This is a genomic window from Soonwooa sp., assembly GCF_032062245.1.
In the GTDB taxonomy this organism is placed as follows: domain Bacteria; phylum Bacteroidota; class Bacteroidia; order Flavobacteriales; family Weeksellaceae; genus Soonwooa.
Window position 1 is genome coordinate 1 of record NZ_DAMBQF010000007.1, and the last position, 109554, is coordinate 109554.

The window sequence follows — 109554 nt, forward strand, 5'->3', positions numbered from 1 at the left end:
TTATCAACTAATTTACTTCCTTAATTATCCTAATGCAAACTTACCATAGAAGCGGACATAGCGACCCGAGGTTTTTCGGAAGGTTTTCGGGTTGGAGAAAAACTCGGGACACGCCCTAGTTATCGAACTTTTTGTGAATTAAATTTTATTTCCTAAATTCGTAATAACCAAATACTTAATCTTTTAAAAATATGGGAAAAGGAGATCAAAAATCTAGAAGAGGGAAGATAACTGCAGGAAGTTATGGGAAAAGAAGACCTCGCAAATCATCAAATTCTGTGGCTGTTGCTGAAAAACCAGTAAAAGCGAAAGCGGAACTAAAACCAAAAGTAGCAAAGCCGAAAGTCGAGAAAAAAGTGGAAGCCGACGTTGAAGAAAAACCGAAAGCTAAAAAAACAACAAAAAAGACCGAAGAATAATCTTCGGTCTTTTTTATGATCAGAAATAAAAATTATTTTCCAAAAAGGCTTCCCAATAATCCACCAAGTCCACCTTGTTGAGATTGTTGTTGGTTACCACCAAGTACGCTTCCTAAGATATCGTTAAGTGGATTGCCAGAAGATTGTGATTGTCCGCCGCCAAGTACGCTTCCCAAAATATCGTTAAGTGGATTGGATTGTTGTGCTTGCGCTTGGTTTTGAGCACCACCAAGGATACCACCAAGAAGATCACCTAGACCACCAGCACCAACGTTGTTTTGTTGTTTTTGCTGACCGATGTAACCCATGATAACTGGCGCTAGCATTGCTAAAACTGGACCGATTTTGTCCATAGAAATACCTGTGTCTGCAGAAAGTTGATTTTCAACCGCTACTTTGTTACCTCCGAAAATGTGATCAAGAATCGAGGTGCCTTCAGCTTGTCTTTTAAGCGCTTGGGACGGATCGTTAAGGATACTACCGTCATGGTCTTTATCTAAAGCATTATTAAGTGCTTCTGCTTCGTTAGCATCTTGAGATTTATTTCTAAGGTAAGAAATTACCAATGGCGCAGCAACTGCTAATAATGCGATAATTTGATTTTTGCTGATTCCGAATTTGTTTTCAGCTTGTTCTGCAACTTGGTTGCTAGAGTTTCCAGTTAATAGGTCTAATAGACTCATAGTGTTTTTATGTTTTTAAAATTAGTATGATGAAGTTAGGGAATGTTTGTTAGCAATTAGTATTCCGTTTTATCCGACTTTTCTGTCCATTTTTTAAAAGTTTGTAAAGCTTCATCTCTTAACATCGAATACATTGGGATTTTTCGATCTTCAATGGCTAATGGAATTTCATCATATATTAAAGAATCATCAAAACCGATATTCTTTGCATCTTCTCTCGTATTCGCATAATATATTTTGTCAATTCTAGCCCAATATATAGCGCTGAGACACATTGGACAGGGTTCACACGACGTGTAAATTTCGCAACCGGAAAGATTAAAATCATTAAGATATTTAGCAGCATTTCTAATCGCAACAACTTCTGCATGTGCAGTAGGATCATTATCAACAGTTACTTTGTTGCTGCCTTCGGCTATAATTTTGCCATCTTTTACAACGACTGCGCCAAATGGTCCTCCACCAAGGTCTAGATTTTCAGAAGAGCAAGCTATTGCTCTATGCATAAATTCGGTATTCATAGTTATTTTGTTTTAGTTTTTAAAAATAGGAACGTTGCTACAAGCTTCCCCGAACATCAAAGATTTAACCATTGGTTTTAGTTGTTCAACCAATTCAATGTACGCGTTATTCGGCATATCAACGTCGGAGCAACCTTTAACAAGGACGCGCTTGTCTTTTAGTTCAGAATAATCGTAAGTTTTAATGGCATTGTGCATCAATAGAACATTAAGATCTTCTAAATTCCCAAAAACCACTTTTTTGGTTGTGTCTGTTAATTTCGCAGCAATTAAAAAATAAGCCCACAGCGGAATTATTACATCTTCCGAGCAATAGATGTATACGTAGGCATCACGATAATCTTCAGGATTTATATTTTCTATTTTTTCACGATAATCTTTCTCGCGAAGAATAAGGCCTTCATATAAAAATTCTTTTAGGTCAATTCCTATTTTTTTGCCTTTTGGCATCAGAGACGATAAATCAAAATTTACCAAACTCGTATTTTCTGCAACTTTATTTCTGATTTCGAATTCTTCTGACATGATATTATTTTTATCTTTACAACAAATTTAAGTTAAATATTTGATTTTAAATTTAAGCTTGAAAAATCTAAAATCTAAAATCTAAAATCTAAAATCTCAGTTTGAAATACTACATTATAGCAGGGGAAGCCTCTGGCGATTTGCACGCAAGCAACCTTATGAAAGCCTTGAAAGAAAAAGACCCAAACGCTGATTTCAGATTTTGGGGTGGCGATTTGATGGCGGCACAAGGTGGACAAATGGTCAAACATTATCGCGATCTTGCTTTTATGGGTTTTTTGGAAGTGGTTCAGAATTTGGGAACGATTCTCAAAAATATTAAATTTTGTAAAAAAGATATCGCGAGTTACAAACCAGATGTTTTGGTTTTGGTCGATTATCCAGGTTTTAATCTCCGAATTGCAAAATTTGCAAAATCTTTAGGGATTCGTGTTGTATATTATATTTCGCCTCAACTTTGGGCATGGAAAGAAGGTCGTGTCGAAACCATCAAAAAATATGTGGACGACATGATGGTTATCCTTCCATTTGAAAAGGATTTTTATAAAAAACATCAGGTCGATGCGCATTTTGTCGGTCATCCCTTGTTAGATGCGATTTCGGACCTACAACCAGTTGATGTAGAATTATTTAAGTCCGAAAATAAACTCAACCAACAGCCGATTATTGCGTTACTTCCTGGTAGTCGTGAGCAAGAAGTTGTCAAAATGTTAGAATTGATGTTGTCGGTTCGTGCTTACTTTAAAGATTATCAATTTGTTATAGCGGGTGCACCGAGCTTGCCGAAGTCTTTTTATGAGCAATTTGTAGACGAGGATGTTCATTTTGTATCGAACAAAACTTATGATTTATTGCGTTGTTCGGATGCAGCCTTGGTAACTTCTGGGACTGCGACTTTAGAAACTGCGCTTCTCAATACGCCAGAAGTTGTGTGTTATAGAAGTAGTAAAATTTCTTATGAAATCGCAAAACGTCTTGTTAAGCACATCAAATATATTTCGTTGGTCAATTTGATTATGGATCGAGAAGTTGTCACGGAGTTGATTCAGGATGATCTTAATACGACTAATTTGGTTAAAGAATTGAACAAAATTTTAACAGGAAAAGAACGTGGTATTATACTTTCGGATTATACCGAATTGCGAAAAAAGCTTGGCGGAAAAGGTGCAAGTCAACATGCTGCGGATGTGATACTTAACATAAAATAATTTTTATTTTTTTGATACAAAAATTCATTACTTTTAATTTAAAGAATAATTAAAACGATGAATCATGTCTCGCCAGCCACTTTTTATAACGCTGTTGGCACTTTGTCTTGGGATTTTACTTCAAGATAAAATTGGTTTTGAGATTTGGTTTGGTCTTTTAGTTTTTACAGTTTCTACATTAATAATTCTTATTTCTTTCATTTTTAAAAATGCATTTCTCATTAAATTTCGATGTGTATTTTTACTTTTAAGTTTCTTTGGCTTCGGTTGTTTAATTCATTATTTCAATGTTTTTGATTATCAAAAATTAAGTTTAAACGGAAAACATGAAACGCTTTTTCAAATTGAGAAAAAACTTAATTCCAACGAAAAGTATAGCAAGTATCAAGTAAAGATTTTCAAAATTGATAATCGAAATTCGTCGATTTCTATCATTTTACAAATTCCCAATAATGCTTCAGAGTTAGATTTTAAACACGTTTATAAATCCAATCTTTATTATTCTGAATTAAGATCGCCGCGATACGATTTTCAGTTTGATTATCCAAAATATCTTGAACGTCAAAAAGTTTCCGGCTTGGCTTTCGCTAACGAAAATATTCTACAAGCTTCAAAAAAGCGAGTTTCTTTTGCTGACGAAATCAAACAAAAACGTTTGAGCGTTTTGCAAAGAATAAATAGCTCGCAACTCAATTCCCGTCACGAAGAATTTTTGAAAGGAATCATCCTTGCCGACAGAACAGGGATGGACGAAGTTACGGTTTCGGATTTTAATAAGTCGGGATTGGTGCATCTTTTAGCGATTTCTGGATCACACATGTTGATTATATTTTGGTTAATTCTTTTGATTTCTAAAACTATTTTTCCGGTTAAATGGCGAAAAGTTGCGATTTGCATTGCTTTAGTCGCGATTTGGTGCTTTGCAATTTTTATTGATTACGGAAGTTCTGTTGTTAGATCATGTCTGATGATTAGTTTTTATTATATGACAAAACTTTTGAATCGTCCTGCTAACCTCGTTCATTCGATGGCGCTGTCGGCTTTTGTTATTTTGATTTGGGATTCTCAACAGATTTTCGATGTCGGTTTTCAGTTGAGTTATGTTGCTGTTTTTGGGATTTATTGGCTAAATCAACCAATTATAAAATGTTTTCCAGAACGAAATAATGTTATTTATAAGTTTTTCTTAGCGATTTTTAGTTTGTCACTTTCGGCACAATTAGCGACTTTGCCATTGGTTTTATATTACTTTCATCAATACTCCTTGGTATCAATTATCGCGAACTTGTGCATTATTCCGTTTTCAGAAATTATTATCATTTTCTCTTTATTGATGGTAGTTTTGTTTGCTTTTAATATTGAATTTAGTTGGCTAGATTTTATTTATGATTGGTTTGTAAACTATTTACTAAAAGCGATACATTGGTTCGCCGATTTTGATGTTTTATTTTTTAAAAATATTGGATTTAACCTTGTAGAAGTTGCTGCAGTTTTTATGATTCTATATTATTTGCGTTTTGTTTTAGTCAAACGAAATTTGAAATACTTTATCAATTTCGGTTTTAGTGTTTTGTTATTTTTAGGAATTAGATTTGGTTTTAACTTTTATCATTTTCAAAAAGATGAAATTTTAGAAATAGCTTCTTTTAAACGTAAAACTGTTTTAATAAAAGAAAAGTCGCAGGTTTTTGTAATAACAAAAGATGATGCTGACATCTCAAAAATTGAAAAATTTATTATCGATCCTTATTTGGCTTCATCACGAGCGACAAAATATCAATTAATAAAAGTGCCAAAAAACAATGTTGGAATCACATACCGCGGAAAATTTTACAAATTGAATGATTAAGCAAGTTAATTATTTAGAAAGATTATAAACTACTTAATTCTGACATATCTCACGATGCCTACTCTTAACATTTTTTTAACTTTGTGCGTATTCAAAAAATAAAATTAGATTATGGCAGGATTTTCATCTTCGATAGGAAGAAAATATGCAATGGCACTATCGGCGTTTTTTTTGCTGGTTTTCTTGGTGATGCACCTTTTCACGAATATGCTATCTGTATTTAGTGTAAATGGTTTTAATCAGGCATCTTATTTTATGGGTTATAATCCATTCATTCAATATTTGATGCAGCCTATTTTGATTTTTGCGGTGTTTTTCCATTTTATTATGGGATTCATTTTAGAAGCAAAAAACAACAAGGCGAGACCTGTAAAGTATGACGTTAACGGCGCTGCTGCTAACTCTTCTTGGATGTCTAGAAATATGATTATTTCTGGATTGGTTATTTTAGCTTTCTTAGGGCTACACATGTACGATTTTTGGTTCCATGAGATCAATCACAAGTACATTCAAGGGAATATTGATGACATTGGAACAGAGAGATTCTGGATCGAATTGCATGAGAAATTCGCTGACCCAATTAAAGTTGTTATTTATGTAGTAGCTTTCATTTTGTTAGGTTTACACTTGGCTCATGGTTTCCAATCGGCATTCCAATCAGTGGGTGCAAGACATCCAAAGTATACGCCATTTATTAAAGCATTCGGAACTTGGTATGCTATACTAATTCCAGCAGGATTTATCCTAATTGCCATTTATCATTTTGTAACTCAATAATATCGTAAATAGAATGAGTAATTTAGATTCTAAAATTCCAGCAGGTCCTCTTAAGGACAAGTGGAGTAATCATAAAGCCCATATGAACCTTGTTGCGCCTAACAACCGTGATAAAATTGATATTATTGTTGTTGGTACAGGATTAGCAGGTGGTTCTGCTGCAGCTACTTTAGCTGAACAAGGTTATAACGTAAAAGCATTTTGTTATCAGGATTCTCCAAGAAGAGCGCACTCTATCGCTGCTCAAGGAGGTATTAACGCTGCTAAAAATTATCAAGGTGACGGTGACTCTATCTATAGATTGTTTTACGATACTATTAAAGGAGGTGACTACCGCGCAAGAGAGGCAAACGTGTATCGTTTAGCTGAGGTTTCAGGAAATATTATCGACCAATGTGTATCACAAGGTGTTCCTTTTGGACGTGATTATGGAGGTCAGTTAGATAACCGTTCTTTCGGTGGGGTTCAGGTTAAAAGAACTTTCTACGCAAAAGGACAAACTGGTCAACAGTTATTATTAGGTGCATATTCTGCAATGAGCCGCCAAATAGGTAAAGGTAGAATTAAAATGTACAACCGTCACGAGATGCTAGATCTTGTAATTGTTGATGGTAAAGCAAGAGGAATTATCGCAAGAAACCTCGTAACTGGTGAAATCGAAAGACATTCTGCACACGCAGTTGTTATCGCTTCTGGAGGTTACGGTAACGTATATTTCTTATCGACAAACGCGATGGGATCTAACGTTTCTGCAGCTTGGAAGATTCACAAAAAAGGGGCATATTTTGCAAACCCTTGCTATGTACAAATTCACCCAACTTGTATTCCAGTTCATGGGACGCAACAATCAAAATTAACTTTGATGTCAGAATCTCTTAGAAACTCAGGAAGAATCTGGGTTCCTAAAAACATTGAAGATTCAGTTGCCATCAGAGAAGGTAAGAAAAAAGCAAAAGATATCCCTGAAGCGGACAGAGATTATTACTTAGAGAGAAGATATCCTGCGTTTGGTAACTTGGTTCCGAGAGACGTAGCTTCTAGAGCTGGTAAAGAAAGATGTGACGCTGGTTACGGTATCGAAAATAACGACACTAATGAAGGTGTATTCTTAGATTTCTCTACAGAAATCATGAAAAAAGGTAGAGAAGCTGCTATCGAAAAACACATTCATAATCCTTCAGAACAACAAATCTACGATCTTGGTAAAGCCTGGATTGAGGAAAAATATGGTAACCTTTTCGTAATGTACGAGAAAATTACTGCAGACAATCCTTATGAAACGCCAATGAAGATATATCCAGCTGTTCACTACACAATGGGTGGTGTTTGGGTTGACTATAACTTACAATCTACAATCCCTGGATGTTTCGTAATCGGTGAAGCTAACTTCTCAGATCACGGTGCTAACAGACTTGGAGCTTCTGCTTTGATGCAAGGTTTGGCGGACGGATATTTCGTATTGCCTTATACAATCGCAGATTATCTTTCGGCAGACATCAGAACTGGAGCGATTCCTACAGATTCAGCTGCTTTTGAAGCAACAGAAAAAGACGTTAAAGATAGAATCGATTATTTATTGAACAATAAAGGAACGCATTCCGTTGATCATTTCCACAAAAAATTAGGAAACATTATGTGGAATAAAGTTGGTATGGGAAGAACTCCAGAAGGTCTTAGAGAAGCGATTAAAGAAATCGAAGAAGTAAGAAACGAGTTCTGGAAGAATGTAAAAGTGCCTGGTTCTAACGACGAGATGAACCCAGAATTGGAAAAAGCACTTCGTGTTGCTGATTTCCTAGAGCTTGGTCAATTGATGGCTATCGATGCGCTTAACAGAAATGAATCTTGTGGAGGACACTTCCGTGAAGACCATTCTACACCGGATGGAGAAGCAGAACGTGATGACGTTAACTATAAGTATGTTGCTGCTTGGCAATATAACGGTCCGAACATTAACGACGAAATCATGCACAAAGAAGATCTTGTGTACGAAAATATCGAAGTTAAAACAAGAAGTTACAAATAATCTCCAACCAATAAATATAAAATTATGAGTGCAAAAAAAGGCTTAAATCTTACGCTGAAAATTTGGAGACAAAAAAATAATAAATCCAAAGGTCAATTTGAGACCTACAAAATATCTGACGTTTCTACAGATTCTTCTTTCTTGGAAATGTTAGACATTCTGAACGAGAATTTAATTAACGAAGGTAAAGAACCAATTGCTTTTGACCACGACTGTCGCGAAGGGATTTGCGGTATGTGTTCACTTTACATCAACGGTCGTGCGCACGGTCCAGATACAGGTATCACAACTTGTCAGTTACACATGCGTCACTTCAAAGATGGAGAAACTATCGTTATCGAACCTTGGAGAAGTGCGGCTTTCCCAGTAATCAAAGATTTGGTTGTGGACAGAAGTGCTTTCGATAGAGTAATGGCAGCAGGTGGTTTCATATCTGTTAATACTTCTGGTAGAACAACAGATGCTAACAATATTTTGGTTCCTAAAGAAGATTCAGACAGAGCAATGGATGCTGCTGCTTGTATCGGATGTGGAGCTTGTGTAGCAACTTGTAAAAACGGTTCTGCAATGCTTTTCGTTGGAGCAAAAGTTTCTCAATACGCTTTATTACCGCAAGGTCAAGTAGAAGCTAAGAGAAGAGTTCTAAACATGGTTACGGCTATGGACGAAGAAGGATTCGGAAACTGTTCTAACACTGGAGCTTGTGAAGTAGAATGTCCAAAAGGAATTTCTCTAGAAAACATCGCAAGAATGAACAGAGAATATATGTCTGCTTTTGTTGATAAAGGATAAGACAATTCTTACATATACAAAAACGCCTTTCAAATTTTTGAAAGGCGTTTTTTATTTTAAAATTAAATCTTAAAGATCAAATACATTCGGTCTTTTAACAACGATACAATCCTTTATCCAAAGTGTAAAAGCTAGTCCTAAATAGAATAAAAAGAAAATACCAGCAGTTGCAAAAGTGGAGTAGATGAAGAACACACGCAACTTAGAAACGGGTATTCCCAATTTGCTTCCCATTCTGGTCAAAACCCCAAACCATTCTCTCTCAAAGCGGTGACGTATATTGTCAATCATGTTTTAAAATCTTAAATCCGACACCGCAATTTAAGCATTTTTTTTCGATGCAGTTGTCGCGATAGTGTTGCAGAAAAGCTTGCGATTCCAAAGCCGAATTTATTGGAATTTGCAAGTCTTTCCAATGGTCGATAATTTGATTTTTTTCGTGTTTTAGATTTTTATAAAAGTCGATAATTTGATCATTAATATCTTCATCTTCGGTAAAGTAATATTTAATAGGCAAAAAAACATTGAGGATTATTAAATCTATAAAATCTTTGGAAAGCACTGTCGAATGTTCTTTTGTTTGTTTTGAAATTTGATAATGTGTTTCCCAATATTCTGAGCTTTTTACTTTTTCTAAAATTGAATAAAAATCTTCTATACTTTTCGAGGATATTATTTTCGAAAATATATGTACTTCTTGATGTATTAAAACCGATAATTGCGACAAACGAATTGTGGGAAAATTGGGTGGTCGCATTTTTGAAAATTTTGGATTAAACTTCAAGCCGCTTAACTTAAATTTTGAAACCAAAAAATGATATTCTCGTTGCCAAATTTTTGTTTGTTCATCAATGTTTTCTGTAATATTTAAAAGTCCAGAAGTTCCTAAAAGCAAAGCTTCCAAACTTGTTTGATTCGCTCTTGTTTTGTTTAAAATATTAAAACCTAAATAGGAAATCATTTCGCTAAACAATTCAGAATTTACTTTTAAACCAAAACCATAAGCTAGTTGTTCCAACAAGACTTGCTCTTTGTTGTTTTGAGTGTTTTTTAGTCGTTCAAAAAAGAATTGTCGCTTTCTTTCAAGCTTTTCTAGAAGTTTTTGCTCAGCGAAAAATAAAGGAATATCATTTGGTTTTATAAGTTTTTCACAAGCGATAAAATCAAACGGATTGTCATTTAGATTAATGAGTTTATTTAAAACCGATTCCGAAACATAATTTTTCAGTTCTAGACAAGGTATATTTTTTTGCTCTAAACTTTCGATATCGCAATCATCAAAATAGACGACATGAAGAATTAAAGAATCATAATGATTGCTCTTTTCATGCTGATGAAGATACCAATCCGAGCTTTTGATATGAATTTCGATGTTGCCTACAAAAGTGGTATTTTGATATTTAATCTTCGCCAAAGAAAAATCTGGTCCTTGGTCATAATTCCATTTTCCAAAATCTAAAACTTCGATGGGAAAACCTTTTGTACATCGAAATTCTAAATTTGAAAACAGCTTTTTGCTCCAAATATATTGCAAAATGTGTTCGTTCATCATGGTATTTTAGCTTTGTGTTTCATAAAGTTACATATTATTTTTATGAATTTCTTTTTAATTAAGTTTTAAAAAAGTAAAATGATACCTAAAGTTCCATAGATTGTTAAATATGAAGTTTAAAAATTGAAAAAATTACGCTAATTTCGCAGTCATATAAAAACCGATAACACAAACAGATGAGAGAAATTGCAAGCATTTTTAAAACTTTTTTTGCGTATTTAATTCGCCCCCAACTTTATCCAGAGCTTTTCAGAAAAATTTATAAAAACATTTTTCAGCGACAAGCGGCTTTCAAAGGCAAAGATAGCGCAGAAGAGTGGTGCCGTTCTTTGGCGATAAGTCAAGATGATGCGATTAAAAATGTACTTAATTTTAAAGATTATCAATCGCTTAATAGTCTTTATCCTGAAATCATGAAGCAGGCTTCTGAAACCGAAAAAAGCTGTCCGATCAAAATGGGAGGTGCTGGTGCATTGGATTTAATTTATTATTTAAACGAATATACTTCAGCAAAAAATTCAATAGAAACTGGCGTTGCTTATGGTTGGTCTTCATTAGCTGCGTTGTTGTCATTACATAAAAGAAATGGCACATTGTACAGCTCTGATATACCTTATTTAGCGCAAAATGGTGATAAATATGTTGGTTGCGTTGTTGCTGATCATCTTCGTCCAAATTGGAAACTTTTCCGTTTTGCAGATAAAGAGTCACTTCCAAAGATTTTTGCAGAGCAAAATGAATTTGATTTTATGCACTATGACAGTGACAAGTCTTATAATGGTAGAATGTGGGCATATCCTATTCTGTGGGAGAAACTGAGAAAAGGCGGTATCCTAATGAGTGATGACGTGTCGGATAATGCTGCGTTTATGGATTATTGTGTAAAGAAAAATCTAAAGCCGCATATTGTTGGATTCGATGATAAATATGCAGCTTTTGTGATTAAATAATTACTTTTTAAGAAGCTTATTATAAAGCGCAATATACTGCGGAATTATATTTTTGATATCAAATAGTTCCGCATTTTCTTTGGCATTAAGTTTCATTTCTGCTAAAAGTTTTTCATCAGAAAGCAACTCGATCGCATATTTTGTCATGGTCTCAACGTCGCCAATATTTGCTACAAACCCAGTCTTTCCGTTAATGTTAACTTCTGGTATTCCGCCAGCGTTACTACTGATGACAGGTACGCCAGCCGCCATAGCTTCCAAGGCTGCAAGTCCAAAACTTTCTTGTTCTGAAGGTAACAAAAAGACATCAGCCAATATCAGAATTCTTTGTAAATCGTCAACTTTTCCAAGAAGTCTAATTTTGGTAATCAATTCTGGATTGTCACTCAAAAAGTTGTTGATGACTTCCATATCAGGACCTTCACCAATAATGACCAATTTAGAATTAATACTTTTTTCAACATTTTTAAATATTTCTAAAACGTCCTGAATTCTTTTTACTGGACGCAAATTAGAAACGTGTATTAAAATTTTTTCACCTTTATTTGCGAACTGATCACGACAACAAATGTTTTCTACATCAAAAAGTTTGTTGTCAATAAAGTTATTAATCACTTGGATTTCCTTTTTAATATGGAAATTTTTAAGCGTATCTTGTTTTAAACTTTCCGATACTGATGTAATCGCATCTGATTGATTTATTGAAAATTCAACAGCTTTATTATAACTAGGATGTTGCCCAACCAAAGTAATATCTGTCCCGTGAAGTGTCGTAATTAGCGGAATATCTTTGTTATCTTCCTTCAACATTTGTTTAGCGTAAAAAGCAGAATATGCAAACGGAATCGCATAATGCGCATGCAAAATATCCAAATCATAAAGCTTCACAACCTGATAGATTGTCGATGATAACGCAATATCATAGGGCGGAAATTTGAAAAGAGGATAATTTTCTACTTGTACTTTATGGAAGAAAATGTTGGCGCGAGTCATATCCAATCTTGCTGGCAAATTCGAACTTATAAAATGTACTTCGTGACCTTGGTTGGCGAGGATCATTCCCAGTTCGGTTGCGACAATACCACTTCCACCATAAGTCGGGTAGCATAAAATTCCTATTTTCATTGTATTATTTTGTGGTGACAATTTATCAAAATTATTAAAGCGATGTTATTGTTTTCTACAATTTCGCTCATTGATAAATTCCGTTTTTCAAGTTGATTTTATTTAGTTTCTAAAGTCGTTCCTGCACCAAATTGCCATATGTCATTAACTAAAACAGGAAGTCTACCAGAAATTTTTGTTTTGCCAGTTAATCCATTAACACTAGCTTTTTGCGAATCGTCGTTGTTTTCGTATGATACCAAAACTGTCGAAATATTCGTGGTGTCCAAATCTCGTAAGGCATATGGACTTCCAAAAATGTCAAGAATTACTTGATTGGTTTTTGCCGCTTTTACAATCGTTTGCTTCGATGTTTCGGAAATTTTGTAAGGCTTGTAAGCTGTGCTATTATCCTTATGAATTCCTATGATTAACTTCGAGTTTTTTGGAAGTTTATTTAATTGAGAAGTCGTGATAACTTCAATATTAAGATTATTTTTTAAACTATTTGCGAAAGTGTTGTAAGGCGCTTCTTCTAATGGAAGATAATATATTTTATCGTTTGATTTTAATGGAAGAAGTTGTTTGTCGTCTTTTAAAAGTGTTAAAGCATTTTCATAAAGACCTTGTACCAATTGTTGGTGCGAAGCGTTATTGATGTCGGCAATAATGTTTTTTGGATTTTTATTTTCGTATTTATTTAAACCCAAATAATATTTAGTTAAAAGTATTTTTTTAACACTTTCTTCCAAACGATCTTTTGAAATTTCTCCTTTTGAAACTCCTTCAGCAATGAGACGTTTTCCTTCTTTAACACCTTGCGAGAATAACATAATATCGTTGCCAGCTTTAAAGGCTAAAGCGTCCAGTTGTCCAGGTTGATAACGGTTGGCGACAGCGCCCATATTAAGAGCGTCTGTAATTATCAAACCTTTGTAACCAAGTTTATTTTTAAGTAGATCTGTGATAATACTTTTTGAAATTGACGCTGGAATATTGGCTTCTTTTTCTAATTCAGGAACATAAAGATGCGCGACCATAATGCCGCCAATTCCTTCTTTTATTAAATTTTTGTAAGGCGCTAATTCTATTTGATCAAGTCTATCGATTTTATGATCAACAAGTGGTAAATCGTAATGAGAATCTGCACTTGTATCGCCATGTCCAGGGAAATGCTTTATCGCAGCAAGTATGTTATTGTCTTGTAAACCATGAGAATACGAACTTGCTTTTTTAATAACGTTATTAACATCCGAACCAAAAGAGCGATTCCCAATAATCGGGTTACTTGGGTTGGTGTTAACATCGACTACTGGCGCGAAATCCCAATTAATTCCCATTCGTTTGCAGTCAGCGGCGATTTTGGCTGCCATGTCATAGACTAGCTTTTCGTCTTGAATAGCTCCCAATGTTATTGCCCAAGGGAATTTGTAAGCTTTCGCAATTCTTTGGAAAAGTCCCCATTCAGCATCAATACCGATCATCATTGGTACTTTGGATCTTGATTGAAATTCGTTAACCAAATTTATTTCCATCGCAGCATCATCTTGCATTAAGATAAGTCCGCCGATTTGTTCTTTGGTTACTAAATTTCTAATTTCTTGGATGTGATCAATGCCTCTGTTAGTGTACAAAGCCACAATAAAAAGTTGTCCCAGCTTTTGGTCTTCAGAAAGTTGATTGTAGGTTTTGTCGACCCATTCTTTCGCCTTCTTTGTATCATCTTCGCTAATATTTTTGGGAACATATTGCGCTTTATTAAAAATTGAACCAAAAATTGTGACTGCTAGAATTAACCTTTTCATTTTTTCCTTATCTAAAAATTAAGTGAGTATAAAGATATACCTTCATTTTTTATTAAAAAAGATTTGTGGTACATATTTTGCGACCAATTTTTTAACGAATAAATTTTGAAACTATGAAAAAGTATTTGACTATATCAGCATTATTTCTTTTTGCTTTTGGGACAGTAGTTAGCTGTACAACAGATAGAGAGGTAATCCAAGAAGTTCCAACGCCTGTTGATTATCCACAAGTATATGATGTTAAGGGTGTTAATTTTACAGCTAATAACAATTATTCTTATAATAAAGGTTTTACAAAACCTATGCTAGATCAAGATTATGTTGTTGTCTATCATCAAAGTGGAACACTAACTAATGGGAAACCAATTTGGGAACCAGTACCAACAACGATTTATCTGCAAAATGGGGACGAAGTTGATTATAACTACGATTTTTCAGTTAATGATTTTACTTTGTATTTAGGTGGAACAAATGCATCATTTACTTTGCCTGAGTTTGCTTCAAATCAAACATTCAGAGTGGTGCTTGTTCCTGCTGAGTTTGGTAAAGGTACAACCAATAAATTATCAAAAATGAGTTATGACGAAGTTATCCAGCGTTACAAAATTGATGATTCTAAAGTAGTTGATTTAAAATAAATTAAAACTTAATAAACAGAAAAGCGAGAAATTAACTTCTCGCTTTTTTATTTATAAATCTTTGTCGTTAAGAAGATGACCGAAGAATTCTTTTTTTGTTTTAAGATAAGAAGAACTGTTTTCATTCGCCTTGATCTGTAATGGGATACGTGAGTTTAGTTTGATATTACTTTCCTCAACATATTTTAATTTTTCTGGATTGTTGGTCATTAAGTTGACCTCTTTAATTCCTAAAATATTTAAAATTTCTATCGCAACATCAAACTTTCTTCCATCTGCTGGAAGTCCTAGTTTTAGATTGGCTTCGACGGTGTCAAAACCCTTTTCTTGCAATGCGTAAGCTTTAAGCTTGTTGATGATGCCAATATTTCTACCTTCTTGTCTCAGGTATACAACAACGCCACCATTTTTTTCAATATAAGAAAGTGCAGCATCTAGCTGAGGTCCACATTCACATTTTAAAGAGTGGAAAACTTCACCCGTTATACATTCTGAATGGAATCTTATATTAACCGCTTTAGAAAAATCTGTATTGTTAGCAATAATCGCCATATGAGGCATCCAATCGTCGTCGCGATCAGAAAAAGCTACGATTCTGAAGTTGCCCAATTCTGTCGGTACATGTGCTTCAGCTTGAATTTTGAGCATGTGTTAAAGAAAGTTTATTAGTTGGAGCTAATTGTAGTTTGCGATTCGCTTTTTTCAACAGCCTCCAAAAGACTAACATTAGTTTTAATTTTAACTAGATATCGGTTAAGGACTTGATCGTCATCGCTTTTAAGATACTTTCTAAGTTTTTGGATGCTTTTGTAATTGTCTTCGAAAGATTTTAAGGATTTCTTTTTTTCTTTAGCATTAGACGTTTGGATAGCGTAAAGATAATTTGTCAAATTTTGCTTTAACTCTCTTACTTGATTATTAACCGCAACATTTTTAAACTTCGGAAAAGTCGACACCAAATTAGATATTGTAGAACTATAAGTAATTCTTTCCGGAGAAACATTTCTTTCGGTAGCCAAAGGTAAATCTGACGAAAAAGTATTTTCTGCATAGAAGCCTGTCTCTGTCGAGCATGAGCTAAGTCCTAAAGAAAATATGAGTAATAAAAATCCAACCCCGCGAATCATTTTTTTTGTACTTTTTGATATAAGATTGGGTTAAGAGATTCGTCATTATACATTTTCATCTGCTTATACGTTTTCATCTTAACATCACCGTTTTCAATATCAATTAGCAATTGGTCTATCGCAGTCATGAGGTCTTTTTTCTGTTCTAAAAGTACATTTAACTTAGCAGAACATTTGGCAACATGCTCAGCGGAAGCGTCATCTCGGATAACTTCTTGATTCATGTGGTATATTTTTAATGCTAAAATCGATAACCTGTCAATAGCCCAAGCTAATGTTTCAGAATTAATTTTTGCATCATTTTTCGGAGTAATATTTTTGAACTTCTCCAGGAACCAATCATCAATGTTTTCTACTAAATCTGTTCTTTTTTGATTAGAGGAATCGATACGACGTTTTAGTTGTAGAGCGTCAACCGGATTGATATTTTCATCACGGATAATATCCTCCAAATGCCATTGTACGGTGTCAATCCAATTCTTTGTATACAAAAAATGTTCCAAGCTTGAAGTTTGGAACGGATTGTTTTCTAAAGTATCGACGTGGTCTAATTGATGATAGTCCTTAATCGACTGATTAAAGATATCCCAAGCCTTTTCTACAAAATTCATTTGCTAGTTGTTAGTCGCAGAATTATTGTTATCAGGCTTTTTGTCTTCCTCTTTTACAGCATCTTTGAATTCTTTAATTCCTGAGCCTAAACCTTTCATCAATTCAGGGATTTTTTTACCTCCGAATAATAGTAAAAGAACTAGAGCAACGATTAAGATGTGTTGCCAAGAAATAGCTAATATGGCTAATGAATGATACATTTTTTACGTTTTTTGATTTGACAAAGTTACATTATTTTTTAATATGATACCCAACCCATCGGATCGACTGGACTTGTCCCATTCCAAATTTGGAAATCTAATGTGTAAGAACCATCTAGACTTGTTGTAATCTCTCCAATTTGTGTTCCCGCAGAAACAGTTTGGTTAGATTTTACATACACGTTAGAAAGATTAGAATATACAGTAAAATAATTGCCGTGTTTTACCATAACAGTTTTGGTTCCGCCGTCAACAATAACAGTTGATACCACACCTGGGAATACGCAGCGTGCTTTTGTACCAGCACTTACAGCGATTTTAATACCATTGTTTTCTTCCCAAATATTTTTAAATACAGGGTGCTGTTGGCGTCCAAAACGATGTGTGATATTTCCTCTCTCTACTGGGAAACCAATTCTTCCTTTACTCTCAGCAAAGTTGCTACCAGCTGTTACGCTACCAACGCCAAACGCCTTCATTGTTTTGGTTTCGACAGCCTGTTTTTCCTCGTCTTTTTTCTTGTCAAGGGCAGCTTCTGCCGCTTTCGCAGCAGCTAGACGATCTTCCGCCGCTTTGGCTCTAGCTTTTGCTTCGTTAGCTTCTTTTTCTGCAATTATTCTTCGAGCTTCCGCTTTGGCGTCAGACTCTGCTTTGGCAGCTTCGTCAGCTCGTTTTTTCTCATCCGCAGCTTTTTTAACAGCCAACTCTCTTGCTTTACGAGTTTCCTCTTCTAGGGCTTTACGTTCTCTCTCTAGAGCTTCGGCTTTAGCTTTATTTTCTGCGTCAATTCTGGCTTTTTCTTTAGCCGCAGCAATCATTGCTTGACGTTTACGTTCTTCTTCTGCCTTTTTCTCAGCTTCCGCTTTGGCTTTGGCTACACGAATTTCTTCATTAATGATAGCTCGAATTTGACCTTCTAAAGATTTTTGTTGCGTTTGTTTTTGTTTTAACTCGGCGGTTAATTTTGTTTCGTTTTGTTTAAATTCAGCAAGAAGCGCCTCCTTTTGACCTCTTTCAATTTCGATAGTTGCTAGTTCTTTCTTTTGGTTAAGGAGAAGATTGTCCTTTTCACCAACAGCTTTTTGTTTTTTAGCAATGTTTTTTTGAATTTCGTTTGCTTTGTCGTTGATTTCCGCAGCTTTACGTTGTTGATATTCCGAATATTGTTTTAAATACTGGATACGACGCAAAGCTTCTCCCATGCTTTTTGATGAAAGGATAAAGATTACTTTATTCTGTACGCCTTTGTTTTTGTATGCTTTTACCAAAATTGCAGCGTAATCTTCGCGCAATTTTCCGAGTTCGCGTTTGTTTTTGTTGATTTCAAGCTGAGATCTATAGATGTCATCTTCTATAAAGCGCTTTTCTTTTTGAGTGTTGTTGTAAGATTTTTCTCTAAGAGAAATTTTTTGATTAACAGCATTAAGGTATGCTAACGACAATTTTGATTCGTTTTTAGTCTTAGCTAAATCTGCGTTAATGTTTGCGATTTGCTTCTTAATTTCAGCGTTTTGCTTCTGTAGCTGTTCTTTTGTATTTTGGCCGAAAATGCTTCCGAAAAATAAAATGCTTAGTAAAAAACTAATCTTCTTTATCATTTAATCGCGGTCTTTTTATAATTATTTGGCACCGAATATGGCGTTGCCATTTTGGAAAAATCAAATTTCGTGTTTTCGATTAATATTTGGTCTGTTTTCTTAGCTTTTATAATTATTTTAACGTTTTTTGGGAACGAATTTCCTTCAAAATTTTCCCAATTGTTATAATAAACTTCAAGTTGATCTTGATTGCTTAAATTATTAAGCGTAACTTTTGTTAAATTAAATTCACTAGAATAATCACTTTTTACTGTGTATTCCGTTTTCTTACCGTCGACATTTATTTTAATATTATTTTTAGACGATAAAGTATAACCTTGAGCGTTTTGAGTTAATTCAAAATCTTTTTCGTTAATTGGAATAAAAGTTTTTCCTAAGATTAAATTTTGCAAGGCTTGATAATCAATAAAATTGACTTTTAAAAGATTATTTAAATAAGAAAAATCTGAATCGATATAAGTTTTGTTGTAGGATTCATAACCCTTTACACCTTCAGGCGTCGCAATACCTCGAGCAACATTAATAAATAAAGCCGTCAAATTCATCCATGTTTTTTGACCATTTTCAATATAAATAGTTGCATTAAGTGTCGGAATAAAACTTCCGTTTTCAACATTAATTTTGCTATTGATTTTTACTTGTTCAAAAGTTGCCTTTTCGGTTACTTTATTAAAAAATGCCGAATTAGATTTGATAGGTTCTGTAGTGCTTATCGGTGTAGAATTGCTTTCTGTAACAGTTTTTTGAGTGTGACAAGAGGTTAGCGCAATCGCTGAAAATATGATGATTCCTAAATTTTTCATTTTCTAAATTTTAGATAGGCTTTGCAAAATTAACGCCAACAGGCTATAAAATATTTTGAGATCTAACTTCTAAAAATAATTAGACGCTAGATCTCAAAAAGTTATATGATTATTTTTTTAATCTTTCGAAAGGAAATCCAATACCGAATAATCGCCCAAAGAAATTTCTCTTGCTACACCATAATATTGCGCAGAGTTGCCAATCATAGAGTTAGAAAGGTTGCCATGATCGATAACCGTTTTTTCTTGGATTAATGAATTGTCAATGTTTGAGTTGATAACTTTTGTCCCGTTTCCTAGAGAAACATTAGGTCCAATTTTGGAATTACTAATCTCCACATTTTCACCAATAAAACAAGGAGGAATAATTAGAGAACTTTCGATTTTTGCAGAACTTGGGAATTGCCCCATCGACTCTTTCTCGTATCGAAGAATCTTGCCATTGGTCTCGACAGTTGCATTTTTGTTACCACAATCCATCCAATCATCAACTTTTCCTAAAGAGAACTTAGCGCCTTTTTGACGAAGGTTTTCTAAAGCTGTCGTTAATTGATATTCGCCACCTTCTTTAATACCATTATCCATGATATAGTTGATTTCAGACATTAATTTTTCTGCACTATTAAAGTAATAAATACCGATAATTGCTAAGTCTGAAACAAATTGTTGTGGCTTCTCAACGAAGTCGGTAATAAAGCCATATTCATCTAATTTTACAACGCCAAAAGCTGATGGATCCTCAACTTTTTTAACCCAAATAACACCGTCAGAATTGGTGTCTAATTGGAAGTCTGCACGGAAAAGTGTATCTGCAAAAGCTACGACAACATTACCTTGCATAGAATTTTCAGCACATTTAATAGCATGAGCAGTTCCTAGAGGTTCATCTTGTGTATAGATACTTCCCTTTGCACCTAGGTTTTCAGCAATTTTAACCAAAGAAGCTTCAACTTCTGGCCCAAAATCCCCAATAATAAATGCAATTTCGTCAATTTTTTCACCTGCTACTTTTGCGATGTCTTCAACTAATCTTTGTACGATTGGTTTTCCTGCAATTGGGATAAGAGGTTTAGGAACAGTTAATGTGTGTGGACGAAGTCTAGAACCCCGTCCAGCCATTGGAACAATAATTTTCATTATAAAAGAGTGTTTTGTTTTAGTTAGTAATTTTTATATGTTTTTGACAATTCGCCAAATGTAAAAATATAAGTTTTGTAAAGCAAGTTTACAGCTTTAATATTTAGTAATGCATTGTATTTTAGAATAATTAAATTTTCTTACGACGAAGTTTTGAAAGAAACATATCTTTTTCGCTATAAAGAACAATCGCTAAAAAGACAATGAATAGGCTGTTACTTAGCCAAATATTATAATCCAAATATTTAACAATAACAAAGCTGAATACGCACAAAAGTAATAGTACAAAACTCATTTTCTTCATTCGGTAAGGGATTGGATAATACTTTTGCCCAAGAAGATAAGATGTAATCATCATGACAACGTATGCTCCAAAAGTTGCCCATGCTGATCCAATCATACTGTGATAATACATTAGCGCTAGATAATTTAACCCAATGTTTATCCCTGCGCCGAGCCACGAGATAATTGTACCAACGCCTGTTCTGTCTGTGACTTTGTACCAAGTCGAAAAATTATAGTAAATCCCGAAACAAAGGTTAGCAATAACGATTATCGGAATGATGTCAATCGCAATCCAATAAGATTTGTTTGGGATAAACATTATTTTTAACCAAGAAATATTTGCGATAATTCCGAGTGCGACAATTGATGCAAAGAATGCAAAATATTCCGCAACTTTTGCGTATGTTTTGGTGGCATCGCCTTTGTCCATTTGTTTAAAGAAAAAAGGCTCGATTCCCATTCGATAAGCTGTTACAAATAGTGTCATCAAAACAGCCAATTTATAACAACCACCATAAGCACCAGCTTCGACCTCGGAGATGTGGTTTCGTTGTATGGTTTTGTCAAAATTTTCATTGACCATAAAGGCAAGACCAGCTAACATTAATGGGAAAGAATATTTAATCATTCTTCTAAAAATCGGAACAACAAATTGGAATCTAACTTTTAAAATAATAGGTAAAAGTAGAATGAAACCTAAAACACTTCCAACTAGATTACTAAAGAAAGGGAAGTCTACATTGTGATTTAGTCCCAAATTTTTTGAAAAACTTTCTGGAATCCAAAAGAAAAGTGCCGCTGTAAAGACCGCTTGAAATACGGACTGAATTACACGAACCACCGAGTATTTTATCGGCATGTTATTAAACCTAAGCCATGCAAAAGGGATAACTAAAAGTGTGTCAAAAAAAGCGATTAATGCAAACCATCGGATGTATTCTGGGTTATTGCTGTAGCCCCAATAATCTGCTATTGGTTGATTAAAAATATAACACAGAATTAAAAATATAGTTGAGGTTCCAAACAAAAACCAAAACGACGTATTGAACGTTTTTTTCTCTTGACCTTCTTCGGCTGAAAATCTAAAATAAGCGGTTTCAAATCCAAAAGATAAAACAATGTTTACGAAAGAAATGATGGCATAAAGCTGCGTAAACATCGCAAAACCTTCATTCGGAATTTTGTAAATCAAAAGCGGATTTAGGATAAACAAAATAATCCTCGGTGCAATAGCGCCGATGCCGTAGATTAATGTTTGCGTTAAAAGTTTCTTATACAAAACTGAAAATTTTTTGCAAATGTAAGTTATTATTGAATTTCCGAAACTTTATTTTTTGGTTTCGACGACATGTAAAAAATTAATTTCTCGCCTTTTACAATTTCGGCATGTTTTAAAATAAAGTCTTTGATTTCTTTTCCGTTGAGTAAAACTTTTTCTAGATAAACATTCTTTGGACGTTGATTAATTGCTTCGATTTCAAAAAATTTTCCATTTTCTAAATTTAAAATCGCATGATCAACCGCAGGACTTCCAATCGAATAATCTTCGGAAACTGGCGCCACTGGATAAAAACCAAGCGAGCTCAAAATATACCAAGCACTCATTTGTGCCGTGTCATCATTTCCGCCCAAGCCATCAGGTGTTGCTTTGTATTGCATTTCCAAAATATGACGAACTTGTTGCTGTGTTTTGCAAGCTTGATCGGCAAAATTGTAAAGATAAGCAACATGATGTGCAGGTTCGTTTCCATGAACGTAACCGCCGATAATTCCTTCTCTTGTGATGTCTTCAGTATCTGCAAAGAATTTGTCGGGCAAATGCATGCTGAAAAGTTCATTCAGTTTTTCGCCAAATTTCTTTTTGCCACCCATCGCTTCTATTAAACCTTTTGGATTTTGCGGAAAGAAGAAACTCTAGTTCCAAGAATTTCCTTCGATAAAGCCTTGTCCATGTGTTTCCAAAGCATCAAAATCTTTTTTAAAAATTCCGTTTGCTAATTTTGGACGCATAAAACCTGCACTTTTATCATAAACATTTCTCCAGTTTTCAGAGCGTTTGATGAATTGATTATAAATTTCCGTTTCGCCCAAATGTTTCGCTAATTACACAATTGCCCAATCGTCATAGGCATATTCCAAAGTGTTAGAAACCGAAGTTCCATTTTTCTCTGTTGAGATAAAACCTTTGTCGATATACTCGCAAATGCCTTCTTAGTCACGGTTGTCTGCTGTTGCAACGCAAGCCAACAAAGCCGCTTTTGCATCACCTGAATAATTATCTTTGATCATCGCGTCCGAAACAACGCTAACGCTGTGATAACCGCTCATACACCAGTTTTCGTTGGCATAGTGCGACCAAATTGGGAACATTTTTAACGAAAATTGATCGTGATGTGCCATCATCGATTTGACCATATCATTATTTCGTTTTGGCTGAACAATATTGAAATAAGGATGCAAAGCATGGTACGTATCCCAAAGTGAAAAAGTAGTATAGTTTGTGAATCCATCGGCTTTGTGAACGTTTTGCTCAAGTCCTTTGTACTCGCCATTGACATCCATATAAGTCGTTGGATTGATAAAAGTGTGGTACATCGCCGTGAAGAAATTCGTTTTCTCAGTGTCAGAGCATTTTATCACAATTCGATTAAGTTCTTTATTCCAATCTTGTTGGGCTTTTTCTTTTATTTGGTTAAAGGAAAGATTGCCAACCTCTTGTTTTAAATTGTTCGAAGCATTGGCTTGGCTAACTGGCGAAATTGCCAATTGTACTTCGATAGCTTCATTTTCTTGAGTGTCAAAATCAAAATACATTTTCAGATTTTTGCCAGCGATTTCGGGGAAGTTTTTAGTTGGGTCAAATTTTCTCCAAAATACGCCATAAACTTGTTTTCCGTCAAAATTCTTTTGACCGTAAGATTTAAAAGGTTTTGAAAATTTCATGACAAAATAAACGGTTCGTGTACGCGGCCAACCGTTGGTTTGAAGATAACCGGTGATGGTATTTCCGTTTTCGACACGAACATAGGTCCAAACATTTTTGCCATCATAATTGTAGATTCCAGCCATCAAATCTAAGATGATATGCGCTTGATCCGATTTTGGGAAAGTATAACGCTGCACGCCAACACGCGTTGTAGCCGTCATTTCTGCCAAAATATTATAGTCATCCAATTTTACTTTGTAATATCCCGCTTCGGCAACTTCGGTATTGTGCAAAAAGCGACTTCTGTAACCTGACTCAGGTTTGTCCGCCGTTCCTGGATTTAATTGAAGTTTGCCAACAGTTGGCATCACTAAAAAATCGCCCAAATCCGAATGACCTGTTCCACTAAAATGCGTCGAGCTAAAACCTGTTATCGTTTTGTCCTCGTAGCGATAACCTGCACAATATTTGTAAACTTCGCCATTGTATTTGCCGTTTAGCTCATAAGAAATCGAATCGGTTTCAGGACTTAGTTGCACAGCTCCAAAAGGCGTTGTTGCGCCAGGATAGGTGTGTCCCATTTTTTCGGTGCCAATTAATGGATTGACAAATTTGACAAGGTTTTCCATTTTTTGAGCGTTGGTTAAACCTGTAATAGCGATTCCCAGTGCTAAGGATATTTTTTTGATTAACATTAATTAGTTTTAAAGAAGCAATTTAGCTAAATAAATCTTTTTAAATATTCTAAATTTGTAGTGTTGAGTACAGAACTAAGAATCAAGAGCCAAGATTTTTATCTGATGTCTATAATCTGAAATTTAATATCTAAATAAATAAAAGTGAAAAGTCTTATCAAGAATGCTAAAATCGTCAACGAAGGTCAAATCTTCGAAAGTGATTTGCTAATCGAAAATGATTTAATTTCAAAGATTGCTAAAAATATTCCCGAATCCGAAGCGGACAAAGTGATTGATGCAACTGGGAAATATCTTTTGCCAGGTGTCATTGATGACCAAGTGCATTTCCGCGAGCCAGGATTGACGCATAAAGGCGATATCGCTTCGGAATCCAAATCGGCGATTGCTGGCGGTGTAACCAGTTTTATTGATCAACCGAATACAGTACCGAACGCGGTTACACAAGAATTATTGGAAGAAAAATACAAATTGGGCGCCGAGAAATCTTATGCCAATTATTCGTTTTCGATGGGCGGAACAAACGATAATTTGGAAGAAGTTTTAAAAACAAATCCAAAAAATGTGTCGGCAATCAAATTGTTTTTGGGGTCTTCAACAGGAAATATGTTGGTGGACAATCCCGAGACTTTGGAGAAAATTTTTAGTTCAACCAAAATGTTAATTTGCGTTCATTGCGAAGATGAAGACACCATAAAAGCGAATACTGAAAAGTATAAAGCCGAATATGGAGACGATATACCTGTAAAATTTCATCATTTGATAAGAAGTGAAGAAGCCTGTTACAAATCTTCTTCAAAAGCAATCGAGTTGGCGCAAAAAACGGGTGCAAGATTGCATATTTTCCATTTATCAACGGCTAAAGAAACGGCTTTGTTCCGAAATGATATTCCTTTAAAGGATAAAAAAATTACTGCGGAAGTTTGTGTTCATCATTTGACATTTACCAATGACGATTACGAAACCAAAGGTTCTTTGATCAAATGGAATCCGGCGGTGAAAACTCAGGCTGACAAAGATGGACTTTGGGAAGCGCTTTTGGATGACCGAATCGACGTTATTGCAACCGACCACGCGCCACATACTTGGGAAGAAAAACAAAATCTATACACAAGTTGTCCATCTGGAGCGCCTTTGGTGCAGCATTCTTTACCGATTATGTTAGAAAATTACCACAAAGGAAAGATCTCTTTAGAAAAAGTGGTGGAGAAGATGTGCCACAATCCTGCGATTTTGTTCGAGGTTGATAAAAGAGGTTTTGTAAAAGAAGGTTACAAAGCGGATTTGGTTTTGGTAGACATGGACAATCCGTGGACAATCGAGAAAGACAATATTTTGTACAAATGTGGTTGGAGTCCGTTAGAAGGTACAAATCTAAAATCTAAAATTATCCAAACCTTTATCAATGGTCATTTGGCATACGATAACGGCGTTTTCTCAGAAGAAAAACATGGCGAAAGATTGGAGTTTGATAGATAAGAAATCACGAATCACTTTGCTGATCTTAGGATTGGTATTCATCGGTGATTTATTGTTCATCGTTTTGGAGAAGGAGCCATTGCGCTTGTTCTCCAAAACTTTGTTAATGCCTTTGCTTTTATTTTTTTACTGGTTGGCAAGTCAGAAGTCGAATCAACCAAAACAAAACCTCTTTATCGCAGGCCTTATTTTATCATGGTTTGGCGATGTGTTTTTACTTTTTGATTGGGGTTTTATTGCGGGTTTAGGAAGTTTTCTATTGGCACATATTTGCTACATTTTTTGTCTTAAAAAGTTGTCGATTTCTAAAGCTTTGTGGAGTCTTCCTTTAATTATAGTTTACCTTTTTACGTTTCTCATTTTCTTGTTTCCGCATTTAGGCGATATGAAAATTCCTGTTATTTTATATGCACTTTGTATTTCGGGGATGTTGTATTTCAGTCTCAAAACCAAACAAATTTTACTCATTATAGGAGCGGTTTTCTTTGTGATTTCAGATTCAGTTTTGGCCATTAATTTATTTGTAAATCCTTCTAAAATATTAGGCTTTCTCGTGATGTTCACTTATGTTTTGGCGCAAACGTTTTTAGCTTTAGGGTTTTTAAAATCAACAAAATAAAAAAAAACACCAAGAATTTAATCAAGATGATTTTCGTATTAATTAAGAAAAAAATTACTTTGGAATTTGCAAATGCTTGCTAATACCAATTCGGTTCCAAGCTTTAATGATGTTGATTGCCATAATGATCTCTGCAATTTGTTTGTTATCAAATAATTTTTTTGCGTTTTGGTAAGTTTCCTCTGTCATTTTCAGCATCACTTTTTCCTCTTCGGTTTACAAAGTCGTTTCCCACCATGCGTTTAACAGAAAAATTCGTTGTGGTGTTTCGCCACATTTTAAGGCATCTTTTGTGTGCATATCGATGCAAAAGGCACAACCATTAATTTAAGACGCTCTTATTTTGATCAATTCTTTTTGAGTGTTGTTTAGGAAAAATGTTGACATTGTTGCATCCAATGCGATCATTGCTTTGTAAGCTGCAGGCGCGACAGTCGGCATATTTAGGCGTTGCTTCATAATTTGCGGATATATTTTTAATCAAATGTATAAAACAAAATTTATTTGGGCGCCTTTTCCGCGCTCCGTTCCCGCTATTTTGCTCCGCTGCGCTCCACAAAATGAGCTCCACTCAGCTCGGGGCGCAGATTCTGCCCCGAAACACTATTTGTCGAATAATAGAAATCCTCACAGATCGAAGAAATATTCATAACTTTAAACTTCAAAATTATAAATACATTTTATGAATTATGCAGAACCAATGCTTCGCGAAGACGCATTAAAAGATAAAGTTGCCATCGTTACAGGTGGTGGAAGTGGTTTAGGAAAAGCCATGACCAAATATTTCCTACAATTAGGAGCTAAGGTTGTAATAACATCTCGTAACCTTGAAAAACTTCAAAACACAGCAAAAGAACTCGAAGCCGAAACTGGCGGAAAAGTCCTTGCAGTTGCTTGCGATGTTAGAAATTACGATGAGGTCGAAGCAATGAAAGAAGCAGCGCTAAAAGAATTTGGCAAGATTGATATTTTGCTTAACAATGCGGCGGGTAACTTTATCAGTCCAACTGAAAGACTTTCTGCAAATGCATTTGACACGATTATCGACATCGTTTTGAAAGGTTCCAAAAACTGTACACTTTCTATCGGGAAACACTGGATCGATTCTAAAACTAAAGGAACTGTTCTTAATATTGTAACGACTTATGCGTGGACTGGTTCGGCTTATGTTGTTCCGTCAGCTACTGCAAAAGCAGGAGTTTTGGCGATGACAAGAAGTTTGGCAGTTGAGTGGGCAAAATACGGAATCCGTAGTAATGCCATCGCGCCAGGACCATTCCCGACCAAAGGTGCTTGGGATAGATTGCTTCCGGGAGATTTACAAGAGAAATTCGATATGACCAAAAAAGTACCATTGCGTCGCGTTGGCGATCATCAAGAATTAGCGAATTTAGCTGCTTATCTAGTTTCAGATTTTTCGGCTTATGTTAATGGCGAAGTTATTACTATCGACGGCGGCGAGTGGTTGCAAGGCGCAGGACAATTTAATATGCTCGACCAAATCCCAACAGAAATGTGGGATATGCTAGAAGCGATGATCAAAGCTAAAAAGAACGGATAATTTAGGTTTCTAAAATAAAAATAAAAACTTCTTCAGAAATGGAGAAGTTTTTTATTTATAACTTTGCTAGAGGTCGTTCTTGTAACAATCATAAGTTTTAATCAACCAATTTTAAAATATTTTAATGAAAATTAAATTTTTATCAAGCATTGCAATCGCGGCGACATTTCTGTTTAGCGCAAATGTTTTGGCTCAACAAAGTGGGAATTACGATTATAAAGATGTTTTTAAAGAACCTTTCTATACAACAAACGGCACCGAATTCCGTTCAGCAAGCGGGCAACCGGGACCTAAATATTGGCAACAAGCGGTTAACTATAATCTGAATATTACTTTAGATGATACGCAGAATAAATTTACTGGTTCGGCAGAAGTTTCTTATACCAACAATAGTCCTGATGCTCTGAAATTTATTTGGTTTCAATTGGATCAAAATTTATTTAAAAAAGATTCTCGTGGAAGTTCGATGATTCCGACAACTAATTCGAGATACGGTTCTAGTAGTTCTACTTTTGATGGAGGTTATACGATTAAATCTGTTAAAGTGGACGGGAAGGACGCTAAATACACGATTAACGATGCGCAAATGCAAGTTGATTTCCCAAAAGAATTAAAAGCTAATGGAGGTAACGCTAAAATTACTATTGAATATTCTTTTATTTCGCCAGAAAATGGTGCGGACAGAATGGGCGTTTTACAAACTAAAAACGGTAAAATTTTCACAATTGCGCAGTGGTATCCGCGTGTTGCAGTGTATGATGATCTTAGAGGTTGGAACACAATACCATATCTTGGGCCGTCTGAATTTTATTTAGAATACGGAAATTTTGATGTTAGTATCACGGCACCTAATAATCTTTATGTTGTTGGTTCTGGTGAATTATTAAATCAAAAAGATGTATACACTGCCGAACAAAATAAAAAATGGAACGAAGCAGCAAATAGCGAAAAGACGGTGACAATTCGTTCGGCGGCGGAAGCAAATACGGCTACGAAAAGTACAGGAACAAAAACTTGGAAATTCAAAATGAACCAAAGTCGCGATTTTGCATTTGCGGCGTCTTCGGCGTTTATTTTGGATGCAGCGAGAATCAACTTGCCATCGGGAAAAAAATCCCTAGCAATTTCGGCTTATCCAGTAGAAAGTGATGGTCAGGATGCTTGGTCGCGTTCGACAGAATATACAAAAGCTTCTATAGAACATTATTCTAAACAGTGGTTTGAGTTTCCTTATCCGGCTGCGGTTAACGTTGCAGGGATTACCAACGGTATGGAATATCCAGGGATTGTTTTCTGTGAATATACCGCAAAGGGGAGTAATCTTTGGGGTGTGACCGATCACGAGTTTGGTCATACTTGGTTTCCGATGATTGTTGGTTCTAACGAGCGTAAACATGGTTGGATGGACGAAGGTTTCAACACATTTATTAATGACCTTTCGACGCAAGCGTTTAATAAAGGAGAATATTACAAAAACCCGAGTATTAGAAATATGACAAATTTCTTGTTTAATGAACGTCTAGAACCAGTTGATACTGCGCCAGATAATATGCGAGAAGCAAGTATTGGGGCATTGCTTTACTATAAGCCAGGTGCAGCGTTAAAGGTTTTGCGTGATAATGTTTTGGGTGCCGAACGTTTTGATAAAGCTTTTAGAGAATATGTTGATCGTTGGGCGTTTAAACATCCTGCGCCAGACGATTTCTACAGAACGATGGAGAATGTTGCTGGTGAAGATTTGGGTTGGTTCTGGAGAAGCTGGATCCAGAATAATTGGAAGTTGGATCAAGCGATTACCAATGTTAAATATGTAAATAACGATGCTGCGCAAGGGGCAATGATTTCGATTTCTAATTTAGAAAAAATGGCGATGCCTGTTACGATGGAAGTCAAGTATAAAGACGGAACGACTCAAGCAGTTAATCTGCCAGTTGATGTTTGGAGAAGAAATACAGAATGGACTTTCAAAGCGCCAACAACCAAAGAAATAACGTTGGTAAGCCTTGATCCTAAAGGAAATCTTCCAGATGTTAATCTGTCAAATAATGTTTTTAAAATGGATGCTGCAAAAGCTACCGAAAAAATAAATATTAGTGATTACACTGGCTCTTTTAGCAGTAAACAAGTTCCTGTTAAGTTTGTGTTATCAGCTGACGGTGGAAATTTAATGGCAAAATTGGGAGATCAACCTGCGTTTCCGTTAAGTTATAATGGCGACAATGTTTTTGTTTTTGAAATGGCAGAAATTAGTTTCAAATTTGCAAAAGACAAGAAGAGTTTTGACATAACGCAAGCCGGCCACACATTGACGTTTACAAAGAATTAAGTTTATTAGATTAAACACTTTTTAAAGGCAGTTTCGGCTGTCTTTTTTTATTTTCTATAACAATAAACGAAAGAATGTTAAAACTAAACCTGTAAGTTTCGGAATTCTAAACCTTGAAATTACGTATCTTTATAACTTGTTAAATGCGCAATATTTTTGATTTTGTAAATGAATATTTTAGACCTTGTAATTTTTGATCGAGAACAAGTTACCTTGGACGATGTTGTTCTGAAAGAAGCTAATAGAGACGAACTTCTTCAACTTCTAAAAGAATATAAATACATCGACGAACTCCGAAAATACAATCTTCCTGTCAATAACAAATTGCTCTTGTCTGGACATTCTGGTTGTGGCAAAACGATGACGGCGAAAGCAATTGCAACGCAACTTAACAAGCCTTTGATGATTCTTGACCTCAGCACTTTTGTGTCTGCCAGAATTGGTGAAACGGCAAAAAATCTAAAACTCGTTTTTGAAAAAGCTGAACGCGACAAAGCGGTTTTATTTTTGGATGAGTTCGATCATTTAGGAAAATCTCGCGGCAACGACGATCACGATGTTGGGGAAATGCGACGATTGGTGAATGCGATGATACAGTTGGTGGATAATTTTCCAGACAAAGCACTTTTGATAGCTGCGACCAATCATCCCGAGATTATTGATATTGCTTTATTAAGACGATTCCAAATTAAAATTTCGTACAAAATGCCAAACGATGAGGTTTTGGATAAATTTTATGATAAGCTTTTGATGGACTTTCCGAACGAGTTACAAGATTTTGATAAAAAATATCGCTTATCCTTTGCAGAAGCTAAAGATTATGCTTTTACAAAAATGAAATCGAATCTTATAAAATCTCTCGAAGAAAAAGATATTTAATATTAAAAGAAAGGCTATCAAATCTGATAGCCTTTCTTATTTGTTATTTCTTAATAAACTTGCTGCTTGCTGCACTTCCGTCCGTTAAGATTTGTTTTACAATGTAAGTTCCTTTCGCAAGTTTTCTTACATTGATTTCTTTGTCTGTTGTTGAGATTACAATCTGTCCCGCAGTATTGTAGATTTCTGTTCTTGAAACTTTATCCGCATTTTTGAAGTTGATAAGATCGGTTGCAGGATTTGGGAAAATATTGACATTAGCTGTCGAAAATACTTCTGTTGTTCCATAATATTATCTCCGTAGACGATAATATTTTGACCATTTGTCTTTTCTACATATGGATGAGGTTCACCAGATAACATCTCGTATAATATGTTAACAGGTGTCCAGTCATTAAATCCCATGCCTAAAAAATTGTTTTCATCAATTACATAAGAATCGTTCTAATATTGTAATGATGAAAGTCTTGTCCAGGTTTTTTCGGATTCTACAAATTTACCATCTAGATTTTACTTAAGAGCAATTGCGTTCCATTAGTTTTATTAGCCTCCAAGTTAAAGGGAGAATTCTGAGAAAAACTTCTTTTCTGCGGAGCATTGCTGGTGCGGAAGATTCTTTTAGACTGTGCGTTTGCACTTCATAATGCCAATACACATGCTAAGGCATAGAATTTTGTTGTCATATATTTCATTTTTAAGTTAGGTTCCTTTTTATTTTTCTTGATTTATTTTAAAAGTTTGTTAATGTTATTAGCTTTAATCGTCTTTTGTCAAAATAAAATTAACGGCGCTAAATATATTGTAAATTCACGAAAAACTATTTTTTATTTGATAAATTTTCATTAAAAAATTAATTTAATTAATAATAAACTTGTTTGACAGCTGTTTTTACAACAGTATTTAATGTTAATTGGTTTTAAAAAGCGCAAAATTATATTAGTAAACCATATTATTTGTTCTGATTTTTAAGCTTATAAAAAATCTTATTTTTGTTACTTGATAAATAGATTTTATGAAGAAGTTAATTAGCAGTTTTGCAGTTGTTGCCATGCTGTGGCAAGTTTCGGCACAAGAACTTTACATGCCTAGAAATATTAAGAAAGCTTACGAAAAAGGAACTCGTGATGTTTCTGGGAAGCCTGGGAAGAACTATTGGCAAAACAAAGGCGTTTACGATATTAAAATAAAAGTAAATGCCGATACTAAAATCGTATCGGGTTCGGAGACGATTTCGTATTCTAATAACAGTCCAGATGAGCTGAAAACTTTAGCAATTCGATTTGTTAATAATGTTCATAAACCGCAATCGCCACGTGCTGGTTACGTTTCTAAAGATTATCTAAGCGATGGACTTACTATAAAATTATTAATTATAAATGGTGAAAAATATGATCTAAGCTCGGATTTTGGAACAGTGACTTCTGTTAAATTAAATAAAGCATTGGCTGCAAATTCTAAATCCGAAATAAAAATCGACTGGGAATATCCGCTATCTGTTGAAAGTGGAAGAGAAGGACAAATCGATCCTAACACATTTTATGTTGCTTATTCTTATCCGCGAATTTCGGTGTATGATGATTACAATGGTTGGGATATGTTGGCGCACTCGGATAGACAAGAGTTTTACAATGATTTTAATGATTATAGTTTTGAGATCTCTGCCCCTAAAAATTATGTTGTTTGGTCAACGGGAGAATTTTTAAATCCAGAAGAAGTTCTTCAAAAAACATTTTTAAAACGTTATCAAGAATCTCTTAAATCTGACAAAATTATCCATGTTGCCAACGAGTCTGAGATGAAGTCAGGTTTGGTAACTAAGCAAAATGATTGGAATGTTTGGAAGTTCAAAGCCAATCATATTCCAGATTTTACATTTGCATTGAGTAATCATTATGTATGGGATGCATCGAGCGTCAAGCTAAAGTCAAAACGCGTCAGTGTGCAAGCTGGTTATAAAGTTGGCGCTAAAGATTTTGAACAATATACAGGTTGGATGCGTTACAACATCGATTGGTTTTCCAAAAACTGGCCAGGTGTCGAATATCCGTACAATGCAATGACGGCGATACAAGGTTACGCTGATATGGAATATCCGATGATGATTAATGACACCAGTATTCCTGATGATTTTCAAGATGCCAGGTTGACAGCCGATCACGAGATTGCGCATACTTATTTCCCTTTTTACATGGGAATTAACGAAACGCGTTATGCATTTATGGACGAAGGTTGGGCAACGACTTTAGAATATCTCATCGGGATCGATCATTCTGGAAAAGAAGCAGCTGAAAAGTTTTTTAAAAATTTTCGTGTAAAACGTTGGATTAACGATCCTTCGACAGAGCAAGATCAACCATTAATTTCGTTGACGTCACAACTTTCAGGTTCTGGTTACGGGACAAACGCTTATGTTAAATCGGCGATGTCCTATCTAGCGCTGAAAGATTATTTGGGTGATGTGTTATTTAAGAAAGCATTGCATCATTATATGGACAATTGGAATGGGAAGCATCCAATTCCGTGGGATTATTTTAACTCGATGAATGCAGGTTCTGGCAAGAATCTTAATTGGTTTTGGAACAATTGGTTTTACAGCAATTACTATATTGATTTAAAAATTAATTCGGTTTTTCAAAATAATAACTCGATTGCTTTAACGATTGACAATGTTGGTGGATTTGCGATTCCGTTCGACGTGCTTTTAAAATTTGATGATAACACAACAGAATCAAAACACTACACGCCTGAGGTTTGGGAGAAAAATCAAAAACAGTTGCTTTTAAATATTCCGTCCAATAAAAAAGTAAAATCTATAGAATTGGATGTCGGTCTTTTTATGGACTACACACCAATAGATAACCAAAAGACATTATAAGTTTCTAAATTAAATTTAATCTAAAAAAAAACGCACTTATTAACTTTAAGTGCGTTTTTTATTTTAAAAATAAGCCGTTAGCTTTAGTCCTAAACTCAGGTAAGAAATGTTTTCTTGAGCCGAAGCATTATTAAGTTCTTGCGCCATTTCTATCTCGTCAAGCACGGGCTCTTCAAATTTATATGTAATTTTTGAAGACGTACGATAATAGTCTGCATAAGCTGTTATTCCTAATTCATCACAAAATTTATACGTTAAATCGAGACCAGTCCCGATGCGCAAAGCATTGGATGGGATATAACTTGCAAGATGTAATTTTTGTTGCGTTGGGCTTTCATCCATATCATCAAATTCTGCAAATATTTTTCCAGTCGCTGCTTTAGAATAACCAACATTTGCTTTTAACCTTAACTGCAAATCTTTTGTAATGTCATGAGCGAAGTATGGTCCAACAGAAACATTGAGTAAACCAATTGACTCTGTAGCGATATTTAGATTTTGTAAATCGGGATCGTCAGTCGGTAGTTTAACAGACCGAACAGGAAAGGTGTTAAAAGAAAACTCTCCTCCCACGCCCCAACTTGTACTGAAGAAGTAAGCACCTTCTAATCCTCCTTCGAAACCGACAGTTTTCTTTTGGCTAAGGCCAGATTGTTTTAAAAAGTTAGTTGTTGCGATGGACGCTCCAGATTTTAATGCTAAAAAAGAAGGGTTTTCATCTCCTTGTATATGACTCAAAATTCCAATATTATCACCATCATTTTTATAAAATTTATTAATGAAAAAATAACCCAACTCTGTAGATAATATTCCAATGCCAGCGCCAGTCAGTATATCTGGTAACCAATGTCTGTTATTAAAACTACGTCCAAGACCTGTAAAAGTTGCTGCGCTATAACCGGCTATACTGTAAGCAGGATTAACCAAGCCATATTCTTTATGTAAAAAAGTTGCATTCGTAAAAGCCATGGCGGTATGACCTGACGGAAACGAATTGTTTTTTGATGCATCTGGGCGCTCGACCTTTGCAGTGTATTTGATGGTATTGACAAGAATGCCCATTATTGCTAAACTTGTAGCGTATGAAAGCGTTGCGCGGCCAAGATTATTCCGTCCTTTAACGCCTGCTAATTTTAGTCCATATACAGTTACTGCTGGTGCGTATTGTAAATAATCATCATAAGGAACTTTGAAGTTGGGAAGATAACGGTTTCGATATTCTCTTATACTTTCGCGTTGGTTCCAAGTCGCTGCTGAAGCCACAAATAGAATACTCGGCGCGACAGATCGTTTTACCCAAGGATTTTGAAAAAATGTTTTTTGAGAATTATTAAATTCAGAAAGTTTTTGGTTTTGTGTACTGATGCTGTCTTTAGTTTGAGCGTTGTACAGCAAGCAACTACAAAAGCTAATAAGATTTATTGCTTTTCTCATGGTTTTCTAGGTTTTAGTTTTTTGCGTAATTTGAAATTAAATGCTATTAGAAATAATTTAACTTCAAAGCTTTTTTTAGTTTTTCCAAATTTAATAAAAAAATAAAAATATAGCTTTGAAAATTTCAAAACTCTTTTTGATCATTTGATTTGAAAAAAATATAACCTCAAATTATGTTTTCTGCTATCTATAAAAAAAAACATTTTTAATAGAAATAGTCAACATGTATTTTTTCGCGGTGATTCTTAATAATAGAAAATTGAGTGTAAATAGAGGAGTTTGTATATTAAATGATAAATTTGCGGCTATTATTCAAACGGTTAATTTTAAATAAAATATTTTCAAATGAAAAAACAAGCTATAGCGCTATTTGTTTTAGCAGTATTCAGTATTTCTTGTGCGCATAAGGAGAAACAAGGTGCTGACAAATATACAGATGATCAAAAAGCATCTTATTATATTGGTTTGAGCATTGCTCAAAATATGAAGCAAGAAGGTTTTAAAGTAGATGCAGATCTTTTAGCTAGAGCTATTAAAGAAGAAATGGATGGAAAGCCAAAATTGTTGCCCGCTGAAGATATGAACACTTTTTTGCAGAATTTTATGCAGAAGCAAGGTGAGAAAAAAATGTCTCAAGAATCAGCAAAAGCAGGTGAGAACAAGAATAAAGGTCTAGAATTTCTTGCAAAGAATAAAACCAATGCTAATGTAAAAACTACTGCTTCTGGTTTGCAATATGAAGTTTTGCAAGAAGGTGACGGTAAAACAAAACCGACGGCAACCAGCGTTGTTTTAGTAAAATATACTGGTAAATTGTTGGATGGAACTGTGTTCGACTCTACCGACAAAAATGGAGGAGCACCAGTGGATATACACTTGGATCAAGTGATTAAAGGTTGGACAGAAGGTATTCAGTTGATGAGCAAAGGCGCTAAATACACATTTTATATTCCTTCGGATTTGGCTTATGGGGATCAAGATATGGGTGATGCTATTCCTGGAGGATCTACTCTTATTTTTGATGTAGAACTAGTGAATGTAAAATAGATTGCAAACCATATTAAAATTAAAAACCTCGGCTAAATAGCTGAGGTTTTTCTAGTTTAATATATTCTTAGGCTTCGATCAGAAACCATTTGTTTTATTCTGTCGGTCTGAAAACCAAACCAGTTTCTGGGAAATAATCCATTGTAATTCTATCGCCGTCGTTCACGTTTCCGGCTAAGATTTCTTTAGACAATTTGTTCAAAACATCTTGCTGAATTACTCTTTTCAAAGGTCGTGCTCCGAAAACAGGGTCGTAACCTTTGTTCATCAAATAATCCAAAGCATCGTGAGTTGCCGTTAAAATAATATTTCGTTGAGCCAAAAGCGTATTCAAGCCTCGCAATTGATACTGTACGATTTTTCCGATATTCTTTTTGGTTAAAGGTTGGAACAATACGATTTCATCAATTCTGTTCAAGAATTCTGGTCTTAAACTTTGTTTTAAAAGGTCGAAAACTTCTTCTCTTGTTTTGTCAAGAACTTCATCGAAATTGTTGTCATCTAATTTCTCAAAGTTTTCTTGAATTAAATGCGAACCTAAATTCGAAGTCATAATGATTATCGAATTCTTGAAATTCACGACGCGACCTTTATTATCGGTTAAGCGACCATCGTCCAAAACCTGCAACAGCGTGTTGAAAACATCGGGATGCGCTTTTTCGATTTCGTCCAAAAGCACCACAGAATAAGGTCTTCTTCTTACAGCTTCCGTCAATTGTCCGCCTTCATCGTAACCAACGTATCCTGGAGGCGCACCAACCAAACGAGAAACGCTGTGACGCTCCTGATATTCGCTCATATCAATTCTTGTCATGTTGTTTTCGTCATCGAAAAGCAATTCTGCTAAGGCTTTCGCCAACTCGGTTTTACCGACACCTGTTGTTCCTAAAAACAAGAACGAACCAATTGGTTTTTTATCGTCGCTCAAGCCAGCTCTGTTTCTTCTGATTGCGTCTGCAACGGCTTGTATTGCTTCGTCTTGACCAACCACACGTTTGTGCAATTCGTCTTCTAAGTGCAATAATTTTTCTCTTTCGGATTGAATTAATTTGGTTACCGGAATTCCAGTCCATTTTCCAATCACTTCCGCGATATTTTCAGAAGTTACTTCTTCTTTAATCAATTCATTTTGATGGTTTTGCATTTCCAATTCCACCTTTTTAAGTTGATCTTCTTTTTCGCGAAGTTTTCCGTATTGTATTTCGGCAACTTTTGCGTAATCACCTGCTCTTGAAGCACGTTCAGCTTCTAATTTTAGCGCTTCTATTTCTTTTTTAATGCTGGTTAAATCTTCAGATTTTTGTTTCTCTTTTAACCATTTTGCATTTATATCGTTTCTTTGTTCCGTAATTTTCGACAAATCCTCTTTCAAATGGTCAATTTTCGTTTGGTTGCCTTCTCTCGAAATAGCCGCCAATTCGATTTCCATTTGCATGATTTTTCTATCCAAAACGTCCAATTCTTCGGGTTTTGAATTGATTTCCATTCTCAATTTTGCAGAAGCTTCGTCAATCAAATCGATGGCTTTATCTGGCAAAAATCGGTCAGAAATATAACGCTGAGACATTTCTACCGCCGCAATAATCGCTTCGTCTTTGATGCGAACTTTGTGGTGGGCTTCGTATTTATCTTTAATACCCCTCAAAATCGAAATCGCAGATTCGGTATCTGGTTCTTCCACCATTACTTTTTGGAAACGTCTTTCAAGGGCTTTATCTTTTTCAAAATATTTTTGATATTCATTTAAAGTTGTAGCACCAATTGCTCTCAGTTCTCCTCTTGCTAAAGCAGGTTTCAAAATATTTGCAGCATCCATTGCTCCTTCGCCACCTCCAGCTCCAACCAAAGTGTGGATTTCGTCGATGAAAAGGATGATTTGTCCATCAGATTTCGTTACTTCATTCACTACCGATTTCAAACGCTCTTCGAATTCTCCTTTGTATTTTGCGCCAGCAATCAAAGCTCCCATATCCAAAGAATAAAGGGTTTTATCCATCAAGTTTTCTGGTACGTCACCGGAAATAATTCTGTGTGCGATTCCTTCTGCAATCGCGGTTTTACCAACACCTGGTTCTCCAATTAAAATTGGGTTATTCTTAGTTCTTCTCGAGAGAATTTGCAAAACTCTACGGATTTCTTCATCACGACCGATAACGGGGTCTAATTTTCCTTCGGCAGCGAGTTCGTTGAAGTTTTTTGCGTATTTATTTAAACTTTGATAAGTTTCCTCAGAACTTGCAGAAGTTGCTTTCGAACCTTTACGAAGTTCTTTAATTCCGCCTTCCAAAAGGCTTTTCGTAACGCCCATGTCTTTTAACATTTGCGAAACTGGAGAATTTACTTCAATTAAAGACAACCAAAGATGCTCGATGGTTACGAACTCATCACCCATTTTCTTCGCAATATTTGGTGCGTCCAGCAAAACTTTGTTTGCAGTTTGAGAAAGATAAATGTTTCCACCTTCAACTTTTGGAAGTTTCTCGATGCTTTCGCGGTTTCTGGCTCTTACCAAATCGGCGTCTGCTTCGGATTTTTTCAAAAGGAAAGGCGATATATTTTCATCCACTTGGAAGATTCCTTCCAAAAGATGTTGCGGCTCAATCTGTTGGTTGCCAAACTCTATTGCCACTTGTTGTGCAGCTTGGATGGCTTCTTGTGATTTTACTGTGTATTGATTTAAGTTCATATTATGTTGTGTGTTTTAATCTTGTTTAAAATTTTTAGAGATTGAGTTTTAAATTATCTTTTTAGATACTAATATTGTCATCTAAAACTCAACTTCTAAATTCAATCATTTAATTCTGAATCTTAGTTTGCAAAAACTGTTCTTTTATGAAATTCACTAAAAATTACGCCAAAATTTCCGAAATATTAAAATTTAACCTAAGTTTAACTTGACAAAATTTCCGAATTGATTGTTTTTGTGAGGTTTTCAGTCGGTCAATACTTCAAATATCTTTTGTTAGTGGGCTTTTCTAAAAATCAGACTATTTATTTAGGCAGCATAAATAGACCTAATTCCGTTTTAATATTATCATGTGAAATTTTGACGTCTAATTTAGATTGATGCTAAATTATTTTTAAAGATAAATTGTAAATTAGAATATTGTTAAACTCTGAAAATTAGTAGTATGAAAAATTGGAAATTTGCTTCGTTTATAGAAGTTGATAAAGAATTTAGAGTGCAAGGTCTTAATATTTGGAACCACTATTGGCATTGCTATGATCGTAATGTGGAAGTTTTGCATCCTACCAAACATCATCAATACCGTTTTAAAGAATATGAAATACCTACGCAAGAAAAATCTGTAAATTTTGTTGCAGGTGAGTTTTCTGATGGGCAAATTGGGATTTTTCTCAGAGATGAATTGCAAGAGGGAATTTTGTGAAATCACTGATATGTGGTAACGAGGTTTTGAAGATGATGTTTTAAACTATGTTTTGCGTTTTAATTTCTTTATTCAGGTTTTGTAAGTCTGCAAATAGTTTTATCTTTGGGAAAACCCTGTTGGTATGTACACACAATTTGAAGTTGAATCCCACTTTGACGGGAGATTACAAGTTATATTTCTTAATCAGCCAGAAGTTTTTAACAGCTTAAATAAAGTGATGTTAAAAGAATTACGTTCTGCTGTTGAAGCGTTCGGAAAGGACGAAACTGTTAGATGTATCGCTATTTCTGGGCGTGGAAAAGCTTTTTGCGCTGGTCAAAACTTAAAAGATGCCGTTGATCTTAAAGATCATGTCGACGATGACCGCGAAATCCAAAGAATTGTTATCGATTATTACAACCCGTTGGTTGAAGCGATTACACATTCTAAAAAACCGATTATCTCATTGGTTAACGGTCCCGCAGTTGGTGCTGGTGCGATGTTAGCCTTGATTACAGATTTTACTTTGGCGACAGAAAGTGCTTATTTTTCTTTAGCTTTTGCAAATATTGGATTGATTCCTGATACTGCGGGAACATATTATTTGCCACGACTTGTCGGTCATCAATTGGCGAGTTATCTAGCTTTTACTGGTAAAAAAGTGCCAGCAATGGAAGCCAAAAAATTAGGAATGATTGCTGATGTTTTCCCAGATACGGAATTTGCAGAGAAGTCTTTTGAAATCCTTGGACATCTTTCTTTTGCGGCAACTAAAGCGATTGGATTGACTAAGAAAGCTTTCTTCGAAGCAGAATCTAACACGTTGAAAGAACAATTGGATCTAGAGTCGATTTATCAACAATCTGCGGCGCAGTCGCACGATTTTAGAGAAGGAATTACAGCTTTCTTAGAAAAGCGCAAACCAAATTACATTGGGAAATAGTATGAGTAATCCTTATTTTGAAGAAGCGCAAAAACTTTATTCGCAAGATGCATTTTCGCAATGGATGGGTGTTGAATTGGTTGATGTTAAAGAAAATTATTGCCTTATCAAAATGTCAATAAAAGCAGAAATGATTAATGGTCTTAAAACCGTCCATGGTGGTGTAACGTTTTCGTTGGCGGATTCGGCTTTGGCTTTTTCATCAAATACTAAGGGCGATGCTGCGGTGGCGCTTAACTGTTATATCAACTTTATGAAAGCAGTTCGCCTTGGTGATACGCTTTCCGCAGAAAGTATTTTGCTAAACGAAACTAGAAAAACTGCCGTTTATGAGATTTCTGTTAAGAATCAAGATGAAGAGTTGATGGCGACTTTCCGAGGAACGGTTTATAAAATAGGAAAGAAAGTAGCTGATTTATAGTTGATTAGTTTTAAAATTATAAAAAGTTCAAAATTTATTTTGGACTTTCATTTTAATTATTAACTTTGTGTTTCAAAGTGCTTTATATGAAGTCAAATAATATTCAAAACGATTTGCAACACATCCGTCAAATGATGGAGCGTAGTTCTCGATTCATTTCTTTGAGCGGTTTGTCAGGTGTTTTCGCTGGAATAACCGCTTTGGTAGGTGCTTTTTTTGGTCATCAAGTTTTTCAAAGTAAAGATATTTCTTATTTTGATAATTCTGGAGGCGTGTACGAATTCCACTTTATCAAAAAACTATTTTTAATAGGTTTAGGAATTTTATTGGTTGCTTTGTTTTTTGGATATTTTTTTACTGCTCGTAAATCTAAACAACAGAATCAAAAAATTTGGGATGCCACGACAAAACGTTTATTGATTAATTTTGCAATTCCGTTGGTTACAGGAGGACTGTTTTCTCTAGGCCTTATTTATCAACATTATTTTGCGATGATCGCACCAGCAACTTTGATATTTTATGGATTGGCTTTGGTCAATGCGGAACGTTATACTTTGACAGATGTTAAATATTTAGGGATTTCCGAAATTGTTTTGGGATTGTTGTCCTTATTCTTTTTAGGTTACGGATTGCTGTTTTGGGCAATTGGCTTTGGCGTTTTGCATATTGTTTACGGTTTAATGATGTATAAAAAATAAGATTCGAAATAGGTTTAGAATTGTTAATATTTTAAAAAATGCTTAATATTAACTTACTCAATAAAGAATTTGAAAGTAGGGTACGACTTGGGATCATGTCGGTGCTGATCGTCAATGACTGGGTAGATTTTAACGAAATGAAAAAATTGCTGAATATCACCGATGGTAATTTAGCGAGTCACAGTTCGGCTTTGGAGAAGAGTGCTTACATCGAGATTAAAAAAGAATTTGTAGGTAAACGTCCGCGCACATCATATCGTGTAACGCAAGTTGGGAGAGAAGCTTTCCAGAAGCATATTGATGCTTTGGAAGCGATGCTGGGGAAATAGTATATTTTTTTTATCTAAAAACTTTGAAATACAAAGTACTTTGTTTTATAAATAAATCTATGATTCTTTAGGTGAAAATTTGTTAGATTCTAGGCGTCCTATGTTGCGCATTGAAACATATTTTACCTGACGAACTGGCTTTTTTTCGTTGTGATTTTAATTCCAATTAATATGATTGTGACGATTTGTTTTCTATTATTTTTCGCTGTCATGCTCTTTGTTTTTCCCGAAAAGAAAGAAGGTTTCATTAAAACACAAATCTTGCTTTGTTGCAATTTTCCAATTGTATTTCTCTTTTACATCATCATATTTTATTTAACTTTTAAATAATTTAAAAATGAAAAAAATACATTTAATTTTATGCTTTAGCATTATGTTTTTCCTACTGTTCTACGACGAATCTGCGGGAATCAATTTAGCTTTGTTGGGAGCCGTTTACTCGATTGTGATTTATGCTTTAACACCAAAATTTTTAAGATCCGAACGACTAAAAGTCATGCTAATTTTTAGTTTGGTTTCTTGTGGTGCATTTGCTTACTATGGTTATTTTATCTCATTTTTTGCGATTGTAATATCAGTGTTTTTACTTCGATTATTTTCGTTGTCAAAAGAGCTAAAACCAATTTTGACCATTCCGCTCGCAATGGGGCAAGGCTTAAGTTTTCCGTTTCGATTTTTTTCATTTAAAGAATGGCTTCCGAAAACCAACACCGAGATATGTGTACAGAAAGTTTTGGCAGTTGTGGTTATTCCGAGTGCTTTTTTAATGGTGTTTTTTGCGATTTACACTTATGAAAGCGACACTTTTGCCATCTTTTTTGGGAACATCAATTTTAATTTTAATATCTACGAAGTTCTTGCTATAAGTTTTCTTGGTTTTTTTATCGCTTTTAATGTTTGGAATATTACCATCCCAAGTTTTATTTATTCGTCGAATCATCATTTTAGAAATGATTTTGTAAACGAAGATATTGCGCAAAAACCGACTTTCGATTTTTTAGATTTAAATCTTGAGCGTTTGAGTGGCGTTGTCTCCTTATTGTTATTAAATGTGATGCTTGTTTTCTTTTTGTTCAGTTTTAATTATGAACAATTCTATGTTGGCGAATCTTCTGCTGCCGAACTCTCTGGCGCAACACACGAACGCGTTAATGCTGTAATTTTGAGTATCATTATGGCGGTTTTGGTGATCATGTTTTATTTTAAATCAAATTTTAACTTTGATAATCAAGCAGTTTGGTTACGTCGATTAGTGTACATCTGGATTTTACTCAATATGCTTTTGGTATTTTCAGCATTAATTAAAAATTTAGAATATGTTACAGAATTAGGTTTGACTTACAAAAGACTTGGTGTTTTTGGCTTTTTGTTGATGGCTTTGCTAGGATTGGCTTTAACTTTCTACAAAATCTATAAACGAAAAACCAATCTTTTCTTAGTGAATACGATGCTTTGGGCATTTTATGGAATAGTTTTGGCTTGTTGTATGGTCAATTGGGGAAGCTTGGCGACGCGATATAACTTGGAGAATAATAAGGGAAGTTTCGATTATTTGAAAAGTCTTAACTTTAATGATGATATTTTAAAAGAAGTCGATCCAAATTTTGAAAAGTATACAACGAGTTACTATTTTTCGGAAACCGCCAGCTCAAGTTTTCTCTCAAAAAACATTTATTATGAAACATTATCTAAGCAAAAACCTTAATCTTTCAATTCTAAGCTTTGTCTTGCTGGCTGTCGTTTCTTGTAAAAAAGATACTGAAAAGACTCCTGAAGATGTACAACGGGATACCGTTACAACAGTCGAAAAACCTATAGATAGTCTTTCGACGGTCTTGGACAGGAAAACGGAAACTAACCAATTTATCATCGATGTAGATGCGAGCAAGTTACCGATAAAATTAGTTGAAGAAGTTAAATTGCAAGATCAGCAAATTATTTTAAGACTTTTGAATTATGATAAACCAACACTGAAAGCTTTTATTAAACCTGACCAAGTCGATATGAACATCCGTATCAATCAAATCAGAAAACCTGATAATACTTTTGATGGTCCTTTCGGTCAAACGATAGAATACAAAACACCAAAAAAAGGCGAATATTGGTTGGTAATTTCTAAAAACAATATGGCTTCGGGAAATCCAATTGGTAAGTTTTTTATTAAAGTTGAAGATTAAATTTTAGTAAAGCCTTAGTTATAAACATAAAAAAGAATCTCAATCGAGATTCTTTTTTTATTTATTTTAAACTTTGGATAGCGAGTTGATAGCCTTTCAAGCCAAATCCGCTGAGGACGGTGTCGCATTGTTCGGCTGTTACCGACTTTTTTCGGAATTCTTCTCTTTTGTAAATATTGCTAATGTGCACTTCTACTTTCGGTTTCGAAATGTTTTTTAAACAATCAGCAATTGCAAAAGAATAATGTGTAAAGGCACCTGGATTAATCACTAAAGCATCAAAATCATCTTCTTGCAAGCGGTTGATAATTTCGCCTTCGATGTTGGATTGATAAAACAAAATCTCATCATTCGCGAATTCTTTTTTTAGTAAATCAAGACGCGCTTCCATAGTTTCGGAACCATAAATGTCGGGTTCGCGTGTGCCCAAAAGATTAAGATTGGGACCGTTAATGATGAGGATTTTCATTGTTTTGTAAAATTGAATTTCAAAGTTAATGATTTAAAAAATTTAAGAAAAGTTTTTAATCAAGTTCAATAATTATTTTACAATCGTTACATGTTTTCCTTCTGTATGTGCGCTCATTGCTGGCGCGTACATATTTTCGAAAGTTGTAATGACATCCGAAAATTCGCCAATGTTATTCGCTTTTAATTGATATTCAATTCTTGATTGGCTTCAAGTGGATTGGTTGGCGTTTCTTTAGCATTAAATTCATCAAAGATCTTTTTAATCTTCGGTGACGAATTCAGGATGTAAGTCGATAACATATTTCCGTAAAGTCGACTGAAAAGCTGTTTTGAAAATTCGTGCGGATAAGTTCTAAGATACGGAATCGAAATCACCGCAAACCAAAGCGGATTGGTCGTCATCTCAACCGTTAGATTAAAGTTAGAGACCGAAGTTGATGTGTCATTAAACAAAGAATTCATTGTGAAAATTCTGTTTTGTCCTTCTTTAATGAAAATCGGAAGCGTTTCCTTTACCAACATTCGGTTTGCTAGAATAGGAATTGTATTTTCTTCTCCATCCGAAAAATTTTGACTTTTTGCAAAAAATCGGTAGCTAACATTGTCCATAGCTTTCGGAACTTTCATGTCCCAATTGATTTCTGCCGAAGCTTTAGCACCGATTTTAATCTTTCTTAAATTATTTGTATTTACAAAAGCAGAGTCCAAAACTTCGTTGGTTGACGCGTCAAAAAACTGTAACATAACATCCGTCGAAAGGTCTTTATCCGAAAGATTATCAAGCTGTGTTGATAATTGTATTTTGTCGTCTTGTCTTAAAAATCGCGGCGAATTCGGTGTAATCATCAACTCTTTTTGCGTTTGTGTATAGTAAGTTTGCAGAGCCTGTTTTAAGATCTTTGGTGTGCGCAAGAAGTAAAAGTTTCCATTGTGTTAATGCTTCTTGCGAAGTGAACTCTAACTTGATATTTTCGTCCGAATCTGTGTAAAGATTTGGCATAAAAAACGCAGTTTCATTAAGGTTGGTTCTGGCTTTAACGTTGTTGAGAAGCTCTTGTTGTAAAGCTTGTTTTGTAATGATTACCGTCGCTCCGCCAGCCGCTTCTTGACCATAAATTGCCACCGCTTCTTCTGGAATTAACTTTTTAATCTCAGCGATTTCATCTTCACAAATTGCTTTGTTGAGGATTTTACCATCAATGATTGTGACTGCTGCAGTCGGTTCCGATTTTTTTCCTGCATAGCCTGTAACAACAATTTCTTCAATGGATGCATCCTTTTGCGCCATACTCGCAAGTGGACGCGATAAAGACTCTCGACGGTCTCTAATATCCGTGTAATTAAAAATAGGCGCATTGGGCGTCGGATATAATGTTCCTTCTTTTAGATTATATTTTGTTTTATAAAAATTCTCGTTTTCACTACTTAGACTTTGCAGGTCACCAAAAAAATCGTCCATGCTAGGATTGTAACGATCATAACGGTAATATCGGTAAAGTCCATTGTTTTGAGGAATGTAGAGCGTAAAGCGAAATTCATTTTTCTCGAACTGATCTAATGAAGCGTCATGCATTGTCGCCAGAACTTCTGCATTTATTTTGTCTTTATCCTTACCTTTAATTGTCAAGATCCACTTTTCTGGAACGCCAGGTTGGATTTTATTCCGAAAAACTTCGGTGGTGCTTTCTAGTTCTCGGTCGATATTTTCTTTAGCATCAAAGGCAATCAATGCTTTTGCAAAGTCTGTATCGTGGATAAAGTCATATTCTATAGCTATGGATTTTTTGATATCCTTATCTGTGAAGGTATAATTAATGTCGGTTTTCCCGTTTTTGATGGCGATTTGTTGGAAGTTTTCCGGAATATTGTTTTTAATAAAACGATAATTAACAAAACCTTCTTTAAAATCGGTTAGAAAACTAATTGTTGCTTTTTCGCCAACTTTGTACGATGATTTATCAACTTGCATTGCAAAGTAAGTAGGGATTCCGTTTTTTAAAGTTTTATCATCAAGGATGTCAACAATTTTAAATGATTTTATAGTATCACGATCAATGATAGATTCGGCTTCTATAAGATATTTTCCGGCTTGTGTATTTTTGCTGAGTTTGATGTCTTCAGTGTCACCAGTAGTAAAGTTTTTTGAAAATATATTTTCAACTTTTTGAATAGGTTTATTCACTTCCAAACCGTAATGACTGATGCAGGGAAAGTAAACATCAAACAATTCTTTGTAATAAATAGAATAGTTGAGTTCTTTATCATTATTTTTTGGTGTGTAATATCTATTGTAACGTGCTTGTGCAATATATTTTGGTTGCAGAATTTTATCTTCTGTTAATAGTTTTGTAACCTTAAGATTTCCTTTCTTTTCAATATTTTGATCATTAAGATTGGTAGCCGAAATTTTTAGTTGATTCCATTCGCTTTGAAGTCTTTTTTCAGGAATGTCGAGCTCTAGTTTAGCTTTTAAATCACCAACATTTATGGTTGACTCTTTGCTTTGCGACTCACCATTAACATCTGTCATGTAAACCGAAACCGACTATTGATAACTGCGCGGTTTGCTTTGTGATTTTTCGTCAGCTAAAGCGTCAAAATCAAAAGTGAAATTCCCGTTGTCATCGGTCGTTGTTTCGCCTTGTTTTATTTCCGTTAGAGGCGATCTGTAAGGACGATAAAAATAGTCATTGTAACTTCTCCAGATAACAGTTTCTTGTCGTTTGATAATGTATTTTACAGTAGCTTTAGAAATATTTGCGCCAGAAAAAGCTTCGCATGTTCCAGAGATTTTCACCTTTTCGCCGAGCGTGTAAGTTTCTTTAGCAGGAATTATTCTAACCTGAAATTTTGGTCTTTTGTATTCTTAAACACGAAAGTATAGATTACCAGCTGCATAGTTGTCGTCATCGTCGTCATTTTTGTTTTTAGAATTATCAAACTTAGCTTGCATTTCGATAGAATATTCGCCAGTCAATCCACCACCAGGTAATAGAAATTCGTCTGAAACGCTACCAAAATCGTTAGTGACCAATTCCTTTTTTGAAACTTCTTTGCCGTTGGTATCAGCTAGAATGACAGTTACTTTTTGCTTACCAATAACTTTTGTTTGATCGTAATATTCTTGTTTTAAAATCCCTTTAAAAAAGACTTTTTGTCCAGGACGATAAATTGCACGATCCGTAAAAATAATAATGTTCTTAAGGATTCTGGTTTGGTTTTCTGGTTCTTCGTTTCGGTTATTTCTAATATCATCGTAATCGCGATCGATCACCAAATGCTTTTTGGAAGCAGGGACGTAGATAATGCTGTCGTCATATTCGCGGTCTTTTGATTTTGGAAGTAAAAAAATGCCCGATGCGTCGGTTGTTCCGCTGCCTGTTTTTATAAGCTTGTTCTCGCGTTTGTTGTCGTATTTGTTTTCATAATCGTTTATGTTTTGATACATGACATAATCCGAATTTGCTAGATTTTGTCCAGTTTTAGAATTCAGAACTTGAAAACTTACTTTGTTATCATCTTCATATCGTTTAATATGAAAAATATATGTAACGGAGATGTTGGTACTTTTCGTTGTACCATTGGGATAAACATATTCTATTTCGAAAAGTAATTCATCCAAAGGCGGGATTGCAACAAAGGTTTGGTGTGCTTTGAAATCCTGAAATGTTGTTAGTTTGTAATCGTCACTTCTAAAGTTTTTCTCTATTAAATGGGGATTTCGAGAGGTAATTTGTTTTTGGTTAAGTTGATAACGATCCCAAATTTGTTCTTTATTAAATTCTCATATTTCGAAGTTTTGTATTCAATTAGCGGAGAATGTTCTCCATCAAAAAGGATCATGGCTGTTGGTCTATTCAATGTATTGACATCCGCATACCAAGTTGTTGTTCCGTTTGAGAATTTAAAAGTTTTAGCATTGGTTCTTCCCACGAACAATTTGTCTGTTGCGCCACCAAAGCTGTTGTAGATTTTGTTAGATAATTCGGTGTGTTCTTTTAGTTGTTGCTCGTTTGCTTTTAAGTTTTCATTCTGAACAAAAAAAAGAGCTTTCGTGGGATTGCTAATACCGAAGTCGGCTTTATCATTTGTTGTTGCGGTACGGATGGGAGATGTCGTACACGAGTATAGCGCAACTAATAATAGAAGTAGGTAGTTTTTCAGCATTTCATTTTTAGCTTATTATTAAATTCTATTCTTAGATTTTACAATCTGGATTTTATAGAAACTTAACTGAATTAAACATACTAAAAATGTTTTTGTAAAATTTCCTTATGACGAAAAATTTTTTGATGTAAAAAGATAAACTATAAACACAAAAAAAACCTTCAGAAAAATCTGCAGGTTTTAAGTAGCCCGTAGGGGAATCGAACCCCTCTTACCAGAATGAAAATCTGAGGTCCTAACCGATAGACGAACGGGCCATTTTATCGTCTTACGCTAACTTGTTAACGTGTTTAGTCAATTTGCTTTTTAAGTTTGCAGCTTTGTTTTTGTGAATGATGTTTTTCTTCACCAACTTGTCTAACAAAGAAATTACTTTTGGTAATTGCTCAGTAGCTACAGACTTTTCAGTTTCATTACGTAATACTTTCAAAGCTGTTCTAGCTGTCTTGTGATAGTATCTATTTCTTAATTTTCTTTTTTCGTTCTGTCTGATTCTTTTCAGAGCAGATTTATGATTTGCCATAACTCCTAAAACTTGGGTGCAAAGATATGAATATTTTTTAAACTTCAAAATCTTTTTTTAAAAATAATGAAATTTCCTTCTGAAAAGGATTAATAAGCGATTATTAAGCTCTGGGTGCTTTCGTAAATATTACTTTTTCGAATGCTAATTCTTCTTTTTTCGATGAAATTAGCCGATAAGTAGGTAAGTTAGTCCTGTTTAATAATCATTCTTAATTTAGCTTGTTTTAGCAACTTAATATTGATGAAATTCTTCTATAAGATTGGATGCATTTAGTTTGAATAAAAAAACTTGAGATTTAAAATTTTGTTTTTGACTAAACAAGATATGACTCTGGGAAATAAGAACACAAAAAAACCTTCAGAAAAATCTGAAGGTTTTAAGTAGCCCGTAGGGGAATCGAACCCCTCTTACCAGAATGAAAATCTGAGGTCCTAACCGATAGACGAACGGGCCATTTTATCGTCTTACGCTAACTTGTTAACGTGTTTAGTCAATTTGCTTTTTAAGTTTGCAGCTTTGTTTTTGTGAATGATGTTTTTCTTCACCAACTTGTCTAACAAAGAAATTACTTTTGGTAATTGCTCAGTAGCTACAGACTTTTCAGTTTCATTACGTAATACTTTCAAAGCTGTTCTAGCAGTCTTGTGATAGTATCTGTTTCTTAATTTTCTTTTTTCGTTCTGTCTGATTCTTTTCAGAGCTGATTTATGATTTGCCATAACTTCCTAAAAATTGACTGCAAAGATATGAATATTTTTTAAACTTCAAAATCTTTTTTGCAGATTTTTTCAAAATTAATTTTTCGTAGCCTATAGGGGAATCGAACCCCTGTTGCCAGGATGAAAACCTGGAGTCCTTACCACTAGACGAATAGGCCATTCGTTTTTTTGTGGTTGCAAAAGTAGATACTTTTTTTATTCCTTGCAAATCTTTTTCTAGTTTTTCAAGACTTTTTGAATGATAGAATTCTTAATGCCTTTATTTTCAATGTCTTTTTGTGCAGTAACAGCGTCTTCCAAAGTTTTATATTTACCATAAGTGTAGTAGAAAATTCCTTTTTCTTTGGTTCTTTCCACGTCTTTCAGGGTTTTTAGAAGGTAAGAATCGCTTTTTAATTTGTCCTCACTAACGGCTACTTCTAGCGTATAATATCCAAATCCTAAAGTCTGATTAGGTAAGAAACTTATTGCCATGGCGTTTTTGAAACCAGCATCTTTAGCAGTTTTTAGATTGTTATCTCTTACAGATGCAAGATTTGTAACGGCGTAATAATATTTGTAAACGTTGTTTTCTTTGATTGGTAAAATATAATTTAAACCTTTTAATGCAGCATCATTTTCGTTATATCGTGTTGCGGTGCTCATCAACAAGATTCTGAAATCATTTTTCATTGGGATTTCAGCCGGTTTTACTGGTTCTGCTTCTTTCGTTGCTACAAATCCTCCATTGATAGCTTTTCTGTAATCTAATAAAGCTTTGTAAATGCTTTCTGCAACTTCTTTTTGACCTTTCTCGGAAGTAAGATAAGCGGCGTCGTCATAATTATTAACGAATCCAGTTTCTACAAGTACTGACGGCATCGCATTTTTTCTGAGTACGTGTAGGTCAGCTTGTTTTACACCACGAGAAAAGCGGTTGTTGTCTTTCACGAAATTTTCTTCGATAAGGCCACCTAGCCATTGACTAGCTTCCAAGTATTTGCTCTGCTGAATTTTTAATGCAATTAAAGATTCTGGAGAACGTGGATCATAGTTGGCGAAATTTTGTTTGTCATTTTCATCTAAGAATATCACTTCGTTTTCAGCTTTTGCAACTTCCAGGTTTGCTTTATTTTGGTTAGGTCCTTGTACAAAAGTTTCGGTGCCTTGGGTTGTAATGCTACTTCCTGGCGAAGAGTTAACGTGTACGGATACAAAAAAGTCCGCTTTATTTCGGTTGGCAAGGTCTGTTCTAGAAGTCAAAGAAGGATATTCGTCTATCTTTCTTGTATAGATAACCTTGAAATCTTTATTTTTTTCGAGCATTTTGCCTAGTTTTAAAACAACGCCCAAGGTGATATCTTTTTCTTGTACTCGCCCGAGGTCGCTATAGTTTCTGTTAGCGCCAATGTCCGATCCACCGTGTCCTGCATCCAATACAACAGTGAATTTTTTCTGGCTAAAACCTAAGACTGAAAGCAATACTAGAAGTATGCTAATATATTTTTTGGAATAAAATTCTTTAGTAAACATATTAATTTTTAAAAATTAATTAATTTTGACCCGAATTACAGATGTACTGATTTGGGCAAAAGCATTTTCAAAAATATACCACTATTTTTAATTTTCCTAATTTTTAACAGTTTTTTAGCACAACAAAAGCCTATTAAAACTATTGAAATTGGGACGAAACAAGATACCATTCGTAAGAATGATACGATTCCTGCAAAGGAGCAATTAGAGGGCATTGTTAAAACAAAAGCCGATGTAGAACGCAATTCTTTTTCCACAAAACAAACCTTCCTCGAAAAAAATGCACAGGTCATCTACCAAGATATGCAGATTGATGCCGACTATATCCGAATCGATTGGTCGAATAGTAAAATCTATGCGCGTGGAGGATTGGACGAGAAAGATCGCGTTAAAGAACCTGCGGTCGCTACGCAAGCCGGTAAAAAGTATGAATACGACGAAGTTATCTACGATTATAAAACGAAACAAGCGGTTGCTTTTAATGCCAGAACTGAAGAGAGTGAAGGCGTTATTGTAGCGCAAAAAACCAAAAAGTATAACGACTCTGTATTCTTTATGAGAAACGGAAAATATACGACAGACACTTATTTTATTCAGAAGAAAGATACAATAGCGGATTATTATTTGCTAGCTCCGAATATTAAATTAGTAAAAGGTAAAGAAAGTTCTCAGGTTATTACAGGGCCGATCCAGATGTATATCGAGCAAGTGCCAACACCTTTGGTAATGCCATTTGCGATTTTGCCATTTTCGGAAAAACGTTCTGCTGGTATTTTGATACCGAGTTTTGGAGAGCGTCAGGATGTTGGTTTCTTCTTAAATGGTCTCGGCTATTATCAACCTATTGGGGAACATTTTGATTTAAAAATTCTATCGGATCTTTATACAAAAGGTAGCTGGAATCTACGCCCAGAGATGAATTATCTCAAAAAATACCGTTACAGTGGACGTTTCAATGCGGAGATTGGGACTATTGTTCGAGGGATAAAAGGTTTGGATGACTATTCGCGATCGTCGACCTACAAAATTGGTTGGACGCACACGCAAGATAGTAAAGCCAATCCGCTATTTACATTTAATGCAGCAGTGGATATTACAAGTCAAAAGTTCTATAGCAACCTTTTGAACAACAATTATATTTACAATAACGAAAATCTAAAAACAAGTCAAACCTCAAGAGTTAGCATCCAAAAACGTTTTTTGAGCTTGCCGATTACTATTAACGCCAATGCGACTTATTCACAGAATTTTGCGACAGGAATTACGGATATTCGTTTACCAGATTTAACGGTGGCGATGAGTCAGTTTTATTTATTTAAACCAAAAACAGGTATGCGAACTGGACTTTTGGAGAATATGACCGTTAACACAGGCTTGTCAATGTCCAACTATGTGCAAACGACAGAAGCTGAGCTTTTCAAAGATCAAATGTGGAAGGATATGAAGACGGGGCTTCGTAATAATATTGCCTTGTCGACCAATACGAGTATTGCTAAATATTTGACTTTTACGCTAAGTGCGAATGTGGACAATGTTTTAACAACGAAAACGCTCGAAAAGCGTTACAATATTTTGACAGATAAAGTTGATAATATTAGTAAAAATCAGTTTGCTGGGTTTTCAACCTTCAGTACTTCAGCGAGTTTGCAAACAGTGCTTTATAAGTTTTTAAACTTTAAAAATGGATCAACTATCGAGGCGATTCGTCACATGGTGACACCAAGTGTTAGTTTTAATTATACGCCAGATTTTGCTGCTAAAAATTGGGGCTATTATCGAGCGTTTTATGGGTCTCGCGGCGAGATGACTACCTATTCTATTTTTGAAGGTGGTATTTATGGTACGCCAAGTGCAGGACTTACACAAAGTATTGGTTTTAATATCGCTAATAATTTAGAAATGAAAGTGAAGTCTAAGTCAGACTCAACTGGTGTTAAAAAACTTAAGATTTTTGAAAACTTAAACATTTCTGGTAACTACAACTTTGCAGCAGATAAGAACAAATGGTCGGTGATTAGTGTTAGCTCTCAGTCGTCTTTCTTTAATAGTAAGTTGACGGTTAATACGATGTTAACTTTAGAACCTTACAAAATTCTATATGATGCGACAGGTAATAATGGCGTGCGTACAGAAGATTTTGGACATTTCAGTTTGCAAGGTTTTAATTTGCAGTTAGGTTATTCATTAAGCGATGAGATTTTTGGTAAGAAAGAGGAATTAGGCAAAATCTATAAAAAGAAAGGTGAAATCCGTAACGAAGAGTATTATTTTGATGAGGATAATTATGCGAGATTTACACAACCTTGGAGTTTACGAATTAATGCAAATTATGCTTATACAAGAGGCTTGTCATTATTCGGAACCAAAATGGCAACCGCAGGATTAGACGGAAACATCAAGCTAACACCTTTTTGGAATATAACAGGTCGGGCATCTTACGACTTTATATCAAAAGAAATATCACAAGCATCATTAGGTTTTTCTCGTGATCAACGAAGCTTTACGATTAGCTTCAACTGGGTGCCTTTCGGTGTTTACAAAGTCTATGACTTCTTTATCGGTATTAAAGCCAATATCTTGAGCGATGCTATTAAATACAAAGATCGAAGCTTTACCCAACCAAGAAGTAGCTTCTAAAAATTGATAAAAATGCTTAGATTTGTAAGCGAAATCAACAATAAACTATGAAGAAAATCATCAATACAGATAAAGCGCCAGGCGCGATTGGTCCATATTCTCAAGCTAATATGGCAAATGGCATACTCTATATTTCGGGACAGATTCCGGTAGATCCAGAAACTGGTAAACTTGCTGAAGGCATCGAAAAAAGTACGCATCAAGTGATGAAAAATCTAGAAGCTATCTTAACAGAAGCTGGTTTGACATTTAGCCATGTTGTTAAAGCTACAATTTTCTTAAAAAGTATGGACGACTTTGCTGTGATGAATGATATCTATGCATCTTACCTAGATGCCGCTGCTTTCCCAGCTAGAGAAACAGTGCAAGTGTCTTGTCTTCCTAAAAATGTAGATGTAGAAATTTCTATGATTGCACACGCAGATTAATGAATTTTTTAAGAAACTTATTTGGTGTCATCTGTGGGCTTGTTGTGGCAGGACTCATTATTTCGCTGGGGATACGCATTAACCCGAGCTGGATTAACTATGAAGAATGGGCGCCATTTGAGCATTGGAAACAACAATTAATTGCGGTTAAAGATCAAGAAAGCTTTTTTGCAGCTTTGTTATTTTTCGGTGGACTTGGTGTAAGCATCGGCGGTGTTGTGACGGCTCTCATTGTTAAATATGCAAAAGTAGCTTATGCTATTTTGATAGGTTTTATCATGCTTTTCATCGCAATGCTTGATATTATTATATATCCTTATCATCCCACGTTTTATAAAATTTCGATATTTCTAGTCTTTTTTCCATTCTCTTGGATTGGAGGGAAAATCGTGGAAGTGATCTACGAACGGAAAAAGAAAGCAGATGCAAAAAAGAATCAGATTAATCATAACTAAGCAAGCCTTTTGGTTTGCTTTTTTTTATGTCGTTTAGTTGACTTTTTAAAATTTTAAAAGATATTTGTAAAAGAAAAACTAAAACAACTAAACATGGCAGAATTAGAAGTTGCTAAATCGACAAAGAAAATCTACGGCACTGCAAAATCCAAAGAGCATAAAGCACTCCATAAGCTTAAGGAAATTGGTATGGAAATCGCCATCATCATTTTTGCAGTATCGGTTTCTATCGCTTTTCATAATTGGAGCGAAGAGCGACACGAGCAGAAAGAAGTGAAACATTTTTTGCTTGGTATTAAAAAAGATTTGAGAAGCGACATTGCAGAAATGCAAGGGGATTTGGAAGCTTATAAAAATCAGAAAAAATTCTTTGGATACATTGCGAAAATCCCAAATGGTCAAGTTGCGGACAAAGATTCTATTCATCTTAACCGAGATTTCTTATTTAATTTTACTGGATTTAATGGTAATCAAGGGCGATATCAAGGTTTTAAATCTTCTGGTAAAATAGGTTTTATAGAGAATGAAGAACTTCAGAATGATATTTTAGACTTTTATGAGGAAGATGTCCCGCTTTTAATAACGTCGACAGATTTCTACAAAGCTCAGAAGCTAAAATATGCAGATTTCCTTTTTGATCATGTTCAAAACTATCCAGACGGCAATTTTTTAAAAATGATTTCTTCTGATCCTATCAAGAATCGAAGCAAAGTCTATCTCTCGGCTGTGGATCAAATAATTGGTAATTACACGATGTGCATTAAACAAATGGAAAAAATTATTACTAAAATCGACCGCGAGTATAAGCATTAGTATAGTCATTAAAACTTATTTTATTTCCAAATTTGGGAGCCTTATTAAGTTCCGAATTTCTAAAAATATCCGATGTTGAAATATTATAAGGCCTACATTTTTTTAAAAATAATAGAATAGCAAGCAAGGACATTAGAATCCAAAATGTTTTCTTGTTTTTTTTGAACATGCGATGTAGTTTCAGAGATAAAGCTGATTTTAAAAATACAAAAAAGAATTTAAGAGAATTGTTATTGATATCCGATTGACAATTTGCAAATTCTTGATGTGTCGATGCGTATTCGGAAGAATAGTTTGGAACTAGAAATACATGTTGTTTTATTCATGAAAAAAAATGAAATAAATGATAAGTGTTGATAAACTAAAACTTATCATCCAAATCCTATGAAGATAATTTGTTTTTGAACTAGGATTGGCTTAATTTCGAACAGCATAAAATTTAAAATACTTTAATAATGAATCAGGATATCATCTTCGACCTTATCGAGAAAGAAAGACAAAGACAAACACACGGCATCGAGCTTATCGCATCAGAAAACTTCGTGTCAGATAATGTAATGAAAGCGATGGGAAGTGTGCTTACTAATAAGTATGCAGAAGGTTATCCTGGTAAAAGATATTATGGTGGTTGCGAAGTGGTAGACGAGGTTGAGACTTTAGCGATCGATCGCGCAAAGCAACTTTTCGGTGTCGACTATGTGAACGTACAGCCGCATTCTGGTTCTCAGGCTAATGCTGCAATTTATTTAGCCGTGTTAAAACCTGGCGACAAAATTATGGGGATGGATCTTTCGATGGGAGGTCACCTAACACATGGTTCTGCGGTTAACTTTTCGGGGATACAATATGATGTTGTTTCTTATGGCGTAGATCGTGAGTCAGGACTTATCGACTATGATCAAATGCGTGAGGTAGCGCTTCGTGAAAAACCAAAAATGATGATTGCTGGTTTCTCTGCTTATTCTAGAGATTTGGATTATGCTAAATTCCGTGAAGTAGCTGACGAAATTGGTGCTACACTGTGGGCTGATATTGCGCATCCAGCAGGGCTTGTTGCTAAAGGACTTCTTAATAATCCTTTCGATCATTGTCATGTGGTGACGACAACAACGCACAAGACGCTGCGTGGACCTCGTGGTGGTATGATTATGATGGGTAAAGATTTTGAAAACACTTACGGGCACAAAACACCAAAAGGTGACATCAAAATGATGAGTCAAGTTTTGGATGCTGCTGTTTTCCCAGGAATCCAGGGTGGTCCGCTAGAGCATGTTATCGCTGGTAAGGCGGTAGCTTTTGGAGAAGCGATTGATACACAATTTGAGGTTTATGCAAAACAAGTGAAAGCCAATGCACAAGCTTTAGCAAAAGCAATGATTGCAAATGGTTTTGATATCGTAAGTGGCGGAACTGATAATCACCTGATGTTAGTGGATCTTCGTAACAAAAATGTTAACGGTAAAGAAACGGAAAAAGCTTTGGTAAAAGCAGATATCACGTGTAATAAAAATATGGTTCCGTTTGATGATAAGTCACCATTCACAACTTCTGGTATTAGATTAGGGACAGCGGCCATTACAACAAGAGGTCTTAAAGAAAATGATATGGAAGCTATTGCTTCATTAATTTCTGAAGTGGTTGATAACATCAAAAACGAAGAAGTTTTAGCATCTGTTAGAACGAAAGTTAACCAACTAATGGAAGGAAAAGCGCTTTTCAATTATTAAAATTTCGTTTTTAAAATAAATAAAATTCCAACGTCGTAAGGCTTTGGAATTTTTTTGCTTTAAATTTGAGGTTCTTTTGTATTAAATATTATTAAAAGCTAATTGTCTAGTGGAAAAAAAATCCTACACCTTTACTGAAATTAAACTTAAAATGCTCAATTATTGTGTTTATCAGGATCGTTGTCATTATGAGGTTGAACAGAAGATGCGTGAGTTTTTGTTAATTCCGGAAGCTAAAGAAGAGATTTTGATGTATCTTATTCAAGAAAAATATTTGGATGAAGAACGTTTTGTGAGAAGTTATATTCGTGGAAAATTTTATATTAAACACTGGGGACGTAACAAAATAAAAATTAATCTCAAACAAAAACAAATAAATGATAAGCTGATTGGTCGTTGTTGGGATGAGATTGATGATGGCGACTATCAAAAACAAATTATAGAATATATAGAAAAGCAATCCGATTCTAATAACGAATCGAATTTGTTTAAGAAGAAAAATAAAATTATCAAGTTTTTACTGTCTAAAGGTTATGAATATGATTGCATTTTAGACGCTTTTGAAAACTCTAGTATATGAAACTTAGATTAATTTAGTAAAAATTTTGAAATTATTAATGAAAAATCCTTACTTTCGTCAAATATTTTTAAGATAATAACTATGAAAAAAGCATCGATTGTTCTTTTTCTTTTGACTATAGGTTTTATGTCGGCTCAAAGCTTTAAATTAGGAGCTACAGCAAATATACATAGATCTTCTATCGTACATGTTCATGATGTTTCTAAACCAGCATGGGGAGGTGGTGTTGGTGTTTTTGGAGAAATTCCTATCGTAGATAATGATATTTTCGACTCTGCGTGGCTTTATCTGGTTCCGCAGTTAGAATTTAGTATGCAAGGAGAGAATGCTCAACCTTATAGTAATAAGGATAAGCAGCAATTTCCAAATTATTATCTAGGTGTTCCTGTTTATGTAAAATACTTCTTTCATAGAAGTGGTTGGAAAAGCGATTTGTTTTTGATGGCTGGTCCAAGATTTGAGTTTTTAGTCTATAATGATCGAAAAGGCCCAGAAGGTTATGCAATGTACGCTGGACAGGAAGATAAAATCAATAGCTTTGGTTACGGCTTGTCTGTTGGTGCAGGACTAAGAGTACAAGATGATTGGGAGATTTTTGTAAGATTCGATAGAGGATTTAGCAAAATTTATCCTGATTATGATGCCGCTAATAAAACTTCAACATATAATCGTTTATTAGGTCTTGGTGTTAATTATTACATCAAATCTTTCGATTAATTTAATTTTCACGGATGATGAATAACAAGAGAGGTGTTGTAACCTGTTCTCTACTATTTTTTTTTCTCATAATTGTTTCTTGTAAGCCCAAAGAAAATATGGTTTATATGCAAAACCATAATTTTGATCAGGAAGTATCTGAAGCGCGTTATAATGGTTTGAAACTTCAAGAAGGAGATGTTTTAGAGATTGTGGTTTCGGCCTATGATGATATTGCAGTTAAGCCTTTTAACCTAAGCACGATGGAGCAGACTAATGCTGGTGTGGATCCATCATCAAGTGGTGTTGTTACCAAAGCCAATCAATATATTGTTTCCAGCGAAGGTTATGTTGTGATGCCTGTATTGGGACAGATTTATTGTAAAGGGATGACCAAGCAACAATTGAAACAGGATTTAGAAGTACGATTGAAGCAATATCTAACAGATCCTTTGGTTAATGTAAAACTTGTCAATTTTAATGTGAGTGTTATTGGGGAGGTGAAGAGTCCTGGGCAAAAGACCAGTACGACTGAACGCCTTAATATATTTCAAGCTATTGCTTTAGCAGGAGATATGACGGATGGAGGCGACCGTACCAATGTAAAGCTTATACGTTATTCCGAATCCCAAGCCAAGGATGAGGTTGTTGCTCTTAATTTGTCCGAAAGTAATATTGTCAATTCGCCATATTATTATCTACAGCAAAATGATATTGTCTACGTAGAGCCAGATAAAAACAAACAAATTGCGGCGAATACCAACCCGAACAAGTCATTGTATTTTCAGCTTTTCGGAGTGTTAATGGCAACTATCGCGTTAATTATAAGATTTAAGTAGGTTAATGGAGTTATTAGATAATCAAACTGCATCGAGAAAACATAAGATCAATTTAAAGAAAGAACTTAAAAAATACGTTAAGTTTTGGCCTTTATTTTTGATATTTCCGCTACTATTCTATACAGCAGCGAAAATTTATTTACGCTATACACCGCCACAATATTTTAGTAAAACAACTCTTAAGTTTGAACAGACATCGCCTCGTGCTGCACAACAGGCGCTCAACGATTTAAAGAATCTTGGGGTTGGGGTTTCCAATGAAGAACTTGATGCAGAAACCGTTGTTATGGTTTCTAAGCCTATCCTTGGACAAGTTGTTAAAAATCTCAATCTTGATGTTAAGTATTATTCGGTAGGTGCTATTAAAGAGGTCGAATATTATAACGAGCTGCCTATTAAAGCACGTATTGTTGAGCTGAAGAATCCGGAGCAGTTTGGTGGGGTTTCTTATCTTATAGAATCTAAAAATACAAGCAGTTTCACATTATCAGATGTTGAAGGTAAGAATCTTAAAAAATACAACTTTGGACAGGTGGTTGATTTAGGATTTGGTAAGGTTGTTTTTGAGAGAAAATTTCCTAGCATAGAGGTGAAAAATACCAAAGTTGTTTTTACGAACCCTAAAAATGTTATTTCTGGTCTGGAGGGAGCTTTAAATGTTAGTATCTATAAAAGTCTTTTGATGGATATTAGTATGACGAGTGCTTCTTATCGTAAATCGGAAGCTATACTTAAGGAATTAGTTAATGTGTATAATGCCGAGGGGATCAAGGATAAGAATCAGGAGGCACAATTTACAGCTGACTTTATTGATAAGCGTTTACAGATAATCACAGACGAGTTAGAGGGTATCGAAAACCAAAAAGAAGGGGTCAAGAAAGATTATCAAATTACGGATCTTGCTGCCCAAGCGCAGATGGCGCTAAGTAATGTTAATGCTAATACTAAAGAATTGTTGGGTATTGCTACACAATATGATTTAGTTAATTCTGTCTATCAACTTTCCAATAATAGTTCTCAGAATTTGTTACCTACTGGACTTGGACTATCATCATCTATTGACTCACAGATATCTAAATATAATGAGTTGGTATTAACGCGCAACCGTGTTCTTAAACAGGCAACAAATCAGAACCCTGCTGTTGTCGAGATGAATAAACAAATTGGTATATTGAAGGAAGGTATTCGTGCTAATCTTGGTGATGTAAGACGTAGTCTTCAAGATAATATGTCACGCTTGCAATCTGATATTAATGCTGATCAATCAAAAATCAATAAATTTCCTAAGCAAGAACGTATTTTTCGAAGTATCGATCGACAACAAAACCTTAAAGAGGCATTGTTTCTATTTTTGTTGCAAAAACGAGAAGAGAATTCTATTAATCTAGCTGTTGCCTTACCAAAGGCTAAAGTAGTTAATCCTCCATACACAACTGGTATAGTAGCGCCTAAAGGACAAATGATTTTGTATTCGGCTATTGCTTTAGGTGTTATCCTGCCACTATTGTTTATCTTTATTAAGCTTTTGCTTAATACTAAGATTTATAGTAAGGAAGACATGGATAGCGTGTTAAGCAATGCTAGCCTAATCGGTGAAATTCCTGAGAATAATGATAAAGAGGAATTGATGAAGCTGGATGACTTTACCGTTTATGCAGAGTCTTTTAGAATTTTGGCTTCTAATCTTAAGCACATGCTCAAGGTAAAAGGAGCTAATCAAAAGAGTGCCACTATTTTGGTAACTTCTTCTGTAAAAGGTGAGGGGAAAACCACTATTTCTATGAATCTGGCAGTGAGTTTATCTGGGAACGCAAAGGTGTTGATTATAGGCGCCGATATTAGAAACCCTCAACTACAGCGTTTTGTACATAAATCAAAAATCGGATTGACAGATTATTTGGTGTCTGATGATATAACGCCAGAGGCTTACATTATAGATTCTCGAATTAACGCCAACTTAGATATTTTCTTTAGTGGTGCCAAATCGCCTAATCCGAATGATTTATTGGACATGGATAAGTTTGATGATATGATTACATATCTACGGACTAAGTATGATTATATTGTTATGGACTCGGCTCCCATGATGCTGGTCAGTGATACCCTTAATTTGGTTGATCAATCAGATTACATTTTGTATGTCGCTAAAGCAAATTATACTGAAAAAGAAATGTTACTTTTTGCTGAGAATTTTATGATGGAAAATAATGTTAATAACATGTCTTTTGTGCTAAATAATGTGAAACCACAATTCTCTCGCTATGCTAACAAATATGGTTACGGTTATGGCTATTATAATGAGACAAGGTCGCAATCTTTCATTACAAAGCTTCTAAATAGATAAGCATAATGTCATTAAAGCAACAAGCTCGTTCTGGCATGGTGTGGACCTTTGCTGAACAATTTGGATCAAAATTAATTAGTTTTGGAATTAGTATTATCCTTGCTAGATTATTGACTCCTACCGATTTTGGAACTATAGCTTTGTTTGGAATCTTTATCGGAGTTGCAAGCGCATTAATAGACGGTGGTATGGGTGCTAGCCTTATTAGAACAAAGGATGTGACAGATGATGACTATTCCACTGTATTTTATTTTAATATTGGAGTTGCAATCTTCGCATATCTAGTCGTTTTTTTTATTGCGCCTTTGGTCTCTAGTTTTTATCAGTTACCCATTATAACAGATTTAGTGAGAGTATATGCTTTGATACTCATTATTAATTCATTTGTTACGGTACAACGAACACATTTTGTTAAGGAACTGAATTTTAAAACAGCCTTTAAAATTCAGTTACCATCTTTAATTATTGGAGGAATTACAGGAATTGTATTAGCTTATGTAGGTTATGGTGTGTGGTCTCTGGTATATTCTGCTATTTTACAAAGTATAATTTTTACCTTACAACACTGGTTCTACAGTAGCTGGCGTCCGCAATGGGTATTTAATAAAGAAAAATTTAAATACCATTTTAGTTTTGGTTATAAGATGACTTTATCTGGCCTGTTGGATATTTTGTTTCAGAATCTTTATATTGTACTAATAGGAAAATTATTTTCACTTCAGCAACTCGGCTATTATAATAGAGCGGACTCGTTGAAGCAATTGCCAGTTAGTAATCTGTCTAATGCGCTTAATAAAGTAACCTTCCCTTTGTTTGCAAAAATTAGTCATAATGATATTAAATTGAGAGAAGTCTACGCAAAATTATTAAAGCTTGTTATTTTTATAATTGCGCCAACACTCATGTACATGGTAGTAGTAGCTATGCCGTTAATTAGATTTTTGTTTACAGATAAATGGCTGCCTGCAGTTCCTTATTTTCAAATTCTATCAATAGCAGGAATACTTCTTCCTATTCATTCTTACAATCTAAATGTATTAAAAGTAAAAGGTCGTTCCGATTTATTTTTACGACTCGAAGTCATCAAAAAAATACTAATTGTAAGCATTGTTTTAGTTTCAATTAACTTTGGAATTTTCGGATTGTTATGGGGACAGGTGGTTAGCTCTATACTGGCTTTATTTGTTAATACTTATTACACTGGAAGATTCCTAAAATATTCAATGTGGGATCAATGCAGAGATCTTATCCCAAGCATCGCATTAGCAGGACTTTGTGGGGTTGTATCTTATTTAGTTTACCATTATTTGTTGATTGATATGTATGATCTTCTAACCATAATTATCATATTGCTTACCTATTTTTCATTATATTTGAGCTTAGCTTATCTGTTTAAGTTTAAAGAAATTAATTACGCTAAAGAGTTTCTAAAAAAATGATACCAGTTACAAAGCCTTTTTTACCACCGCAAGAAGAATATACCGAAATGATGAATGGCATCTGGAAGCGGCAATGGCTTACCAATATGGGTCCGCTTGCCAGTGACCTGGAACTCCGCCTTAAGGAACATCTGAATCTTGATTACTTACTCTTCGTCACCAACGGTACCGTGGCACTGCAGATGGCCATCAAAGCGCTGGATCTTAAGGGCGAGATCATTACCACCCCTTTTTCTTTTGTAGCGACTACGAGCAGTATTGTGTGGGAAGGCTGCACGCCGGTTTTTGTGGATATTGATGAGGACTCACTGAACATTGATGCTAACCTGATTGAAGCCGCTATTACCAACAAGACTTCGGCAATACTAGCAACGCATGTTTACGGCAATCCCTGTGATGTGGAGAAGATTGAGGCGATTGCTGAAAAGCACAATCTGAAGGTGATTTACGATTCAGCGCATGCTTTCGGAGTAGAGGTGAACGGTAAATCAATTTTCGAATACGGGGACATTTCCACCTGTTCCCTACATTCCACGAAACTCTACCACTCGGTGGAAGGCGGTCTTGTAATCACCAAAGATGCAGACCTGCTGAAGAAGCTGGCTTTTATCCGCAACTTCGGGTTCAACGGGCCTGAGCATTTTGCGGAACTGGGTCTGAACGGAAAAAACTCAGAGTTTCATGCCGCCATGGGTCTGGCCAATCTTAAGTATATCGACCGCATTCACCAGCAGCGGAAACTGCTGACCGAAAGATATGATGATAAACTCAGGAATCTAAAGGCAAGGAGGCCGGTATGGCACGCGGGTTCCGATAACAATTATGCCTACTATCCGATTGTCTTTGAGTCGGAAGAACTGATGCTGAGGTGTGTGGAACTGCTGAAGAGCCATGAAATATTTACCCGAAGGTATTTTTATCCCTCGCTCGCCACGGCATTACCTTATATTGTCCCGCAACATTTAGCGGTTACAGAGGATATTTCCCGACGGGTCCTATGTTTGCCACTTTATGTGGACTTAACAGAAGAGGAGGTTGATTTAATCTGCCGATTAATGCTCAGGGTACAGAACAATTAAAAGCTAAGACATGATTATAGTAGGCGCCAAAGGATTTGCAAAAGAAGTTCTGGAAATACTCCATCAGCGGGGGGAAACTGACCAGCTGTATTTTTATGACGATGTAACGGCCAATCTGCCGGATACATTGTACGATACGTTTCCTGTCATCAGGAACCTGACGGATGCTGAAATTGTTCTTAAGCAGACTGACGGCCGTTTCACCGTTGGAATAGGAAATCCGAAACTTAGGAAAATACTAGCGGAAAAGTTTGAAAATATTGGTGGTAGATTTTCATCTGTCATCAGTGAAAATGCGCAGATAGGCAGTTTTGGGAATGTAGTTGAAGAGGGCGTAATTATAACCGGAGGGGTCATTATAACAAACGATGTTCACATTAAAAGAGGAACGATGGTGAATCTGAATTCTACTTTGGGACACGATGTTGTGATTGGGGAGTTTTGTGAAATATGTCCGGGAGTAAGTATTTCGGGAAACTGCGTTATAGACGATGGGGTTTTTATAGGAACCGGGGCAGTCATTCTGCCTGGTGTAAAGATTGGCGAAAACTCGGTTGTTGCGGCGGGTGCTGTCGTTTCAAAAGATGTTCCTGAAAATGTAATGGTAGCGGGTATACCTGCTGTAGTAAAGAAAAATTTGGTTTAAAAATGGAACATCCTAAAGTAAGTGTAGTTACCATCACCTACGGTCACGAAAAGTATATTACGGATACTCTGGACGGTGTCTTGATGCAGCAATACGATGGTCCGGTGGAATTCATTATTGCCAATGACAACTCTCCGGATAATACGGACCAGGTGGTGAAGAAGTACTTTGCAGCGCATCCAGTCCCTGATAATTTTGAAATAAAATACACCCGCCATGAAACCAACAAAGGAATGATGCCTAATTTTAACTGGGCACTGGAACAGGCGACGGGCAGGTACATCGCCCTTTGTGAAGGTGATGATTACTGGATAGATCCGATGAAACTCCAAAAACAAGTAGATGTATTGGACACGAATCTAGAAATTAATATTTGCTCTCATCCATCATATCGAAGATATGAAGATGCTGTTAAAGAAGATCAGTATGGATATTGGGGATGTTTTGAAAAAATAATTTCAGCAGCAGAAGTTATTAAGAATTATGCTTCAACCGCTCCTTTTCAATCAATTATGTTTAGAAATCAATATACAGATGAAGTTCAACTTATTATAGAAAAACTTCTAGGAGGGCATTCTACACTACAAATATATTATTCAATTCCAAATGGACTATATTATATTCCACAATATATGTCTGTATATCGTGTCGCTAGTAGCTCATCAATTTCCAAGGTATTATTCAAAAAAGATTCTCGATTTCTAGAGAGGCAGTTGCAAAATTGGACTGGTTTGGACATCCTTAATAAAAGTAGTAATTATATTTTCGATAATGAATTTAAAGAGTCAAAAAAACTAAGAGCATATAATTTAATTTCGTCTGGTCAGTTAAACAATTATGAGGCTTACTATTTAATTAAGAATTTTAAACTGTATTGTAATATTAAAATGCTTACTTATTCAATGAAAAAACATGCTATATCCAAATTGTATAGATTTCTTAAAAGTAAGGAAAAATAATTTTTATGAATAAAATCAACCTGTTTTGGTATAAACATAAAGATGGACATGGTAATTTTGGCGACGCACTAAACCCCTATATTGTAGAAAAAATTTCAAATGCAAAAGTGAGGTTTGTTAATATTCACTATTTTGGATATAGTAGATTTTTTTTTGTTAAATCAATATCTGCTGCCTTATTGAATGGTGAAATGAAGATTAATGAATATTTCATGAATCTGTATTTTTATTTTCTTAATAGACCGAAAGTCTTAATTGCAATAGGATCTGTATTGCAAACGATTAAATCTAGTAATGCGATTGTGTGGGGTAGTGGTATTATTGCATCAGATAATTATTTTGCAAATGCTGATTTCAGAGCAGTCCGAGGTAAGTTTAGTCAAAAAAGATTAAGAGAACTTGGTTATCATGTTCCCAATGTGATTGGAGATCCTGCAATACTTCTCCCTTTAATTTATCAAGCTAAGAAAAAAGAGAAGAAGTATAAAATGGGATTAATACCTCATTTTATTCACTTTGAAAATTTTCAGAAGTATGGATCCGATGATATATTAATTATTAATTTATTAGATCCAATTGAAAAAATTTTGGAAGAAATAAATTCTTGTGAAATCACTTTATCAACATCTCTACATGGTATTATAGTATCCCATGCATACGGAATTCCATCAATATGGTGCTCTGATCAGACTTTGAAATTATGGGGTGATGATATAAAGTTTAGTGATTATTTTTCATCAGTAGCTATAGACGTTTACAAACCAATTGATGTTAATAATCTTTCTAAGTCCATCGATGAAAACTTCAAGATTATACATGAGATTCAACAACCCAGTCGCATACCTTCTGAGGAAATAATTAGAGAAATACAATTAAATTTATTAAATGCATTCCCTTATACTTTGCGGGAATCATTTGAATATTTATTAGAAGCGAGATCTTAAAGGAATATTATTATGCAAATTAAAACCATTACTTGTCACGAAGTTTACAATCATGGCGCTTCTTTGCAAGAGTATGCGTTGTTGCGTTTTCTAAATGATGCTGGGCATGATGCACAAGTAATTCATTATAAACCACCATATCTTTCGCAACATTTTAATTTGTGGGGCATCAGTAATCCTAAATTTAATTTACCGCTTGTCAAACAACTGTATTTGCTAGCTAAACTTCCTGGAAGGCTGAAAGCTTTACAACGTAGAGACCACTTTGATGCTTTTCATAAAGCTTATATCCCAACTGATTCCACTTTGTATCAATCAAATGAGGCGTTAAAAAATAATCTACCACAAGCTGATATCTATATTTGTGGAAGTGACCAAATTTGGAATTCCTTCTTCCAGAACGGAAAAGATCCAGCTTTCTATCTCAATTTTGTGCCCAATGACAAAAAGAAGATTGCTTATGCAGCCTCTTTTGCTATTGATGAAGTGGCGGAAGAGATTCAACCACTTGTAAGAGATAATGTCGCTACTTTTGATGAAGTCGGGGTACGCGAAACTTCGGGATTGCGTATTTTACAGAATTTAGGAATCACAAATGCAGTTCAAGTTTTAGATCCTGTGTTTCTATTGGACGCCGATTTTTGGCAACAGACTTTTGTAAAACCTATAGAAGACCAATTTATTTTTATTTACGATTTTGATTCTAATCCATTGATTAAAGAGATTGCTTTGGAGTTGAAGAAAAAACTGAAATGTAAAATTTACACCGTTAATCAGAATATTGATTATGCCGATAAAAACTTCTATTTAGAAGGTCCGGAGAAGTTTTTATCCTTAGTTTATTATTCGCAATATACCATCACCAACTCTTTCCATGCGGTTGCTTTCTCGCTTATTTTCGAAAAGCAAATTGTTGTGGTTAATCGAAGTGAGAAAATTAATACACGAATGCGCGATTTGTTGGCTTTATTCAGCTTGGAAAAGCGATTGATTTCTACTAAAGAAGAATACGCTAGATTAGATTCTATAAACTTTTCAGATTTAAAAATGAGCAAACAATATCATATTAAGCGTTCCAAAGAATTTTTGCTAAATGCTATCCAATCATGAGAAGCCTTGTTTTTGTCATAGAATCATTGCATTTAGGAGGTGCGGAAAAGAGTTTAGTAACTTTATTGCAGAATTTAGATTATTCGCAATACAAAGTTGACCTCATTACTTTTCATTCTGGTGGCTTCTTTAGGGATATGGTTCCAGAAGAAGTTAATCAAATTGATATCGCATTTCCCACATTTTCTTTAAAAGATCGTTTCGTGTATGCATTGCAGCGAAAGATTGGTTCCAAAAGACACCATGCACAAGTATTTTGGCCTTTGGTTAAAAAGTATTTTTTACGACTGGAAAAAGAATATGACATTGCAATCGCTTATAATCAAGGTTTCGCAACATATTTTGTGCATGATTTTGTTCAGGCAAATATCAAATATGCTTGGCTCAATACCGATTATCAAAAGGCAGGTTATGCCATTGGTTTTGATTACCCTTTTTACAAAGATTATGACAAAGTTATTACGGTGTCTCCACAAGCTGAACAAAGTTTAAAATCTAGTTTACAAAATGTTGGAAAGCTATTGGATATCGAAGTCATTAAAGACATTTCTGACTCTAAGATTATTGAGCAACAAGCGAATCAAGATTTGAAAATAGATTTTGATGGTACTAAAATCAATATTGTATCCGTTGGACGTTTGGTTGAGTATAAAGCATTTGATTTAGCGGTAGATGCATGTAAGATTTTAGTTGATAAAAACTATCCCATACAATGGTATGTTGTTGGTGAAGGAAATGAAAGAGCATCTTTAGAGGAGAAAATACAGAGCTCAAATCTGACAGCAAACTTTTATCTACTAGGAGCCGATCCAAATCCTTATCCTTACATGAAGGCATGTGATATTTATGTGCAAACTTCGATGTTTGAAGGATTAGGCTTAACGGTTATCGAAGCATCAATTCTGAATAAACCCATTGTTTGTACCAATTTCCCTACTGCACACGGGATCCTAAAAGATGGAGAAACCGGATTGATAGTAGAAATGAATGCATCAACCATTGCAGAAGCTATTGAGCGACTTATACGAGATGAGAAGTTACGGGAAAAATTAGTCAATAACTTGGCTTCATTAACCAATCAACATAAAGAAACAAGTTTAGCACAAATTGAAAACTTATTTGATGTCTAAAAATTTTAAAAAAAAAGCATATTTGTTATTGAACTGTTTTTATAATATGTTAAATTGCAGTAATAATTAATATTTTTCTTCTTACTACTTAGTAAAGTCTAACATAATCTAACTTGGCGTTTTATTTATGGATAATTATTCTATCGACATCTCTATTTGTTGCATAACGTATAATCATGTGTCTTTTATTGAGAGATGTCTTGATGGGTTTATTGCACAGCAAGGAGACTTGAGTATTGAAATATTAATACATGATGACGCATCTACTGATGGTACACAAGAGATTATAAAAAATTATCAAAAAAGATATCCCAATCTCATAAAGCCAATATTTCAAAAGGAAAATCAATGGTCAAAAGGTGTGCATGCAATCAATAGTCAATACAACTTTTCAAGAGCGAAAGGAAAATACATAGCCTTATGTGAAGGTGATGATTTTTGGACTAATCCGCATAAGCTTAACAAGCAAGTTGAAGTATTAAATAAGTATAAAAATTGTATCCTTGTGAGCGGCGGCTATTTGAAGGACGATGTACCACAATTACTGGGAAGCAGTTTTTTTTTTAAATTGAAAGATTTTCCCTATGTCTGGAAGACAAAAACCTTGACCCTGGTCTTTCGCAATGGTTTGTTGGATTATCGGCAATTACAGCAATACAATAATTCGCGAGATATACATTTGGTATATCACCTGCTTAGATTAGGTGATGCTTTTTATATTAATGAAGTTTTGGGACAATACAATACACACAACGCAGGTATTTTTAGCACTTTGTCTCAGCAGGAGATTGATCAATTACACTATCATATTTATAAAGAGCTATATAGTATTAATAAGGAACCAATTTCCAAAAAATGTTATTTTAATAGTTTAGTAGATCTGGGACGCACTAATAAAGCTTACACTGTTTTAGCTTTATTTCATGTAAGTAGTTTTGTTGATTTTAAAATAGCTATTATAAATTTGTTTAAATAAATGTTAGCTTCAATCATAATAACGACTTATCGACGACCGAATTTGGTTAGACGAGCTATCCAAAGTTGTGTTAGACAAGACTTTGTGGGAGACTACGAAATAATAGTGGTCGATGATAACGGTGCCGGTTCTGACATGCAAAGCAAAACAGAAGCGGTTGTCAAGTCGTTTGAAGATATACATTATATTTCCCTTAGTAAGAATAGTGGCGCTTGTATCGCGCGCAATAAGGGTGCTGCGATGGCTAAAGGAAGGTATCTTTTCTTTTTGGATGATGATGATGAGTTTCTTTTCAATAAACTTCAATTACAGGTGTCCATTCTCGAAGAGAATCAATATTTGGATGCTTGTTTGTCTGGGCTTAGACGTTATAATACTAGTAGTAAAAGCTACATTACAGCTACCTCAAATTTTCCTGAAGTTGGTGATTTGAAGAATTTCATATTAAGAGGAAATTTTTTTACGCCAATGCTCTGTATTAGGAAAGACTCTTTTATTAAGATAAATGGTTTTGATGACATAGAACGTTTTCAGGATCGTTATTTTATGATTAAAGCCTTGATGAATAATCTGAAAGTCCTATGCCTCAACACAGAGTCCTATATCATGTATGAGCATTCGGACGATAGAATCTCTAATCGTTCGCCACGCAAGACTCTTAACGCCTTACGCAAAATTAAGTCTCTGGTGCTCGAATCAAAAGTCGATCTTGCCTGGCAAGAGTCTTATGATTATGAACTTAAGGATTTAAGAAAAAAAATGACTGCTTATTATAATTCTAAAAATGTAATAGAATCTTTATATTTCATTAAATATTATATACTCATTTATATTAAAAAGCAGTACTTTAACCCCACGAAAAGAAAGCATTAATATATGTCCAAAAAGGCACAAATCTCCATCACACAATCTAACCAACTAAAAAGCATTGCGATTCTTATGATGCTATTTTTGCATTTATTTAATCGTAACCCCGATGGCTTGTTCCGCCCCCTCATTTTTATTGGATCGCAGCCTCTGTCTTATTATTTGTCTTTGTTTTGTGATGCTTGCGTCCCAATCTTTGCATTCGTAAGTGGTTATGGTTTGTATTTTAAGTACAAAAGTGGACCAGACCAGTATAAATCATCTAACAAACTGAGACTTAAAAAACTATATCTCATTTTGTGGATTATTATATTGTTGTTTCCAGTTATTTTGGGATTACTGCTTAATCCAACAGTATATCCTGGTAGTTTTTGGAAGATAATTGGTAACTTATCAGGATTACAAATGTCTTATAATGGCGCTTGGTGGTTTTTTACGACTTACGTATTTTTTATACTTACTTCAAAATTTTGGTTTCAGCTTTTTGATAGGGTAAATCCATACACCTACTTTATAGTTTTACTGGTATTGTATTTCGGTGCTTTTTATTTTAGAGTATATAAAAATGATCTTTTTGATTCGGCTTTGCTTAATTGGGGACATCGACAGCTCGCATTATATTTTTGTACTTTGTTTCAGTTTATGATGGGTGCTTTTGCTTTAGAATATCAATGGCATAACCGTACAAGTCAAGTTTTCAAAAGCCTACCTGGCAAAAATATTTTTGTTATTGTTCTCATCTCAGGTCTGGTTGTTATTCATGCTCTTGTTCCTAGCTTTATAATAGCTTCTTTCTTAGGACTTGCTTTTATTTTTTTATATCTGCAACTAGATATGCCAGTGTTTTTGTCAAAAGCTTTAAGATTTTTTGAACCGCACGCTACTAATATTTGGCTAGTCCACATGTTCTTTTATCTGATTTTTTTCTCCGATTTTGTTTATAGTTTTCATTACGTTCCTTTCATATTTATAATTTTATTAACAGTCTGTATCGTATCTTCGTATTTTATCAATTTGATTAGTAAACCTTTATTAAAGTTAATATGAAGTTAGTTTACATCACCAACGGGATTAACGGCTCTGGCGGACTCGAGCGGGTGCTTTCTATTAAAGCGTCTTATCTTGCTGATGAGTTAGGTTATGAAGTTCATATCTTGGTATTAAATCATAGTGACCAAAATCGCTTTTATTCTTTTAGTGAAAAGATTCAATTTCATTCTATTGATGTTGGAGGCAATCCAATTTCTTATTTTTTTAAGTATAAAACAGGGATTCAGAATGTAGTAACTAAAATTAATCCAGATATTATTTTGGTTTGTGATGATGGTCTCAAAGGTTTTTTCTTACCAACCATCATTAAAACAAATGCCAAATGGATTTACGAGCGACACGTTTCTAAATTAATTGAAGCCAATGATAAAGATGGATCTATAAAAAAGATTATGACGAAAGGTAAGTGGTTGTTAATGTCACATTTAGCAAAAAAATATGACCGCTTTATTGTATTAACGGATGGAAATAAAAAAGAATGGACAAGTCTAATGAACATCGATGTTATCTCCAACCCTTTATCTTTTTTTCCGGATGAGTCTTCAAATCTTGACGATAAAATTATTATTTGTGTAGGAAAAATTTCTTACCAAAAAGGCCAAGATTTGTTAATAAAAGCTTGGCAAATCGTACATGAACAGTTTTCTGATTGGCAGTTACATTTATATGGTAAAGAAAATCTCAACTATTTAAATACTAATGAACTAGAAAACAATGTTTTTTTCTTTCCCCCAGCTAAAGATATTGAACAAAAATACCTTCAAAGTTCTATTTATGTAATGTCTTCTCGTTTCGAAGGTTTTGGAATGGTACTCACAGAAGCTATGGCTTGTGGTGTCCCTTGCGTGTCTTTTGATTGTGATTATGGTCCATCTGACATTATTAGCGATAGCGTTGACGGTTTCTTAGTCGCAAAAGATAATACCACGGAGCTTGCAGAAAAAATAATGGCTTTAATTTCTGATGAAGAGCTTCGAAAAAAAATGGGAATACGAGCAAAGGAAAATGTTCAAAAATATTTGCCGGAAAGAATTGTAAAACAATGGAATGAATTGTTTTTAAAAACTATTAACAATGATTAAGGAGCCTGTTGTATATCTAAAAGGATTAAATGGTATCAGAGCGATTGCTGCTATTGGTGTTTTGTTTAGTCATATTAATTTGTCCTTAAAACACTTTGGTGTAAATAATTACTCTTTATTTGGATTTAAAAATTCAAATGCTAGAGGATGGAATCTTGGTGAGCAGGGCGTTACTATGTTTTTTGTTTTGAGTGGTTTTCTTATTACTTTTTTATTGTTTAAAGAAAAAGAAAAGACTAATCAGGTCGATATAAAGAAATTCTACAAAAGGAGAATTTTAAGAATTTGGCCACTTTATTATTTCTATTTAGGTATAAGCATTGCTAGCATAATATTATTTTCGGATCAAATACCTAGCGTTGGTATTTTAGGGTTTTATGTTTTCATTTTGGCTAATATTCCTTTTATAATTGAAAAAGCATTACCTGCATGTGATCATTTGTGGTCAATAGCAGTCGAGGAACAATTTTATCTTTTTTGGCCACATTTATTCAAAAAATTAAACATCGATACATTTTTTAAGTATTTACTCGTCATATTCTTCATTTCGGTGGTAATTAGATTGCTTTTGTGGATGTTTTTTCCGTTTCGTCTTTTTACAGTTTTTTTTACAGTTAATAGATTTGACTGCATGATTTTTGGAGCGATATGCGCAATAATAGTAATTTATAAACCTTATTTACGATTGTGTATTGAAAACCTCTTTGTGCAATTATTCGCTTGGATAATAGTAGTCATACATTTTATTAACTTTGAAATCGTAAACTCTATTGTTTCTCTAGAGTTTATGACTTTGGCTACTGGAATTATAATAGTTGGACAAATTTCTGCAAGTACCAAAATTATCAACTTAGAATTTAAACTAAGTAATTTATTAGGTAAATACTCTTATGGTATCTATATTTATCATCCTTTATTATTATTTTTATTTGCAAAGATGAATTTATTTGCAAGCATAGAAAATGAACTAGCAAAGCTAGTTGTTATTTTTGGCGTGGTGGTGTTTGCTACAATAGGAATTGCTGTCATTAGCTATGAGGTTTTTGAAAAAAGATTTATAAAACTAAAAGAAAATTTTGCAATTATACATAGCTCTAATGATTCAAGGAATAAGATATGAAAGTTCTAATTAATACAGACCAAATCCACATGCATGGTGGCATTGAGAAAGTGATGGCTACCAAAGTCAATTATTGGGCAAATTTATCTGATGTTGAGGTTTTTATTGTAACTACCGAGCAACAGAATTTACCTCCGCGATATACATTAGATGAGCGAGTTCGATTAGTAGATTTTGGTGTTAACTACGATAGAAGCAAGTCTTATTTTTCATTTGAAAATTTAAAAAAAGCTTGGGTGCATTATAAAAAACAAAAGCAACTATTCAAGGATTTGCAACCCGATATTATTATTTCGCCTAATTTTAATTTTGATCATTATTGGTTGCCTTTTATAAAACAAAAATCGAAATTGATTAAAGAACGTCACAGTTCAAGATTCTATGAAGCTAAACAACGAGAAGATGCTAGTGTCTTAAAAAAAATAAGATTTAAGTTTAATGATTGGATCGAAAAAAAATATAACGCAATCGTAGTTCTTAATCCTGATGAAGCCAGCTATGTGAAAACCAATAATGCGGTAGTAATCCCAAATCCGGTTAAAATATCTAATTTATTGGCGGATACATCGGCAAAAAAAGTGGTGGCTGCTGGGCGCATTTCACCAGTTAAAAATTTTGCTGATTTAATAAAAGCTTGGGGATTTGTGTATCAAGAATTTCCCGATTGGCAGTTGGACATCTATGGCGAAGATTATTTAAGAACACAAACGAAACTAGAAGAGCAACTAGAAGAAGCTGGTTTACAAAATGTGATCCATTTCAAAGGAAGTACAGAAAATATGTTGGAGCAAATGTCACAATATAGTATCTACGCCATGACCTCCGAAACCGAATGTTTTCCCATGGTTTTATTGGAAGCTTTATCGATCGGCTTACCCATTGTGAGTTACGACTGTCCCAACGGACCTCGTCATATAATCGATAATGGCGAAGATGGTATTTTGGCTAAACATAAAGATGTTGAAGCATTAGCTACAGAACTAAAAACCATGATGCGTAATCCTGACGAGCGGCAACGTATTCAGAAATTAGCCAAAGACAATTATCTTCGCTTTACAACATCCAAAGTCATGAAACAATGGCAAACTTTATTAAATTTGCCAAATGTTTGATTGGATCCCAGTAGAATTTTACATCGCGATACAATATAATATTCTATTATTGGTACTCCTGATAATAATAGCTAACTCGTGGGTTTATGATGTTAGAGACCAGCAAAGTCTTCAATTTTTTCAAATATTAGGGGTCTCTCTTACTGTTTTTATGATTCTGTATATGGGGCAACGTCAGATTAATTACCGTTTTGGTGATACAGTGAATTATAATAAGGCTTATAAGATTATGCTGTCTGGTGAAAGCTTTAAGATCGAAAAAGATTATCTGTTCAATTATATGATGTTATATTGTAGCAAAATCATGAGTATCCATGGTTTTTTGCAATTATGTTCTGTCCTATATATGGTACCATGTTATTTGTTTTCAAAGAAATATTTTGGAAACTACTGGTTTTTTGCCATGTTTATGTTTATGGTATCCTTTTCGTTTTGGGCTTATGGGGTTAATGGGGTGAGAAATGGCTTGGGTACATCCATGTTCTTACTAGCTTTGGTGTTTTACCAACGCAAGTGGTTGATGTATGCTTTATTTGGCGTGTCGTATTTCATGCATGCTTCATTAGTTATTCCAATAGCAGCTTTTATTGTGTCAGGTTTATATAAAAACCCGAAAGCGTATTTGGTAATTTGGTTGCTAGCAATTCCTTTATCCGTAGCAGGAGGATCCGCTTGGTCAACTTTTTTTGCTAATCTCGGTTTTGCAGAAGATCGGACACAGGGTTATTTAACTGGAGGTTCAGAAGATTATAATGATCAGTTTTCTCAGACAGGATTCCGTTGGGACTTTTTATTATACAGCGCCTCTGCGGTAGTTGCGGGTTGGTACTTTATTTTTAAAAAGAAAATTACAGATAAATTTTATATCCATCTTTTTGGGACATACTGTATAGCAAATGCCTTTTGGATTCTGGTGATTACGGCGGCTTTTAGCAATCGCTTCGCCTATCTATCCTGGTTTTTGATGCCCGCCGTTATTGCTTACCCAATGTTTCGTTATAAGATTTGGGATAATCAGTATAAGATTTTTGGAGTTATTATATTTTTGTATTTTATGTTTACCTATTTTATGAATGTTATTTTGTAATTCAATGAAAAGTATTACTGTTTTTACCCCGTCGTATAATAGGGCACATCTGCTTCCTAAGTTGTATGAAAGTCTTTGTTATCAAAGTTGTAAAGATTTTGTTTGGATGATTATTGATGATGGATCAAAGGATAATACAAAATCTATAGTTGAAATATGGCGTAACGAAGCTGATTTTGAAATCCAATATTACTATAAAGAAAATGGAGGTATGCACACTGGACATAACCTAGCATATTCTTTAATTAATACAGAGCTTAACGTATGTATAGATTCCGATGATTACATGCCAGGTGATGCAGTCGAAAAGATTATTTGTAAATGGAATACTATAATTGATAAAAACAATGTATCGGGTATTATAGGATTAGATGCAGATATTAGCGGAAGACTAATTGGCAGAAAGTTACCGGAAAACGTAGAGTTTGGATCGTATTTCGATGTTTATGATAAGTATAATGCATACGGCGATAAAAAGTTTATTTTGAGAACGGCTCTTCTTAAAGATTTTCCTAAATATCCAGAGTATAAAAATGAAAAGTTAGTTCCTTTGGGGATTTTATATATGATAATGGGGGAAAAGCTTCCTTTCGCCTTTTTCAACGAAGTGATATGTATAGTTGAATATCAAGAGGGAGGATCGAGTAATACTATTTTTAAACAATACTTTCAGTCTCCAAAAGGTTTTGCATACGCTCGAAAGCTAAAATTAAATTATACAAAATCAAAAAAAGAAATTATAAAATATTGTGTACATCTTGGTGCGTTGTTATTCATCACTAAGGATATTAATGTAACATTTCGAGATAACCAATATAAGGTATTAAGCTTTTTTCTGCTACCCTTCGGTTTTTTATTATACTTATATCTGCTTATAAAACGATGAAAATTTTACATTACATTAATAACCTGGGATCTGGTGGTGCAGAAAAGTTGCTTTCAGATATTTTACCTCTTATGAAAGAAAAAGGACATGAGGTCAGTCTCCTTCTTTCCAGTTCAGAAAAAAATGTTGATAAATTTGAACACGCAATAAGAAAAGCCAATATTCCTATAATTAATCTGAAAAGAAATGTTTTTGATATCATTCAAATTCCTGAAATTATTAGATTAATAAGGAGGGAGAAATACGATGTCGTACATGCACATCTCTTCCCAACACAATACTGGTTGGCAATCGCTAGCTTTTTTGTGCCAAAAAAAACAATTTTTATAAAAACTGAACATTCGGTTTATAATTCGCGTAACAGAAGAGCATATTTAAAAGGACTTGAACGCTATATATATAGTCGTTACAAATCTATTATTGCTATTACAGAAATGGTTAATGTAGTCTTCAAAAATTGGCTACAGCATCCTAATATAGTGACAATTAACAACGGTGTGAATTTGTCAGAAATTCGTGCTCAGCAACAGATCTTTGATGATGGAGATTATGAGTACATTGACAAGTCAAAATTTAATATTTTGATGGTGGGACGATTTGATTTTATTGCTAAAGACCAATTGACTTTATTAAAAGCCCTAGCGCTACTGGACGATGATGTCTGTCTATATTTCGCAGGAGAAGGGCCTAATTGTGACAATATTATAAATGAGGCAATAAAGTTAAAAATTGAAAACAGATGCTTTTTTCTTGGCCTGCGCCAGGATGTTTATAAATTGATGAGTTTAGTTGATCTAAATGTTTTATCAACTAGAAAAGAAGGATTGTCAGGGGTAGCATTAGAGTCCTTAGCTTCGGGAAAACCATTCATAGGTTCAGATGTTGAAGGTGTCAATGACATCGTACCTGATTCTGGATTTTTGTTTGAGGCAGGCGATGAGTATAGCTTAGCTTCAAAAATTACGAAGATAAAGACAGATTCTTATTATAGAAATAACCTCATCTCAAAAGGACTTGCGCATGTGCAAAAGTTTGATATTCAGATTATGGTCGATAAATATTTAAATTTGTATAAAATATCTCTTAACAGATAATATTAGGAAGCTTACATAACTATGAAAATCTTTATATCAGGCGACTTTTGCCCCATTAATAGAATTCAGTCCTTTATTGAAGAAGATAGAATGGAGGATGTTTATAACGATATGTTACCAATTCTTCAAGATGTAGACTATGCTGTCACAAATCTTGAATGCCCTCTGACAACAAGCGACAAAGCTATCATAAAGTCTGGCGCTGCTATTAAGTCAACGCCTGATTCTATAAAACTTCTTAAAAAAGGAGGATTTAACCTCGTTACACTTGCCAATAACCATATATTAGATTATGGCGGTAATGGGGTAATGGACAGTATAAAATTATGTCATCAGAATAATATCGCTACAGTGGGAGCAGGAAAAAATCTTGATGAGGCTAAAAAAGCATTTTTTATTAAGCATGGAGATCTTAAAATTGGATTCTATAATGTAGCTGAGAACGAATTTGGTAATACTTACGGCGAATCTCCTGGAGCTAACCCACTAGATCCTATCCAAAATTCTTATGACATTAAAGATGCAAAAGAAAAATGTGATTATTTATTGGTCATAGTACATGGTGGTCGAGAACATTATCAGTTACCGAGTCCAAAAACCAAGCAGCGCTATCGTTTTTTTATTGACTGTGGTGCTGATGCTGTGGTAGCGCACCATCCTCATTGTTATAGTGGTTTTGAATATTATCAAGAAAAACCAATTTTTTACAGTTTAGGGAATTTTATTTTTGATTATAAGAAAAAGTATCAAAAAGGAATGTGGACCGAAGCTTATGCAGTTATTTTTGATTTGTCTGCTGAGAAGTTGGATTTCGAGATTATAGCCTATAAGCAAGGACGAGAAGAAGATCCTACAATTCGTCTGTTGAATGATGAAGAGTCTGAAGCGTTTCACGGAAAACTTAATGATCTTAATGTAATAATTAATAATGAGGAATTATTGTTAAAAGAATGGCGTAACTATGTAGAAAAAGAAAAAGTAAATTACAAATCAAATTTACTTATTCAGAATAAATATATAAGGGAATTGATAAAAAGGAATTTTATTCCAAAAGCTTTCCTTCATTCCAAAGAGCACCAAGTGCTATTGCTTAATTTGCTAAGATGTGAAGCGCATCGCGAAATAATGACTGACGTTTTATCAACAGAATTAGAAAAATAATGAAAGATAAAATTTATAAAATACTACCTGATGTTTTGCAAGGATTATTAATAAGCCTCTTTAATATATTGGCTTATAAAGAACGCTATGGTGGCAAGTATCAATATTATCTTAATAAGTTTAAAGCCAATAGAACACTGTCAAGAGAAGACTTAGAAGCTATTCAGAAAGAACGCTTTGCTACATTTTTATCTTTTTCAAAAAACAGTAGTAGGTTCTATAAGAATTATGAGCTTGTTGAATTGGCAGACATTAGCCAGCTCCCGATTTTAAAAAAAGAACATCTTCGACAAAGTATAGAGGAGGTCGTGACTATTTCTAAAAAAGATGCTATAGTTTCTAAAACAGGTGGCACTACGGGGAAATCTTTAGAAGTATTGTTTACCGCTGATAGTATGCAAGAACGCTTTGCGATGTTAGACGATTTTCGCGGAAGATTTGGTTATAAGCTTGGTAGGAAAACGGCTTGGTTTTCTGGTAAGGACTTGCTAACCTCTACCGATATCTCAAAAAATAGATTTTGGAAGACGGATTTATTACATAAAGTACGTTATTATTCAACGTTTCATATTAAAGAAAGTTATTTAAAGTTTTATGTTGAAGATCTCATTAAGTATCAACCAGAGTATATGGTTGGCTTTCCTTCAACAATTCTAGAAATAGCGAAGTATGGTATTAATCATGGTTATACTTTTCCTGCAAAGACTGTTAAAGCTATTTTCCCTACTGCCGAAAGCATTACCGAGGAAATGAGACTGAATATTGAAGGATTTTTCAAAACGAAAATGCTCAACCAATATGCATCTTCAGAAGGCGCACCTTTCATTTTTGAATGTCAAGAAGGAAGTTTACATTTGGAATTACAAAGTGGGGTTTTCGAGGTTTTGGATGATAATAACCAACCATCAAATGAAGGGAAGCTAGTTGTTACAAGTTTTACAACGGAAGGCACTCCGTTGATACGCTATGATATTGGAGATTCTATCATACTAGATAATCAAGATAAAATTTGCGGTTGCGGTAATAACAACCCTATGGTTAAACAGATTTTAGGGCGTATTGATGACTATATCTATTCACCAGAAACTGGAAAAATTAACCTCGGCAATGTATCTAACACGCTTAAAGATACAAAAGGTATATTGAGATTTCAAGCAGTTCAAGATGAGCTAAATGCAATAAGTATTTTGATAGTAGTTGATCATAGCTTTACTCCTAAAGTTGAAGAAGTGTTTATGTCAAATTGGCGTGCTCGGGTAGGGTCGCAAATGGCTATTGATTTGCAAATTGTGCAAGATATTCCTGTTGAAAAAAGCGGTAAATATAGAATTGTAAAGAATAATATAAAACATTTGCTTTAAAGTGACCTTATTTTTTATCTAAAAAGGGGTGTATTTTTTTTTAAACTATTTAGATCGTCTATTAATTGATTTTGGTATTGAGAGACTCCTGTAAACCTATACAGAACTTCGGCTCGACTCATATATCTTTAGGATGACATATGTGCGGTCGCTAAGCGAAGTCGTAGTGTCAAATAACTATTTCACCTTCTCCAAAAGATACAATCGCGCACCAGAGAAAGATAATTTTGGCATTAAGTTACCTTCTAAAACCATCGTTTTGTTGTTAACATCAATCACCGAAATGTAGTTGTTAGAGTTATATTCGATGTAGTTTTCTTTCTCCTTTGTGATAGGATTTTTTCCGAATTCGAAATCATATGTTATCCAATCCTCATCTTGTCCGCTACAATGCACAGGTTTGAATTTGGATTTATTAGATTTAAAAACAATTTGGTCGTAAGCATCGCCACATTCGCTTTCGAAAGTGCTTTCTCGGTTTTGATCTTGCTGAAACTGTTCATAAGAGCCTTTGTACACGCCAACAACCTTCCAGGTGCCATCTACACGATCCTCATCTATTTTGCCTGTCGCTTTGCTAACTGACCAGCTGGCTGCGTTTACAGTTCCTTTTACGGTTTTGTAACCCAATTTAGCTACACCTTTTACAGCTTTTGCAGCAGTTGAAACCACACAAGATTGAAGTAGCAGAGCGGCACATATTGCGAAGATAAGTTTTTTCATATTGTTTGTTTTGAAGAACTAAGATAATATTTTATATGATTACTTTCAGATTTCTTTTACATGACAAATTAGTACAATAAAAATTTATACATATCTCTCTGAGATGAGACATGCTTTATGTGGCTGTTGTCATTTATCCTACTTCAGTCTATCGGAAAGTTTATGACATGATGATTCTTAATAAATAAACGCTTCTGATGAGGCTTAAGAATTTTGCCATATCAAGCAACAGTGTTGATGATACATAATTTTAGTAGTCTAAGCTTTCATCATTCAGTTTTAAAAGATCAAGATAAAACATGACCTTCAAAAAATAAATCCTACCATGTAATTTAATGTATCGGAAAAAATGCTCATGTCGATATTTACGTAGTGTCCTAGGGCTGATTTGTAAAATTTGACATACTTCTATTTCGGATAATAGCATATCCTTTTGTATACAATCATTATTTTTAAGGGAATTCGTAATCATGTCTTCTGCTATTTGGTTCCAAGACATATATTGTCCCTCGCTAAAATATAGTTTAGGTTTCATGGGAAATGTGGAATTGGTTATTAGTCTTATAAAGCTAGTGATTTTTATAGTATTTCCAAAAGCTTTTTATGTTTTTTTTATTGAAATTCTTGTAACGAAATTCACCGCAATTAGACGTAATATCAATCGAACAAACATCGAAGAAAGGACGAACAAACATCGAACATGCATCTTGTATTAATATCTGCTATTCATCTGTATCATCTCAGTATGGCATAACTTGGCACACTATGGCAATGTTAGGCAACTTTATTGATTATGTAGCGCAACGCAAATAACTTTGGGACTACAATAACCATTAAATCTTTTTATTATGGGAAAATTGAATGACTCTCTATTATCAGGGTCCAACGGACGTACAGGCCGTTTAGTTGTAGCTAATGTTTTAGGTACAGAAGTGATCAGAATGCGTCCTCGTAGACGTACGAATCAACCATCGGACAAACAATCTCTCATTCAGCAAAGAATGAAAAAATGTTTGGACTTTATTGGTGGCTATTCAGCATTTGCTTGCAAACACTTTGGGTATAGAGTAGGTTTGCGCTCATGCTATAACTTAGCAATGAATAATCTGTTGCTGGCTTTCAAAGTCAATTATACTGATATGACTATTACACCTTCTTATCCCGAAATAGCTTTTGCTAAAGGTGCGCTTCTTCAACCTCTTCCAACTGACTTGTCCGCTACTACAGCGGGTAGTTTCGAAATAGAGTGGTATAACAATGCACCTGCAGGAAGTAGTAGAGAGAATGACGACCTACAGGTCTTGTTCCTTCAGGATAATGCCATTACGCCCATTTTTATGGAAAACATGGCAAAAAGAATAGATACTACGGTCTCTATTCAAGTGCCGGTTTATTTACAAGGACAAAAAGTTCATGTATGGATATGTTTTAGAGCAGCAGATACATCAGAGGTAGCCAACTCTGTATATGTTGGTGAGGTTCAACTGCTTTAATCATTAGATTTCTGTAAAGGATTCAGATTTTTAAGTCTTTAGTTGTACAAGTAGTAATAATCCCAAGCTTTCCTATACCAAAACTTAAAGCTTCAAAAGGTGCATACTAGATTTATTTTTCTGAATCCTTTTTTCTATTTATCGTGCAAAAATTAATACCTTTAAGCCGTTTTTATAAAGCATGTCAAAGCCAAAACTTATAAGGGTAACAACGGTCCCTATTTCTTTAGAAAAGCTACTGGGTAAGCAACTTAGCTTCATGGATCAGCACTTCGACCTAACAGCGGTGTCAGCAGATGCGTCAGCATTAGTTGAGGTCGGTAAGAAGCTTGGCGTTAAAAGTTATCCTGTCGAAATGACACGTCAGATTACACCTGTACAGGACCTTAAGGCTTTATGGAAAATGTACCGATTTCTAAAATCAGAGCGACCTGATGTAATCCATTCTCATACACCTAAGGCGGGACTGGTCAGCATGTTGGCTGCAAAGTTGGCAGGCGTTCCTCATCGTTTACACACTGTAGCGGGACTGCCACTGATGGAAGCGCAAGGTCTAAAGCGTAAGATTTTGATGTTGGTTGAGCAGTTGACCTATACTGCTGCAACGCATGTCTATCCTAACTCAAAAGGTCTATCCGATTTTATTTTAGAAAATAAATTAACAACAAGCTCGAAGTTGAAAGTTATTGCTAATGGATCTTCTAATGGCATCGATACGACTTATTTTGATAAAGATAATCTTGATCAAAATGATTTATTGGTCTTAAAAAAGAGCCTTAAAATTGAAGATGATGACAAAGTTTTTATTTTTGTAGGACGATTAGTGGGTGATAAAGGTCTTAATGAACTCATTGAAGCTTTTGATGAGATTGGTAAAAATAACACAGCAACAAAACTAATATTAGTGGGCACATTTGAGGATGAGCTTGATCCTTTGCAAACCTCAACTTTGGAAAAAATAAAGTCCAATTCTAACATCATTAATGTCGGCTGGCAAACGGATGTGCGACCGTATTTGGCGATAGCTGATATTTTAACTTTTCCGAGTTATAGAGAAGGTTTCCCGAATGTTGTGATGCAGGCAGGTGCCATGGGTTTGGCTTCTATAGTTAGCAATATTAATGGTTGTAACGAAATTATTATTGAATATAAAAACGGATTAATTATTCCTGTTAAAAATAAAAAAGTCTTAGCAGAAGCCATGCAAAAACTGCTAAATGATCAAGTTTTATTAAATAGTTTAAAAACAAATGCCCGTCCTATGATTGTTGATCGCTATCAACAGCAAGGCGTTTGGGATGCACTTTTAACAGAATATAAATCTTTACTCGGAGTTAAAAGTTAGGAATTATGAATTATAAATTCGGAATTAAAAATCCGGCGTTTTGACTAAAACAAAAACTAGAAACTAAACATAAAAAAAAGTTGTACAAGAATTTCCTAAAAAGAATTTTAGACCTCGTCTTAGCGAGTATTGGCTTCATTCTACTGTTGCCAATATTTTTATTGGTGACAATTGGGTTATATTTTGCCAACCAGGGCAAGCCTTTCTTTTTTCAAAAACGTCCGGGCAAGAATGAGAAGATTTTCAAAATCATCAAATTCAAAACCATGAATGATAAAACGGACGCCAATGGACAACTTCTACCCGATAAAAAACGTTTAACAAAAATAGGTGCTATTGTACGAAAAACCTCTTTGGATGAGATTCCCCAACTGATTAATGTTATCAAAGCTGATATGAGTGTCATTGGTCCAAGACCTCTTCTTCCCGAATATCTGGAGATGTATAGCCAAACACAAAAACGTCGCCACGAGATAAAACCTGGTATAACGGGCTGGGCACAGGTCAATGGTCGTAATGCCATATCATGGACCAAAAAGCTAGAGCTTGATGTGGAATATGTAGATAATCTTAACTTCTTGTTAGACTGTAAAATTTTTTTTCTAACCATAAAAAAAGTTTTGATACGAGAAGGAATCTCACAGGAAGGTCAAGTAAGTATCGAACCGTTTAACGGAAAAAACTAATAGCAAATGAGTTTATATTTGTACGGAGCTAGCGGTCACGGTAAAGTTGTTTTAGAAATAGCAGAAGCATTGAAGATTCCTGTTGAAGCCTTTATTGATGGTGATCAAACAAAACTTAATTTATTGAGCTACCCAATAATTCATCATGTACCTATAAATGTTGAACTAACAGTATCTCTTGGAAATAATCTAACAAGAAAAAGTATTGCAAATAAACTATCGGACTATGTTTTTAAAACATTAATTCATCCAAGCGCGCAGATTTCAAAAAGAGCGGAGCTTGGCGCTGGAAGCGTTGTGATGGCTGGGGTAAGTATTAATTCTTGTTCCAAAATTGGAAAGCATTGTATTATTAATACGAATGCCGCGGTAGATCACGATTGTATATTAGAAGATTTTGTTCATATTTCTCCAAATGCTTCATTAGCAGGCAATGTTGAAGTGGGAGAGTTAACGCAAATAGGCATAGGAGCTTGTGTTATACAAGGTGTAAAAATTGGGAAAAACTGTATGATCGGTGCAGGAAGTGTGGTGATAAAGGATATTCCTGATAATGCTGTAGTAGTTGGCAATCCAGCTAGAATTATTAAATACCGACAAGACTAAATTATCTAACAAAATAAAACAATCAAGGCTTCCCACTGGGAAGCCTTGATTTATTCTGTATAAGAATCAAGAATTACTTCTTTTTAGCGCCAGCTACAGCAGTCGCTAGATCAGCACCAGCTTTGAACTTTGCAACTTTCTTAGCAGCAATTTTGATTGGTTTTTTAGTTGCAGGGTTGATACCTTGTCTAGCAGCTCTTTCAGATACTGAGAAAGTCCCGAATCCTACTAAAGAAACTTTACCTTCTTTCTTTTTTAAAGTGGTTGTAACGTTGCTGATGAAAGATTCTAGTGCTTTCTTAGCAGCTACTTTTGTGATTTCTGCATCCTTTGCGATTGCATCGATTAATTCAGATTTGTTCATAATTGTATTTAATTAAAGTTATGTTGTTATAGCAAATATAGAACATTTTTCATTTCATACAAGTCTTTTTGTGTTTTTTAGAGAAAAACCTAGTATTTTTTTTATTATGATATAAAATTCATAATTTTATTATTTGCCAAATTAAGGGCTTTCTTTAAATGTTGTAATGTTGTTATTGCCATTGTATAAGGATATTAGCAATATTTATCTTTTACAATTGCAAATTGTTGATTCTTGAATTTTGATATTAAACTTTTGTTAAGTTAATTGTACTAATATAAATAATTTAAGCTTAGTTTTTATTGAAAAATACTTATTTATAGTAAATTTGCAACATGTTAATAGAAGTATTCAAATCCAAAATACACAGAGTTAAAGTCACAGAGTCCGACCTTAACTACATCGGGAGCATTACCATAGACGAAGATCTTATCGACGCAGCTGGCCTTATCGTTGGCGAACGTGTCTATATTGTTAATGTTAATAATGGCGAACGTTTTGACACTTACGTTATTAAAGGAACTCGTGGTTCTGGAGAAATCTGTCTTAATGGTCCAGCGGCAAGAAAAGTGCACAAAGGAGATACCGTTATCATTATCGCGTATGCGCAGATGTCGCCTGAGGAAGCTAAAACCTTCCAACCAAAAATCGTTTTCCCGAACGAAGATACTAACCTTTTAACCTAATGAATGGCTGAAGCTAAAAAAAATAATCCTATAAAAACGGCAATCACCATTGCTGTATCGCTTGCTTTTGCAGGCTTTTTTTTGTGGCTTGCTTTGAAGGGTTTGGACTTTGAAGTGATAAAAGCTTCTTTGTCGAAAGCCAATTATCTTTGGGTAGCTTTTGCAGCCTGTTTTGGTTTGGGCGCTTATTGGTTTCGTGCGGTGCGCTGGAATCTTTTGTTGGAACCAATGGGACATTCGATATCGAATAGCAATTCGTTGTGGTCTATTTCGTTTGGTTATTTGATGAATTTGACCATCCCAAGAAGTGGCGAAGTGGCGCGTGCAACAGCTTTATATGGCGTCGAAAAAGTGCCTGTTGACCAATCTTTCGGGACGATTATACTAGAGCGAGTTGTCGATTTGGTTTGTATGTTGGCTTTTTTAGGCTTGACTTTGATTTTTAAATACGATGCGATTTTATCATTTTATAAACAATCTGGTGTTAACATTAACCCCAACAAAATTGCTTTAATTTTTGGAGCCTTAGCTGTTTGCGGTATCATCTTCTTTGCAATAAGAAAAAGACTAGCTAATGTACCAGTTCTTGGAAAAATAGTTGGTTTTATTGATGGAATCCTAGACGGATTGATGTCAATCTTCCGAATGAAACAAAAGGCAAAATTTATTCTTTATACAGTTCTAATCTGGATTTGCTATTATTTTGCGGCTTATCTGGTTTGTTTTTCTCTTCCCGAAACATCTGATTTTGGATTTGCTGATGGCTTTTTCATTTTGGTGGTTGGGACTTTGGGCATGATTATCCCAGCTTCTGGCGGAATTGGCGCATTTAATTTGGCGATGAAGTTTGGTTTTATGGCCTTATTCATCTCGATGGGGAAAGATGGTAATCTTGGTGGTGAAGTTGGATTAATTTATTCTTTTATTTCGTTGCCGTTGCAGATTTGCATTATGTTGGTGATGGGATTAATCTCGATTCCGATGTTAGCGAAGGCTAGAAAGTTTTAGTTTAAAAGAGTCAAGGTTCAAGAGCCGAGAACCAAGATTCTAGACTTGAAACTTCAAACCTTGAACTTGAAACCTTGAACTTGAAACCTTGAACTTGAAACTTTATTCATTAAACAAATAAGTACAGCGTTAATTCGCAATAGGGATAGAAGCGGTAGCCCGCAAGGAGGCGCGAGCGAAGCGAGAGCCGACTGAGGACTACAAGCGGATAGCCCGACCCGAGCTGTGGGAAATGCCTTAGCGAGGGGATTGCCCAAAATGAAAGTTTATTAAAGATAATAATTTCAAAAGATTATCTTTGTAAACATAAAATTTGAAATAATTACAACGAGGAGAAATCCTTAAATATCAAAACAAATGACAATAGACAACAATCACGTAGTATCTTTAGGCTACACGCTGAACACGATCGAAGCTAACGGTGAAAAACTTTTTGTAGAAAATACAACGTCTGAAAATCCATTAACATTTTTATACGGTGTTGGGATGATGATTCCAAAATTCGAGGAAGAAATTAAAGGTCTTACTGGTGGTGACAAAAAATCGTTCACAATTTCTCCAGCTGAGGCTTATGGCGAGAGACAAGATGATGCTGTGGCGCAATTGCCAATCGATATGTTCCAAGAGAGTGGAATTCCGCCAGTTGGTGCGATGTTGCCGTTATCTGACAACCAAGGTAATAACTTTAACGCGATCGTTGTTGAGGTGACTCCAGAAACGGTTGTTGCTGACCTTAACCACCCAATGGCTGGGAAAACTTTGAGCTTTGATGTTGAGATCTTTAACACAAGACCTGCAACTGAAGAGGAGCTTTCTCACGGTCATGCTCACGGTGTTGACGGAAACGAAGCGCACTAATCAAGTATATTGAAAATATAAAGTCACTCCTTTTTGGAGTGACTTTTTTTATGAATTAACTTGAATGAGACTTCCTCGTTCCTCGTCTTTCTCGATGCTTAAAGACATCGGGATACGTTCTTTTAATTCTTCGACGTGGGAAATAATACCGACAATTCGGTTTTCTTTTTGGAGATTCATTAAAGTTTCAAAAACAATGTTGACCGACTCTACATCTTGCGTTCCGAAACCTTCATCAATAAAGAAGAAATTCTTTTCCGCTTTCGCATTGGATTGTACAGATTCCGCCAAAGCCAACGCCAAACTCAAGGAAACTTGAAAAGCTTGTCCACCAGAAAGCGTTTTCACGCTTCGGCTTCGGCCTTCGTTGAGGAAATCGATAATTTCAAAATCGTTGTTATCATTCAATTGTAAACTTAATTGATTGCGCGTCATTCGGTGGAATCGAACATTCGCATGATCACACAATTGTCGTAAATAAATTGACGAAACATATTGCACTAACCCCGCTCCTTTAAAGAGATTGAACATTGTTTTTAAGTTTTCTGCACGTTTTGAAAGCGCGTTTTGTTCTTTCAATAAATCCTCTTTTTTCTTAAATTCTTGTTCCAAACGTGCGATTTCAGCAGCGATTTGAATAGCCAATTTATTGGCTTCTGCAAGTTCAGATTCTTTGGTTTTAAATTGGTTTTCTGATTCTAAAAATAAGTTTTCATCAAACGAAAAATCCTTCAATTTTTCCTTCAATTCCGAAATGCTGTTTTTCAAAGTTTCAAATTGAATTTTAAAATTCTGAATTTCTTGTTGAATATTTTGCTCGTCTAAATTTTGATTCAAAATTTCTAAAACTGCGTCAAGATTAACGAAATTTGATTTTTCTAAATTTTCATTCAATTGATTTTGGATCTTTTCCAATTGAGAATTTAAATCACAAACTTGTTTTTGAAATTGGTCACGCTTCGTGTTTTCAGACGATAATTTGACTTGAATTTCTTGAATTTCCGTATTAAGATGATTCCAAACCGTTTCTGTATTTTGATTCTCTTGTTTTAAATTTTCAAGTTGCAACTGAATTTCAGCTTCTGTTTTTTCAGAATAATCGTTTGGATTTAATTCTTTTAAAAGCGCTTTGTTACTCGCTATTTTGGTTTTAAATTCTAAATTTTCATTTGAAATTTTCAGAAAACGTTGATTGGCTTTTTCTAGTTTTTTCCGAATAGAATCTAATTCTGTTCGGGAAGTGTTAAGTTCTTTTTCTTTCGATTTTAGTTGGAGTTCTTTGTTTTGATTTTCTGATTTTCGATTTTGAAAGTCATCAAAATTGTCTTTTGAAAAGTCTTTCCAAATGAAGGTTTTTTCTAATTCCAAAATTTGACTTTTTATTGTTTCAATCGAATTTTGAATTAGTTTTCCTTGTTGTGAAACCAAAACTTTTTCTTGTTGAAGTCTTTCAGCTTCCTTCGTTTTTTGTTCTAAATTTTCCAATTGCCCATTTAAAACCAAAAGTTTTTCTTCTAAAGCTTTCAAATCATTGCTCACATCTTCGAAAACCGCAATCGAAGGATGATCTTCCGAACCGCATAACGGACAAGCTTTTCCATCTTGCAATTCGGTAGAATAATGCGAAAGTTGGCGCGAAACTTCCAGCTTATTTTTCTGATTTTGAAGCTTTTCTTTTTCCTCTTTTAAATTTGAAATTTCGGTGAAAAGCTTTTCTATATCAAGATTTTTTAGTTTTTCATCAAGAACTTCAATCGATTTTTTGTTGGCTTCAAAATTAGTTTTTTCTTTAATTAAATTGTTAGACAAATTTTGCTTTTTCGAAAACCAATCGCCAACTTCAATCAATGTTGCAGATGAAATTAATTGAGATTTTAAACTTTCAATTTCCTGTTCCTGATTCTGAATTTTTGTGGAAGTTTCTTCTTCTTTTACTTTAAATTCTTTTACAAATTTTTCTCCTTCAATCGTGCTTTGGGCATTTTTTGCAAGTTTGGATTCATCGGATTTTACATGAAACAGCAATTCTAAATCTTGCTCAAGAACTTTTTGTTTCGGGAGCGCATCAACTTTTGGTTGCAATTCTTCTTTTGATTTTTGTAATCGATTCGAATTATCCGTCAACGATTTACAATGTTCGTCCACTAATTTTAATTGCTCTTCCGTAGATTTTAAAAGATTTTGATTTCGATTTCTTTCTTTTAAATCGTCATTAAACAGTTTAGAAACAGATTGATACTGTTTTAATTGACCCTCTTTTGCATCAATTGTTTCCTTATTTTTTTCTAATTCCGAAAAATCAGTTTCTTTTTTGGAAAGCAATTCGAAATCCGATTTCAGATTTTTTAATTGTTGATAATGCGAATTGACTTTTTCAAATTCGAGTTTTAAGTTTTCTTGAGTCGTTTTCGCTTCTCTTAAATTATCTTTTTGAATAGCAATATGTTCTTCCGAAATCGTTTCAAAACCAGAAAGTTTTCCTTCAAGTTGATCGAGTTCGGTTTGGTTTTTCTTATTTAAACCTGAAACTTTATCCTGCAAATCGAATCGATACAGATTGAAAATTTCTTTCATCATATCCGTTCTTTCTTTTGCGCCCAGCTCCAAAAATTCCTTGAATTGACCTTGCGGAATAATAATCGTTCGTTTGAAATTGGAATAATTTAAGCCAATAATTTCCTCCGCATTCACGTGATCCAAAGCTTCCCAAGTTTCATTTTTAAATTCATAAAACACCGCCGAAGCAGGTTTTACGTCTTCAAAATTTTTAGAATTTCGTTTGTATTCTCGCGTTACTCGGAACAATTTATTTTCATGATTGATGAAATCAAATTCAATATATGATCGATTGGATTTTAAGTTCATCATGTTGTACGCACGTTTATCACGGGCGTTCAATCGCTCAGTTTCGCCATATAATGCAAAAGAAATCGCCTCCAAAATCGACGATTTCCCAGAACCAACCGCCCCAAAAATCCCAAACAATCCTGCTTCCGTAAGATTGGAAAAATCGATGCTTTGACGTTCCTGATACGAATAAAGTCCTTCTATAGTTAGTTTCTGTGGAATCATATTTTTTTTAATTAGAGTTCTCGATACGCTGCGCTACTCGAACTGACGTTGTGTTTTAAATATTTAATGATAGCTGAAGATAATCATTATAATTATGTTAACTATTTAATCAAGTTCACTATTCCGACCGATGTTGTGTTTAAGACGTTTGAAAATAAAATTCAGATAAATATTCTTAGTCGGTAACGTTGTTTCGGTCGTCAGTTCGAGTAGATTTTGAAAAAATCGTATCGAGAACTTTAGTCTTATATTTTTAAATTCTTTTTTGCAAGATTTGGTAAATCTTCAAATCTGCCATCAATCAAAGCTTGCTTTTTAGCTTGAGACCATTTTTTGATTTTCTTTTCAAAGGAAATTGCGAGGTTGATATCTGTAAAATCACAATAATAAACTAATATTAATGGTCTTCTTGTATAGGTGTAAGACCCAAAATGCTTACCTTCTTGATGTTCTATAAGCCTTTGGTGGACGTCCGAGGTTACACCAATGTAGAAAGTGTTATCAGAACAAAGTAATATGTAGACATAAGAATTTTGCATAGAAATCTTTATTCCTTCTGAATTTCTTTAAGCAAATCCATTAATTCTTCATTAGGTTCTTGATTAGCGTTTTTCGACTTGAAATAATCGACGAAAAGAGGCTCTAAATCTTTTGTGATGTCAATTTCAGCGATTTCAGTCTTTTGATTTTCGATGTTTTTCACTTTTGGAATTAAATAAATTATACCGTCATGACTTTGAAAAATTCGTTTGCGATCTTCTGCTTTCAAAAAAGAATCAGATTCGATGGTCAATTCAATTAATGTATTGGGGTTTTGTGTCAACCAAGTGATTGTCTCATCAACATTATCGAAACTTTTTCTAACCAATTGCCGTCCAGATTTTAATTCAATTTTTTCAAAAGAAATGTTTTGGTTGGGTTTTGCATCAATAATGGAAACAAATTTGGTTTGGCCAGCCTCTGAAAAGCTATAACAAAGCGGTGAAGAACTGTAAACAACAGGTTTTTCTTCCGTTCCAATATTTCTAAAGCCGTGCAAATGTCCCAAGGCCGTATATTGAATTTGATTGGGAATTGAATCGGAATACACCATATCTGCATTTCCGATTTTGATTGGTTTTTCACCTTCAGGTTCTTCTAAAAGTGCAGTACCACGCTTATTCATATATAAATGCGTAGTCAAAATATTAACACCGTTTTCATCACAGAAGTCGTCGGTAATAGTTTTCCAATGTTCGGCTAAAGTTTCGTTCAAAGCTTTTTCTTTTTCTTCACCGAAATACTGTTTCAACCGAACTTCATTGGCGTAGGCCGTATGAATTAGTCGAATTGGATATGCGAACTGATTTAATTTTAATTCTAAAAATCCTTCTAGAGAATTTATAATTTTGAAATTTTCTACTTCAAATTCTTGAATTTTAGCTTGAGGATGTCCGATAAGAATAATGCCGCATTCGCGAGCCAAAGGATCTGGCGCATTAATCAAATTGGGAGAATCGTGATTTCCTGCAATGGCGATTACGGGACGTTTTCCGTTGTTTGACAGTCGTTTTAAAGTTTTATAAAAAAGTTCAACCGCCTCAACACTTGGATTGAAATTATCGAACAAATCGCCCGCAATAATTACCATGTTAACCTTGTGTTCATCAGCGATTTCGATGATTTCATTCATCACCGAAATTTGCTCCTCCAATCGTGAAAATCGGTCTAGGCGTTTTCCTAAATGCCAATCGGCAGTATGTAAAATTTTCATGATTCGCTATCTTGTTGTTGATTCTCCTTCTCAATAAAACTGGCTCTAATTTCTTTTAATCTAGCTTTTCGTTTTTCTTCGGATTCTTGAGTTTTCCTCTTCTTTTGGTCGATTTTTTTCTTGTGCGCTTTTCGGTTGGCATCCGTATTTCTGCTCATTTTTAAGCCTATTTAATGAAGCTAAGATAGTGAAGTTTAAAAGGAAAATAAAAAGGAAATCCGTAAAACTAAAGTTTTGTTTTTGTACTTCGTATGCCTTGAATAGTCTTTTAAATGTCAGATTTTCAATCTATTATATATGAAGTGATTTTTGTCACGTTAAAAAAATTTCGTCAAAAAATTTATTCTGCCTAAGTTTGTAGCATGATTGCGAATTGTTGTCATACTTATTAAGAAAGACGGAGGGATCTGACCCATTGATGTCTTAACAACCTGCCAAAATATGGTAAGGTGTTACATTCAGCCTTTGAAAAAAGGAAAAATAAGTTGAAATACGATATTTGTCGGGTATTTAGGATGCCTGTCTATAATAACTTCTTTCAGCTTTGGCTGGAAGAAGTTTTTTTTGCTCTAAACTTAAAAGTAAATTTTTAAAATATGAAATCTAAAATTAATTTTAATCGAGGAAAACAAGTCGTTGTTACGACAGCTGTTGTTTTCTTTTCAGGAGTTTATTCTATTCAAGCTCAAGAAGTTGCAAAACCCAAAGATACAACTTCTGCTAAGCATATTGAGGAAGTGGTGATTGTTGGCTCTAGAAGTGGAGGACGATCAAAAGCAGATAGTCCTGTTCCTGTCGATGTGTTTAACCTAAAAGGTTTGCAAGAGTCGTTGCCACAGACTAACATCAACCAAATTCTTAATTCGATTGCGCCGTCTTTTACATCGACTATTCAGACCAATGCTGATGGAACGGATCACTTGGATCCTGCGCAGTTACGCGGTTTGGGACCAGACCAAACTTTAGTTTTGATTAATGGAAAACGAAGACATACTTCCGCTTTAATCAATGTAAATGGGACGCCAGGAAGAGGAACTGTTGGGACAGACCTTAATGCAATTCCAGCTTTTGCGCTTAACAGAATCGAAGTTCTTCGCGATGGTGCATCAGCGCAATATGGATCGGACGCGATTGCAGGAGTGCTCAACTTGCAATTGAAACGTGATACTGGAAAATTGACTGGACAGTTTAATTATGGAGGTTATTTGACACCGACTGCTAACGATCACACGGGGAATTATGATGGACAACAATTTCAAGTGGACTTGAATTATGGCAACAAAATCGGCAGCAAAGGCGGTTTTTATAATTTAACTTGGTCTTCACAATTCCGTGAACCAACAAGAAGAGCAGGTACAGAAAGTGATCCTATCTACAATGCCTATAATGCTATCGAAAAAAGAGCTGCTGAAAATGGTGTGAACTTGGCGTCTTATTTTAGCAATATTGGACAATTGAAAGGTTCAGCTGGTGAACAAGATTTTGTGAATTTAATACATCAATATGCGCAAGATGTTAGCTATTTCGGTGGCGATTTGCAGTCGAAAATCCAGTCTGCTAATAGTATTTCTGCGTTGCAATCGGTTTTAAATCCGAGTTCTTTTACAAAAGATCAACTGAATTATTTTACCGATCAAGAGTTGGCATATCGCGGTTTAACAAGAAAAGATTTTAACATGCAAGTTGGACAGTCCAAACTTAATAGCCATCAAATATTTGCAAATGTTGAAGTACCAATAAGTGATGACTGGAAGGTCTACACTTTCGGTGGATATTCGACAAGAAATGGTTCTTCAGGAGGTTTTTTCAGACGTCCATCACAATCAAGAACTTTTACTGGATTGTATCTTGATGGTTACTTACCACAAATTAACACAAGCATCCAAGACGTGTCGTTCTCTGCCGGCGTCAGAGGGAAATTTGATGGTTGGAATATTGATCTTAGTAATACTTTCGGTCAAAATAGTTTTGATTATACCATTAAAAATACAAGCAATACCAGTTTGCGATTTGCGTCGCCGTCATCTTTTAAAGCTGGAGGTTTAGCATTTTTACAAAACACAGTTAATTTAGAATTTAATAAATCTTTTGATGTTTTCAAAGGTTTGAATCTTGCTTTTGGACTCGAGCAACGTCATGAAAATTTCAAAATAAATTCTGGTGAGGAGGCTTCTTACACGGCTTATGATGTTAACGGAAATCCTCAGACGCTGACTTCTGTTAATCCTACAGATTTCTTTGGAAATGCTTTGCCAGGCGGTTCTCAAGTTTTTGCTGGTTTTAGAAATGAAAATAAAACAGACAAAAGCAGAAACTCTTATGCAGCTTACGCTGACGCAGAATTTAATTTCACAGATTGGTTGTTAGTTGATGCTGCTTTGCGTTATGAGAATTATGCGGATTTTGGATCGACTTTTAACTATAAATTGGCGTCTAGAATAAAACTTACAGATCAGCTTAATTTCCGTTTTGCAGGATCGACAGGATTCCGTGCGCCGTCTATTCATCAGATTTATTACAACACAACTTCGACTTTGTTTGTCAATGGTGAGCTAAAAGAAGTTGGAACTTTTAGCAACGAATCTCAAATTGCAAAAGGTTTCGGGATTCCGAGTTTAAAACAGGAAACTTCAAAATCAGTGAGCGCAGGTTTTGCATACAAAATCCCGACACTTAATTTAAATATTACTGCGGACGCCTATTACATTAAAATTGATAACAGAATTGTATTGACAGATCAGTTCTCAAGACCGACGGACAAACAGATTGAAGCTAATCCGAACTTACAGGCTGTAAGAAATGAGTTGGACCGTGCAAGTGTAAATGCAGCTCAGTTTTTTGCAAATTCTATCGATACCGAAACCAAAGGTTTGGATGTTGTCGTGAGTCATAATTATAGAACAGGCGATTTCAAATTAAATAATGATTTCGCTATTAACCTTACCAAAACTCAGAAAGTTGGTGATATTCATGCTTCGGATTTGTTACGAAATGCAGGTTTAGAAAATGTTTATTTCTCTGAAAAATCTCGTATTTATTTGGAAGATTCTGTGCCAAAAGTTAAGGCGAGTCTTTCACATAATTTGTCTTGGAAAGATTTTAATTTTTACTTAAGAAATACCTATTACGGAAAAGTTTGGGGTGCCGATATTCTTGATGCCAACTTTGATGGAATTACACTTCCTAACGAACATCAACTAATTTCGGATAAGATAATCACCGATTTGTCGATTGGTTATAACATCAATAAGAATTTTAATTTGACAATTGGTGTGAATAATCTATTTGATATCTATCCAACCAAGAATTTGCCTTTCTCTTCTAATAACGATCAATTTGTCTATTCTCGTTCTACATCGCAGTTTGGACAGAATGGAAGATATGTGTTTAGTAAGTTAAGTGTGACGTTTTAATATTTTTCAAAAAGCCATCGAGAGTAATTTTCGATGGCTTTTTTATTGAATTCTAATTAAATAAGATTAAAATACTAAATTCGCTCAAAAAAAATGGAAACTTCTAAAGATCCACTTCACGGAAAACGCTTGGACACGATTCTGGAAGAACTTCTCGAATACTACAAAGGTTATGGCGAACTGGGAAAACAAATGAACATTCGCTGTTTTACTGGTGAAAATCCTAGTGTGTCATCTTCATTAAAATTTCTTCGCAAAACGCCTTGGGCACGCGCCAAAGTTGAGAGTTTGTATTTATATGTTTTGAGAAAGAAAAAGAAAAATTTGGAATAACTTAATCATCCATAAACTCTCCCGAAACATAATACCAACGACCTTTCACAGGTTGAAAGTACGAAAATTCATGATGAATTTGTGAATTACCATCTTGGTCGGTATAATAGGCTTTGAACTCGACTTGATTAAGCGCCGGAGTTTTTATGATTTCAAGTTTTGTCCAAGTATTTATTTCGCCCCATTCTTGCAATTCGGCTTTATCATGGAATTTTCTTTTGGAAGAAAGTGTCGTTTCCCAAAGATAATCTGCGTTCGGAATCGCAAATGCCGAAAATCGCGAACGCATCAAAGCTTCCGCTGTTGATGCAGTTTTATCACGTTTGTGGAAAGGTTGGCAACATTCTTCGTAGGTTTTTCCGGAGCAGCAAGGACAAGTCATTTTTTAATTATTAGTTATGAATTAAGAATTAAATCAATTTTAGATTAAAATAAATTCCATCGTTTTTTCGATATGGCTTTGTTCTGTAATTCCTTTTGCATAAAAAAGAATTCTCGCCCGAATTATATTTATTCAAATACGCTTGACTAATTTTTTCGTTTAAACGATCTAAATCTTTGGGAATTTCGGCTCTAATTTTAAAAACTTGGTTGCCGCATTTTATTTCGCCGTTCGAATCATTTAGAAAAGTGCTGTACCAACTTCTTTCGGCAAATCCCCAGGAACGTGCAAAAATTTTGTTATCAACGGTAACCATCCAAATTTCAAGAAAAGTTTCGCGTTCCTTTCGAGCTTTTATTCCGATAAGGTTGTGCGAATTGATGTAATTAATTGCTTCGTTTTGCATTGTTGAGTTTTATGAGGAATCGTCACTTCGAGTAGATTTTGAAAAAATCGTATCGAGAAGTTTTTAATGCAAAGACTTCTCGATACGCTACGCTACTCGAAGTGACGTGAGATTATAAGTTTACCCAAAAGCCCTTTTCAAAAGGCTTTCTACTTTTGGTTCGCTGCCACGGAAGTTTTTGTACAATTCCATTGGGTCTTTGGTTCCGCCGGATGACAATAGAACTTTGTATTTTGCGGCAGTTTCAGGATTGAAAATTCCAGTTTCTTTAAAGTAAGCAAAAGCATCTGCGTCCAAAACTTCTGCCCATTTATACGAATAATATCCCGCCGAATATCCGCCTTGGAAAATGTGCGAAAAAGTCGGACTCATCGCCGTTTCAGGATTTACTGGATATAAAGAGGTTTTCGAAGTTTGAGCGTCTTCAAAAGCTTTTATGTCATTTACATCTTTAGGATGCGTGTGATACGCCATATCTAATAATCCAAAACCTAATTGACGAAGCGTTTGGTAGCCTTCCATAAAGTTTTTGGATTGCTCGATTTTTTCAATTTTATCGTTGGGTAAAACTTCACCTGTTTTGTAATGTTTTGCAAATGTTTTTAGGAATTCTGGTTCGTAGCAGAAGTTTTCCAAAAACTGAGATGGTAATTCTACAAAATCCCATTTCACAGAAGTTCCTGAAAGGTTTGGATATTGCGTATTGGCTAACATTCCGTGAATTGCGTGTCCAAATTCGTGAAAAAGCGTCGTCACTTCTTGGAAAGTTAACAAACTTGGTGTGTCTTTCGTTGGTTTGCTGAAGTTACAAACAATAGAAATGTGTGGACGAGAATTCTCGCCATCTTTCGTGAATTGATTTTTATAACTCGTCATCCAAGCGCCGGCACGTTTTCCTTTTCTTGGGAAATAATCGGTGTATAGAATCGCTTTAAGCTGTCGGTTGTCGGTTGTTGGTTGTTGGTTGTCTGTCTGAGCGGAGTCGAAGACTTGATTCTCGGTTCTTGGTTCTTGAATCTCATAAACCTCGTAGGTTTGAACATCCGAATGGTATTTTTGAATCGTATTAACTTCTTTGAATTCCAATCCGAAAAGTTGATTTGCCAGTCCAAAAACCGCGTCCTGAACTTGATTTAAAGGGAAGTAAGGTTTTAATTCCTCATCATTGAAATCGTATTTTGCTTTACGCAACTTTTCAGCGTAAAAAGAATGATCATAACCTTGCATATCTTCGATTCCGTCGGCTTTTGCTAAAGCTTTTAGTTCTTCAATTTCTTTTTGGGCGTAAGGTTTTGCTTTTGTTAAAAGTTCATTTAAAAACTCAATAACTTTAATTGGAGATTTCGCCATTCGCTCTTCCAGAACGTAATCTGCGTAATTTTTATAACCTAAAAGTTCGGCTTTCTGCTGTTTTAATGAAATAATTTTTTTGATAAGATTTTGATTATCAAATTCGCCACCGTCAAAAGATTTTTTGCCATTTGCTAAAGCCAATTCTTTTCTCAATTCGCGATTATCAGCATAGGTCATGAACGGAACATAGCTTGGATACTGTAATGTCACAACATAGCCATCTAAATTTCTTTCTTTGGCTTCTTCAGCGTATTGTTCCAAAATTGCGTCTGGAATTCCAGCTAAATCTTCTTTGTTGGTGATGTGTTTGAAATACGCATTGGTTGCTGCAAGCGCATTTTGTCCGAATTGAAGTGACTTCACCGATAAATCCATATTGATTTGCTTCAATTTTTCTTTATCCGAATCGTTGAGTAAAGCGCCGCTTCTCACAAAACCTTTGTAGGTTTCATCTAAAAGCATTTGTTGCTCTTCATTGAGATTGTATTTTGATTTCTCATCGTAAACTTTTTTAATTCTATTGAAAAGTGCTTCGTTTTGTGAAATTTTAGACGAATATTCTGTTAAAAGTGGCGAAACTTCTTGTGCAATTTGCTGAAGTTCATCGCTGGTTTCGGCAGAATTTAGGTTGAAGAAGATATTAGAAACGACATCTAATTTCTCACCTGAATAAGCCAAAGCTTCGATTGTATTTTTGAAAGTTGGCTCTTCTGAATTGTTGACAATTGCATCAATTTCTTTCTCTGATTCTGAAATTAACTCTTTAAATGCGGGAAGATAATCTTCGTTTTTAATGTTTTCAAAAGGTGGCGTATGATAAGGTGTGTTGAAATTTTGGGTAAGTATGTTCATATTTTGCTGTATTAATGATGTACAAAGTACAATGTATTTACTTAAGTTTTGAGTTTAATGTTTCAAGTTTTAAATCTGAAATCTTAAATCTTGGTTCTTATATCTCTTTCTCAAAGATAAAGCCAAATCTTGAAATTGTGACAAAATTGCGTCCCGGATGGAACGGCATGTTGGAGCTCTCCCAAAAAGAGGGTTTAGGATTGGCTTGGGAAGCGACTAGTGACAGCCGGAAAAGACGCCATGAAAATTATCAGTTCCCTAAATTGTAACGTAAAAGAATGCTAAATTTGATTAAAATATCAAGAATGTCGCATCATTTACTTTTAGTATTCCATTTATTAGGCGCATGCATTTGGGTGGGTGGCCATTTGATTTTGTCCATCGGAATTTTACCCGAAGTTTTGAAGAAAAAAGAGCCTGAAATTCTACTCAATTTTGAACGGAAATATGAGAAAATAGGAATTCCAGCTTTACTTGTTATGGTGATTACGGGCGTTTGGATGTCGTATCAATTCGGGATTAAATGGGATGATTGGTTTCATTTTGAAAATCCTTTGGAAACGGCGATTTCCATAAAATTAGGTTTTCTTCTCGTAACTATTTTGTTTGCGTTGAGTGCTAACTTGCTAGTATTACCCAAACTTTCTGCGAAAACACTTCCATTGATGGCTTTTCATGTGATTTCGGTTACGTTATTGGGTGTTGGTTTTTTGTTGGTTGGGAGTTTTATTCGGTATGGTGGAATTTCTTTTTAATAAATAAAATGTCACTAATTTTTGAAGAGTACTTTTTTAAATATGATTATTTGAAAAATATTATATTTATCTAAATATTAAGTTGATGCAGAAGATTGGATATGAAAAAAGTGAATTAAGGCGTTTTGTGATGCAACTTTTGTCTGACAAAATTAAAAAGCTAGAAAACTTCATAGATTTTACCATAGAAGCAAGTCGCGATATCAAAAAAACGCCAAAGTATGATAGCATTCGTGAGGAAGCTCAAGAAGAGATTTATCAATTGCAAAAGCAATTAGCGGGTTTTTATGATATGCAAGAATCAATGGCGAAAGTTGTCAATTCTGATTTCGAAAAAGTGAGACTTGGCGCTTTGGTGATCACGAATAAAGCTCGTTTTTATATTTCGATATCGTTGGGCGAATTTTTCTATGATGGTGACCGATTTTATGCCATTTCGGAGGAGAGTCCTTTAGCGCAAAAAATGTTAGGTTTGACTGTTGGTAGCGAGTTTACACTTAATAAAATCCATCAAAAAATAGTAGAGATTATTTAATTAAATGAAGACTATTCTAGAAACGTCTCGCTTTTTTCTTCGTGAATTAAATATAAATGATGCTGAATCTTTTTATGCTTTAAATGTTAATCCAAACGTTCTCAAATATACTGGTGATAAAGCTTTTGATCATGTTGATGACGCACGAGATTTTCTACAAAACTACAGAGAATACTAAAAATATGGTTTTGGAAGATGGGCAATTATTTCTAAATCTAATCAAGAATTTGTAGGTTGGTGCGGACTGAAATTTCATCCAGAAACTGATGAAGTTGATCTAGGATTCAGGATTTTTGAAAAATTTTGGAATCAAGGTATCGCCACCGAAACTGCTAAAGCTTGTCTAGATTATGGATTTTCTGTTTTAAAACTTCAAGATATTATAGGTCGTGCGATGTCAGAAAATAGGGCATCGATTTACGTTTTAGAAAAATGTGGAATGCACTTTTCGAAGAATATTTTATTAGATGGGCAAAAAGCTGTTCAGTATTTTATTTCTAAAACTTAATTCTAGAATCCATAAATCTATTCGTATTTTTACCACATGGAAAATGCAAAGATTTTAAAACATATTATCGAGGAAAGACGTAGTGTTTTTCCCAAAGATTATACCGATACGCCAATCCCAGAACATATTTTGGAAGAAGTTCTTAATGCTTCGGTTTTGGCACCTAATCATAAAAAGACAAAACCTTGGCGCTTCAAAGTTTTTAGAAATGAAGACAAACAACAACTTGGTGAAGAATTGCAATCTATTTATAAAACGATAACGCCACCGCAAACTTTCCTTGAAAAGAAATATCAAGATATTGGTTTCAAAATCAGTAAAGCGAATATTGTAATCTCAATAGTTTGCGAGTTCAGTGGACTTGTTCCCGATTGGGAAGAGATTGCTGCAACAGCGATGGCAGTCCAAAATATGTATTTAACCTGTACAGTTAATAGAGTTGGTTGTTATTGGAGTTCGCCAGCTTTGGTTAATCATCTTAAAGATTCTTTAAAAATTGAGGAAAACCAAAAATGTTTGGGGCTTTTCTATATGGGAAGTTTGGCTTAATTTTTATTTTTAAAATTGTTTTGATATTTAATTTCTAAATTAAAAGAAATTACTATCTTTGCACACTATTAAAATTTAACCGGGACGTGATCCCAAAAATTAAAACAATATGTCAGTAAAAATTAGATTACAAAGACACGGTAAAAAAGGGAAACCTTTCTTCCACATCGTGGTTGCAGATTCAAGAGCTAAAAGAGATGGTAAATTCATCGAAAAAATCGGAATCTACAACCCAGTTACTAACCCTGCAACTATCGAACTAAATGTTGATGCTGCTGTTAAGTGGTTAAACAACGGTGCTCAGCCTACTGACACTGCAAGAGCTATCCTTTCTTACAAAGGTGCTATGTACAAAAAACACTTACAAGGTGGTGTTGCTAAAGGTGCTTTTGACGAAGCTGAAGCTGAGAAGAGATTCGCTGCTTGGGTTGATGCAAAAGAAGCTAAAGTACAAGGTAAAGTTGATGGTTTAGCGGCTGCTAAAGCTGATGCTAAAAAAGCTGCTTTGGAAGCTGAGGTTAAAGTAAACGAAGCTAGAGTAGCTGCTGCTGCACAAGCTGAGGCTGATGCTAAAGCTGCTGAAGAAGCTGCTAACGCTCCTGCTGAAGAAACTACAGAGGCTCCTGCTGAAGGAGAAGCTGCTGCTGAAGAAAATACTGAAGCGTAAGAATCCTCAATTATGCGTAAAGAAGACTGTTATTTATTAGGAAGAATTACGCGTAAGCACGGATTGGCTGGTCACGTGATCCTAAAATTGGACACCGATCAACCTGAACTTTACAATAAATTGGAATCAATATTCGTTGAAATCAACGGATTATTGGTTCCTTTTTTTATTGAAAAAACATCGTGGAGCAAGTCCGATGCGCTCAACATTTTACTTAAAAATATTACCGAAACTGTGGCTGACCAAGTTCTTGGGAAAGATGTTTATCTTCCTCTTTCTACTTTGCCACCACTTTCGGGCAAGCAATTCTATTATCACGAGATTGTCGGTTTCGAAATCCATGAAGAAGATGGAAAAACTTGTGGCATCATTCAGTCTGTTAATGACCAGACAGCACAACATTATTTTATTTTAAGATTAGCGGACAAAGATGTTGTTATCCCAATTATTAAAGATTGGATTTTGGAAGTTAATCGCGACGAAAAGTTCATCAAAATGCAATTGCCAGATGGCTTGATGGATGTTTTCTTAGGAGAGCACAAAAAAGACGAATAACTATTTTTTTGGTAAGAAATAAACTTCGTACTTACCAACTTTTTCCTTTTTATTTATCATGACCAAATAAGTTCCCAAATCAGTATCGATGAGGTGACTAATGCCTGTTTTGGTGTAATCTATCTTGGTTTCAGTCTTTGTCCCGTTGAGGTTGACGTTGTAATATTTCATGTAGACTGGTGCGTAACCAAAGCTCGCAACATAATGATTTCCTTGGCTGAACCAAGCATTTCCAGTAACAATACTATCTTTAGCGGTTTTAAATTCAGTTTTCAAAATGCTAACCACTTCATAATAATGATCTCGTAACATATCCTCATTTGGGATACGCTTCATTTTAAGTTTTAGTTCTTTTAAAAGATTTCGTTGATCAGGCTGAAAGAAAATCATCTCTTAATAGAAAAGGCTCGTTTGTATTGAAGTTACAAAAATAATTGAAAGTTCCCCACGAGAAATTATCTAGATCTATTGAAGAATTATTAGGATCGCTAACCAAAGTCATATCTTGGATTTGTGAATACATCTTATTCTGAAGGGCTTTTCGTTCTTCATGTATTTTGTTAAATATCTCCGAATCCCTTTCTTGTTCACCAATATGCCTTTGTTTTTCATATTTTCCAGCGATAACATCAAGGTCAAAAAGTGGAATTTCTTTTTTGATTTTATAATCTAGATATTGGTACATAAATCTGTTTGCGTACAGATTATTTTTACTGTCAAGAAAAGCCAAATTCTGATTGTCAAAATTTGTTTTCAGGCTGTCTTTTTGTAGAATTTTATCGTTTTTAAGAATGAGCAGTTTCCAATCTTGACGATCCCTTTGAAGATAATCTGGCCAGTAAAAAGATACAAATAGTCGCCACGTGATAAAAATTTGATGCTATTTCATTCTGTAGCAGTCCATTCTGCAACTTTTGTTAGTTTGATACTATTGTTTTTAAAACTCGGAAAGTGCGTAATGTCAGGATGTTTATCTTCTTCGATGGCCGATTTTGGAGAATAACAAGAACGTAATGGCAATCAAAAAAAGTAAAAGAAGATAGTTTTTAATAATTGTATTTCTAAAAACTAATATAAGATTCTGAAATTTTATTTAAACAAGTTCGTCTTTCAAAGCGTTAATCTTTCTTTTCATTTTATTAAAAAACAATGCACGATCGCGGTTTCCAGCATTATTCAAGGATTTTGAATTTTTGATTTGGTGTTCAAAATAACTTTTGGCATCGTCAGAAGTCACTTTGTCGTTGGTCATAATGTAACCAAACATACTAAAGGGAACAAAGTAAGCGTTCTCCGTTTCGTTGGTGAATAATATGCTGTTGTTAAGAATCACAATTTCGTTGATGTAGATTTCAAAATTTTGGTCGTCCGCAATTTTTGATTCTAAACGATCGAATAATGTCTCTAAATCTTCTAAAATTAATTGTCCTTCTTTTGACGAAATCATTCCAATTTCAAAATAGAATTTTATCTGCTGAAGAATACTCGAAATACTGCTTTCGTTCCAGATTTCAGTAACTTCCTGTTGTTCATAAAGTTCTTCTAAAGCTTTGTTACTTTCAGAATAATATTTAAAATCAAAATCTTTAAACTTGGTCAAAAACTTATCTTGGTTAAGAAGATTCATCCAAACATAAAACTTGAATTTCGACAATAAGGAATCCGAAATCGTATAAAAAAACGGAATGTCCTTAGCCGAATAATAAACTTTAGCGTGCTGATTTTTGTTTTTAAAACTTGATAAAATCTTTAAAGAATTATCAAAATAATTAAGCAAATCCTCCGATGACTTGACAGTTTGTATGCGCTGAACAACCAATTGATTGGTCGTTCCGACAAATTAGTCTAAAGAAATTTGATAATATCTTGCCAATTCTACCGCTTCTTCCAAACTGAATTTTGACTTCAACGAACTTCTTCGGTGTGCAGCATTGTAACTGATATTAAGGATATTTGCGAGCTCGTTGTTAAGGGATTTGTCACCGATTTTTTTTCGGATTTCTCGAAGTAAAGCTTCCTGATACATTTTTTTGTGATTTTCACAAATTTAATAAAAAACTTAAATGTTTTGCGCATAGACAATCTTCTATTCTGCCTCTAATTTTGAAATAGAATTTTAGAAATCAGAATTATTAAAACCTATTTTTTTATACAAATCACAATGTTTACAAGCTTGACCGTTTTTGGTCAAGAAGAAACACGTTCTCAAGGTGGCGCTTCAAAGATAATTACGTTCACACCATTGTCGTCTAATATTAGCGATGTTAACGGAATTGGGGTCGGAATTGGTCTCGATGGTGATTTTAATCCGAAATCAAAGGGTTTTCAAACCATCCACGGATTTAATCTCGATGTTAATCCACTTGGTTTTTTGATTTTTTGTTTTTACGATTCATTAAAAGCTCAAAATACGATGACAAAAGCACAAATTAATGGATAAAGTCTTTCACTGGCTGGTAATCTTAGGGAGGTAAGTAATACTGGATTTGGCATCTCGATGTACAATTACGGTATGGATATAAATGGTGCTTTCGTGAGCTTTTTTAGTAGTGATGTTGAAGAATTAAATGGACTTGGTGTTTCTATTTTCGGAAATCACGCAAGCAGCGGAAGAGGACTTTTTGTTGGCGGTTATAATTCGGCTGATGATTTCAAAGGGATGCAAATTGGTGTGTACAACCATATGCAGACAGGTTTCGGAATCCAAATTGGCATGGTTAATATTTCGAAATCAACTTCGGCTTTACAATTAGGTTTCTGGAACCGAAACGGAGAACGTACGATGCCATTTATAAATTTTTAAAACAAGAACGATGAAAAATATACCTTATTTATTGATTGTGTTTTGATTTTTGTGCGCACCAATTATTTTAGTTTTAGCATTTTATTTAAAGATAGAAGCGCAAATTCCTATTTTGATTTTAATGTATCTAGGATTGTTTTCAGATATATTTGACGGTATTATTGCGAGAAAAGCAGGTGTTGCTTCGGAGAAATTAAGAGGATTGGACAGTCAGACCGATTTGGTGTTTTGTTTATCCATAGGTGTTGGCACATATTTACTTTTGCCAGAATTAATTCAACAAAACAAAGTTCCGATTATTTTAATCTTTATTATGGAAGCTTTGTGTTACATCATAAGTTTTGCAAAATTCGGTAAGGAAACCTGTACACACGCTTTTCTATCCAAAATGTGGGGACTGAGTTTGCTACTTGCTTTTACCAGTTTGTTAGGTTTTAAGTATGCTGGTTGGGCTTTCACGACAGGCGTTGTTTTAGGACTGATCTCGCATTTGGATGTGATTTTGATTGTTCTTATACTTCCAAAATGGCAGCATGACATCCCAGGTTGCTATCATGCATGGCGAATTCGTCAAGGGAAATCTATTAAAAAGAATATTTACTTTAATAGTTAATAGGCTAAAACTGTTTAAATTTCATAACTTTGCAGACATTAATTTTTGATAATGAAAAAGCAAACAATTAAAGATCTTTTAACAGATTACAAGAAAGTTTTACATCACGACATTACAGTTTACGGTTGGGTTAGAGCATTCCGTTCTAATCGTTTTATAGCACTTAACGACGGATCAACGATCAATAATTTGCAAGTGGTCGTAGACTTCGAAAATTTTGATGAAAACATTATCAAAAATATCAACACAGCGGCCTCTCTTAAGGTAACAGGTGAAGTTGTAGAAAGTCAAGGTGCTGGTCAAACGGTAGAATTAGTCGCGAAAAAAATTACAATTCTTGGTGATAACTTTACCGAAGAATTGCAATCGACGATTCTGCAGCCTAAAAAACATAGTTTAGAAAAATTGCGTGAGCAAGCACATCTTAGATTCAGAACCAATCTTTTTGGAGCGGTTTTCAGAGTGAGAAGTGCGGTGAGTTTTGCGATTCACCAATATTTTAATCAAAATCAATTCTTCTACATCAACACGCCAGTTATTACAGGTGCCGATGCAGAAGGCGCTGGCGAAATGTTTGGTGTTACTAATTTTGATCTAAATAACATTCCGCGTAACGAAGAAGGAGAAATCGATTACACACAAGACTTCTTCGGTAGAAAAACCAACTTAACGGTTTCTGGCCAGTTGGAAGGCGAAACTGCAGCAATGGGATTGGGGCGTATTTATACATTTGGACCGACCTTCCGAGCAGAAAATTCTAACACGACGCGTCACTTGGCTGAGTTCTGGATGATCGAGCCAGAAGTTGCTTTCAACAATTTGGAGGACAATATCGACTTGGCTGAGGATTTCCTAAAATATGTGATCAACTATTGTTTAGAAAATTGCAAAGACGATTTAGAATTTTTGGATAAGCGCTTTGAGGAAGAGCAAAAAACAAAACCAGAAAAAGAAAGAGCAAAAGAAGGTCTTATCGAAAAGCTTCAAAACGTTGTTGCTAAACGTTTCAAGAGAGTATCTTATACAGAAGCAATCGATATTTTATTAAATTCTAAAGAGAATAAAAAAGGAAAATTCGCATATCCAATCGAAGCTTGGGGCGCAGATCTACAATCGGAGCACGAGCGTTTCTTAGTAGAAAAGCATTTCGAAAGCCCAGTTGTGTTGTTCGATTATCCGAAAGATATCAAGGCCTTCTATATGAAGCTGAATGAGGATAACAAAACCGTTGCTGCGATGGACGTACTGTTCCCAGGGATTGGCGAAATTATCGGTGGATCGGAGAGAGAAGCGCGTCTAGATGTTCTTAAACAAAAGATGGAAGAAATGCATGTTGATGAGCACGAGCTTTGGTGGTATTTAGATACGCGTAAGTTCGGGTCTGTGCCACATGCAGGATTTGGTTTAGGACTAGAAAGATTGGTGCTTTTCGTGACAGGTATGACCAATATCCGTGACGTAATTCCTTTCCCAAGAACACCCAAAAGTGCTGAATTTTAATTCAGTTTTTAAAATACAAAAACCCGCCTTTCAAAATTTCTTGAAAGGCGGTTTTGTTTTTTTAAGAGCAATTGATTGCATCGAAAAGTTTTTATAGTTTTTTTTGGAAGCTTTTTGACTACGTCCATTGCTTTAGGAGCAATTGATTTCATCGAAAAGCCTTTATAGTTTTTTTTGAAGCTTTTTCCCGCTCTCGGCTATATCTTTAGGCTTGTCGCTCGGACGGCTCCGCTTGCGCTCCGCCGCCTCACTCCAAGCCTAAAGGATGTCGCCTCCATGGTAAGTTTGCATTAGGATAATTAAGGAAGTAAATTAGTTGATAATATTA

At 34.8% G+C, this 109554-nt stretch carries 109 protein-coding genes, 3 tRNA genes, 3 pseudogenes and 1 riboswitch; of the genes and pseudogenes, 69 read left to right on the plus strand and 46 right to left on the minus strand.

Annotated features, from left to right (window positions below):
* Positions 1–191: 191 nt before the first annotated feature.
* Positions 192–419, plus strand: a complete 228-nt coding sequence (locus RT037_RS13835; protein ID WP_409456502.1) for a 30S ribosomal protein THX — start codon at positions 192–194, stop codon at positions 417–419.
* Positions 420–451: 32 nt separating this feature from the next.
* Here RT037_RS13835 and RT037_RS05545 read toward each other — a convergent pair whose 3' ends face one another.
* Genes RT037_RS05545 through RT037_RS05555 form a run of 3 tightly spaced genes read right to left on the minus strand, consistent with a single transcriptional unit; the run spans position 452 to position 2148 of the window.
* Positions 452–1102, minus strand: a complete 651-nt coding sequence (locus RT037_RS05545; RefSeq protein ID WP_312322235.1) for a DUF937 domain-containing protein — start codon at positions 1100–1102, stop codon at positions 452–454.
* 56 nt (positions 1103–1158) lie between these two features.
* On the minus strand, positions 1159–1623 hold the full coding sequence (locus tag RT037_RS05550) for a nucleoside deaminase (protein WP_313028701.1): 465 nt from the start codon (positions 1621–1623) through the stop codon (positions 1159–1161).
* 12 nt (positions 1624–1635) lie between these two features.
* Complete coding sequence (locus RT037_RS05555; protein ID WP_312322238.1) at positions 1636–2148, minus strand: DUF2480 family protein; 513 nt, start codon at positions 2146–2148, stop codon at positions 1636–1638.
* A gap of 101 nt (positions 2149–2249) precedes the next feature.
* Between RT037_RS05555 and lpxB the strand changes: the two genes are divergently transcribed.
* The 5 genes from lpxB (at position 2250) to RT037_RS05580 (ending at position 8800) form a co-directional block, all read left to right on the plus strand.
* A complete protein-coding gene (lpxB, locus tag RT037_RS05560) occupies positions 2250–3356 on the plus strand; it encodes a lipid-A-disaccharide synthase (protein ID WP_313028703.1) in 1107 nt (368 codons plus the stop codon).
* 64 nt (positions 3357–3420) lie between these two features.
* Positions 3421–5205, plus strand: a complete 1785-nt coding sequence (locus RT037_RS05565; protein WP_313028704.1) for a ComEC/Rec2 family competence protein — start codon at positions 3421–3423, stop codon at positions 5203–5205.
* 111 nt (positions 5206–5316) lie between these two features.
* On the plus strand, positions 5317–5982 hold the full coding sequence (locus RT037_RS05570; RefSeq protein WP_313028706.1) for a succinate dehydrogenase cytochrome b subunit: 666 nt from the start codon (positions 5317–5319) through the stop codon (positions 5980–5982).
* Positions 5983–5995: 13 nt separating this feature from the next.
* Positions 5996–8008, plus strand: a complete 2013-nt coding sequence (locus RT037_RS05575; RefSeq protein ID WP_313028707.1) for a fumarate reductase/succinate dehydrogenase flavoprotein subunit — start codon at positions 5996–5998, stop codon at positions 8006–8008.
* 24 nt (positions 8009–8032) lie between these two features.
* Positions 8033–8800, plus strand: coding sequence for a succinate dehydrogenase/fumarate reductase iron-sulfur subunit (locus RT037_RS05580; RefSeq protein WP_312322244.1), 768 nt, complete (start codon positions 8033–8035; stop codon positions 8798–8800).
* 69 nt (positions 8801–8869) lie between these two features.
* Here RT037_RS05580 and RT037_RS05585 read toward each other — a convergent pair whose 3' ends face one another.
* Both RT037_RS05585 and RT037_RS05590 read right to left on the minus strand, forming a co-directional pair.
* Positions 8870–9091, minus strand: a complete 222-nt coding sequence (locus RT037_RS05585; protein ID WP_079668154.1) for a PspC family transcriptional regulator — start codon at positions 9089–9091, stop codon at positions 8870–8872.
* Positions 9084–10352 carry a DUF2851 family protein gene (locus RT037_RS05590; RefSeq protein ID WP_313028710.1) on the minus strand — a complete coding sequence of 423 codons (1269 nt, stop codon included), beginning with the start codon at positions 10350–10352 and terminating at the stop codon, positions 9084–9086. Before RT037_RS05590 ends, RT037_RS05585 begins: the two co-directional genes overlap by 8 nt.
* Before the next feature lie 176 nt (positions 10353–10528).
* Between RT037_RS05590 and RT037_RS05595 the strand changes: the two genes are divergently transcribed.
* Positions 10529–11302 (plus strand): class I SAM-dependent methyltransferase, encoded by a 774-nt coding sequence (locus tag RT037_RS05595; RefSeq protein ID WP_312322245.1) that lies wholly within the window; start codon positions 10529–10531, stop codon positions 11300–11302.
* Here RT037_RS05595 and bshA read toward each other — a convergent pair whose 3' ends face one another.
* Both bshA and RT037_RS05605 read right to left on the minus strand, forming a co-directional pair.
* Positions 11303–12427 carry an N-acetyl-alpha-D-glucosaminyl L-malate synthase BshA gene (bshA, locus tag RT037_RS05600; protein WP_313028711.1) on the minus strand — a complete coding sequence of 375 codons (1125 nt, stop codon included), beginning with the start codon at positions 12425–12427 and terminating at the stop codon, positions 11303–11305.
* Between the two features lie 98 nt (positions 12428–12525).
* Positions 12526–14211: a glycoside hydrolase family 3 protein gene (locus RT037_RS05605; protein ID WP_313028712.1), complete on the minus strand. Its 1686-nt coding sequence runs from the start codon at positions 14209–14211 to the stop codon at positions 12526–12528.
* A gap of 113 nt (positions 14212–14324) precedes the next feature.
* Here RT037_RS05605 and RT037_RS05610 point away from each other — a divergent pair, with 113 nt between their 5' ends.
* Positions 14325–14849 (plus strand): hypothetical protein, encoded by a 525-nt coding sequence (locus tag RT037_RS05610; RefSeq protein ID WP_312324376.1) that lies wholly within the window; start codon positions 14325–14327, stop codon positions 14847–14849.
* Between the two features lie 51 nt (positions 14850–14900).
* Here RT037_RS05610 and ribA read toward each other — a convergent pair whose 3' ends face one another.
* The 9 genes and pseudogenes from ribA to RT037_RS05655 form a co-directional block, all read right to left on the minus strand.
* Positions 14901–15497: a GTP cyclohydrolase II gene (gene ribA / locus RT037_RS05615; protein ID WP_312324375.1), complete on the minus strand. Its 597-nt coding sequence runs from the start codon at positions 15495–15497 to the stop codon at positions 14901–14903.
* A 17-nt stretch (positions 15498–15514) separates the two neighbouring features.
* Positions 15515–15976, minus strand: coding sequence for a hypothetical protein (locus RT037_RS05620; protein ID WP_313028715.1), 462 nt, complete (start codon positions 15974–15976; stop codon positions 15515–15517).
* A complete protein-coding gene (locus RT037_RS05625; RefSeq protein ID WP_313028716.1) occupies positions 15973–16587 on the minus strand; it encodes a DUF4254 domain-containing protein in 615 nt (204 codons plus the stop codon). Before RT037_RS05625 ends, RT037_RS05620 begins: the two co-directional genes overlap by 4 nt.
* A 3-nt stretch (positions 16588–16590) precedes the next feature.
* A complete protein-coding gene (locus tag RT037_RS05630; RefSeq protein ID WP_312322497.1) occupies positions 16591–16788 on the minus strand; it encodes a twin-arginine translocase TatA/TatE family subunit in 198 nt (65 codons plus the stop codon).
* Positions 16789–16826: 38 nt separating this feature from the next.
* The gene (locus RT037_RS05635) at positions 16827–18386 is read right to left on the minus strand and encodes a murein hydrolase activator EnvC family protein (protein ID WP_312322496.1); all 1560 of its coding nucleotides are present in this window, start codon (positions 18384–18386) and stop codon (positions 16827–16829) included.
* Entirely contained in the window at positions 18383–19189 is an 807-nt protein-coding gene (locus tag RT037_RS05640; protein ID WP_312322494.1) for a DUF4292 domain-containing protein, read from the minus strand. Before RT037_RS05640 ends, RT037_RS05635 begins: the two co-directional genes overlap by 4 nt.
* Before the next feature lie 117 nt (positions 19190–19306).
* The gene (locus RT037_RS05645; RefSeq protein ID WP_313028719.1) at positions 19307–20326 is read right to left on the minus strand and encodes a sugar phosphate nucleotidyltransferase; all 1020 of its coding nucleotides are present in this window, start codon (positions 20324–20326) and stop codon (positions 19307–19309) included.
* 130 nt (positions 20327–20456) lie between these two features.
* Complete coding sequence (locus tag RT037_RS05650; protein WP_312322492.1) at positions 20457–21890, minus strand: oligosaccharide flippase family protein; 1434 nt, start codon at positions 21888–21890, stop codon at positions 20457–20459.
* 29 nt (positions 21891–21919) lie between these two features.
* Positions 21920–24232 (minus strand): annotated as a pseudogene (locus RT037_RS05655) (GH92 family glycosyl hydrolase).
* Positions 24233–24376: 144 nt separating this feature from the next.
* On the opposite strand from RT037_RS05655, the gene RT037_RS05660 reads away from it, so the two are divergent.
* Positions 24377–25711 (plus strand): dihydroorotase, encoded by a 1335-nt coding sequence (locus tag RT037_RS05660; protein ID WP_312322491.1) that lies wholly within the window; start codon positions 24377–24379, stop codon positions 25709–25711.
* Positions 25683–26330: a lysoplasmalogenase gene (locus tag RT037_RS05665; RefSeq protein ID WP_313028720.1), complete on the plus strand. Its 648-nt coding sequence runs from the start codon at positions 25683–25685 to the stop codon at positions 26328–26330. Before RT037_RS05660 ends, RT037_RS05665 begins: the two co-directional genes overlap by 29 nt.
* Before the next feature lie 54 nt (positions 26331–26384).
* Here RT037_RS05665 and RT037_RS05670 read toward each other — a convergent pair.
* Positions 26385–26789: pseudogene (locus RT037_RS05670) on the minus strand (carboxymuconolactone decarboxylase family protein).
* Positions 26790–27012: 223 nt separating this feature from the next.
* Here RT037_RS05670 and RT037_RS05675 point away from each other — a divergent pair.
* The 3 genes from RT037_RS05675 to RT037_RS05685 all read left to right on the plus strand — a co-directional run bounded on the left by RT037_RS05675 (position 27013) and on the right by RT037_RS05685 (position 31096).
* The gene (locus RT037_RS05675) at positions 27013–27891 is read left to right on the plus strand and encodes an SDR family oxidoreductase (protein ID WP_313028723.1); all 879 of its coding nucleotides are present in this window, start codon (positions 27013–27015) and stop codon (positions 27889–27891) included.
* 124 nt (positions 27892–28015) lie between these two features.
* Positions 28016–30217, plus strand: coding sequence for a M1 family metallopeptidase (locus RT037_RS05680; RefSeq protein WP_313028726.1), 2202 nt, complete (start codon positions 28016–28018; stop codon positions 30215–30217).
* A 168-nt stretch (positions 30218–30385) separates the two neighbouring features.
* Entirely contained in the window at positions 30386–31096 is a 711-nt protein-coding gene (locus RT037_RS05685) for an ATP-binding protein (protein ID WP_313028727.1), read from the plus strand.
* Positions 31097–31139: 43 nt separating this feature from the next.
* Here RT037_RS05685 and RT037_RS13840 read toward each other — a convergent pair whose 3' ends face one another.
* Complete coding sequence (locus RT037_RS13840) at positions 31140–31346, minus strand: T9SS type A sorting domain-containing protein (protein ID WP_409529544.1); 207 nt, start codon at positions 31344–31346, stop codon at positions 31140–31142.
* A 762-nt stretch (positions 31347–32108) separates the two neighbouring features.
* Here RT037_RS13840 and RT037_RS05690 point away from each other — a divergent pair.
* Entirely contained in the window at positions 32109–33971 is a 1863-nt protein-coding gene (locus RT037_RS05690) for a M1 family metallopeptidase (RefSeq protein WP_313028730.1), read from the plus strand.
* Between the two features lie 63 nt (positions 33972–34034).
* On the opposite strand, the gene RT037_RS05695 is transcribed toward RT037_RS05690, so the two are convergent.
* Positions 34035–35405, minus strand: a complete 1371-nt coding sequence (locus RT037_RS05695) for a phosphatase PAP2 family protein (RefSeq protein WP_313028732.1) — start codon at positions 35403–35405, stop codon at positions 34035–34037.
* A 345-nt stretch (positions 35406–35750) separates the two neighbouring features.
* Here RT037_RS05695 and RT037_RS05700 point away from each other — a divergent pair, with 345 nt between their 5' ends.
* Positions 35751–36452 carry an FKBP-type peptidyl-prolyl cis-trans isomerase gene (locus RT037_RS05700; protein WP_313028734.1) on the plus strand — a complete coding sequence of 234 codons (702 nt, stop codon included), beginning with the start codon at positions 35751–35753 and terminating at the stop codon, positions 36450–36452.
* A 94-nt stretch (positions 36453–36546) separates the two neighbouring features.
* Here the strand turns inward: RT037_RS05700 and clpB are convergent, their stop codons facing one another.
* Positions 36547–39138 carry an ATP-dependent chaperone ClpB gene (gene clpB / locus RT037_RS05705; protein ID WP_313028737.1) on the minus strand — a complete coding sequence of 864 codons (2592 nt, stop codon included), beginning with the start codon at positions 39136–39138 and terminating at the stop codon, positions 36547–36549.
* 445 nt (positions 39139–39583) lie between these two features.
* Between clpB and RT037_RS05710 the strand changes: the two genes are divergently transcribed.
* From RT037_RS05710 to RT037_RS05740, 7 genes are all read left to right on the plus strand, one after another.
* Complete coding sequence (locus RT037_RS05710) at positions 39584–39841, plus strand: hypothetical protein (RefSeq protein WP_313028740.1); 258 nt, start codon at positions 39584–39586, stop codon at positions 39839–39841.
* Positions 39842–39965: 124 nt separating this feature from the next.
* Complete coding sequence (locus tag RT037_RS05715) at positions 39966–40766, plus strand: enoyl-CoA hydratase-related protein (protein ID WP_313028742.1); 801 nt, start codon at positions 39966–39968, stop codon at positions 40764–40766.
* Position 40767: 1 nt separating this feature from the next.
* Complete coding sequence (locus tag RT037_RS05720) at positions 40768–41187, plus strand: hotdog fold thioesterase (RefSeq protein WP_312321575.1); 420 nt, start codon at positions 40768–40770, stop codon at positions 41185–41187.
* An 86-nt stretch (positions 41188–41273) separates the two neighbouring features.
* Positions 41274–41885 (plus strand): hypothetical protein, encoded by a 612-nt coding sequence (locus RT037_RS05725; RefSeq protein ID WP_313028744.1) that lies wholly within the window; start codon positions 41274–41276, stop codon positions 41883–41885.
* Between the two features lie 38 nt (positions 41886–41923).
* Positions 41924–42214: a transcriptional regulator gene (locus tag RT037_RS05730; protein WP_313028747.1), complete on the plus strand. Its 291-nt coding sequence runs from the start codon at positions 41924–41926 to the stop codon at positions 42212–42214.
* 337 nt (positions 42215–42551) lie between these two features.
* The gene (locus RT037_RS05735; RefSeq protein ID WP_313028749.1) at positions 42552–43919 is read left to right on the plus strand and encodes a DUF4153 domain-containing protein; all 1368 of its coding nucleotides are present in this window, start codon (positions 42552–42554) and stop codon (positions 43917–43919) included.
* Positions 43891–44391 carry a hypothetical protein gene (locus RT037_RS05740; protein ID WP_312321571.1) on the plus strand — a complete coding sequence of 167 codons (501 nt, stop codon included), beginning with the start codon at positions 43891–43893 and terminating at the stop codon, positions 44389–44391. The genes RT037_RS05735 and RT037_RS05740 overlap by 29 nt, the downstream gene beginning before the upstream one ends.
* Before the next feature lie 61 nt (positions 44392–44452).
* On the opposite strand, the gene RT037_RS05745 is transcribed toward RT037_RS05740, so the two are convergent.
* The 12 genes from RT037_RS05745 to RT037_RS05800 form a co-directional block, all read right to left on the minus strand.
* Complete coding sequence (locus RT037_RS05745) at positions 44453–44860, minus strand: type II 3-dehydroquinate dehydratase (RefSeq protein WP_313028750.1); 408 nt, start codon at positions 44858–44860, stop codon at positions 44453–44455.
* 182 nt (positions 44861–45042) lie between these two features.
* On the minus strand, positions 45043–45708 hold the full coding sequence (locus RT037_RS05750; RefSeq protein ID WP_312321569.1) for a hypothetical protein: 666 nt from the start codon (positions 45706–45708) through the stop codon (positions 45043–45045).
* Entirely contained in the window at positions 45641–47392 is a 1752-nt protein-coding gene (locus RT037_RS05755; RefSeq protein WP_313028751.1) for a hypothetical protein, read from the minus strand. The genes RT037_RS05750 and RT037_RS05755 overlap by 68 nt, the downstream gene beginning before the upstream one ends.
* Before the next feature lie 15 nt (positions 47393–47407).
* Positions 47408–47659 (minus strand): hypothetical protein, encoded by a 252-nt coding sequence (locus RT037_RS05760; RefSeq protein ID WP_313028753.1) that lies wholly within the window; start codon positions 47657–47659, stop codon positions 47408–47410.
* A gap of 69 nt (positions 47660–47728) precedes the next feature.
* Positions 47729–48484: an MG2 domain-containing protein gene (locus tag RT037_RS05765; protein ID WP_313028755.1), complete on the minus strand. Its 756-nt coding sequence runs from the start codon at positions 48482–48484 to the stop codon at positions 47729–47731.
* An 86-nt stretch (positions 48485–48570) separates the two neighbouring features.
* On the minus strand, positions 48571–49029 hold the full coding sequence (locus RT037_RS05770) for a hypothetical protein (protein ID WP_313028757.1): 459 nt from the start codon (positions 49027–49029) through the stop codon (positions 48571–48573).
* A gap of 185 nt (positions 49030–49214) precedes the next feature.
* A tRNA-Glu gene (locus tag RT037_RS05775) sits at positions 49215–49286 on the minus strand.
* 11 nt (positions 49287–49297) lie between these two features.
* A complete protein-coding gene (gene rpsT / locus RT037_RS05780) occupies positions 49298–49552 on the minus strand; it encodes a 30S ribosomal protein S20 (protein WP_079668198.1) in 255 nt (84 codons plus the stop codon).
* Positions 49553–49936: 384 nt separating this feature from the next.
* Positions 49937–50008 (minus strand) — tRNA-Glu (locus tag RT037_RS05785).
* 11 nt (positions 50009–50019) lie between these two features.
* Entirely contained in the window at positions 50020–50274 is a 255-nt protein-coding gene (gene rpsT / locus RT037_RS05790; RefSeq protein ID WP_079668198.1) for a 30S ribosomal protein S20, read from the minus strand.
* An 86-nt stretch (positions 50275–50360) separates the two neighbouring features.
* Positions 50361–50432, minus strand: a tRNA-Glu gene (locus RT037_RS05795).
* A gap of 58 nt (positions 50433–50490) precedes the next feature.
* Complete coding sequence (locus RT037_RS05800) at positions 50491–51792, minus strand: N-acetylmuramoyl-L-alanine amidase (protein ID WP_409529545.1); 1302 nt, start codon at positions 51790–51792, stop codon at positions 50491–50493.
* 45 nt (positions 51793–51837) lie between these two features.
* Here RT037_RS05800 and RT037_RS05805 point away from each other — a divergent pair, with 45 nt between their 5' ends.
* From RT037_RS05805 to RT037_RS05935, 27 genes are all read left to right on the plus strand, one after another.
* Positions 51838–54423, plus strand: coding sequence for a putative LPS assembly protein LptD (locus tag RT037_RS05805; protein WP_313028762.1), 2586 nt, complete (start codon positions 51838–51840; stop codon positions 54421–54423).
* A 47-nt stretch (positions 54424–54470) separates the two neighbouring features.
* Complete coding sequence (locus RT037_RS05810; protein WP_313028764.1) at positions 54471–54851, plus strand: RidA family protein; 381 nt, start codon at positions 54471–54473, stop codon at positions 54849–54851.
* Complete coding sequence (locus tag RT037_RS05815) at positions 54851–55306, plus strand: hypothetical protein (RefSeq protein WP_313028766.1); 456 nt, start codon at positions 54851–54853, stop codon at positions 55304–55306. Before RT037_RS05810 ends, RT037_RS05815 begins: the two co-directional genes overlap by 1 nt.
* Positions 55307–55399: 93 nt before the next feature.
* A complete protein-coding gene (locus RT037_RS05820) occupies positions 55400–56119 on the plus strand; it encodes a DUF6090 family protein (protein ID WP_313028768.1) in 720 nt (239 codons plus the stop codon).
* Positions 56120–56574: 455 nt separating this feature from the next.
* A complete protein-coding gene (gene glyA, locus RT037_RS05825) occupies positions 56575–57846 on the plus strand; it encodes a serine hydroxymethyltransferase (RefSeq protein WP_313028770.1) in 1272 nt (423 codons plus the stop codon).
* Positions 57847–57997: 151 nt separating this feature from the next.
* Entirely contained in the window at positions 57998–58426 is a 429-nt protein-coding gene (locus RT037_RS05830) for a regulatory protein RecX (protein ID WP_312323014.1), read from the plus strand.
* Between the two features lie 81 nt (positions 58427–58507).
* Positions 58508–59143 (plus strand): outer membrane beta-barrel protein, encoded by a 636-nt coding sequence (locus RT037_RS05835; RefSeq protein ID WP_312323012.1) that lies wholly within the window; start codon positions 58508–58510, stop codon positions 59141–59143.
* Between the two features lie 107 nt (positions 59144–59250).
* Positions 59251–59961, plus strand: coding sequence for a polysaccharide biosynthesis/export family protein (locus RT037_RS05840; RefSeq protein WP_313028773.1), 711 nt, complete (start codon positions 59251–59253; stop codon positions 59959–59961).
* 4 nt (positions 59962–59965) lie between these two features.
* Positions 59966–62305 (plus strand): polysaccharide biosynthesis tyrosine autokinase, encoded by a 2340-nt coding sequence (locus RT037_RS05845; RefSeq protein WP_313028774.1) that lies wholly within the window; start codon positions 59966–59968, stop codon positions 62303–62305.
* Positions 62306–62340: 35 nt separating this feature from the next.
* On the plus strand, positions 62341–63744 hold the full coding sequence (locus RT037_RS05850; RefSeq protein ID WP_313028776.1) for a lipopolysaccharide biosynthesis protein: 1404 nt from the start codon (positions 62341–62343) through the stop codon (positions 63742–63744).
* Complete coding sequence (locus RT037_RS05855; RefSeq protein WP_313028778.1) at positions 63741–64823, plus strand: DegT/DnrJ/EryC1/StrS family aminotransferase; 1083 nt, start codon at positions 63741–63743, stop codon at positions 64821–64823. Before RT037_RS05850 ends, RT037_RS05855 begins: the two co-directional genes overlap by 4 nt.
* 10 nt (positions 64824–64833) lie before the next feature.
* The gene (locus tag RT037_RS05860; protein WP_313028779.1) at positions 64834–65469 is read left to right on the plus strand and encodes an acetyltransferase; all 636 of its coding nucleotides are present in this window, start codon (positions 64834–64836) and stop codon (positions 65467–65469) included.
* A 2-nt stretch (positions 65470–65471) separates the two neighbouring features.
* On the plus strand, positions 65472–66428 hold the full coding sequence (locus RT037_RS05865; protein WP_313028782.1) for a glycosyltransferase family 2 protein: 957 nt from the start codon (positions 65472–65474) through the stop codon (positions 66426–66428).
* 5 nt (positions 66429–66433) lie between these two features.
* Positions 66434–67372, plus strand: coding sequence for a polysaccharide pyruvyl transferase family protein (locus RT037_RS05870; RefSeq protein WP_313028784.1), 939 nt, complete (start codon positions 66434–66436; stop codon positions 67370–67372).
* 12 nt (positions 67373–67384) lie between these two features.
* Positions 67385–68482 (plus strand): polysaccharide pyruvyl transferase family protein, encoded by a 1098-nt coding sequence (locus tag RT037_RS05875; RefSeq protein WP_313028785.1) that lies wholly within the window; start codon positions 67385–67387, stop codon positions 68480–68482.
* The gene (locus RT037_RS05880) at positions 68479–69612 is read left to right on the plus strand and encodes a glycosyltransferase (RefSeq protein ID WP_313028788.1); all 1134 of its coding nucleotides are present in this window, start codon (positions 68479–68481) and stop codon (positions 69610–69612) included. Before RT037_RS05875 ends, RT037_RS05880 begins: the two co-directional genes overlap by 4 nt.
* Positions 69613–69739: 127 nt before the next feature.
* Complete coding sequence (locus RT037_RS05885) at positions 69740–70588, plus strand: glycosyltransferase (protein WP_313028793.1); 849 nt, start codon at positions 69740–69742, stop codon at positions 70586–70588.
* The gene (locus tag RT037_RS05890) at positions 70589–71461 is read left to right on the plus strand and encodes a glycosyltransferase family 2 protein (protein WP_313028795.1); all 873 of its coding nucleotides are present in this window, start codon (positions 70589–70591) and stop codon (positions 71459–71461) included.
* A gap of 3 nt (positions 71462–71464) precedes the next feature.
* The gene (locus RT037_RS05895) at positions 71465–72502 is read left to right on the plus strand and encodes an acyltransferase family protein (protein ID WP_313028798.1); all 1038 of its coding nucleotides are present in this window, start codon (positions 71465–71467) and stop codon (positions 72500–72502) included.
* On the plus strand, positions 72499–73587 hold the full coding sequence (locus tag RT037_RS05900) for a glycosyltransferase family 4 protein (protein WP_313028800.1): 1089 nt from the start codon (positions 72499–72501) through the stop codon (positions 73585–73587). Before RT037_RS05895 ends, RT037_RS05900 begins: the two co-directional genes overlap by 4 nt.
* The gene (locus tag RT037_RS05905) at positions 73580–74707 is read left to right on the plus strand and encodes an acyltransferase (RefSeq protein ID WP_313028803.1); all 1128 of its coding nucleotides are present in this window, start codon (positions 73580–73582) and stop codon (positions 74705–74707) included. The genes RT037_RS05900 and RT037_RS05905 overlap by 8 nt, the downstream gene beginning before the upstream one ends.
* The gene (locus RT037_RS05910; RefSeq protein ID WP_312323806.1) at positions 74704–75819 is read left to right on the plus strand and encodes a glycosyltransferase family 4 protein; all 1116 of its coding nucleotides are present in this window, start codon (positions 74704–74706) and stop codon (positions 75817–75819) included. Before RT037_RS05905 ends, RT037_RS05910 begins: the two co-directional genes overlap by 4 nt.
* On the plus strand, positions 75812–76906 hold the full coding sequence (locus RT037_RS05915) for an EpsG family protein (RefSeq protein ID WP_409529542.1): 1095 nt from the start codon (positions 75812–75814) through the stop codon (positions 76904–76906). The genes RT037_RS05910 and RT037_RS05915 overlap by 8 nt, the downstream gene beginning before the upstream one ends.
* Positions 76907–76910: 4 nt before the next feature.
* Complete coding sequence (locus tag RT037_RS05920) at positions 76911–77792, plus strand: glycosyltransferase family 2 protein (RefSeq protein ID WP_313028808.1); 882 nt, start codon at positions 76911–76913, stop codon at positions 77790–77792.
* On the plus strand, positions 77789–78886 hold the full coding sequence (locus RT037_RS05925; RefSeq protein ID WP_312323809.1) for a glycosyltransferase: 1098 nt from the start codon (positions 77789–77791) through the stop codon (positions 78884–78886). The genes RT037_RS05920 and RT037_RS05925 overlap by 4 nt, the downstream gene beginning before the upstream one ends.
* A 21-nt stretch (positions 78887–78907) precedes the next feature.
* Positions 78908–80047 carry a CapA family protein gene (locus tag RT037_RS05930; RefSeq protein ID WP_313028814.1) on the plus strand — a complete coding sequence of 380 codons (1140 nt, stop codon included), beginning with the start codon at positions 78908–78910 and terminating at the stop codon, positions 80045–80047.
* Complete coding sequence (locus tag RT037_RS05935) at positions 80047–81408, plus strand: phenylacetate--CoA ligase family protein (protein WP_313028817.1); 1362 nt, start codon at positions 80047–80049, stop codon at positions 81406–81408. Before RT037_RS05930 ends, RT037_RS05935 begins: the two co-directional genes overlap by 1 nt.
* A 177-nt stretch (positions 81409–81585) precedes the next feature.
* Here RT037_RS05935 and RT037_RS05940 read toward each other — a convergent pair whose 3' ends face one another.
* Positions 81586–82131 carry a hypothetical protein gene (locus tag RT037_RS05940; RefSeq protein WP_313028820.1) on the minus strand — a complete coding sequence of 182 codons (546 nt, stop codon included), beginning with the start codon at positions 82129–82131 and terminating at the stop codon, positions 81586–81588.
* 250 nt (positions 82132–82381) lie between these two features.
* Positions 82382–82666, minus strand: coding sequence for a helix-turn-helix domain-containing protein (locus tag RT037_RS13845; RefSeq protein ID WP_409529543.1), 285 nt, complete (start codon positions 82664–82666; stop codon positions 82382–82384).
* 313 nt (positions 82667–82979) lie between these two features.
* Here RT037_RS13845 and RT037_RS05945 point away from each other — a divergent pair, with 313 nt between their 5' ends.
* From RT037_RS05945 to RT037_RS05960, 4 genes are all read left to right on the plus strand, one after another.
* Positions 82980–83624 carry a DUF6266 family protein gene (locus tag RT037_RS05945; RefSeq protein WP_313028824.1) on the plus strand — a complete coding sequence of 215 codons (645 nt, stop codon included), beginning with the start codon at positions 82980–82982 and terminating at the stop codon, positions 83622–83624.
* Positions 83625–83805: 181 nt separating this feature from the next.
* Positions 83806–84969, plus strand: a complete 1164-nt coding sequence (locus tag RT037_RS05950; RefSeq protein ID WP_313028827.1) for a glycosyltransferase family 4 protein — start codon at positions 83806–83808, stop codon at positions 84967–84969.
* 80 nt (positions 84970–85049) lie between these two features.
* Positions 85050–85655: a sugar transferase gene (locus RT037_RS05955; protein ID WP_313028831.1), complete on the plus strand. Its 606-nt coding sequence runs from the start codon at positions 85050–85052 to the stop codon at positions 85653–85655.
* A 6-nt stretch (positions 85656–85661) separates the two neighbouring features.
* The gene (locus RT037_RS05960; RefSeq protein ID WP_313028834.1) at positions 85662–86261 is read left to right on the plus strand and encodes an acetyltransferase; all 600 of its coding nucleotides are present in this window, start codon (positions 85662–85664) and stop codon (positions 86259–86261) included.
* A gap of 73 nt (positions 86262–86334) precedes the next feature.
* Here RT037_RS05960 and RT037_RS05965 read toward each other — a convergent pair whose 3' ends face one another.
* Positions 86335–86625: an HU family DNA-binding protein gene (locus RT037_RS05965; RefSeq protein ID WP_079668296.1), complete on the minus strand. Its 291-nt coding sequence runs from the start codon at positions 86623–86625 to the stop codon at positions 86335–86337.
* Positions 86626–86960: 335 nt separating this feature from the next.
* Between RT037_RS05965 and panD the strand changes: the two genes are divergently transcribed.
* The 3 genes from panD to RT037_RS05980 all read left to right on the plus strand — a co-directional run bounded on the left by panD (position 86961) and on the right by RT037_RS05980 (position 89177).
* Complete coding sequence (gene panD / locus RT037_RS05970; RefSeq protein ID WP_079668297.1) at positions 86961–87311, plus strand: aspartate 1-decarboxylase; 351 nt, start codon at positions 86961–86963, stop codon at positions 87309–87311.
* A gap of 3 nt (positions 87312–87314) precedes the next feature.
* On the plus strand, positions 87315–88319 hold the full coding sequence (locus tag RT037_RS05975) for a lysylphosphatidylglycerol synthase transmembrane domain-containing protein (RefSeq protein ID WP_313028837.1): 1005 nt from the start codon (positions 87315–87317) through the stop codon (positions 88317–88319).
* 357 nt (positions 88320–88676) lie between these two features.
* Positions 88677–89177 carry a peptidylprolyl isomerase gene (locus RT037_RS05980; protein WP_312322423.1) on the plus strand — a complete coding sequence of 167 codons (501 nt, stop codon included), beginning with the start codon at positions 88677–88679 and terminating at the stop codon, positions 89175–89177.
* A gap of 48 nt (positions 89178–89225) precedes the next feature.
* Here RT037_RS05980 and RT037_RS05985 read toward each other — a convergent pair whose 3' ends face one another.
* The 4 genes from RT037_RS05985 to RT037_RS06000 form a co-directional block, all read right to left on the minus strand.
* Positions 89226–92249 (minus strand): AAA family ATPase, encoded by a 3024-nt coding sequence (locus RT037_RS05985; protein WP_313028842.1) that lies wholly within the window; start codon positions 92247–92249, stop codon positions 89226–89228.
* 245 nt (positions 92250–92494) lie between these two features.
* Entirely contained in the window at positions 92495–92788 is a 294-nt protein-coding gene (locus tag RT037_RS05990) for a GIY-YIG nuclease family protein (RefSeq protein WP_312322425.1), read from the minus strand.
* 8 nt (positions 92789–92796) lie between these two features.
* Positions 92797–94002 (minus strand): exonuclease subunit SbcD, encoded by a 1206-nt coding sequence (locus tag RT037_RS05995; protein ID WP_313028847.1) that lies wholly within the window; start codon positions 94000–94002, stop codon positions 92797–92799.
* Positions 93999–94160 carry a hypothetical protein gene (locus tag RT037_RS06000; protein ID WP_312323828.1) on the minus strand — a complete coding sequence of 54 codons (162 nt, stop codon included), beginning with the start codon at positions 94158–94160 and terminating at the stop codon, positions 93999–94001. The genes RT037_RS05995 and RT037_RS06000 overlap by 4 nt, the downstream gene beginning before the upstream one ends.
* A 224-nt stretch (positions 94161–94384) precedes the next feature.
* Positions 94385–94489: riboswitch (SAM riboswitch) on the plus strand.
* 109 nt (positions 94490–94598) lie between these two features.
* On the opposite strand from RT037_RS06000, the gene RT037_RS06005 reads away from it, so the two are divergent.
* Together RT037_RS06005 and RT037_RS06010 are read left to right on the plus strand one after the other, a co-directional pair.
* Complete coding sequence (locus RT037_RS06005) at positions 94599–97415, plus strand: TonB-dependent receptor plug domain-containing protein (protein ID WP_313028854.1); 2817 nt, start codon at positions 94599–94601, stop codon at positions 97413–97415.
* 93 nt (positions 97416–97508) lie between these two features.
* Complete coding sequence (locus RT037_RS06010) at positions 97509–97748, plus strand: VF530 family protein (RefSeq protein WP_313028857.1); 240 nt, start codon at positions 97509–97511, stop codon at positions 97746–97748.
* 1 nt (position 97749) lies between these two features.
* Here the strand turns inward: RT037_RS06010 and RT037_RS06015 are convergent, their stop codons facing one another.
* The 3 genes from RT037_RS06015 to RT037_RS06025 all read right to left on the minus strand — a co-directional run bounded on the left by RT037_RS06015 (position 97750) and on the right by RT037_RS06025 (position 100741).
* The gene (locus RT037_RS06015; protein WP_313028860.1) at positions 97750–98130 is read right to left on the minus strand and encodes a YchJ family protein; all 381 of its coding nucleotides are present in this window, start codon (positions 98128–98130) and stop codon (positions 97750–97752) included.
* Between the two features lie 28 nt (positions 98131–98158).
* Entirely contained in the window at positions 98159–98536 is a 378-nt protein-coding gene (locus RT037_RS06020) for a DUF2255 family protein (RefSeq protein WP_313028864.1), read from the minus strand.
* Between the two features lie 120 nt (positions 98537–98656).
* Positions 98657–100741, minus strand: a complete 2085-nt coding sequence (locus tag RT037_RS06025; RefSeq protein ID WP_313028867.1) for a M3 family metallopeptidase — start codon at positions 100739–100741, stop codon at positions 98657–98659.
* Positions 100742–101046: 305 nt separating this feature from the next.
* Between RT037_RS06025 and RT037_RS06030 the strand changes: the two genes are divergently transcribed.
* From RT037_RS06030 to rimM, 7 genes and pseudogenes are all read left to right on the plus strand, one after another.
* Positions 101047–101496, plus strand: a complete 450-nt coding sequence (locus RT037_RS06030) for a copper resistance protein CopD (protein ID WP_313028871.1) — start codon at positions 101047–101049, stop codon at positions 101494–101496.
* An 85-nt stretch (positions 101497–101581) separates the two neighbouring features.
* A complete protein-coding gene (locus RT037_RS06035) occupies positions 101582–102031 on the plus strand; it encodes a hypothetical protein (RefSeq protein WP_313028875.1) in 450 nt (149 codons plus the stop codon).
* A 4-nt stretch (positions 102032–102035) separates the two neighbouring features.
* Complete coding sequence (locus tag RT037_RS06040; protein ID WP_313028883.1) at positions 102036–102209, plus strand: hypothetical protein; 174 nt, start codon at positions 102036–102038, stop codon at positions 102207–102209.
* A gap of 18 nt (positions 102210–102227) precedes the next feature.
* Positions 102228–102539: pseudogene (locus tag RT037_RS06045) on the plus strand (GNAT family N-acetyltransferase); the annotation flags it as partial.
* A 36-nt stretch (positions 102540–102575) separates the two neighbouring features.
* Positions 102576–103088 carry a nitroreductase gene (locus RT037_RS06050; RefSeq protein WP_313028888.1) on the plus strand — a complete coding sequence of 171 codons (513 nt, stop codon included), beginning with the start codon at positions 102576–102578 and terminating at the stop codon, positions 103086–103088.
* 109 nt (positions 103089–103197) lie between these two features.
* Entirely contained in the window at positions 103198–103755 is a 558-nt protein-coding gene (locus RT037_RS06055) for a 30S ribosomal protein S16 (protein WP_313028891.1), read from the plus strand.
* 12 nt (positions 103756–103767) lie between these two features.
* Positions 103768–104310: a ribosome maturation factor RimM gene (gene rimM / locus RT037_RS06060; protein WP_313028895.1), complete on the plus strand. Its 543-nt coding sequence runs from the start codon at positions 103768–103770 to the stop codon at positions 104308–104310.
* On the opposite strand, the gene RT037_RS06065 is transcribed toward rimM, so the two are convergent.
* The 4 genes from RT037_RS06065 to RT037_RS06080 form a co-directional block, all read right to left on the minus strand.
* Positions 104311–104700 carry a hypothetical protein gene (locus RT037_RS06065; RefSeq protein ID WP_313028898.1) on the minus strand — a complete coding sequence of 130 codons (390 nt, stop codon included), beginning with the start codon at positions 104698–104700 and terminating at the stop codon, positions 104311–104313.
* On the minus strand, positions 104681–104995 hold the full coding sequence (locus tag RT037_RS06070; RefSeq protein WP_313028901.1) for a hypothetical protein: 315 nt from the start codon (positions 104993–104995) through the stop codon (positions 104681–104683). Before RT037_RS06070 ends, RT037_RS06065 begins: the two co-directional genes overlap by 20 nt.
* Before the next feature lie 408 nt (positions 104996–105403).
* Entirely contained in the window at positions 105404–105937 is a 534-nt protein-coding gene (locus tag RT037_RS06075; protein ID WP_313028906.1) for a hypothetical protein, read from the minus strand.
* A gap of 213 nt (positions 105938–106150) precedes the next feature.
* Positions 106151–106336 carry a helix-turn-helix domain-containing protein gene (locus RT037_RS06080; RefSeq protein ID WP_313028910.1) on the minus strand — a complete coding sequence of 62 codons (186 nt, stop codon included), beginning with the start codon at positions 106334–106336 and terminating at the stop codon, positions 106151–106153.
* 135 nt (positions 106337–106471) lie between these two features.
* On the opposite strand from RT037_RS06080, the gene RT037_RS06085 reads away from it, so the two are divergent.
* From RT037_RS06085 to asnS, 4 genes are all read left to right on the plus strand, one after another.
* Positions 106472–106750, plus strand: a complete 279-nt coding sequence (locus RT037_RS06085) for a hypothetical protein (protein ID WP_313028914.1) — start codon at positions 106472–106474, stop codon at positions 106748–106750.
* A gap of 72 nt (positions 106751–106822) precedes the next feature.
* On the plus strand, positions 106823–107113 hold the full coding sequence (locus RT037_RS06090; protein ID WP_313028918.1) for an LA_2272 family surface repeat-containing protein: 291 nt from the start codon (positions 106823–106825) through the stop codon (positions 107111–107113).
* Positions 107114–107162: 49 nt separating this feature from the next.
* A complete protein-coding gene (locus tag RT037_RS06095; RefSeq protein ID WP_313028921.1) occupies positions 107163–107726 on the plus strand; it encodes a CDP-alcohol phosphatidyltransferase family protein in 564 nt (187 codons plus the stop codon).
* A gap of 51 nt (positions 107727–107777) precedes the next feature.
* Positions 107778–109226 (plus strand): asparagine--tRNA ligase, encoded by a 1449-nt coding sequence (gene asnS, locus RT037_RS06100; RefSeq protein WP_313028926.1) that lies wholly within the window; start codon positions 107778–107780, stop codon positions 109224–109226.
* The last annotated feature ends 328 nt before the right edge of the window (positions 109227–109554 follow it).

Coding starts and splice junctions, on each gene's coding strand:
- RT037_RS13835 (WP_409456502.1), top strand. CDS start 192: ATGGGAAAAGGAGATCAAAAATCTAGAAGAGGGAAGATAACTGCAGGA.
- RT037_RS05545 (WP_312322235.1), bottom strand. CDS start 1,102: ATGAGTCTATTAGACCTATTAACTGGAAACTCTAGCAACCAAGTTGCA.
- RT037_RS05550 (WP_313028701.1), bottom strand. CDS start 1,623: ATGAATACCGAATTTATGCATAGAGCAATAGCTTGCTCTTCTGAAAAT.
- RT037_RS05555 (WP_312322238.1), bottom strand. CDS start 2,148: ATGTCAGAAGAATTCGAAATCAGAAATAAAGTTGCAGAAAATACGAGT.
- RT037_RS05565 (WP_313028704.1), top strand. CDS start 3,421: ATGTCTCGCCAGCCACTTTTTATAACGCTGTTGGCACTTTGTCTTGGG.
- RT037_RS05570 (WP_313028706.1), top strand. CDS start 5,317: ATGGCAGGATTTTCATCTTCGATAGGAAGAAAATATGCAATGGCACTA.
- RT037_RS05575 (WP_313028707.1), top strand. CDS start 5,996: ATGAGTAATTTAGATTCTAAAATTCCAGCAGGTCCTCTTAAGGACAAG.
- RT037_RS05580 (WP_312322244.1), top strand. CDS start 8,033: ATGAGTGCAAAAAAAGGCTTAAATCTTACGCTGAAAATTTGGAGACAA.
- RT037_RS05585 (WP_079668154.1), bottom strand. CDS start 9,091: ATGATTGACAATATACGTCACCGCTTTGAGAGAGAATGGTTTGGGGTT.
- RT037_RS05590 (WP_313028710.1), bottom strand. CDS start 10,352: ATGATGAACGAACACATTTTGCAATATATTTGGAGCAAAAAGCTGTTT.
- RT037_RS05595 (WP_312322245.1), top strand. CDS start 10,529: ATGAGAGAAATTGCAAGCATTTTTAAAACTTTTTTTGCGTATTTAATT.
- bshA (WP_313028711.1), bottom strand. CDS start 12,427: ATGAAAATAGGAATTTTATGCTACCCGACTTATGGTGGAAGTGGTATT.
- RT037_RS05605 (WP_313028712.1), bottom strand. CDS start 14,211: ATGAAAAGGTTAATTCTAGCAGTCACAATTTTTGGTTCAATTTTTAAT.
- RT037_RS05610 (WP_312324376.1), top strand. CDS start 14,325: ATGAAAAAGTATTTGACTATATCAGCATTATTTCTTTTTGCTTTTGGG.
- ribA (WP_312324375.1), bottom strand. CDS start 15,497: ATGCTCAAAATTCAAGCTGAAGCACATGTACCGACAGAATTGGGCAAC.
- RT037_RS05620 (WP_313028715.1), bottom strand. CDS start 15,976: ATGATTCGCGGGGTTGGATTTTTATTACTCATATTTTCTTTAGGACTT.
- RT037_RS05625 (WP_313028716.1), bottom strand. CDS start 16,587: ATGAATTTTGTAGAAAAGGCTTGGGATATCTTTAATCAGTCGATTAAG.
- RT037_RS05630 (WP_312322497.1), bottom strand. CDS start 16,788: ATGTATCATTCATTAGCCATATTAGCTATTTCTTGGCAACACATCTTA.
- RT037_RS05635 (WP_312322496.1), bottom strand. CDS start 18,386: ATGATAAAGAAGATTAGTTTTTTACTAAGCATTTTATTTTTCGGAAGC.
- RT037_RS05640 (WP_312322494.1), bottom strand. CDS start 19,189: ATGAAAAATTTAGGAATCATCATATTTTCAGCGATTGCGCTAACCTCT.
- RT037_RS05645 (WP_313028719.1), bottom strand. CDS start 20,326: ATGAAAATTATTGTTCCAATGGCTGGACGGGGTTCTAGACTTCGTCCA.
- RT037_RS05665 (WP_313028720.1), top strand. CDS start 25,683: ATGGCGAAAGATTGGAGTTTGATAGATAAGAAATCACGAATCACTTTG.
- RT037_RS05675 (WP_313028723.1), top strand. CDS start 27,013: ATGAATTATGCAGAACCAATGCTTCGCGAAGACGCATTAAAAGATAAA.
- RT037_RS05680 (WP_313028726.1), top strand. CDS start 28,016: ATGAAAATTAAATTTTTATCAAGCATTGCAATCGCGGCGACATTTCTG.
- RT037_RS05685 (WP_313028727.1), top strand. CDS start 30,386: ATGAATATTTTAGACCTTGTAATTTTTGATCGAGAACAAGTTACCTTG.
- RT037_RS05690 (WP_313028730.1), top strand. CDS start 32,109: ATGAAGAAGTTAATTAGCAGTTTTGCAGTTGTTGCCATGCTGTGGCAA.
- RT037_RS05695 (WP_313028732.1), bottom strand. CDS start 35,405: ATGAGAAAAGCAATAAATCTTATTAGCTTTTGTAGTTGCTTGCTGTAC.
- RT037_RS05700 (WP_313028734.1), top strand. CDS start 35,751: ATGAAAAAACAAGCTATAGCGCTATTTGTTTTAGCAGTATTCAGTATT.
- clpB (WP_313028737.1), bottom strand. CDS start 39,138: ATGAACTTAAATCAATACACAGTAAAATCACAAGAAGCCATCCAAGCT.
- RT037_RS05710 (WP_313028740.1), top strand. CDS start 39,584: ATGAAAAATTGGAAATTTGCTTCGTTTATAGAAGTTGATAAAGAATTT.
- RT037_RS05715 (WP_313028742.1), top strand. CDS start 39,966: ATGTACACACAATTTGAAGTTGAATCCCACTTTGACGGGAGATTACAA.
- RT037_RS05720 (WP_312321575.1), top strand. CDS start 40,768: ATGAGTAATCCTTATTTTGAAGAAGCGCAAAAACTTTATTCGCAAGAT.
- RT037_RS05725 (WP_313028744.1), top strand. CDS start 41,274: ATGAAGTCAAATAATATTCAAAACGATTTGCAACACATCCGTCAAATG.
- RT037_RS05730 (WP_313028747.1), top strand. CDS start 41,924: ATGCTTAATATTAACTTACTCAATAAAGAATTTGAAAGTAGGGTACGA.
- RT037_RS05735 (WP_313028749.1), top strand. CDS start 42,552: ATGAAAAAAATACATTTAATTTTATGCTTTAGCATTATGTTTTTCCTA.
- RT037_RS05740 (WP_312321571.1), top strand. CDS start 43,891: ATGAAACATTATCTAAGCAAAAACCTTAATCTTTCAATTCTAAGCTTT.
- RT037_RS05745 (WP_313028750.1), bottom strand. CDS start 44,860: ATGAAAATCCTCATCATTAACGGTCCCAATCTTAATCTTTTGGGCACA.
- RT037_RS05750 (WP_312321569.1), bottom strand. CDS start 45,708: ATGATTACACCGAATTCGCCGCGATTTTTAAGACAAGACGACAAAATA.
- RT037_RS05755 (WP_313028751.1), bottom strand. CDS start 47,392: ATGACAGATGTTAATGGTGAGTCGCAAAGCAAAGAGTCAACCATAAAT.
- RT037_RS05770 (WP_313028757.1), bottom strand. CDS start 49,029: ATGCTGAAAAACTACCTACTTCTATTATTAGTTGCGCTATACTCGTGT.
- rpsT (WP_079668198.1), bottom strand. CDS start 49,552: ATGGCAAATCATAAATCTGCTCTGAAAAGAATCAGACAGAACGAAAAA.
- rpsT (WP_079668198.1), bottom strand. CDS start 50,274: ATGGCAAATCATAAATCAGCTCTGAAAAGAATCAGACAGAACGAAAAA.
- RT037_RS05810 (WP_313028764.1), top strand. CDS start 54,471: ATGAAGAAAATCATCAATACAGATAAAGCGCCAGGCGCGATTGGTCCA.
- RT037_RS05815 (WP_313028766.1), top strand. CDS start 54,851: ATGAATTTTTTAAGAAACTTATTTGGTGTCATCTGTGGGCTTGTTGTG.
- RT037_RS05820 (WP_313028768.1), top strand. CDS start 55,400: ATGGCAGAATTAGAAGTTGCTAAATCGACAAAGAAAATCTACGGCACT.
- glyA (WP_313028770.1), top strand. CDS start 56,575: ATGAATCAGGATATCATCTTCGACCTTATCGAGAAAGAAAGACAAAGA.
- RT037_RS05830 (WP_312323014.1), top strand. CDS start 57,998: ATGCTCAATTATTGTGTTTATCAGGATCGTTGTCATTATGAGGTTGAA.
- RT037_RS05835 (WP_312323012.1), top strand. CDS start 58,508: ATGAAAAAAGCATCGATTGTTCTTTTTCTTTTGACTATAGGTTTTATG.
- RT037_RS05840 (WP_313028773.1), top strand. CDS start 59,251: ATGCAAAACCATAATTTTGATCAGGAAGTATCTGAAGCGCGTTATAAT.
- RT037_RS05845 (WP_313028774.1), top strand. CDS start 59,966: ATGGAGTTATTAGATAATCAAACTGCATCGAGAAAACATAAGATCAAT.
- RT037_RS05850 (WP_313028776.1), top strand. CDS start 62,341: ATGGTGTGGACCTTTGCTGAACAATTTGGATCAAAATTAATTAGTTTT.
- RT037_RS05855 (WP_313028778.1), top strand. CDS start 63,741: ATGATACCAGTTACAAAGCCTTTTTTACCACCGCAAGAAGAATATACC.
- RT037_RS05860 (WP_313028779.1), top strand. CDS start 64,834: ATGATTATAGTAGGCGCCAAAGGATTTGCAAAAGAAGTTCTGGAAATA.
- RT037_RS05865 (WP_313028782.1), top strand. CDS start 65,472: ATGGAACATCCTAAAGTAAGTGTAGTTACCATCACCTACGGTCACGAA.
- RT037_RS05870 (WP_313028784.1), top strand. CDS start 66,434: ATGAATAAAATCAACCTGTTTTGGTATAAACATAAAGATGGACATGGT.
- RT037_RS05875 (WP_313028785.1), top strand. CDS start 67,385: ATGCAAATTAAAACCATTACTTGTCACGAAGTTTACAATCATGGCGCT.
- RT037_RS05880 (WP_313028788.1), top strand. CDS start 68,479: ATGAGAAGCCTTGTTTTTGTCATAGAATCATTGCATTTAGGAGGTGCG.
- RT037_RS05885 (WP_313028793.1), top strand. CDS start 69,740: ATGGATAATTATTCTATCGACATCTCTATTTGTTGCATAACGTATAAT.
- RT037_RS05890 (WP_313028795.1), top strand. CDS start 70,589: ATGTTAGCTTCAATCATAATAACGACTTATCGACGACCGAATTTGGTT.
- RT037_RS05895 (WP_313028798.1), top strand. CDS start 71,465: ATGTCCAAAAAGGCACAAATCTCCATCACACAATCTAACCAACTAAAA.
- RT037_RS05900 (WP_313028800.1), top strand. CDS start 72,499: ATGAAGTTAGTTTACATCACCAACGGGATTAACGGCTCTGGCGGACTC.
- RT037_RS05905 (WP_313028803.1), top strand. CDS start 73,580: ATGATTAAGGAGCCTGTTGTATATCTAAAAGGATTAAATGGTATCAGA.
- RT037_RS05910 (WP_312323806.1), top strand. CDS start 74,704: ATGAAAGTTCTAATTAATACAGACCAAATCCACATGCATGGTGGCATT.
- RT037_RS05915 (WP_409529542.1), top strand. CDS start 75,812: ATGTTTGATTGGATCCCAGTAGAATTTTACATCGCGATACAATATAAT.
- RT037_RS05920 (WP_313028808.1), top strand. CDS start 76,911: ATGAAAAGTATTACTGTTTTTACCCCGTCGTATAATAGGGCACATCTG.
- RT037_RS05925 (WP_312323809.1), top strand. CDS start 77,789: ATGAAAATTTTACATTACATTAATAACCTGGGATCTGGTGGTGCAGAA.
- RT037_RS05930 (WP_313028814.1), top strand. CDS start 78,908: ATGAAAATCTTTATATCAGGCGACTTTTGCCCCATTAATAGAATTCAG.
- RT037_RS05935 (WP_313028817.1), top strand. CDS start 80,047: ATGAAAGATAAAATTTATAAAATACTACCTGATGTTTTGCAAGGATTA.
- RT037_RS05940 (WP_313028820.1), bottom strand. CDS start 82,131: ATGAAAAAACTTATCTTCGCAATATGTGCCGCTCTGCTACTTCAATCT.
- RT037_RS13845 (WP_409529543.1), bottom strand. CDS start 82,666: ATGAAACCTAAACTATATTTTAGCGAGGGACAATATATGTCTTGGAAC.
- RT037_RS05945 (WP_313028824.1), top strand. CDS start 82,980: ATGGGAAAATTGAATGACTCTCTATTATCAGGGTCCAACGGACGTACA.
- RT037_RS05950 (WP_313028827.1), top strand. CDS start 83,806: ATGTCAAAGCCAAAACTTATAAGGGTAACAACGGTCCCTATTTCTTTA.
- RT037_RS05960 (WP_313028834.1), top strand. CDS start 85,662: ATGAGTTTATATTTGTACGGAGCTAGCGGTCACGGTAAAGTTGTTTTA.
- RT037_RS05965 (WP_079668296.1), bottom strand. CDS start 86,625: ATGAACAAATCTGAATTAATCGATGCAATCGCAAAGGATGCAGAAATC.
- panD (WP_079668297.1), top strand. CDS start 86,961: ATGTTAATAGAAGTATTCAAATCCAAAATACACAGAGTTAAAGTCACA.
- RT037_RS05975 (WP_313028837.1), top strand. CDS start 87,315: ATGGCTGAAGCTAAAAAAAATAATCCTATAAAAACGGCAATCACCATT.
- RT037_RS05980 (WP_312322423.1), top strand. CDS start 88,677: ATGACAATAGACAACAATCACGTAGTATCTTTAGGCTACACGCTGAAC.
- RT037_RS05985 (WP_313028842.1), bottom strand. CDS start 92,249: ATGATTCCACAGAAACTAACTATAGAAGGACTTTATTCGTATCAGGAA.
- RT037_RS05990 (WP_312322425.1), bottom strand. CDS start 92,788: ATGCAAAATTCTTATGTCTACATATTACTTTGTTCTGATAACACTTTC.
- RT037_RS05995 (WP_313028847.1), bottom strand. CDS start 94,002: ATGAAAATTTTACATACTGCCGATTGGCATTTAGGAAAACGCCTAGAC.
- RT037_RS06000 (WP_312323828.1), bottom strand. CDS start 94,160: ATGAGCAGAAATACGGATGCCAACCGAAAAGCGCACAAGAAAAAAATC.
- RT037_RS06005 (WP_313028854.1), top strand. CDS start 94,599: ATGAAATCTAAAATTAATTTTAATCGAGGAAAACAAGTCGTTGTTACG.
- RT037_RS06010 (WP_313028857.1), top strand. CDS start 97,509: ATGGAAACTTCTAAAGATCCACTTCACGGAAAACGCTTGGACACGATT.
- RT037_RS06015 (WP_313028860.1), bottom strand. CDS start 98,130: ATGACTTGTCCTTGCTGCTCCGGAAAAACCTACGAAGAATGTTGCCAA.
- RT037_RS06020 (WP_313028864.1), bottom strand. CDS start 98,536: ATGCAAAACGAAGCAATTAATTACATCAATTCGCACAACCTTATCGGA.
- RT037_RS06025 (WP_313028867.1), bottom strand. CDS start 100,741: ATGAACATACTTACCCAAAATTTCAACACACCTTATCATACGCCACCT.
- RT037_RS06030 (WP_313028871.1), top strand. CDS start 101,047: ATGTCGCATCATTTACTTTTAGTATTCCATTTATTAGGCGCATGCATT.
- RT037_RS06035 (WP_313028875.1), top strand. CDS start 101,582: ATGCAGAAGATTGGATATGAAAAAAGTGAATTAAGGCGTTTTGTGATG.
- RT037_RS06040 (WP_313028883.1), top strand. CDS start 102,036: ATGAAGACTATTCTAGAAACGTCTCGCTTTTTTCTTCGTGAATTAAAT.
- RT037_RS06050 (WP_313028888.1), top strand. CDS start 102,576: ATGGAAAATGCAAAGATTTTAAAACATATTATCGAGGAAAGACGTAGT.
- RT037_RS06055 (WP_313028891.1), top strand. CDS start 103,198: ATGTCAGTAAAAATTAGATTACAAAGACACGGTAAAAAAGGGAAACCT.
- rimM (WP_313028895.1), top strand. CDS start 103,768: ATGCGTAAAGAAGACTGTTATTTATTAGGAAGAATTACGCGTAAGCAC.
- RT037_RS06065 (WP_313028898.1), bottom strand. CDS start 104,700: ATGATTTTCTTTCAGCCTGATCAACGAAATCTTTTAAAAGAACTAAAA.
- RT037_RS06070 (WP_313028901.1), bottom strand. CDS start 104,995: ATGTACCAATATCTAGATTATAAAATCAAAAAAGAAATTCCACTTTTT.
- RT037_RS06075 (WP_313028906.1), bottom strand. CDS start 105,937: ATGAATCTTCTTAACCAAGATAAGTTTTTGACCAAGTTTAAAGATTTT.
- RT037_RS06080 (WP_313028910.1), bottom strand. CDS start 106,336: ATGTATCAGGAAGCTTTACTTCGAGAAATCCGAAAAAAAATCGGTGAC.
- RT037_RS06085 (WP_313028914.1), top strand. CDS start 106,472: ATGTTTACAAGCTTGACCGTTTTTGGTCAAGAAGAAACACGTTCTCAA.
- RT037_RS06090 (WP_313028918.1), top strand. CDS start 106,823: ATGGATATAAATGGTGCTTTCGTGAGCTTTTTTAGTAGTGATGTTGAA.
- asnS (WP_313028926.1), top strand. CDS start 107,778: ATGAAAAAGCAAACAATTAAAGATCTTTTAACAGATTACAAGAAAGTT.